Below are 112,424 nucleotides of genomic sequence, written 5' to 3' on the forward strand. Positions count from 1 at the left end.
ACCACCGGCGGCCTCGCGCAGCGCTTCTGCATCTGCGGCGATGTCGCCCGTCGCAGTAACGGGCACGACGCGCGCGGCTATGCTGGATGCCAATGACGCGAGCGCTGGCGTGTTGCGCCCCACCGCTACAACACGCGCAGCGCCCATCGCGACAGCTAGGCGGACCGCAGCGGATCCATAGGCGCCTGTGGCGCCCGAGACGATGACCGTCTCGCCCGCCGCCAGCCGACCGCGCAGCAGACCGCCGTACGGAACCACGTAACGCATCGTGGTCACAAGCGTGCGGGCGTCCAGCTCGCCCACGTCATCCGCTGGCGTGACCGTCGATGCTGGCAGCAAAGCGTATTCGGCCAGCGTGCCGTCGGACCAGTCGTCCTGCATCCTGAAGCCCGCCTCGCCGCCTGCTGTGACGCCGATGAGCATCTGACCCGGGTCAGCAACATTTTCCTGTGCAACGAAGTGCGAGGAAATCACCACGCGCTGCCCACGCTTCAGGTGCCATACGTCACGCCCCACGGACTCCACAATGCCCACGCCATTTCCGCCCGGTACAAACGGTCGCGAGGGTACGTGATAGACCGGCAACTTGCCATCCACGTAATCGCGCATGTAGGACATCAGGGCAGACGACTGCATACGGACCACCACACTGCCCGGGCGCGCTTCGGGAACCGGCCGGTCGACCAACTTGAGTGCGCCTCCCAGATTTTCTAACTGCCATGCTCTCATTTCGCTTTCCTTATTCAAGTGATATCTGCAATTTGCCCGCTCGCGGACCCCGGTACATATCGGCCACTGCACGTGGCAGTTCCTCGAAACCGCGGATCACGCGCGCATTCGGCCGAAGCCGCTGCATCCAAAGAAGCCGGGCGAGATCGTTTTCGGCCTGCAAACGCTCGTGATAAAAGGTGTCGACTGTCCACGCTCCAGATTTGATACGGCGCTCATCCAATATCCGTTCGATCTCTGGTGAAATACCGAAGGTCTCACGCATTGTTGGACGCGCCGCGGGCGTGCCTGCCGGTTGTGGTGCATACGAGGCCGCGGCCGAGCCATAGGAAAACAATCGGCCATGCCGGTTCATTCGTGCAACTACGCGGCCTGTCAACTCGCCGCCCACGCCATCGGAAAAAACGTCGATGCCTTCCGGAAAGGCAGCGGCGAGTTCATCCTCGATCTTCGGCGCGCTGTAATCGATGCAGCCGTCGATGCGAAGCGTGTCCATGACCCAACGGCATCGCTCCGGCCCGCCGGCGAAACCGATCACCCGCGCCCCGGCAGCTTTCGCCAATTGAGCGACGATCGACCCGACAGCGCCTGTTGTAGCGGCCACGGCGACCGTGTCGCGCGGCATGAGCGGGCCATACTCGCGTAGACCAAACCACGCAGTCATGCCGGAGGTGCCGAAGATCTCCATCAAGACCGATGGCGACCATTGCCTCGCAAGCGCCGGACGGAACACATAAGTCCACGGCGAGGATGTTCCATTGAGCGCCTTCACGAGTTCGCTGGGCTCCGGGAAACCAACTGGCGGATCGCTGCTGCGAATAACCTGGTACTCCTGCCACCCGGCCTGGCATGCGACGATGTCCCCGACGGCAAACGCCGGATCCCTGGAGTCAATGACTTCCGCGCATGCATAGTTGTGCGGGTCGGTGTCGCCCTCGCGAATCGTGCCCCGGATCATGCGAAGCCGGGTAGCCGAATGGATGTTCAGCAGCTTGATACGTACAAGCGCCTCGCCCGGTGCAAGGGTCGGCGTCTCCACAGTTCGCTGCTCGAAATTCTCCGGCGTCAGGCTGCCATCTACCGGCGCCCGCCGGACGACCCATTGCCGAATTCGCCCGGGAATACGCCGGCCGCCCTGATTCTCCGTAATGGTTGGATTCACGATCGACCTCCGGTCTGTCGGAAAGGGATGACGCTACGATGCGTACGGAGAATCATCGGCGATCACGGATGATGTTTGTATAATCAATCTGCCGCCTTTTCTAATAGATCGTACATTTATGGATGCACTGTCGGACGTTCTGTCGATGTTGCGAGTATCGAGCGCACTATCGTCGCGCTTCGAGGGGCGCGGTGCTTGGGCCTTTCGCTTTCCGAGTTACCGCCACGTGAAGTTCGGCTCAGTGCTGCGTGGACGCCTATGGCTATGGATGGAAGGCGAAGGGGAACGGCACGAAATGGACGAAGGCGACTTTTATCTGCTCACCTCGGGGCGACCGTTCTTTTCTGCAAGCGACCCTGCGTGTTTGCCGCTCGACGGGCCACAAACCTACCGCTCCATCCGCTCGGCGGACGGGGTGGTACGTTTCGACGGCCCCGGCACTGTGCAACCGGTGAGCCTTGCGAGTGGGCGCTTCGAGTTCGACAGCGACCTCTCGGTTTTGCTGCTGGCGAATCTGCCACCACTCATCCATCTTCGCGCCGCGGACGTCGCCGCTCACGCGTTGTCTCACGTGCTTGCGCTGCTGCGAGCGGAAACCGATGGGCAAATGCCAGGTTCCGATGTGGTCAAGGGAAGCCTTGCCACGCTCGTCCTCGTTCAGGCGTTGCGCGCGTACCTTGCGGGCAACGATGCACCAGCGGGCTGGCTCGGCGCGCTTTCGGACAGACGGATAGGAACTGCGCTTTCACTGATGCACGCGTCGCCGGCGCAACGCTGGACCATCGAGCAACTGGCAGCGGCAGTGGGCATGTCCCGTACTGCGTTTGCGCAACGGTTCCGTGCGCGCGTCGGCTGTGCGCCGCTGGAGTATCTTCAGTCCTGGAGGATGTCGCTGGCGATGACGGCGTTGTCCGGTTCGGACGAATCGCTCGCTCGAATCGCGGAGCGTGTTGGCTATTTGTCCGATACCGCGTTCAGCATAGCGTTCAAGCGCAGCACGGGGTTGAGCCCTGGGCGCTATCGGAGTGCGAAGAGAGAGAGCGCGGCGTCCGCATGAGTATGACGCGCCGCGCTCACACAGGCCGTCCCCGGGCAGGCAAGAGAATCGCTCGGCACACGCCGATAGGGCCGAGCCATCTCGATTACGCGGGCAGACTAACGCCTGTCAGTCTTTCGCTGAGCTGCCATAGCCGCTCGGCCGCGGCTGGGTCGATCGCCCAGGGAAGAACCCCGTCGAGTGGTTCGTGCGTGACAGGAACCGCGGCCGCTATATCCGCATCCTCACAATAAACGCCGCCCATGCCATCGAGCGCCGGGCTCGTCGCGCACCACACCGTGGTTGCTGCCCCCTGCTCGACCGTCTTGTACAACGAGCGGTGCGAGGCAGGGATTTGCCCATTGCGATCGCGCAGCCCCAGCGCCTGCAGTTCCGGCATCGAAATCGCACGTTGCAGCCCTGTCTCAATCCGCCCCGGATGCACGGCGAATGCGCGAATGCCTCTGGTTTCCCCTCGGCTGTCGAGCGCGACCGCGAACAGCGAGCTCGCCGTCTTTGACTCCGCGTAGGCCTTCCATTTGTCGTATTCGCGACGTTCGAAATCGGGGTCGTCGAAATCGAACGCCGCGCGCCGATGAGCACCGGACGACAAAATCACGACACGTGCCGCACCCGCGCGCAATAGCGCAGGCCATAGTCGAACCGTCAACTGGAACGGCCCGAGATGGTTGGTCGCAAAGTGGAGTTCGTGACCGCGCCGATCGCGCCCGAGCGGTACGGCCATAATTCCGGCATTGTTGACGAGCAGATGCAGTGGACGACCGCGGGCAACAAAGTCCATCGCGAAGTTGTCGATTGAGGCGGGGTCGCCAAGGTCGAGCTCAGCGACCTCGACCCTTGGAATCCCGGCGATCGCTTCGCGGGCTTTCCCGGCATTTCGAGCAGGAACGGTTATCGTCGCGCCGGCTCGGGACAACACGCGGGTCGTTTCAAGACCGATACCGGAGTAGCCGCCAGTCACGATAGCCACTTGGCCATGCAGGTCGATCCCGTTGATAACATCCGACGCCGTGCTCGTGCGACCAAAGCCACTATGAAGGGGGACTTGTTGTGACGGCATGCTTGCTCCTGTCGTGAACGATGACGATGCTCGCCGTTATCTTTGTCGGCACGTCAATCTTCACAGCCGCGGGCAAGCCCGTCCATGCTTTATCGGACGCAATTCCTATGCGAGCGTACAGATAAAGGCACAACTAGGGTGGCAACACACTCACGAGGGTCACCTGACCGTCGCTCGAGCCGGGACCTCGTTACGCCAATCGGGCCAGTATTCCGCGACGTTTTCCACGCCGGGCACGCGAGGTGGAGCCTGCATGGCGCGTCCAGTGCCGTCTGGTACACCCGGAGACGGTCTGGTCACAAACATACCAGACCCGGTCTGGTATACGATGCAACTATAAAAGGTGGTCCGATTTACGGTGCGACAGGGAACCTTGCGCGTCGACAATTCGACAGATCTCGGCGGCCGAGAAAGAGAAAACCAGCGAGAAGATCCGCGAAACGGTCAAAAGCCGGCGGCGCTCGACAGGATCCGGCTGGCTTCGTTCGAATGGCGAGAAGAACAGGCAGCTGAACTCAATTGATAAACGCAAGATGACGCATTCCGATACCGCAGTCCTGTTCGATTTTGACCTCACGCTCGTCGATTCGACAGAGGCGATCCAGTTCTGTGCGCAATCGGCCATGGCCGACATGAACCTTGTTGCTCCAAGCTCCGCCAAAATCCGCGAGTCTATCGGACTGACCTTGCATGACACGTTTCGTTTTCTTACAGACATTGACGACCCGACGCTCGCGGACACTTACACGACTCGGTATGTTTGGCATGCCGACCGAGTGATGGTGGACATGACCAACTTCTATCCGCCCGCGGAGCGCTTGCTGAGAGAACTATACGATCGAAAGGTTTCCGTCGGGATCGTATCGACCAAATTTCGCCATCGCATCGAACGTATATTGTTGAAGGCCGACCTGGCGCATTGCATCCGTACGATTATCGGCGGCGAAGACGTTCTGTGTCACAAGCCAGATCCGGAAGGTATCCTCAAGGCTCTCGCGAATATGAATACCGCTGCGAACAAGGCGATCTACGTCGGCGATCACCTCATCGACGCCGAAGCAGCACGTGCTGCTGGCACTCGTTTCATCGGTGCAATTACGGGCAGCTTGACGAGCGAGTCATGGGCGCGAATCGGTTGCATGTCCGTGACGAATAGCATCGAAGAAGTTGCCGATCTCATTGAATGAAGGGACGCGTCTGGCTATCAGCGTGTCGCTGATAGTGAGCTCGGCGATGACCAGTCGTCTCGAAGACTGTCGACGGCCGTCAACCGGTCTTTCGAACGGGCTGGCCTACAAACCCGCCATCGGCTCCACAGACCGTGCTTTCTACCATCCTCCAGCTTGACTGCAGGCCCCCCGTTTTGCCTCGTGGGACTGCAGACAGACAGTAGTAACGGATCGCTCTCCACGATCACGCAGTGCGACGGAGCGTCCGAGAACGGGCCGGAATGACTAGGAATTTTTTCGACGTCGCACAAAGCGACTCTGAAGACTGCGAATCCGTCAGGTGCTTCCCCTTCTCACAATTATTCGCGATGTGGGTGATGGTGGACAAACATCAACAACGCGTCACGGAAGTGCGACGCCGCGGGATTTTGCAAATCGTGCCGGGTGACGAGATGCAACGGCGCGCGAAACGCATGATCGCCGGCCACACGACAGTAGCGCACGCTTTCCTGATGGTAACGTTGCATCGACGCGGGCACGAGCGATACGCCGCCGCCGGCCGCCACGAGATTGATTGCCGTCACCATGCGCGGCACCTCTTCCACGACGTGCGGCTCGAAGCCCTTGGCCTGACACGCCCGAATGAAGTCCGCGTACATGCCGGGCGCACCGGGCCGACGCACGAAGATGAACGACTCGTTCGCCAGCTGTTTGAGCGACACGGAACGACTGCCGATCAGCCTGTGCCCCACCGGCAGCACCAGCAACATGCGTTCTTCGGCGAGCAGTTCGAAGCGTAAGTCGGCGGGCGTTTCGACCGGTTTGCGGAGAATGGCTGCATCCGCGCGACCGTTCAACATCATTTCGATGATCCCCGCCGCATTCACCTCGCTCATCTCTATCGAAATCTCGGGGTACATGTCCCGAAAATTGCGAATAGCGGTAGGCGTAAGCGGGTGAAATGCCGCCGAACTGGTGAGCGCGACGCGCACGGTGCCGATCCGGCCTTGCGCCACTCGGCGCGCATGGACGACCGCGTTGTTCAATTCGAGCAGTACCGTACGTGCGCGTGCGGCGAAGATCTCGCCGGGCGCCGTCAACACGACGCCGCGCGGCCGCCGCACGAAAAGCTCGAAGCCTAGTTCGTGTTCGAGCTCCTGAATCTGCTGCGACAACGGCGGCTGCTGGATATGAAGGCGCGCGGCGGCCCGCGTGAACTGCCCTTCTTCGGCGACGGCGAGGAAATAGCGCAGCTGTCTGAGTTCCATCGTTTGTCTGATATATGCGTTGGATATGGCAACCGTGTCTCATATGTATTTTACATTCAGGACATCGACACGTACGCTTGCTTCAAAAGCTGGAAGAGGATCAAAGGAGACACATGCAATCCACCTTGCAAGCGGACGTGCCCGCCTCGGCCGCAACGGCGCTCAGCCGTTCGCAAACTCGCCGCGCGGTGCTCGCCTCGGTTATCGGCAATGGCCTCGAGTGGTTCGACTTTCTCATCTACGGCTACTTCGCGAAAATCATCGCGCAGGTGTTTTTTCCTGTCGGTAACGGATTGGTGTCCATCACGCTGACGCTGGCGACGTTTGCCGTCGGCTTCGTGGTCAGGCCGCTGGGTGGCATCGTGATAGGCGCATGCGCGGATCGCTACGGGCGGCGCAAGACGTTGTCGCTGCTGATTCTGCTGATGGCAGCCAGCACGCTGATGATGGGCCTGACACCCAGCTACGCGGCGATCGGCATGGCCGCGCCGCTCGTGGTGATCCTCGCCCGTATTCTGCAAGGGCTCTCCGTGGGCGGCGAGTTCGCGACGGCGGCCGCGATGCTGACGGAATACGCGCCGCCAGGACGCAAGATGTTCTTCGGCAGTTTTCAGATGACGTCACAGGCCGTCGCGCTGCTACTGTCGTCGCTATGTTCGTTCTTGCTCACCACACATCTGTCGCACCAGTCGCTCGTGACGTGGGGTTGGCGCGTGCCGTTTCTGCTCGGCGCGCTGGTCGGGCCGGTGGGCTTCTACATTCGGCACAAGGTCGGCGAGTCGCCGGAATTCGTACAGTTGCGGGAACGGCTTGGACATGCGCCACGTCAGTCGCTGCGGACATTCATTCGCGAGCGTGGCGATGCGGCGCTCTGCGCGATGGGCGTCATCATCGTTGGAGCGGCAACCAATTATCTGTGGCATTCCTATATGCCGCTCTATGTCGAGCACCAGCTGCATCTACCGCTCAGGAATGCGCTGTTCGGCACGGCGATCTCCGGCTTGATCGGCATCGTCGGCTATCCGTTGGCAGGGATGCTCGCCGACCGCCTCGGCGCATATCGGCTGTTCTTTCCGGTGACGATCGTCTGGGTATGTGCTGCCTATCCGCTTTTCGCGTGGGTGCTCGCTGCGCCTTCGCCCGAACGCGTGTTCAGCGCGCAGATCATCGCGACGGTCGTGCTCAGCGTCATGTCGGGCGCGCACCCCGGTATGCTGACGCAGTTGTTTCCGACGGCCATGCGTTCGACGGGCGTGGCGCTGTCGTACAACGTGGCCGTCACGCTGTTTGGCGGGCTCGCGCCGCTCACCGTCTCGACCTTGATCGACGTCACCGGTTCGCGCATCGTGCCGGCGTGGTATCTGGTGTTCGCCGGCATCGTTTCGTTGCTGCTGGTCGGGTTCACGGCATCCGGGCGACGCTTGCGCCGCGAGCCGGACCTGTGGCCGGGTGACACGGCGTGAGCATCGCGATGTGCCTTCCCCGGGACCATGAAGTGCGTCCACGTAACGAAGTACCCGTCAAGGTCGTCGCCAGTGAGCGGTTGACCGTTTCGACGTCACGCGGCGAAGCCCGCGTGCCGCTGTTCACGGGCGGCAGCGTCGCGCCGGCGACCGCGACGCGGGTCGTCGTGATGCTGCACGGCCGATTGCGCGACGCCGACGCATACCTTCGATCGACGCAGCGCGCGCTCGACTCGTCCACGGCCGCTTCGAACAGCGTGATGCTCGCCGTGCCGCAATTTCTCGCGACGGCCGACGTCGCGTATCACCCGCTGGCGGACGACTGTCTGCATTGGGAATGGACCTCGTGGATGGGCGGACTCGACGCAATCGGTCCAGCACCGCTCAGCTCATTCGATGTGCTGGATGCGCTCATCGAACATTACGTTCGAGGCATGCAGGGCGGCCGCTATCCGAGGCTGCGCGAGATCGTGATCGCAGGACATTCCGGTGGAGCGCAGGTCGCGCATCGGCACGCGATACTCAGCAATGCGACGGCATGTTGTCTCGCTCGCGGTGTGAAGGTACGTTACGTCATTGCGAATCCTTCGTCATATGTGTACTTCGACGCTTGGCGTCCGCATGGCGAAGGCATCGATCACACCGCATGTGCCGGATTCAACGAATGGAAATACGGCACGTCACGACTTCCCCGCTATGCGGACGGACTCGACGCGCAATCGCTCGAACGTCGTTACGTCGATCACGACGTCACCTATCTGCTCGGCACGCACGACGACGATCCGGCGCACCCGGCTCTCGACCGCTCATGCGAGGCGATGATGCAAGGCCCGCACCGCCTCGCTCGCGGCCGCGCGTACTACGCCTATCTGCGCGCCCGGCATCCGGAATTGCGGCATGAGCTCCATGAAGTTCAACGCGCGGGGCACAGCGGCGACGCGATGTTCGTATCGCAGGCCGGCGTGTGCGCGTTGTTTGGCCCCTCCGTTCGGCTCGCCGAATCTCGCGTCGAGCAGGAAGGCGGTGCTCTCGAATAGCAATCCATTCATCTGGAGACGACGATGGACAACAAACCGTTGTGGTGGGCGCTCGCCCTTAGCCTTTGCATCAGCGCGTGCGGCGGCAATGAATCGGGCGGCGGCGCTTCGGCAAGCTCGCCGCCACCGCCACCACCCTCGGCCGCGACGCAATGCGCGGCATTGAACGGCCTGGCGATTCCGGCCTCTTCCATTGCAGAGCCGACCGGCGGTGCGGCGGTCACGAGCGCGACGCTGGTGGAAGCCGCCGGAGAATATTGCCAGGTGAATGGTGCCATCGCTCCTGTCGATCCCGCGGCGCCGTCGATCCGGTTTCAGGTCAATCTGCCGACCAACTGGAACCGCAAGGCGCTGCATTACGGCGGCGGCGGCTTCGACGGTACGCTGATTACCGGCGTCGACGCACTCGACATGGCGCCAACGGGCACGCCGACGCCGCTTGCCAACGGCTACGCGACGTTCGGCGACGATTCCGGGCATCAGAGTTCCAGCATCACGGACGGCAAGTTCGCCATGAATGACGAATCGCTTGCGAACTACGGCGGCCTGAGTCTGAAGAAGACGCACGACGTCGCGATGGCGCTTATCAGAAAGCGCTACGCGAGCGCGCCCGGCAAAACCTATTTCTTCGGCAGTTCGACAGGCGGTCGGGACGGGTTGAGCGAAGCGCAACGCTGGCCCGCGGACTATGACGGTATCGTCGTGAATCGCCCGGCGCTCAACTATACCGGGCTGCGTTTGAGCAACGTCGTGCTGGGCCGCGCACTCTACTTGAACAACGGCGCAGGCTGGCTCGATGTCGCCAAGACGGTGCTGCTGCAAAATGCCGTCATGAGCGCGTGCGATGCGCTCGACGGCGTCGCCGACGGCATCGTGTCCAACGTGGCGGCGTGCAACGCGCAATCGGCGACGGTGTTGGCGTCCGTGCGCTGTCCGAACGGCGTGGATTCGGGCAACACCTGTCTGTCGGATGCGCAGATCGCGACCGTTCAGACCATCGCCGCGCCGTTGCAATTGCCTTATCCACTTGCGAACGGCGTGACGCGATACGCTGGCTACAACATCCTCGCGGGTTCGGTGTTCGCGGGGCCCTACACGACGCGTGATCTCGGCGAATCGAAAGTACCCGCCAATCCTGCAGGAAAGAAAGATGCGAACCAGTGGGTGACAGGCGATCAATGGGTCAAGTACTTCGTCACGCGCGTACCGACATTCGATTCGTTGACGTTCGATCCGGTCAATCCCGGTACGTATGCGTCGCGCGTCCAGGCGCTATCGGCACTCACCGATGCAACGAGCACCGACCTGAGCGCCTATGTCGCGAAAGGCGGCAAACTCATCATGACGCACGGCCTTGCCGACGAAATCGTGAGCACCGACTCGAGCACCGACTATTACACCGGTCTCGTGCAGCGTTTCGGACAAGGAACGGTCGACGGCTTCGTGCGGTTTTATCTGATGCCGGGGGTCGGACATGGCACGGGACCGTTTCATCCCGCCATTGATTCGCTATCCGCACTCGACGAATGGGTAGAAAGCGGCAAGGCGCCTGAAACACTGACGATGAGCGACCTCAACGCCGCTACGCTCGGGAGGACGCGCCCGTTGTGCCGCTATCCACTGTGGCCAAAGTATATCGGCGGCGATGTAAAGGCCGCGGCAAGCTTCCAGTGCACTAACTCGTAGCGTGCGCCGGCGGATTTTCTCGCAGGCGAAGGTCACGCTCGGCGATGATGAGTTCTTGTGAACCAGGCGCCAGTTGCCGGTTCGACGCGCTGCCGGCGCTATATATGCGGGAGCCGGCAGGCTCCCCGCGTGTTCGCCACCAACCGGTCCGTCTTGGGCCTTCGCGGACACGGGCGTCCGTCTCGCCCCTCCGAACATTCTGACCGTGCCGACGCAGCACACCGATGAGGTTACTGCCGTCTACCCGTCAGCGAGCAGCCAATTGAGCGACGCAGAGCCTGCCATATACCGCTCCTCTGGCTAGCAGCCGCGCAGCGGCCGCGACACCCAATAAGCACGCCAACGAGGAGGATATGGTCACGTAAGCATATCTTTTCGAGAACCAAGCATATCCGTACGGGCGCGCGAGCAGACCGCATTCCTGCCGTTTGGTCGATCTGTTGACGTGACGACTTATAGCTTCAAGAGAGGTGACGGATTGGACCGTGGAACGACGAGTGTCAGATGCTCGCACGCCCGGCTCAGCGCAACGTAGAGCAGGCACCGATTCTTCTCGTTGGCAACGAGGTTGTTGGCGTCACACGGGACCAAGAGCGCTCTTCGGGTTTCCAGCCCCTTCGACTTGTGGATAGTGCTAATCGCTTGATGCGGCAACTGGCCTTTTCGTACGCCACGTTGATGCGTCAATTTCGTGAGAACGGTATTGATGTTCGGTTCCGTACGCATCTGGCGTGCCTCAGCGAATTCCCGCCCAAGATCGATCCGGACGTCGCGAAAATTTGTGCTCCTCTGCATCAACTGATGAATCAGCTCGAGTCCGGCGCCGACGCCGACATGATTCGGGTTCTCTAAGATGAGCCGCGCAATGGACTGGATCTCTGCTGGCTTGCCGCGGCTGGGCTTCGCACATTTCGTTTTCAGCTCCTCGATCAGCCGGTTGCCATATGCGGTTGCTGAGAAACCCTTCCCCACGGCCTCAAGAAAGGTGCACGTCGCCTTACCAAGTGACACAGGGTCGCCAGTAGCACGCCGGCAGCTTGCGAGGAGGTCGTTGAGGGCATCTCGGGTGTAACCTTCCCAAATGCGGATTCTCCAGCCAAAAAACGCATTGAGCCCCAACACAGTGGCCGTGTGGGGAGTAAGGATGAGTAGGTTCGGACTGCTCCGAACCAGCGAGTCGATCGGCTTCCGTGAAGCTGAGTCCAACTGAAACGCGCCGTAGCGCTGCGCCTGATTATCTCCCCGCAACACATGCAGGCCCTGCGGTAAGCGGCCCCGGAGATCGACGAGCCCCCCAGCGCTCAGACACTCCCGTTGTTCCAGCACCCATGTCCCCAGCCCTGGCGAACCGTTATTCCACCTATGCGCCGTATCCAATCGCTCGAATGAATCCGCCTCATCAACGAGTCGTCGCCACTGGAGCTGCAGCGCTTCACGCTCAACACCGGCCGCGAAAATCGCTTGCATCGGGTCACCGAAAAATCGGAGCCGGGCACCAGCTCGGGATAACGCGTCAACGATACCCTGCTGGTCGTTGCTGGCATCTTGGTGTTCGTCGCACACAATTACCGGATAGCGCTCAGCCAATGCCCCGGTCAGTGCAGCGGACCGATCGAGCAGGAGACGTACGCGCCTTGCCAAGTCGGTATAGCAGTCTGGCCCACGGTCAATCGACCACGCAGGAATATCAGGCGGCAGATCTAGGGCGCGGTGGTAGACCTTCGCGACCATAGCTACCAAGGAATCGATGGTGCCTATCTGCAGTTTGGCTCCGAGGTCGGCCGTGCGTGACGAGAAAACGTCACATGCAGCATGGGTATGGGCCAGTATCAGCACCCGCTGACCCTTGCGGAGCTCGCTTGCGGCATGGCGCGCGTAGCTGACAGCCTGATGCGTCTTGCCAGTGCCGGCTGGCGCCTCGACAACGACGCGATGCACACTCGAGCGTAGTGCTTCGACCACCGACGCATCGCTCATTTGTTCCTCGGCTCTTTTTCAACGGGCGCCGGCTCGCCCTGTGCTTGGACAACAGCGTCTAGGAACGGTCGCAACAGTTCGTCTAGATGATTCTCCCAGACATCCATCTCCCTCACTTTCGCTGCGAGTTCCCGGCCGCCCTCGATACTCTTGAACCACGCTGATGCGTGCGCTTTGAAAGGATTGCGCTGGGCTGCCGGTTCGTCCCGCAGCGCTTCGGGCACGGAGCCGGTCGCGGCCTGGATGATCCAAGGCGTCAGCGGGTGCGCTTTCCGCGGCAGTTCATCAGGGGCACCGGCTTGTTCGAGTGCGCGCTCTGTCAATGACTCGAAGGAGGTCGAGGTAGTCTCTAGTCGGTCGGCGAGCGTTCGCAAGCGCAGCCCCGTTTTACTGTCGGTCGGGTCGGTAATCAACGCTTGCACTTGGTCAGGTGCAAACATCGGAATTACGTTTTCCTCCAAACACCCGGTCCTCCATTGAAACAGGCGCGCCCCGACTCGCTGCTTTACCGCGCCCCAACGTCCCTGGTTGCGGTTCTCGTTGTCGACAAAGCCCGCGAACTTCACCCCACCAGTCGACAGTGCTTCCAGCAACATCAACGCGTCGTCGTTGCCGCCCCCGTCGGCGACATACACACCCCGATCGCGCCAACCCGAGAGCTCTCGATCGAGCAGCGCTTCCAGGAAGCCGACCTCGGTCGCGCCCTCTGCGACAATCGTCAACCGAGCCAGGAATGCCTCCGGATCCCTAGCAAGATGACGCGCGATCTTCTCCTTTGGAAGAGCACCAACTTGGCCGCCCGTATCAACGTACCAGACGGATGCAGGAGCCGCGCCACTCAGTACCGATGCGCTATGTGTTGTTACGAAAGCCTGTCCAGGGCGATCGATAATATGCTTAACGAGTTGGCGTTGACGGTAAGGTTCAAGGCCGCGTTCCAGTTCGTCGACCAGCGTAATTGGATGACCGTCCTGCAGCGTGTCGGCTATAGCCAAGGCTCCGAGCCGACGTGTGCCGGAACCCCATGTTGCCAGCGGTAGCACAACGCCATCCTTATCTGCCGTAAGACCGATGAGCGAGTTAATCGACAATCCCGCGCTGCCAGTAAATGCGAGACCCAGTTGGCTTGGCAGCCGACGCGCCTGGAACTCCCGGCCAAGCACCTCCAGACGATTGCGTGGCCCATCCTCCAGGTGCTGATCCACGGAATCGGCCGCAAATTCGCGTCCGAGCCGAGCGCGGAGGCCACGATCATTAAGCAGCCGATCGAGGTTGGAGCCTTGCACCAGTCGCAGGTCCCGGTCGTTGCGATCGTCGCCAAGCAATCGCACCAATCCAATCTCACGGCGCAAGCCAACCGAAAAGGTTGTAACAGTCTCGTCTGGTTGAACGATTTCGTAGACCAACTCGAGGTCGGCTGTACCACGGACTCGCGCCTTATAGACTGCAGGTCGGATACTGCCCGCGTTTTCTTGGGCTGCCGCATCGGCGAGCACCGCGTTCTGGCCATCCCATTCCCAAGGCCACGCCATGCCAAGCTGACGATTCACTTCCCCTGGCATCGACATCGTCGCCTCAATTACGAATTCGTCTTCTACTTGGCGGCCAAAGTAGTCCGAGTCCACCAAGGTGTAGCTCGTAGTCGGGCTGAGCAATAGCCCAATGGCTTCCAGAAGCGTTGTCTTTCCGACGTTGCCGCCACCCAATAGTAGATTGAGCCCCAGCGCAGGCCGCCAAACCAGTTCTCGAATCCCGCGAAATCGTTCAATACGAAGAAGCTTGATGTCCGCAGCCATGGAGTTCCTCAACTGTAAAGGATAGCCAAGCACATTCTCAATTTTCTGGACTGAATGCCTGTAGGCATTTTCTCGTAGCAGCGACGCATGGTTTGTTAAGCGTGACGAAGCTACCTAGCCAATCCTGGTGCTGAAAAGGTTATCATGTGCTCGACATATACCAGAGGAGCATCCATATGGCGACCTACAAGGAACTTCGCAATCAGCTTGAAGCTCTGACCCAGAAGACCGAAGCAGCTCGCTTAGCAGAATTCCAAGCCATTGTTGATGATATCCGCGTCAAGGTCGCGGAATACGGTATCACCGAGAAAGACATCTTCGGTCGGCAGCACAATCGCGCGGCGAAGAAAGAAACCGCGCCGGTAAAAGCGAAGTATCGCGATCCGAAGACCGGCGCGACCTGGTCGGGCCGCGGCCGCGCACCGGCTTGGATCAAAGATGCGAAGAACAGAGACCGCTTTTTGATTGAGGAATGAAATCTTCGTGAAGCACGGCAGGCCGAGAACTCTCATGCTTCGCGGCTCGCCGAACATCTTCCCGCTGTGCAGAGAGAGCAGATCGAACGGCCACCGCAACGCTTTCACGTTGCACCCCGACGAAGTTTCGTACAGAAAAATCGCTTAAGCTCGCGTCAACGAGGCTTGCGCCTCTACGATTTGTTCAATTTTTGGAAGCACAACCGCGTTGGTCGTTGTACTGGCAACTTGGCTAGGCATAAAGAATCTTCGTCGCGTGCCGTTATGTCCGCATGTCGGATCCCCGACATTCCCAAGGACATGAACAAATGAAATTGAAAGAAATGATGCTGGTGCCAGCCTTGATCGCAGTCGCGATGATGGCGGGCTGTGGTGAGAAGCAGGAAAGTCACGAACAAGCTTCTGCGGCGGCATCGTCGCCCCAGTCGGCTCCGACCCAGCAATCATCCGAGGCACCTTCGACAAACGGCTCCACCGCCCAATCGCAGGCCACTGCGCAGCAATCAGCGCCACCGTCGCCGTCGACACCGGAAGCAGACGGGTTAGTACGGGTGCACTTCGACGAACTTTTCAACGTCGATTCAAATGGGGGCCTTACTCCGAAGGTTCCCATTGAGGTCAACGGCACCCAAATGACGCCAGGCGTGACGTTTGGTGGCGGCGTCCAGTTTGGCGGCTTTGCTTTCGGCCAAGCCGTTGGTCATGATTTCAGCGTTCGCCGACTCCCAAACGGGTTCGTGCAGCTCGTCAAAGTGTACAACTAACTCGCGGCGTGCTGGACCAAGCGTTTCCCACATCCTTGCCTGGCAGGCGCGTAAATCCCGGTAGACGCGAACGCTCCTCATTTTGCGTCTACCGAACCAATAGCATGGTAGAGGGGAACCTGCCAATCCGAGCGCTCCCTAGCGCTTCCGAAGACGTAGTCGCCGTAGCGCCGTGGAGACTTGCGGAATCCGCCTTCGGTCTGGATTCAGCCTGCGAGCGCATCTCCTATCCCCCTCTCAAGGTCACGCAACATGACGCGCAGGTCGTGATTCTCGCCCACCATTGCACGAACGACGGATGGATTCGCCTGCACAAGATGTTCGAGGTCCGCGTCATACAGTAAGTGAAGCGCCAGGGCAATTGCACAAGACCGCGAATACCCGCCTTCACAATGGACGACGATCGACGCGATTTCGTCTGGCAGGGCCTCAACGAACGTGCGAGTCGCCTGCGCTTGCTCCGCGGCAAACGCATCGTGGACTCCGAAAATCGACATCCGCGAAGCTCACGCGCAGTAAATGATCAAAACCGTCGAGGTTCGCCGGCGACCGGTCCCGTTATGTGATGGAGACAATCGCAATCGACGAAAGACGCGACAACCTTTCGGCGTCGGCCCTCGATAGCGCGATCACTTGGCGAGCGCCGCCCGGCGGCCGGTAGAGCCTACCAACGATGTCTTGCAGACGCCGTGTCACACTTCCCTCGCTAACTGGGCCGCGGTATTTGTGAGTTCGGCCTGCCCTTTCCACCAACTGCGACATCCTCAGGCTGCCAGGCAGGCGCTCCACGGTCGCTGTTAGCAGCGTTGTCGATGACTAGCGTCATTGCGATCGAGTCCCCGTGCGAGCGGGATGTCGAGAAAGACCATCGAAGTCGCCTCTCATCGTCCGGATCACGTCATCGACTCTACCGCGCCCAGGACCTTCCGTACTATCTGCACAATGTCATCCGCTGCATCGACTGGCACTGGCCTCAATCGTGACAGTTCCACACTGGAACTCACCACGCGCGCGTATGCCATGCCGTTCACAACCCTTACCTTTAGCTCGACTTCGCGCAAGGGCTCTGAATTGCCACCCGCACGCTTCATGACAGTGACGGTCACAGAACCGAGCCATGGAAAAGGCCCCTCAGTTTGTATGTTGCCGCGGTATTTCAGCGCCTCTGCAGCCCGATGCCAGACACTTTCCTCCGAACTGACTTCTACAGTAGCAATGCAGGCCGCCGCCGTTGCGAAATCGCTGCTCTCCGGGCTCGCATCAGCACGGATTTCGACTGTCGTAAGAGACCATTGAGCGGCCCAGTATTTCGCGATGGCAAGCAATCTTAAAAATCCGTCATCTGTCTGCATCGCCTCGAGCGGCGTCCGATCGTTGAGTGCGCCCCACCGTGTAGTGAGATACTTCAATCGGACAACCGCCTGGGCCGGACGAATCAGGCGACAGATTTTTCGCAGCCGGCGATGGTTATAGTCAGGAGCGGCGAAGAATGCCGGATAGTACGGCGTCCCATCCACATGGACCGAAAACACGTTGCCGCTGTCTTCCAGTCGCGCAAGTTGCTCCATGCTGATGCCCAGACGTTCTGCAAAGAACGGCGCAATCAGCAATTCTCCCGCGAATACCATCCGTTTCAAATGCAGACGGGTGTCCGCGAATTGCTCAGGGATAGAAGCGAGCGTTGTCGTATCCATTGTCCTATGCCATCAACGGCCGACAAAATTGGCGGAGGCGGTGGCCGTGACACCACTTCCCTGTCTTGGCAGCAGTCGGCGCAGAATCACCAACGCAGCCGCCCTATGCACACTGCCTATCCCCAACCTCGCACCACCAAGGAGCACCGATGCTTTTCCACCCGGTTACTTCGTTTGCACGCTCCGGAGCCCCCGAAGGGCGGCTCCGTCAGAGCGGCTTGCAGGCTACGACGCGGGTTGATCTTTGCCAGCTCCAGCGAGCAGCTGCAAGGTGACGTCAGAGTACGACTTCACGTCGTTCACCGCGCACCACCGTTTCCACACGTATTCCGCATCGAGTGACCAGCCCTCTCGGCCGACCAGTTGATACACGCGGCCCGACCGAGTCTGGCCACGCAATGTTGCAAGGTCGAAAGTCGTGATCGCGGAACTAACGCGCCCAGTGAAATCGAGCGTATCGGCACCGACGAAATGCCGGGTTCCAGCATCTATCTCGAAGATACGCCAGCTCGATAGCGTGACGTTAGGCGCTTCGTCAGACGACGGCAGTCTCCAGATTGGCACCGCAGTCTCCCGTGCTGAGTGAGCTTGCAGCTCGCATAAGTCAAGCCGGTCAATCCATGAGCCGAAGGGCCCGGCGCCGCACCTGCCACTTCATCGGCCGGGCCTCGCGCGCATCACCGGCATTTCCCAGCACGCCGGATACATGGCGCACGTCAACTCGATGTCGGCCGGCCCCGGATAGTGGCGCAGCAACCTCTTGGCGGCCGATGCTACGTCCCGAGGTATGGTGTCGGGCGGCAACCTCGATAGCTCCACGAGAAACGCGCGCGTCCTAAGCACCGCAGCCGTGCGCTCGCTCGGCGTCGTCATTGCTCTGCCCCTTGGCTTTGCCGGATCGCAGGAATCAAATGACGGGCGATCTAAAACCGTTACCAATATACGGTTTCATTCTAGCCACAGACCCGTGATTGGCAAGGCAACTTCGGCGCGGAACAGCTATTCCGTTGTAGGGGGGACCCCCTGCATCGCAGCCGAAATGAGCGCATGAGAATCAACATATGCGTCCATGCTTTGGCTTCTGAGCACGGCCATACATTGAAGAAAGAACGTCAGCGAGAAGTCGCCAGCCGACAGATGCGAGAGCATCGTCTTGGCCGTGGTGCTCGCCCCTACAACCGCGAGACGGTGTAGCAATTCGTCTGGCGTAATCCACGGTTGCTTTGCAAGCTCAGCCGCTAGAACGGCCTGTGCACGGGCTTCCCAGGTACCTTGCGACGCAAGCGCCTCAGCCCACAGGGCCGGCGGATGTGCCCCTGTCACGCGAATGATCTGAAGTAGAAGAGTGAACTTGACAGAGCCACGTGCGACCCGAGAGATAAGCGGGCGCTCGTCTTCGTAGACGCCAATCTCAGCAAGCGCTTCGATTAGTTCTCCGTAGCTGCAATCCTCTCGAGCCAACGCGACCCGGATTACACGGGAAGCCAGACCTGCCCAGGACATGTCCGCCTCGCTCACAGGAACCTTGAAATTTGAACGTTTCCGGCTAAATTAAACTGTGACGGAAGCCTCACTTTCGATCACCTCGCGAAACGCGGGAAACAGAAAACATCTCCGTAACCGCATACGGCCCTGCCGCCGTCGAGACCCGCAACGAACAAAAACTACAAGTGTATCGATGGCCAGCCGCGCTACTTCAACGGGCAGTTGCGGACAAAACACAGCATCGGCGCAGAAACGCGGCATACGCCGCCGGCGAAGCACCAACAGGCCGACAAGCGAGCAAGTGCTTGACGGCCGCAGCAACGACATGGCAGTATCGGACCCACCCCATTGGGGTCAGGTAGACATTATTCTATTTTAAGTTATACGTGCTCGTCAACTGGCGGGATGCACTCGTTCCGCCAATCAATCGAAAGAGGACGACAGCCTTACGATTACCTAAACGAAGTCACAGAAAAAACGCCCAAGGATGCGGGTCCTTGGGCGTTCATTCGGTGCGCCCCCGAAAAGGCTCACCTGTGCTACTACGCGTGCGCAGGATGCCATAGACCGGGGGGCGTTGTCAACTCACGCCTGTACGAAACAGATTTATGGCAAAGAACTCCGATCTGACTTGCGACACCTGCCCCCACGCGCGACAAAATCCGCGCGATTTACCCATGCCTCCTTGGGCGAGAGCATACAAGCGCCCCTCTTCGGATGAAGTCACGTCGAAGTCGAGCGCCGCGGTGCACAGCCACCTCCCTGGGGTAGTTGTCGCAGCTCTCCGCCAATACGCCTCAGCGCCGCGAGCACTTCCTCGGCATCCTCGGGACATCGTTGGTTGCTCCGTCGATCCAACCCTCGCTCAGTGTGTGCGAGGAGCTTGACATGGCCGGCAATCTCACCTCCCGCATGACGGCGCCAGCCGTTCGCGAAGCCATTCCCCCCGAAGATTCGAATCCGCTTTTGGCGAGCATTCCACCGGTCCCATCTCTGCAAGAAGCGATGGCGATGACGGAAGAGCAATACCTCGATGTGGATCTGACCGGCCTTTCCAATACGGAAATTGTTGCGCGACAGTCAGCCGGCGCCATTATCACGGATGCTGACCGTGCACGTATTCTGATCAACCTTATAGGGCAAGTCCGAAGCTCCTATCGAGACAGAGATCTTCGGATGAGCGATTATCGGAACTATGTACACGAAACCAATACCTTTTTGCATAGAAGGCGAAACACCCAGGGACACGAATTTCCATCTCTCTACGGCATAGCGCCCAGAGCAAGGTCGCGTGGAAATATTGTCGCCATGCCTGTACGCATGGGGAGAAGGTCGTTTGCAAGTGCAATTGAATCCGTTATCGGGCGCGGCCCCGTTGTGACGCGAGTTGAAACAGCAAATGGTTTCACCGAATATCTCCAGCTTCGCACCCTTCGAATGAATTGGCCAATTGGCGGCAAGACTACCGGGTGGACACAGAATTTCATTGGTGCATTCGACTGTGCATTTCAAACCGAATACGCAAAAACTACGCGCAGCCCATTATTTCGAGAGCGGGACTCACTTCCAGCAATATGCGCACTTGCTGTCGTATCGCACCTTGGGCTGCTCATCGTCGAACGGATCAATGTCGAGGACACTCGTACTGACGCCGCAGACTCAACATGGGGTGCTATCGCGCAATTTACGAGGATGACAGGCATTCCGGTCTTATGCCTTCCCACTCCTGGAGCGGCCGTCTTATCGCTCTCGAATCTATCCGGCTCAGTAGGCGACCTTACATCAGGTGGCATCGTCGAGTTTAGTCCACCAGGCAAGTCAAGCGATAATCGCTGGATCGTTATCTGCCGCACGCAGTTCGCGGCAACGCTCGGTGTCGCCGGCATCGAGGAGATGCCAGATTGGTTCCCCGATGCGGCATACGAACTGACATTAGGATATCCCGGCCTGCTGTCCAAAGTCCTCGTCGGTATCGCGCAACATCTGATTTCGGCGAATGTTCGCTCTTTCGACGAGAGACTCTTTAAAAAATACGCCGAACGTATCCTCGTCCTGGACCAGCACCACATCGATTCGATTAAAGATATCCGAAAGGGCGGCTCTTATAGACCATCCACCCTTATTCGCCACGGAGACTGGCTCTCGTTCGGAGAACTCGCCTCTACACACCTAAAAGCAGAAATTCACTGAGTGGAGATATCGCGATGTTCAGAACCCTATATGCGCCCACACCGTTAGAAACCCCATTCAGTCTGCTCGTTACGCTCGCCATGACGACAAGAGATGGCAAGGTCAGAAAAGCGGCTACGCGAGCGCTTCAGGGCGGCCCTCAACTACTGCAGACTTGTCCGTGTCGACTGTCGCGCTTTTGTGACCTGACCGATTACTTTTATGGTAATCCTCGGGAAGTATTACGAGAGCGTACGCTTTACCCGTTATATCTCGGGTGCATGTCAGAATCCATGGCTGATCAGATGGAGGCGCAAGTATGTGACGGAATTTTGGGTCGCTCTTGCGGTCCAGTTCTTCCATTGCCGTTGCACGCCGCTAATCGCTATGGACTCGATTGTCCGGAATGCAGCGAACACTCGAAGCTCCTGTCCGGAAGGCGATGTTCGCTGGCATTTCATTGCATCCCCCTTCAAACTCGCTGCCCTATTCACGGCCATCAGTATCGACTAGCCGATCCCTGCAGTTCAGAAGAGATGCGCATGATCACTCCGGATAATGCCGGCCGCAAACGGAATAGTGCGCGTTTGAGCGAAACACTTTATAGCTTCCTAAATACGCGCGCCAGCAGAAGCCAGATGGACGAACTTGAAACATGTCTTCGGCGACGTAAGTATATGTGCGAGAACGGCCGAGTAAAGCGAACGAATTTAACTCATGATTTTACAGCCCGATACTCCGAGGGCTTTGAGGACATAAGGCTGTCTGCGTGGGCCAACAATGGTCGTATGATTGCACACATCATTCATTGCTTGGCGAGCCCTCGTGTGGCGGCACACCCCGTAGAAGTCGCCTTATTGCAGATCGCGCTCACGGATATCGAATACACCAGCCCGATAGCGAGTAAAAATCATGGCAACCGCTCAAAAATCCGCACGCGGGCTAACACACCGAAGAGAAAGAAACGAAAGCTCGCCAGTATCGAAACCGAGGATCATAAAAACATATAACCCGTCTCGCGGCGAGATCCTTTTCGATTTCAATTTTCGACACGTCAAATCATGCAACAACTTACGCCTCGCTTGTTTTCTCAATCGTCCATCTGCGTGGGGGAAGTTTTCGCCACCTATCTCGCAAGGCATCGCTATCGCTCGACGCCTCTCCGTGCTGCACAGCTATACAGTTCATTCCGGCCTTCATGGATTCTTCCCACCCGACTCGACGAATATGTTGAAGCCTTGGGCGATTACATAGGGTCTGTGGATCAAGTCATCGCAAACAATACGCTATTCCCAGGCTTCAACCGTTTCTTATCGATTACAAGCGCGGATTTAATTCTTACCCGATTGAGAGATAACGAGACGAGATTTATATCTCCGTCGTTGACGGGAATGGATCACGGGCACGCATTGAAACGCAATTGGGCCCCCGGGATTTGTCTCGAATGCCTCAACGAAGATATCAGTCCCGACGGTGAAGCATTTTGGCGCCGCGATTTTTTACTAGTTCATATTCGCCATTGCGCGCGCCACGGGGCACGAATTCATGAATTTTGCGATACCTGCGCTCATGGCTTTCGTGGATCGACGCTGGCAACGGCACCTACCAATAGATGCTTGTGTGGAAAGCCATTAATCCCACGTCCACACTTGACTGAACAGCGCGCGGCTCAGTTAGAGTTCGACTTAGCCCGCGGCTGGGCCAAGCTTCTTGACTCGGATTTTGCACCTAATATTCGTGGCCCGGAAATGTGGGCCCTGATACAAAGACGGGCTCAACATCTCGGATTCGTACGCGACGCGCGTGTTAGCTGGGGGAAATTCGAGGAGTTCTTCGCACAGTCGGAGCTCAAAACCATGGCGGCAAGCATCGGATTCCCTTTTCGAAATGATTCCGTCGCAGAGGCACTGCGTGGACAAAAACCAATGGCAAATCCGGTCCAGGCGCTATTTTTATTGATAGCACTATACGGTAGCTGGAGCGCTGTTGAAGCTGCTATCAAGTCCGAAACCCTAACGCGTCCGCTTCCACACAACCAGAAGCGCGTGAATCGAAAGCATCTATCACCAAACAAAGGTCAAATCGAATGGGCTCGGCGGCTCGCCGAATCCATCGCGATGCTTCCAGAGACATGTCGGCTTTACGAGAATCTTCGCGACGCTAATCCGCATCTTCCTCATTCATCGATCATGCGGCTTTTGCCGTGGCTGAATCAGTGCGCGGTAACAATTGACAGGCTTCGTGCACACGGAGTGACGCAGATCCCGACCAGAAAGAGGCCGGAATTTGCCGCCGAAATGGACGCATCTGCAGCAAGCCATATCGAAAACCGCTGGAGAGAGATGATTCAGGCGGGAGCACGGTTTCGCATCACTGGATATCGTCTTTTGCGCGGACACCCCATGGCGAGTAACTGGGGGCGGCCAGAAATACGTGCTCGCTCTCCTATGACCGCGATCGCATTGAACAAGTACGTGGACACAATGATGACTCGTATGCGAAGAGCCCTCCACATCGACGTACTCGCCGGCAAGGTCCCCGGTTGGGCAGTAGAAGACGCTGGAAAGCTTGACGAGATGACGGATCGCGAAATCAGTCTACTTTGGCGACGGCTGCGGAAAAAGAAATGAATATCTTGGAATTACCTCATCCGTTCTCCGCGCCCCGGTTTGTTAAGTTGCCTGCTCGCGATGCATTTGGCGTTTATCACGGGAGTCGTTACGAACCTTTTCACGAAGCGGCAAACATCGGTTTTGCGACACGTTCGTCTTTTAGCGGCATCAAACAGCGACGCGTCCATGAGGCACTTTCACTCAACGAAGCACGTGCCTTGCTAGCGTTCAATTTCAATCCGTATGTGGTCGATATTCGAGAACAATATCCTCTATACAAGCAGGACGACTACAACCGCTCGAAACGCTACGGAGTCAGAATGCCCCTGAATCAGGTCATGACGTATGACATTGTATTGACCCTCGTGCTCCCGCCTGATGAGCGATTGCACTATCACGGCATATCTATCAAGGACGCTCGCGACGAGCTTGGTCAACAGGACCTGGATCGACAAGAACGAGAGCGTATGAATTTCAGTAGTCGCGGCTGGACGTGGGAACTGCTGCGAGGAGACAAATTCAGTAAGCGCGCATTCGGTAACCACGCCCTCTTGAAAACGTGGATTGGCAATAAGAATATCTGGGACTTGTACGAAGAGGCCAAGATCCTCGCGGCTCGCCTCGCCATCCGGTCACTTCGCGGAACACTCGACGATATCTTGAACCGGCACGCCAGACACATGGGCACCAGTGCGAACCATGCATTTGAGCTCTTTGCCGTTGCGGTGTCATTTGGTTTTATCTACATCGATCACAGTCAGGATTTACGCGTGGACAAGCCCTTGCACCTCGAGAATTTCATGTCATGACTAGCGCTAGTGGTACGGAAAATGTAAGACCGATCGTCGGCGACGACTCCCTTATCGCTCGCTTGCACGAATTGCATGAGCGGGAATGGCCCGCCGGGCTACGTCGCTTCGCCCCCTTCAAATTGGCCGGCGATGACGCGGGAGCAGTCTATCGTGCAGTCGCGTGGGATCCCACCACTCTCGCCTTCTACGCTCAGGCCATCGCAATCGACCAATCTCCGCCCGCTTGCAGATTGCCACGTCCCTTCATCTTCGAGACAATCGACGATATGGAAGCGTGGCTTTCTCGCGTCACCCGAATAAACGATCGTCTTCGTCCCGCGCATATGGATGCGCCATGGAGCGAGGTGCGTAGTAGCGCACTTAACGGGTTCTCAAGGCGCATGATGCTCATCAATGCTCTCGTCATGGTCGACACGACGGGCATGGGGAAGGAATCGGACTACATCGTGAACGACTACGTGTTCTTCGACTCGCAACTTCGTAACGAACGCATCCTGCAAATCAAGGCAGCCGTCGGTGGTGGTCCGGGATTTAGGGCAACCCTAGACAAATTGTTGACCAAATTCATCTGGTATGGCGGCGACCCCCGCGCGATGTTGGCTCGGACGGCGGATCGCGGTGGTCCCGACAAGGAACGCCTGGAGCCGGCCCGCAAACCTGGACCGCTATCGGCACTGGAGCAATTGGCTAGAGCACGAGCAATTTCGCAAGGAAAGACTTTCGTCAGGAAAGCAAAGCGGACCGATCAGAATCGCAAGTCCAAGATGGTCGAAGCGGTGAACATAGACTGGGCTGGCAAAAAACGCGGATTAGCATCTGCCCACCGTCGAATGGTCAAGCGTCATTTTCTGGAGTGCCGTGCCGACGATAGACCAAGTTACGGCACGCTCTATTACCATCGCGATAAATGGATTGCACCGGCGAATCATTCCGTTGCCAAGCGCTATGGTCCAAGGGCAACGGAACAATACATCGCCCCGAGGCCCGGTACCTCGAGCGAAATGACACAAGGGGTCATCGAAATATTGGACATCGACGGTATGGTTCCGAAGATGCCCGTTGGCGGTGTGGTCAAAGGTAGACTCGAACCAATGGAGATCTGCGTCATCCTATCGGTATCTCGCCTCTCAGGCGGTGTATGGGGTTACGAAATCTTGCTCTCGAGGGAGCGCGCCGTAGGTTACCGCCAATGCCTCGTCTGGTCACTGCTCTCTATGGCGGACCGCGCCGCGGCACTCGGTCTGGAACCATTGCCCGGCCTTTTGCACGGCAACTTTGATGGATTATTTGCTGACAATGGCCCTGGTAAAGGCAAGCAAGTGCGAATACCCGTGACCGAATCACTTGATGCCAGCATGTTCAATCCAGGACCTGGCAAACCAGAATACCGAGGTGTCGGTGAACGTTTGAACGAAATAATCATCGAGCAGCTTGCAGACGAGACCGACCAAGGCTACACCCGCAGAAACAGCGTTTTGGAACGTGTAAAACGCCGTGAGCGATCCCGTCAATCCCCCATGCCTTTAGATGACTTCGAGAGAGCGCTGCTCAAAGCCATCGACACCATCAACCTCACGTCCGATCGGTCTCACCTGCGCACGATTGAGATGGCGAAACAAGGTATCGGCATAACTCCGGCGAAGCTCCACGAGCATTATCAATCACTACGTCGTGGTCAGGCCGCGCGAGTGTGGACGCCCGACGAGGTTTTCGACGCGTTTCTTCCGTGGGATGAAACGACCTGCTCGCAAGGACGCGTTCGATACAGGAATGCACGGTATAGCTCTCCCGAGCTTGTCGAAATTGCGATCGCCCACGCCAAGCATCCGATCAAGAGGCGCCTGACGGTCGAAATCAAGCGCACCGTTCAGTTCTCTCGGACACTCCTTTGTAGAGGTCCGGACAAAAGGGCCTTTGAAATCGAGATGATTGACGAGGATAAGCGACGTTTCGGCGAAGGAAGTTGGATACAGCTTGAGGCAGCTACTCGCGATGAAAATATCCTCAGAAATGACCTTCAAACGGCACGTGCCAAGCATTCCGGTCGGTTGAAAACCACGCAACAGGAGCGACTTGATGCAATCGAGCGCGGCCGCGGCAACAGTTTCGCCGGCGCCGTAGGCGTAAGCAAGACGCAAGCTAGGAAAAGTGGCGCCGCAGTTCGCGATCGCGCATTGGATGATGTTCAGCGGACAGCATACGGAGTGCCAATGACGACTTCCACAACTGCGTCGATGTCGCAGATCGAGCGTGTTGTCGCCAACGAAGCGGACGACGATCCATTAGCAGCCGCCGCTCGGCAGGCGGAGGAAGCCTACCTAAACACTAAGTAAGCTCCGGCCCCGTATCGCGGCGGCTGGGCTCATGTTTGAGTCCGGTCGAAACGGGGCACTCCGGTCCATCTATGCACGCCCGTTGGGCTGCCTTCTGTGCGCCGTATCCGCATCTAATAGAAAGTCCATGTTCACTTCATCGGCCGTTCACCAAGCTCCAATATGGCTCGATCCTTTACGATCATTGACCCGTGGGAAACCTTGCTGCATGAGCGTTTCAACGCCGTATCCACATCTAATCGAAGAACCGTATCCGCATCTAATCGAAGATCACACAACCGTGGCTTTCGGTCAGATACGGGTACGGCTTTCGATTAGATCCGGCTATGGCTTCCTCACGCATCGCTGAAACGCCCGTAACCGAAATCCCGTCCGAACGAAGCTTGCCCAAGTCTCGTAGACATCAACGATTCTCTTCCGCTTCGTGGAGCGCCGACGCAAGGATCATCGCGTCGGCATTGAGCGGCCTTGGGCGGCCACGGGGCTGATAGACGGCGTCACCGGGCAGGACCGGCCGGCCGCTGATCGCACACACCGCGCTGGTGCGAGCGCGAGTTGCATGCCACGCCTGATCGCCATACGAACAATGCGTCGAATCGTGCCATGCCATCGTTACCGCTGTCGCGCTCACGCGGTCGACGAACCTCACCGAGACGGTCCGCCGCTCCGCGGCGGTCGTCCGCAGGCGCAACCGACGTTCCGTCCGGTGTGCACACAACGACTCGCTCGAAGACGCGAACGATCGCGCATCGTCGCTTCGGCACAATTGGAGAAGCAGACCCAGCGTCTGCTTTCATGGATCCACCGCCATCACGTCAGTCGCGGAATTCATCGTTATCCTCGTTGCGTCGGTACGTTGACTTGTTTTTCTCCCGGCGCGCGCCGCACAAGGCGCGCGATTCGAGCAGCAGCAGCCGTGCACGCACGATGCGCCTACGCATCAGATATTCATGAGGCCGCGAGCCGTAGAACAAAAATGAAACTGTCACCGTTTGCGAGGTAAAGATGTCGCCTCGAGGCCCGGCGCCGGCGGTAAGCAGCCATCTTTGTAGCTCGCCAATGCGTCACCTCGCAACGCTCGTCTTCGTTCAGCACGAGTTCCGCCTTCGGTCGTCCCGTCGCCATGTTGACGTCCCACGTTCCGTTGACGTCAACATACTGCGTCAACATGGGCCAGTTACCGACGGAACGGGACGCTGGCATTTGACGACCGTGGCGCCGGCCCTTCCACCGCGTGCCACAGCGCAGAACGTATCGCAATCGCTTCAAGCCTCGCCCGTCGACGCGACCAACATGTCGATCAAGGTGCGGGACGCGGCCGACAGGCGGCGATGCGGTGCGTACACGACTGAAAACGGCCGTGTGCGCCCGCGCAGATGGGGCAATACCTCGACGAGATTTCCGGCCCGGATCCGATCCTGGACGATGAAGTCATAGGTCTGGCAGATACCGGCGCCACTCTGCGCCATCGACACGACACCGAGCACGTCGTCGGACACCGCGACGTTCGAAGCCGGCAGCCAATCGATGTCGCGATCGCCGTCACGGAATACCCAGGGCGCGATACGGCCGCTGCTGGGCAGCATGAACGGCAAACAAAGATGGTGCTCCAGGTCGGCCACGTTTCCGGGCGTGCCGGCGTGGGCGACGTACTCGGGCGACGCGACAAGGCACAGCGCCGCATCCTCGAGCTTGCGCGCGACCAGACCGCTGTCCGGCAATTCGCCCAGACGGATCGCCAGGTCGAAACCTTCGGCCACGAGATCCACGTTCCGGTTCGCGATGTTCAACTCCACGCGAACGTGCGGGTGTTCCCGCGTGAACCGTCGAAGCAGCGGCGGCAGACGATAGTGCCCGTACGTCGTCGGTACGCTCAGCCGGACATGGCCGGTCAACGTACCGCCGTGCCCCTGAATGGCCCGCTCGGCGTCATCGATCAGCAAAAACGCCGCGCGCGATTGCTCCAGATAGAGCCTGCCGTGCTCCGTCAGGCTCAACCGCCGCGTGGAACGACGCAGCAACTGCGTGCCCAGCCGGGCCTCCAGACGTGTGATGGCCCGGCTCAACACGGAAGGCGTGCTCCCCAATGCGACCGCACCGGCAGTCATCGAGCCTTTTTCGACCACCGTCACGAACGCTTCCACATCACCGAGATGGTCGAATTTACGCGCCATCTTGTCCTCCAAAGAACAAAAGCTTTACTTTCGCGCCAGTTTATCTTCATCGATGAGCCAAATAAAGTGCGTGCGTCGTGACTGCATCGTCGAGTCACCCGTTGAAATCCAGGAGCACAGCATGAATGGCGAACATCGCGACCGGCAGCATCTGCAGGTTCTATTCGTACTCACGAGCCACGCGAGGAAAGGCTCAACCGGCGAGCCGACCGGTTTCTATCTCGGCGAAGTGACGCATCCGCTGGCTGAACTGGACGCGGCCGGCATTCCCGTCGAATTCGCATCGATTCAGGGCGGCGAACCGCCGGTCGACGGGCTCGACCTGACCGATGAAATCAATGCGCGCTATTGGAACGACCGTGATTTCCGCGACGCGCTCCGCCACACGCAGCGGCTGGGCGACGTCGATGCGTCGAAGTATGCCGCTGTCTTCTTTGCCGGCGGCCACGGCGCGATGTGGGACTTTCCGGGCAATCCCGACGTGCAGAAAGTGACCCGCGACATTCATGACGCGGGTGGCGTGGTCGGCGCGGTGTGTCATGGGCCGGCCGCACTGGTCGACGTGAAGCTCGGCGACGGTACATATTTCGTCGCCGGCAAGAATCTGAGTGCCTTCACGGACGAGGAAGAACGGGCCGTCCAGCTCGATCGCGTCGTGCCGTTCCTGCTCGCGAGCACCTTGAAGCAGCGCGGCGCACTTCACCATCCCGTGCCGAACTGGACCGCCAAGGTCGTCGTCGACGGACGGCTGGTGACGGGCCAGAACCCGCAGTCGGCCGCCGGCGTGGGCGCCGCGATGCGTCATCTGTTGCTCGCCCGTTCACGACAAGCTTGAACCTTCCCGATGGAGAAAACGATGTATTCGATGCGCAAGCTCGCCGTTGCGGCAATGCTCGGCATTGCCGCGTACGGCGCTCATGCGGCCAACGTGCTCGTGGTGTTGTCGGATTCCGATCACCTCGACCTGAAGGATGACAAGGTCTTCGCGACGGGCTTCTACCTGAACGAGCTGATGCAGCCCGTGAAGGCGCTGCTCGATGCCGGCCATCAGGTGACCTTCGCCACGCCGGAGGGCAAGGCGCCGACGCTGGACGTCACGTCGGCCGACAAGATGTACTTCAACGGCGACGACAACGCGATGCGCGACTATCGGGCCTTGCTCGACCGGCTACAAATCACGTCGCGCACGCATTCCCCGGTGATCAGCCTGTCGCGGGTGGAGCAGATCGGCTACGCGCACTTCGATGCCGTCTATGTTCCCGGCGGCCATGCGCCGATGCAGGACCTGTCGACCAGTGCCGCCGTGGGCAGATTGCTGGCCGACTTTCACGCGCGCGGCAAGACCACGGCGCTCGTTTGCCACGGCCCGATTGCGCTGCTGTCGACGCTGCCCGATGCGCCGGGCTTTGTACGAAAGCTCGCGGCGGGAAACGCGGGCGATGGCGACACGAAATGGATCTACGCCGGCTACCGGATGACGGTGATCAGCAACGCGGAAGAAGAGCAAGCCAAAGGGCTGCTCGGCGGCGGCGCGATGAAGTTCTATCCGCAGACTGCATTGCAGCGCGCGGGTGGAATCTACAGCAGCAACGCGGTGCCGTTTACCGCGCACATGGTCACCGACCGTGAATTGATCACCGGACAGAATCCGGCGTCGGCGCTGGACGTCGCCGGCGAAATGCTGAAGCGGCTCAAGTAGTCATGCCGTGCAATCGACCGGCAATGCCGGTTACTCGATGAGTAAAGGAGAAGCAAACCGTGGATCTGCAACTTGAAGGAAAAACTGCGATCGTCACCGGTGCCACTGCCGGCATCGGCATGGCCATCGCGCGAACGTTGGCCGCGGAAGGTGTCGCGGTGACGATCACGGGGCGGCAACGAGACAAGCTCGACGCAGCCGTCGCGGAGCTCTCCGCTGCCGCGCCGCGCGGCAGCGTACGCGGCATCGTCGCCGACGTGAGCGGCGACCGAGGCGTCGCGGAACTGATCGATGCACAACCGGACACGGACATTCTCGTGAACAATCTCGGCTACTACGAAGCCAAGCCGTTCGCGGAGATCACCGATGACGACTGGCTGCGAATGATCGACGTCAACGTGATGTCGGGTGTCAGGCTGTCGCGTCATTACTTTCCGCGCATGCTCGCGAAGAACTGGGGGCGAGTGATTTTCATGTCCAGCGAAGTCGGCGCCTTCACGCCGCCGGACATGGTGCACTACGGTGTCAGCAAATCGGCTCAACTCGCGGTTTCGCGCGGAATGGCCGAACTGACGAAGGGAACCGGCGTGACCGTCAACAGCGTACTGCCATCCGCCACGCGATCCGAAGGCATCGTCGCATATCTTCGCCAAACCGCGCCGCGGCCCGATATGACCGATGCGGAAATCGAATCGCACTTCTTCGACACGTATCGTCCGAGCTCGCTGATTGCCCGCATGATCGAGGCCGACGAGATTGCCGCGATGGTGGCGTTGCTCGCCAGTCCTCTGGGTGCGGCATCCAATGGCGCCGCGGTGCGCGTCGAGGGCGGCACCTACCGGTCGATTCTCTGAGATGGCACGCGAAGTGCATCGACGCCAGGCGATACCATCGAAGAACAGGCCGATCGGATAAGCGATACGCGGTTTTGGGTTGCCGTCTTTTTCGATGGCGAGCGAAGTCGCCGTCGCAACCCACACCAGATCGTCGAAGCGGGTATCAGGTCGAATGAGCCCTGCGTTATGAGCACGACCGCGCGGGCGCTTGCGCCATCCGCCTTCAAACGTATCCCCCGATCGCGGGGGACATCGTTTTGTTGGCGGCTTCAAGTTTCGCGACATCCTCCCCGCGCTATGCAAATCCGTACAACTTCGCGGGATTGGTGACGAATATCCGTTGCTGCCAGTCCGCACGCCCGATCCAGCCCGCGATCACGTCCAGCATGCTTGCATCGTCGGGCTTGTCCGTCTTCTGCGTGGGGTGCGGCCAGTCGGTGCCCCAGAGCACGCGCTCCGGCGCCATGTCGATGCCGCCGGCAACGAACCGCCCGGCTCAGCCAATTTCCTTCAACGCCCGCAGCCCGTCCGGCAGCACCGCATCCGGAAACTGCGTCGACAGCGTCGCATCCCGCCACCGCGCGGCCTCTTCCGCGCGCTGCCGTTCCGCCTGCTCGCAGACGAACAGCGCATCGCCGCCGAGCAGCAGGCGCAGCGGCACGTCGTCGCGGCGCGACAGGTCGACGATCAGCGCCGCGATCCGTGCGGGATCGCCGATCTCGTGACCGCCATACGCGCCGAGCAACTCGAGGATCTTCCCGACCGACGGTTGATAGTCGGGCAGCAGATCGTCGATGTCGCGCTTCGCCTGCGCGGCCCAGTCGGTGCGCATGCCGCCCGGTTCGAGCGTGCACACGCGCACGCCGAACGGCGCGACTTCCTTCGCGAGCACGTCGCTGAATCCGCCGACTGCCCACTTCGCGGCCTGATACGCGGACAATCCGGGCGTCGCCGTCCTCCCGCCGACCGACGACACCTGGAAGATGTGCCCCGCGCGCTGCGCGCGCATCGTCGGCAGCACCGCGCGCGTGAGGTTGATCACGCCGAACAGGTTCGTTTCGATCTGGTCGCGGAAGGCTTCGGCGCTCATCTGCTCGAACGGCGCCGTGTGGCCGTAGCCCGCGTTGTTCACCAGCACGTCGATGCGGCCGAACGCCGCGCGCGCCGCCGCGACGGCTTGCGCGGCCGCCGCTTCGTCGGTGACATCGAGCTCGACCGGCAGCAGCCGGTTGCCATACCGTTCGGCCAGATCGGCCAGTCGCGCGGGATCGCGCGCGCCGGCCACCAGCCGGTCCCCCGCTGCCAGCACCGCTTCCGAAATCGCGCGACCGAGGCCGCGCGCGGCTCCCGTTACCAACCAGACTTTCGACATTTTCCACTCCTTGATCGTGATGAAACCATCAAAATGAATGATTACTCACTCATTAATATGGGCGACGCGTCGATCGTTCGTGACCTGCGCCGTCCTGCCTGCCCCACCCCGCCGTCGCCGCGGCACATGCCGCCACGACGCCATTCCTCGACTCACACCGCGTGCAATACCGCCCACAACGCTCGAAACCCGGCTTCCCGGTATGCATCGGCGCGCGCCGGATCGCGGGCGATCGACTCCATCGCGGTTTCCGCGATCGACGTAAACAACGCCGAGCAGAACGCATGCGCTTCGTCGCGGCTCAACGCGCCCGACGCGGCGACCTGTTCGCGCAGCAGCGCGCCGATCCCGCCGAAGCCTTCCGAGCCCGCGGCCCGATGCGCATCGTCGATGCGCCCGCTCACGCCCAACTGCCGCAGCGCGCGCCGGCCGTCCGGATTCGCGACGCCCCACGACACATAGCCGTTCCACGCATGCCGCACCGCCTGCTCGGCCGGCGCATGTTCCGGAAACCCGGTCATCATCGCTTCGCGCATGTCGGCCTTCAGGCTCACGTACAGCGCGTTCAACAACGCATCCTTGGTCTCGAAGTACGTGAACACCGTGCCTTCCGCCACGCCGGCAAGCCGTGCGATGCGCGCGGTGGTCGCGCTCGCGCCGTCCTCGGCGAGCGCGCGCGCGGCAGCCGCGAGGATGGCTTCGTGCTTGTCGGGACTGCGCGGTCGGGCCACGGTCGATTCCTTTAATGAGTGAGTGCTCAATCATAATCGACCCATCATCGGAAATGCAAGCCCCGTTACATCGCGCGAACGCAGACGCAAACCATCAAAACGGTGCACTATTAGCGTTTTGCCGTACCGGCGCCGGCCAACCGGCGCCCGATGCCCTCGACGTTCGTTTCACGTTCACCGTTTCAAACCGCGAACCTCCCATGACGAATCAGCCTTCCCAGACCGCGGCCGACCGGCCCGTCGACATGATCATTTTCGGCGGCGGCGGCGACCTGGCCGCCCGCAAGCTGTTGCCCGCGCTGTACATGGCGCACCTGCACTGCAATCTTCCGCCCGAGACGCGCATCATCGCCGTCGGCCGCCGCGACTGGGGCATCGACGGCTATCGCAAGTTCATGGACGAGCAGTCGCGCCCGTTCATCGACGCGAAGGCGTTCGACGCCGACGCGTGGGCCCGCTTCCTCGACCTGTTCAAGTACGTGCTGATCGACGTGAACACGCCGGACGACTACCAGCGGCTCGCCGAAGCGGCGCGCGGAGAGGCCGTGCGCGTGTTCTACCTGTCGACGTCACCGGAACTGTTCACGACGATCTGCGACAACCTGTCGGCCGCGCACCTCGTCGACGCGCATTCGCGCGTCGTCCTCGAAAAGCCGCTCGGCCACGATCTCGCTTCCGCGAAGGCGATCAACGACGCGGTCGGCAAGCACTTCGAGGAATCGCAGATCTACCGGATCGACCACTATCTCGGCAAGGAAACCGTGCAGAACCTGATGGTGCTGCGCTTCGGCAACCCGATCTTCGGGCCGCTGTGGCAGGCGCCGAACATCCGCAGCGTGCAGATCACGGTCGCGGAAACGGTCGGCGTCGGCAGCCGCGCGGGCTTCTACGACCATACCGGCGCGCTGCGCGACATGGTGCAGAACCACCTGCTGCAGCTGCTGTGCATCGTCGCGATGGAGCCGCCCGTGTCGCTCGACCCGGACGCGGTGCGCGACGAGAAGCTGAAGGTGCTGCGCTCGCTGCGACCGATGTCGCTGTCGGACGTCGCGCGCGACACGGTGCGCGGCCAGTACACGGCCGGCGCGGTCGACGGCCAGCCGGTCAAGGGCTATCTCGAGGAAGACAACGTGCCGGCGGACAGCCGCGCGGAAACCTTCGTCGCGCTGCGCGCGCACATCAACAACTGGCGCTGGGCGAACGTGCCGTTCTTCCTGCGCACCGGCAAGCGGTTGCAGCGCCGCCAGTCGGAAATCGTGATCGAGTTCGCGGACATGCCGTTCTCGATCATCCCGACCGGCCCGCGCAATTACGGCAACCGCCTCGTGATCCAGCTCCAGCCGGAAGAGTCGATCCAGTTGCAGATGCTCGCGAAGGAACCGGGCAGCGGCATGAACATGGTGCCGGTGAGCCTGAATCTCGACCTGCAGCAGGCGATTCCGGAACGGCGCGCGGAAGCGTACGAACGGCTGCTGATCGACGTGATCCGCGGCCGCCTCACGCACTTCATGCGCCGCGACGAGCTCGAAGCCGCGTGGTCGTGGGTCGAGCCGATCCTCGACGGCTGGAAGCAGCTCGGCGACCGGCCGCGCCTGTACACGGCCGGCACGTTCGGGCCCGCGGCCTCGTCGGCGCTGCTCGCGCGCGACGGGATGTCGTGGGCCGAAGAGGCGTAATCGCAGCACGACGGCGTGCCGACGCGCGGCACGCCGGCTCCCGAAGGGCAGCGCCGCCTGCCCTGCGTCGCTACTGCGGCTCCATCCACGCGGCCTTGCGCCGCGCCCGCCCGTCACCGCCGCTGCCGCCGCCCAGCACCTCGATCAGATAGTCGACGAACGACGCGATCCGCGACGAGATCGCGGTATTGCGGTAGTACACCGCGTGAATCGGCTGCTGGACGTCGAGCGTCTGGCGCGCGAGCACCTGCACCAGCCGCCCCGCATCGCGATCCTGCGCGGTCACGAAATCGGACAGGCAGACGACACCCGTGCCCTCCAGCGCAAGCTGCCGCAGCGTTTCGCCGCTCGACGAATACACGTCCGGCTCGATGCGGTACGCTTCGCCGTCCGTGCCGAGGATCGGCCATACGTTCAGCGATTCGGGCTGCGTGAAGCCGAGCAGCGTGTGCTTGTCGAGATCCTCGACCTTGCGCGGCTGGCCATGCGCTTCGATATACGCGGGGCTCGCTAGGATACGCAGCCGGCTGTTGCCGATGCGCCGGCTGTGCAGCGTCGAATCCTTCAGCCGGCCGATCCGGACCGCGACGTCGGTGCGCCGCTCCAGCAGATCGGTGATGCCCTCGTTGCTGTTCAGTTCCAGCTCGACCTTCGGGAAGCGCTCGCGGTAGCCGCGCACGAGCGGCACGATCACGTGCAGCATGAACGGCGTCGCGGCGTCGACGCGCAGGCGCCCGGACGGCATCTCGCGCCGCGCGAGCATCTGCTCCTCCGCGTTCTCGACCGATTCGATGATCGCGCGCGCGTCCTGCAGGAACGCGCGCCCTTCCTCGGTCAGTTCGAGCCGGCGCGTGGTCCGGCGCAGCAGCGTGGTCTTCAGCTTTTCCTCGAGCCGCGCGAGCGTGCGGCTCGTCGCCGACACGGTGAGATCGAGCTGCTGGGCGGCCGCCGTGATCGAACCGGTATCGACCACGGCGGTAAAGGCCTGGAGTTCGTCGAGGGTGGTCTTCATTGTTGAGTTGAAATCAAAACAATTTGGTTTATAGACGAGTTTTTCAGCAAAAGTAAAGCCGGCACACTGCGATCCATTCCTACTGAAACCCGGATCCCGTCATGCCACTCGCGTTGCTTGCGCTGACCATCAGCGCCTTTGCCATCGGCACCACCGAATTCGTGATCGTCGGGCTGATCCCGACGATCGGCGCCGACCTCGGCGTCAGCCTGCCGTCCGCCGGCCTGCTCGTCAGCCTGTACGCGCTGGCCGTCGCCATCGGCGCGCCGCTGCTCACCGCGCTCACCGGCCGCGTGCCGCGCAAGGCGCTGCTCGCCGGGCTGATGGCGCTCTTCACCGTCGGCAACCTCGTCGCATGGCAGGCGCCCGGCTACGAATCGCTGATCGTCGCGCGCGTGCTCACCGGCCTCGCGCACGGCGTGTTCTTCTCGGTCGGCTCCATCATCGCGACCACGCTCGTGCCGAAGGAGAAGGCCGCCAGCGCGATCGCGACGATGTTCAGCGGCATGACCGTCGCGTTCGTCGCCGGCATTCCGCTCGGCACCTTCATCGGCCAGCACTTCGGCTGGCGCGCGACGTTCCTGATCGTCGCGCTGTTCGGCCTCGTCGCATTCGTCGGCGCAGTCGCCTTCGTGCCGCGCGCGCTGCCGCAGACGCCGCCGGCCCCTCTCGCCCGCCAGTTGCGCGTGCTGGCCCAGCCGCGCCTGCTGCTCGTCTATGCGATGACGGCGGTCGGTTACGGCGGCTCGCTGATCGCATTCACCTATATGGCGCCGCTGCTCGAACAGATCGCCGGCTTCACGCCGTCGCAGGTCAGCCTCGTGCTGGTCGGCTACGGCGTATCGGTCGCGGTCGGCAACGTGTGGGGCGGCAAGCTCGCGGACGCCGTCGGCCCCGTGAAGGCGCTCAAGCGGATCTTCCTGCTGCTCGCGATCGTGCTGCTCGCGCTGACCTTCACGATCCACGTGAAATGGCTCGCGGTGCTGACGATGCTCGCGTGGGGCGCCGTGGCGTTCGGCAACGTGCCGGGGCTGCAGGTGTACGTCGTCAAGCAGGCGCGCCACTTCGCGCCGGACGCCGCCGACGTCGCATCGGGTTTCAACATCGCCGCCTTCAACCTCGGCGTGGCCGGCGGCTCGTCGCTCGGCGGCCTGATCGTCGCGAACGTCGGCCTCGGCCACACCCCGTGGATCGCCGCCGTCGTCACGCTCGGCGCGTTTGCACTCACCGCGTTGAGCGGCCGTCTCGACCGCCGCCACGGGCTGCCGGAACGCACGGCCGAACCCGTCGAACTCGCGCACTGAACGTCACCTTTTCACAGGAGCCACCAGCATGAACGCATCGACCCAACGTCCGCCGTTCGCCGGCAAGACATTCGAAGTCCGCTACGACGGCCTCACCGCGCTCAACGCGTACGACGAGGACGGCCTTCATATGCGCTACGAGATCACCGAAGGCCCGTATGCGGGCGCGAAAGGTGAAGTCGAATACACGTGGCAGCGCGTGGCCGGCGACACCTACGCGATCTCGTGGCAGGAAGCCGATCGCGCCACCGTCGTGCATGTCGACGACTTCGCCGCCGGCACGTCGCGCTCGTTCTTCACCGCGGCGTCGCTCGACTTCTACCGGCTCGACGGCAGCCTGCGCGCGGTCTGAACGGAGCAACCCGATCATGTCCCCCTCTCTCGACAAGCTCGCCGCCGGCGGCTTCAGCATCGGCGTCGAACTGCCGCTCGACAACGACTGGACCGCGTCCGGCAACGCGAAACGCCGGCATGACGGCCGCCACCCCGGCGTGCCCGACCTGGAAATCCACGCGGAGCTCGCGCAACTGGCCGACACGCTCGGCTTTCGCGCGCTCTGGGTGCGCGACGTGCCGCTGTACGACCCGTCGTTCGGCGACGCCGCGCAGGTGTTCGAAACGTTCTCGTATCTCGGCTACCTCGCCGGCATCACGCGCGACATCCTGCTCGGCACGGCCGCCGTCGTGCTGCCGCTGCGCGAACGGCTGCTGACGCTGAAATCGGCCGCGACGATCCAGGAACTGAGCCGCGGGCGCCTGCTGCTCGGCGTCGCGAGCGGCGACCGGCCGGTCGAATATCCGCTGTTCGGCCGCGACTTCGCGTCGCGCGGGGCGAACTTCCGCGACCAGATCGCGTTGCTGCGCGACGGCGCACGCGGGCATCTGCCGCCCGGCCTGGAAGTGCTGCCCGCCGCGCGCTCGCCGGTGCCGCTGCTCGTCGCCGGCCTCGCTCAGCAGACGCCCGCGTGGATCGGCGAATACATGGACGGCTGCCTCGCGTATCCGGGCACGCCGGCCGACCACGCGCAGCGCGCCGCGAACTGGCGTGCGGTGGCCGGCGACAAGCCGTACGTGAGCTTCATCCACCTCGACCTCGCGGAAGATCCGTACGAACCGCTGCAGCGGCACCGCTTCGGCGCGCGCGCGGGACGCATCGCGCTGACGGAAGAACTCGCGGCGATGCGCGACGCGGGCGTGCGGCACATCGGCCTGCATTTCCGCCGCAACCAGCGGCCGCTCGACGAGACGATGGCCGAGATCGCATCGGACGTGCTGCCCGCGTTCCATTCGATCACGGATCCGCAGGCGCGCGTCGCATAAGGCCGCCACGGCCCGCACGCGCCCGCGACACGCCCGATATTTGATTTGAAGTCAAATATTTTTGACCTCTAAAGGCGTTTATTTCATCAGTCTCAAGCGCCAGAATGATTCGCATACCGCAACCGTTCCCCTCTTCCAGGAGCACACGATGAGCAAGATTCCGGCCTTCGGCCTCGGTACGTTCCGCCTGCAAGGCCAGGTCGTCGTCGACTCGGTCCGCAACGGCCTCGAAGTCGGCTACCGCGCGATCGACACCGCGCAGATCTACGGCAACGAAGCCGAAGTCGGCGAAGCGATCGCCGCGTCGGGCGTGCGCCGTGACGACCTGTTCCTCACGACGAAGATCTGGGTCGACAACTACGCGCCGGACAAGCTGGCGGCCAGCCTCGAGGAAAGCCTGCGCAAGCTGCGCACCGACTATGTCGACCTGACGCTGATCCACTGGCCGGCCCCCGGCAACGGCGTGTCGATCGACGCGTTCATGACCGCGCTGGCGGACGCGAAGGCGAAGGGCCTCACGCGCCAGATCGGCATCTCGAACTTCAACATCGCGCTGACGAAGGAAGCGATCGCGGCCGTCGGCAAGGACGCGATCGCGACGAACCAGATCGAACTGAGCCCGTACCTGCAGAACCGCAAGCTGGTCGAGTTCCTGAACGCCGAAGGCATTCACGTGACGTCGTACATGACGCTCGCGTACGGCAAGGTGCTCGGCGATCCGGTGATCGGCGCGATCGCGCAGCGTCACGACGCGACGCCGGCGCAAGTCGCGCTCGCATGGGCGCTGCAGCTCGGCTACTCGGTGATTCCGTCGTCCACCAAGCGCGAGAACCTCGCGAGCAACCTGCTCGCGCAGACGCTGCGCCTGACCGACGAAGACATGGCGCAGATCGCCGCGCTCGAGCGCAACGGCCGCGAAGTCGACCCGGCCGGCCTCGCGCCGCAGTGGGACTGAGCGCGCCGCACCTTCATCCGACATGACCCGTCCGCAGCCCGCCGGCCGCGGCACCGACAGGAATTCACCATGACCCAGGACCCGCTTTTCCAACCGCTGCGACTCGGCGCGCTGACGCTGCCGAACCGCATCGTGATGCCGCCGATGACGCGTTCGCGCGCGAGCCAGCCCGGCGACGAAGCCAACGAACTGATGGCCGCGTACTACGCGCAGCGCGCGAGTGCGGGCCTGATCGTCAGCGAAGGCACCTATATCGCGCCGCTCGGCAAGGGCTACGCGTGGACGCCCGGCATTCACACGCCGTCGCAGGTCGCCGGCTGGCGCAAGGTGACGGACGCCGTCCATGCCGCGCACGGCCGCATCTTCGCGCAGCTGTGGCACGTCGGCCGGCTGAGCCACACGAGCCTGCTCGGCGGCGCGCAACCCGTGTCGTCGTCCCCGCTCCAGGCGAAGGGCGTAAACGTGTTCATCGCCGGCGAGGACGGCAGCACGCCCGGCTTCGTGCAGGCCTCCGAGCCGCGCGCGCTGTCGGTCGACGAGATCCGCGAGATCGTCGGTCAATATCGGACCGCCGCCCGCCACGCGCTCGAGGCCGGCTTCGACGGCGTCGAGCTGCATGGCGCGAACGGCTACCTCGTGAACCAGTTCATCGACTCGAACGCGAACACGCGCACCGACCAGTACGGCGGCTCGCTCGAGAACCGGCTGCGCTTCCTGCGCGAAGTCACGCAGGCGCTGATCGAAGGGACCGGCGACGCGTCGCGCGTCGGCATCCGCCTCGCGCCGCTGACCACGCTGAACGGCTGCGTCGACGACGACCCGGAAACGACCTACCTCGCCGCCGCGAAGCTGCTCGGCGAACTCGGCGTCGGCTACCTGCACATCGCGGAAGCCGACTGGGACGACGCGCCGCTGATGCCGGTCGCCTTCAAGCAGCAATTGCGCGCCGCGTTCCCGGGCGTGCTGATCTATGCCGGCGCGTACACCGCCGAGCGCGCACGCGAAGCGATCGCCGCCGGCTGGGCCGACCTCGTCGCATTCGGCCGCCCGTTCGTCGCGAACCCCGACCTGCCCGAGCGGCTGCGCACCGGCGCCGCGCTCGCGCCGCACGATCGCAACACGCTGTTCGGCGGCGGCGCCCACGGCCTGACCGACTACCCGACGCTCGCGCAAGCCGCGGCGTAACGCGCGACAGGAGCCCCGAATGAAAGCAACGCTCGCCCGGCTCGTACTCGCCGCGATCCTGCCGTTCGCGGCCGCGCAAGCTGCCCACGCCGCCGCGTCGGCCGCGGCGGCCGACTGGTATCCGTCCGTCTATGGCGCCGATGACGAAATCGGCGCGGCCAACCTGCTGACGCCCGACGTCGTCAAGCAGGCGGTCGGCCTCGTGAAGGCCGGCAAGACCTATCCGCTGGCCGTGCCGGTGGACAAGCACCTGCCGGCGTTCCGCCATCGCAGCTTCCGGCTGTACAACGTGCAGGTCGGCCAGCAGGCCGGCAAGAGCCTCGGCCCGAACAAGTTCACGTTCAACGACGAACTCGTCAACGCGTGGACCGGCGTCGGCACGCAGCTCAACGGCATCGGCCACATCGGCATCGACAACGTGTACTACAACGGCAACCGGGCGGCCGATTTCGTGACCGTCGACGGCGTGAAGAAGCTCGGCGTCGAGAAGGTGCCGCCGATCGTCACGCGCGGCATCGTGCTCGACATGACCGCCCGCTACGGCAAGCCGATCGTGCCGGGCGGCACCGAATTCACGGTCGCCGACATCCAGGCCGTGCTGAAGCAGCAGGGGCTGACGCTGCGCAAGGGCGACGTCGTGCTGTTCAACACCGGCTGGCTCGAGCTGATCGGCAAGGACGACAAGCAGTTCCTCGACGTCGAGCCCGGCATCGGCATGGAAGCGGCGAAGTGGCTGGCCGATCAGGGAATCGTCGCGTTCGGCGGCGACACGTGGGCGTCGGAGGTCTATCCGAATCCGCACACGCGGGACGAATTCCCGGTCAACCAGTACATGCTCGCGAAGCGCGGCATCTACAACCTGGAGTTGATCGACAGCCGCGCGCTGGTGCGCGACAAGGCATGGGAATTCCTGTTCGTGCTCGGCCAGCCGTTGTACGTCGGCTCCACGCAGGTCAACATCAACCCGGTCGCGATCCGCTGATCGCGGGTCCGCTCCTTCGGCAATCGTGGCGACTATCGCCGCGATTGTCATTTCCGCATTGCAGCCTGTGCGATCGGCGTCTAACGTTGACGGGATCGACGTCGTACGACCGTCACCCGACCTGAAAGGACGCCCCGTCATGCCAAGCCGATCCCCGACACGCGACATGCTGCTGGCCCTTGCGGCCGGTCTTTCCCTGGCGGCTTTTACCGCGCCCGCACACGCCGACGAGGCTGCCGGCCTCGCGCCGCCGGCGCCGGCCACGCCGGTGCTGGCGACCACCGCGACCGGCGTGCAGATCTATTCGTGCGAATACGATGCCGACCACCGGCTCGCGTGGGCCTTCAAGCGCCCGGAGGCGACGTTGTTCGATGAAAGCGGCACGCTCGTCGTGCGGCACGGCGCGGGGCCGTCGTGGGAAGCGCTCGACGGCAGCCGCATTACCGGCAAGAAGCTCGCGGAAATGCCGAGCGCAAGCGCGGCCAGCGTTCCGCAACTGCTGCTCGCGGCGACGCCGGCCGCAACCGGCACGCTCGCCGGCGTGCGCTTCGTGCAGCGGCTCGACACGGCGGGCGGCACGCCGCCGGCCGCGACGTGCACGACCGAGCATGCGGTCGGCCGCTTCCCGTACTTCGCGCGCTACGTGTTCCTGAAGTGACGCACACGGCGGCGCAAGCGACGGGCATCATCCCGTCGCCTTTCGCCGCGCCTCCATTAATCAGGCATCCTATATTTGATACGGGGAAGCGTGAAATCGTCGACACCCTCGTTCCGCCCGGTCAGCGTGTCCGCATCGACAATTCGACGTCGCCGCCGAACGGCACCGACAGATAGCCGTTTTCCGGCGCGCGCACGTAGGCAAGATAGTCGGGGCTGTATTCCGCGTTGTCGGCCACGACGAATGCCCCCGCCCTGAGCCGCGGCTCGACCCGCGCGAGAATCTCCGGATACAGCGCCTTCGCCCCGTCGAGCAACAACAGGTCGACCGAATCCGGCAGACCGGCGGCCAGCGTGTGAAGCGCATCGCCTTCGCGAATCTCCACGAGATCGGCCAGTCCGGCTGCCGCCAGGTTGGCCTGCGCGCGTACGACCTTCGTCGGCTCGAATTCGCTCGTGATCAGCCGCCCGCCGCCGTTGTCGCGCAGCGCGGCCGCCAGATGCAGCGTCGAAATGCCGAACGACGTGCCGAATTCGACGATCGCCTTGGCATTGCCGCTGCGCGCGAGCATGTACAGCAGCGTGCCCGTCTCGCGCGACACGGGAAGCGGGTAATCCTTCAGGCGCGCATACAGATCGGCGTAATCCGTCTTGCTGCGCATCAGCCGCGCTTGCTCGTCGCGCGACACGTCGGCAAACGCCGGGCTCGTCGCGGGCGACGACGCGTCGGCTTCGTCGAACAGGCGCGCCAGCAACGAAGCCAGCGGGTCGAGCATCAGGGTGGTCATGCGAATCTCCGGTATCGGGTTGAGTGCGTCGTTGCACCCGACTAGAATATGACGAACCATTCAGGTTTTACTATTCGCATTGGCAAACCGCTCATGACCGACCGCCGAAACGCCCCGATCGCCACGCGCAAGCTGCCTCGGCAGGCGCGCTCGACCCGTCTCGTCGAGGACGTCCTGCAGGCGGCTATTCAGGTTTTGGCGAGCGAGGGCGCGCAGCGCTTCACGATGGCGCGCGTCGCGGAGCGGGCCGGCGTGAGCGTCGGCTCGCTGTACCAGTACTTCCCGAACAAGGCGTCCGTGCTGTTCCGGCTCCAGCACGACGAGTGGCGGCAAACGCACGACATGCTGTGCGGGATCCTGCAGGACACTCGGAAGACGCCGCCCGAGCGCGTGCGCGCCGCCGTCCACGCGTTCATCCGTTCGGAATGCGACGAGGCGCCGATGCGGATCGCTCTCGACGACGCCGCCCCGCTCTATCGCGACGCCCCCGAGGCGCGGGCAGTGAAGGCCGAGGGCAACCGGGTGTTCACCGCGTTCATGCGCGAAGCGCTGCCCGACGTGCCCGACGCCACGCATGCGCTCGCGTGCGAACTGATCCTGACGACGCTCACGACGGGCGGCAAGGCGTTCTCCGAAACCGCGCGCACCTCGGCGGAAATCGACGCGTACTCGGACGCGATGGCCGACATGTTCTGCGCGTATCTCGCCCATCTCGCGCGCAGCTGAGGCCCGCTTCGGTACGGAAGCAGCGCATGCGCGCTGGCCTTCCGGGCCGCCCTGAAAGTCATTCGTAATACCCAACGCCCCGCCCGCCGCCCCCGCATTCAAATAGTCGCCTTAACGGATTCGAACTAGGCGTATACACGCGTGTCGGCGCGGCGGAGCCCCGTCGCACGCCGATATAAGCGCTGCGACATGCGCTGCATGCTCGTCCCCCGATGGGACGTGATGGGCGGCTCGCCTAACCTTCGCTACGGCAAGGCACACGCGACGGGGTCGACCACGGCACGCGTCGTCCGACGCGACACCCTCGCGATCGTTTCGATTCGAGCGTAACGACACGCATCGCGCGTCGTTCGTCCCCACGACGTTGCCGAACAATCCCAACCAGATACGAGACACCCTGACGACGGTTCGCAACGGGCCGTTTCAGCATGCTGATAAAGGAGCAAGCTCATGAGTGATACCCCGGTGCAGCCGACGGTCGGCGTCGGCGCGGAAGAAACTGACTTCGGCGCCCAGGGAGTCATCGACCGCTATTTCGGCATTTCGTCGCGCGGCAGCACGCAGCGCCGCGAGATCATTGCCGGCGTGACCACGTTCCTCGCGATGGTCTATTCCGTGTTCGTCGTGCCCGGCATGTTCGGCAAGGCCGGTTTCGACACGAGCGCCGTGTTCGTCGCGGTGTGCGTCACCACCGCGTTCGGCTCGCTGCTGATGGGCCTGTGGGCGAAGCTGCCGATCGCGATCGGCTGCGCGATCTCGCTGACCGCGTTCACCGCGTTCGGCCTCGTGCTCGGCAAGGGGCTGCCTCCGACGGTCGCGCTCGGCGCCGTGTTTCTGATGGGCCTCGTGTTCACCGGCATCTCGATCACCGGCGTGCGTTCGTGGATCCTGCGCAACCTGCCCGCGGGCGTCGCGCACGGCACGGGCATCGGCATCGGCCTGTTCCTGCTGCTGATCGCGTCGAACGACGTCGGCCTCGTGATCAAGAACCCGGGCGCCGGCCTGCCGGTCTCGCTCGGCCAGATCACCGCGTTCCCGGTCATCATGTCGGTCATCGGGCTCGCCGCGATCTTCGGCCTCGAAAAGCGCCGCGTGCCGGGCGGCATCCTGCTCGTCGTGATCGCGATCTCGGTGTTCGGCCTGATCTTCGATCCGGGCGTGAAGTACCGCGGCATCTTCGCGCTGCCGTCGCTGAGCGCGCCGGGCCACGCATCGCTGATCGGCGCGATGGACATCAAGGGCGCGCTGTCGATGGCCGTGCTGCCGAGCGTGCTCGCGCTGGTGATGACCGCCGTGTTCGACGCGACCGGCACGATCCGCGCGGTCGCGGGCCAGGCCGGCCAGCTCGACGAGAACGGCCGCATCATCAACGGCGGCCGTGCGCTGACCGCCGATTCGGTCAGCTCGATCTTCTCCGGCTTCCTCGGCGGCGCGCCGGCGGCCGCCTACATCGAGTCGAGCGTCGGCGTGGCCGCCGGCGCGAAGACGGGGCTCGCGGCCGCCGTGGTCGGCCTGCTGTTCCTCGTCGTGATGTTCTTCTCGCCGCTCGCGGGCCTCGTGCCGTCGTATGCGACGGCGCCCGCGCTGATGTACGTCGGCCTGCTGATGCTCGGCAGCGTGAGCAAGCTGCACATGGACGACATGGTCGACGCGATGTCGGGCCTCGTGTGCGCGGTGTTCATCGTGCTGACCGCGAACATCGTGACGGGCATCATGCTCGGCTTCTCGACGCTCGTGATCGGCCGCCTCGCCAGCGGCGAATTCCGCAAGCTCAACGTCGGCACCGTGCTGATCGCGGCCGTGCTCGTCACGTTCTATCTTGGCGGCTGGGCCATCTGAGCGCACGCCATGCACGACGTCGCCGGCACGAAGGCGGCGCGCATCGGGACGAGATCGTCTCCTCCACCATCGTCGTCGATGGTCTGCCGGCCTGGGAACGCGAGTTTCCAGGCCTTTTTTGCCGGTGCGGCGCGGCATGACGCGCTTCCCGAAAACGGCGCGACACCCGCCCCGTCAGAACGGCTTGAGCACGGCCAGCCCGACGACGAGCGCCATCGCGACGATCACCGCGCCCGCCGTCCGCCCGAGCCACGGCGCCGGCACGGCGACGAGATCGTCGCGCTCCATGCGCCGCAGCGTGCCGGCCAGGATTCCGTGCAGCACCGACAGCGCGACGACGAGCGCGAGCTTCGCCGACAGCCACGCGGCGCCGAACCAGTGACCGCTCAACGCGAGCGCGATGCCGGCGATCCAGACGATCGCGAGCGCGGGCGCCGTCACCGTGCGATCCCAGCGCCGCACCGCGCGATGCACGGCGAGGTTCGCGATACGGACCGCGACCGACGACAGCAGCAGCCCGCCGACGAACGTGACGACGGCGACCAGATGCACGGCCTTCAGCACCAGGTAAATCATCGCGCGTGCCGCCTGCGCGCGATCCAGCCGGCGCTCGCCAGCCCCGCGAACGGCACCACGGCCGACAACACGAGCCGCGCGACCTCGCCCTTGCTCCACAACCCGCTCGACGCGGTGCCGACCACCGCCCACACGTACATCGCGAACGCGATGCCGTGAACCGGGCCCATGATCGATACCGCGACCGGATACCCGGCCAGGTGCTTGAGCGGCACGGCCACGCACACCAGCACGACGAGCGTGGCCGCTTCCAGCAGCGACAGGTATTGCAGGTTCCGCAACGCGTTGCGATCGTCTTGTTTCATCGGCAGGCCTCCAGGTGGTCCGCCGCGATTGTCGCGTGTGGTGCCGGGTCGAGCCATTGGCTAGAATGACATCTTTCAACGGATTCTGGCCACGGCCGCGAACGCCATGCATACGGTCGCCGTTCTTGCCTTGCCCGATGTCGTCCCGTTCGATCTCGGCGTCGCCTGCGACACGTTCGCGCGCGTGCGGGCGCCGAACGTCGCGCAGGCGTACCGTGTACGCGTATGCAGCGAGCAGCCGCGCGTCGGCGGCGACCTGTTCGAGCTGCGCCCGCCGTTTCGCCTCGATGCGCTGGCCGACGCCGACACGATCATGGTCCCCGGCACGTCGGTGCCGCTCGCGCCCACGTCGCGCCGCGTGCTCGATGCGCTGCGCGCGGCGGCCGCGCGCGGGCGCCGGATCGCGTCGATCTGCAGCGGCGCGTTCGTGCTCGCGGAGGCCGGGCTGCTCGACGGCCTGCGCGCGACGACGCACTGGCTCGCGGCCGCCGAACTCGCGCGCCGCTACCCGAACGTCGACGTCGATGCGAACGTGCTGTTCGTCGACAACGGCCGGATCCTGACCTCGGCCGGCGCGGCGGCCGGTCTCGATCTGTGCCTGCACATGATCCAGGCCGACTATGGCGCGGCCGTCGCCGTCGACGCGGCCCGCAGCGCGGTGGCGCCGCGCGTGCGCGAAGGCGGGCAGGCGCAGTTCATCGCGCCCGAATGGCCGGCCGGCGGCGACGGGCTGCACGACCTGATGGACTGGCTGCACGCGAACCTGCGCCAGCCGCTGACGCTCGACGCGATCGCGCGCAAGGCGTCGACCAGCGTGCGCACGCTGACGCGGCGCTTCCAGGAGCAGACGGGCACGTCGCCCGGGCAATGGCTGCAGACCGCGCGCGTCAGGCATGCGCAGCAGTTGCTGGAGGTGACCGAACTGTCGATCGAACATGTGGCGACGGAAGCCGGGTTCGGTTCGGTCACCGCGTTTCGCGAGCGCTTCTCACGTATCGTCGGCACGTCGCCGCAGCGCTATCGGCAGGCGTTCCGCGCACGCGCCGACGCGTGACGTGCATCCGGATCGCCGCCCGAATCCGAACCCGCCGCCCCCTTTTGCGCCAACCGGACCCGACCGATGACCCGCATCCGCAATCCCTTGAACATCGCGCAGCTCCAGGCGTTCGTCTCCGCCGCGCACCTGAAGAGCCTGCGCGCCGCCGCGCGCGAGCTCGGCGTCACGCAGCCGGCGATCACGCACACGATCCGCGAGCTCGAAACGGCGCTCAACGCGGAATTGCTCGCGCGCAGCGTGCGCGGCGTCGAGCTGACCGCGTGCGGCGAGGCGCTGCTGCCGCGCGCCGAGCAGTTGCTCGGCGACGTCCGCCGCACGGTCGAGGCCGTCGAGCAGGTAAAAGGCGAGATGTCGGGCCGCGTCGCGGTCGGCACGATGCCGTCGATCGCGCTGACGGCGTTGCCGCACGCGGTGACGGCGTTCCGCGAGTCGATGCCGAACGTCAGCCTGCATCTGGAGGAAGTGACGGTGCCCGATGCGCTCGCGCAGTTGCGCAACGGCACGCTCGACATCGCTGCAATGCACCATGTGCCCGCGCTCGACCGCGATTTCACGCAATTGCCGCTGCTGTCGACCGAATTCACGATCGTGATGCGCGACGGCCACCCGCTCGCGCAGGCGCGCCGGTTAGAGGAATTGCTCGACGCGGAGTGGATCGTCACCGTCGGCGCCGAGCAGTTCCTGCACAGCGTGATGGTCGGGATGTTCGAGGCGCACGGGCTGCCGCTGCCGAAACGGCTGTTGCGCTCGCCGATGTCGTTCGCGGTGACGCTCGGGCTCGTCGCGCGCTCGGACGTGATCGGCTGCTTCACGCGCCCGCTCGCCGCGATGGTCGCGCCGCTCGGCATCCGCACGGCCGAACTCGACGAAAGCATGCCGCGCTTCGACCTGTCGATCATCGCGCGGCGCGACCTGCTGCCCACGCCCGCCGTGTCGCACTTCGTCACGTGCCTGCAGCGCGCGGTCAACGAAACGCTCGGCTGAATCGTTCCTGTGTGTGAAACGGCGGTGCGTCCGACGCGCCGCCGCCGGGCCCGGTATCGGGGCTTGTCCTAGGCGCCCCGCCGGTATTTTGTCTTGATAATCTTGCGCACGTCGCGCGCCCCCATCGGGCGGGCGAAACGGACTGTCCGACGCGAAGCCGCGGCGGGCCGAAGGCTTACGGCGCGGCACAACCGCGCACCCATCGAACAAAACGAGGAGTCACCGAGTGAAAAAGATTCTTGCGGCTGTGACCGTGGCCCTGCTCGCCGTATCGGCCGGCAGTGCATACGCGAAGGACTGGTCGACCGTGCGGTTCGGCGTCGACGCAAGCTACCCGCCTTTCGAATCGAAAGGCGCCGACGGCAAGGTGGTCGGCTTCGACGTGGATCTCGGCAACGAGATCTGCCGCCGCATCAACGCGAAGTGCGTGTGGATCGAGAACGACTTCGACGGGATGATCCCGGCGCTGAAGGCCCGCAAGTTCGACGGCGTGCTGTCGTCGATGTCGATGACGCCGGCGCGCGCCGAACAGATCGCGTTCTCGTCGAAGCTGTTCAACACGCCGACGCGCCTCGTCACGAAGAAGGGCGCGAACCTGCAGCCGACGGCCGAATCGCTGAAGGGCAAGTCGGTCGGCGTCGAGCAGGGCACGATCCAGGAAACCTATGCGAAGACGTACTGGGCGTCGAAGGGCGTGAACGTCGTGCCTTACCAGAACCAGGACCAGGTCTACGCCGACCTGATCTCCGGCCGTCTGGACGGCGCGCTGCAGGACGCGGTGCAAGCCGAGATCGGCTTCCTGAAGACGCCGCGCGGCGCGAACTTCGACTTCGCCGGCAAGGATCTCGACGATCCGAAGACGCTCGGCAACGGCGCCGGCATTGGCCTGCGCAAGGAAGACACCGACCTGAAGGCGAAGATCGACGGCGCGATCGCCGGCATGCGCAAGGACGGCACGTACGACAAGATCGCGAAGAAGTACTTCGATTTCGACGTCTACGGCAAGTAATCCGGCCGACCGACGCGCGATTCGGCGCGACACCGACGGGCTCCGCGAGGAGCCCGTTTTTTTGCGCGCGGCGCGGACGACGTTATTTTTTCCGCGCCAACCCGATGATTCTCAACGGGAAACCGGATGTTCCGGCGCCGGTTTGGTGGGGGCGAGGAAGGCAACGTACAATCGATCTTCCACGCACACGGATCATTCGCGGCTGCGCCGCACTCCCCTCATCATGCAAACGCAGACCCATCCGCTGATTTCCCCCGCCGTCGGCACCGAACGCCAGATCACCAGCTTCCACTACGGCCCGCGCGGCGGCAAGAAGGTCTACATCCAGTCGTCGCTGCACGCGGACGAGTTGCCCGGCATGCTGGTCGCCACGCTGCTGCGCCGCAAGATCGCCGCGCTCGAGACGGCCGGCAAGCTGCGCGGCGAAATCGTCATCGTGCCCGTGCCCAATCCGATCGGCCTGTCGCAACACGTGTTCGGCGATCACCTCGGCCGCTTCGAGCTCGGCTCGATGCAGAACTTCAACCGCAATTTCTACGATCTCGCGGCGCTCGTGCTGCCGCGCGTGGAAGACCGCCTCACGAACGACGCGCAGCGCAATCTCGCCGTCGTGCGCACCGCGATGCGCGAAGCGCTCGACGAGCAGAAGCCGCGCACCGAACTCGACTCGCAGCGCCTCGCGCTGCAGAAGCTGTCGTTCGACGCCGATATCGTGCTCGACCTGCACTGCGACAGCGATGCGGTGATGCACCTCTACACGAATCCCGATCTCTGGCCGGACGTCGAGCCGCTGGCGCGCTATCTCGATGCCAAGGCGTCGCTGCTCGCGCTGAATTCGGTCGGCAACCCGTTCGACGAAATCCACAGCTTCTGCTGGTCGGATCTGCGCAACCGCTTCGGCGACCGCTTCCCGATCCCGAACGGCGCGATTTCCGTCACCGTGGAACTGCGCAGCGAACGCGACGTGTCCTACGAGTTCGCCGAAAAGGATGCCCAGGCGATCGTCGAATACCTGACCGAGCGCGGCGTCGTCGAAGGCACGCCGGCACCGCTGCCGCCGCTCGCGCATCCGGCCACGCCGCTCGCGGGCACCGATCCGCTCGTCGCGCCCGTGTCGGGCGTGATCGTGTTCCGTACGCCGGTCGGCGCGATGATCGAGGCAGGGCAAGCCGTGGCCGACATCGTCGATCCGCTGACCGATCGCGTCGTCACGCTGAAGAGCAGCGTGTCGGGCGTGCTGTACGCGCGCCAGGTCGTGCGCTTCGCGACGGCCGGCATGGAAGTCGCGCGCATCGCCGGCGCGACCGCGATCCGCACCGGCTCGCTGCTGTCGGCCTGAGCCCGAGTGTCCGGCCCGCGCGCCGGGCCGGGCAGGGCCGCGGCGCGCATGCGCACCATCCGCATCCACCAATGAAATCGCCCGCTTGCGCGGGCGATTGGCTTTCCGGAGCGCGCGTCGGCGGCCGATACCGCGCCGCCGGCCGAGGCCGCTCAGAACGCCGGCACGATCGCGCCGCCGAACTTCTGGTCGATGAACTTGCGCACGTCGTTCGATTCATAGGCCGCGACGAGCTTCTTCACCCACGGCTTGTCCTTGTCCTGCGCGCGCACCGCGATCAGGTTCGCGTACGGCCCGCGCAGATCCTCGATCGCGATCGCGTCCTTCACCGGCGTGAGCCCCGCCTTCACCGCGTAGTCGGTGTTGATCGACGCGGCGTCGAGATCGGGCAGCGCGCGCGGCAGTTGCGCGGCGTCGAGTTCGACGATCCTGATCTTCTTCGGATTCTCGGCGACGTCGAGCGGCGTCGCGTTCACGCCGTTCGTGCCGGCGCCGGCCTTCAGCTTGATCACGCCGTACTTCTGCAACAGCAACAGCGCGCGGTTGCCGTTCGACGGATCGTTCTGGATTCCGACCTTCGCGCCGACCGGCAGATCCTTCAGCGACTTGAGCTTCTTCGAATAGAAGCCCATCGGCGCGGTGTAGGTCAGCCCGACGTTGACGATCTTGTAGCCGCGCTGCTTGATCTGGCTGTCGAGGAACGGCTGGTGCTGGAAGCCGTTCGCATCGAGATCGCCGGCATCGAGCGCCGCGTTCGGCTGCACGTAGTCGTTGAATTCGATCACCTTGATCGCAAGGCCTTCGCGCGCGGCGACCTTCGTCACCTCGGTCCAGATTTGCGCGTCGGGGCCGCTCATCGTGCCGATCTTCAGCGTTTGCGGGTCGGCGTGCGCGCCGGGGGCGGCGAATGCCAGCGCGGCGGCGAGTGCGCCGAGGCCGGTCAGGATCGAACGTCGCATGGGTGTCCTCTTTGTCCCGTGTCGTGTGTTGGAGGACGGATCGTGGCACGGGGCGCGAACGCCGCAAACCAAGCTTATTTCATGTGCATATTCCTGATCGGGATCGAATCTCAGCCGAAATCGGTATAACCCTCGCCAGGCAACCCGGGCAGAATTCCGTGTCGCATCGGCACCACACATTCGTCATATGACAGTCGCTGTCATATTCATTACGTGGCCCGCCGATAAAGTTGCGCCGGTCCGTGAGAGCGCCCGCAGAGAGCGCCGGAACCGCAACTGGACACGCCATTCATTCGCTCGGAGAATCCTTTGAACAAGAAACTGTTGACCATCGCCGCCCTCGCAGCAACGGCCGGCACGGCGCACGCACAAAGCAGCGTGACCCTGTACGGCGTCATCGATGCCGGTATCAGCTACGTGAACCACAGCAAGACCGCTACCGGCAGCGGCAAGCTGTTCAAGTACGACGACGGCGTGGCCCAGGGCAGCCGTTGGGGCCTGCGCGGCACCGAGGACCTCGGTGGCGGCCTGAAGGCGATCTTCGTGCTCGAAAACGGCTTCAACAGCGGCAACGGCACGATCGGCCAGGGCGGCGCGATCTTCGGCCGTCAAGCGTACGTCGGCCTGAGCCAGGCGCAATACGGCACGGTCACGTTCGGCCGCCAGTACTCGTTCTCGACCGACATCCTCGGTTCGAACTACTCGACGGGCGGCAACACGGTCGCGGGCAACTACGCGTACCACGTGAACGACATCGACCAGCTCACGTCGAGCCGCATCAACAACGCGGTGAAGTTCCAGAGCGCGAACTACGCCGGCTTCACGTTCGGCGCGTTGTACGGCTTCTCGAACTCGACCGACTTCGCCGGCGCACCGTCGACGACGACGGGCACCACGACGACGCCCGGTTCGTCGCGCGCATACAGCTTCGGCCTGAACTACGCGAACGGCCCGTTCGCCCTCGGCGCGGCATACACGGACATCCGCTTCCCGAGCCAGTCGACGCCGGCCTTCTCGACGTCGATCGCGAACATCGCGCTGACGAACATCCGCGACCTGCGCACGTACGGCGTCGGCGGCCGCTACGTCTTCGGCCCGGCAACGGCATGGCTGCTCTGGACGCGCACGCAGTTCACCCCGATCGCGGCCGGCGCATCGGGCACGTTCTACAACGCATACGAAGCAGGCGTGAAGTATGCGTTCACGCCGGCGCTGTCGGCGGCAGCGGGCTACACGTACACGAACGCGACGCAAAGCGGCAGCTCGGCGCACTGGAACCAGGGCAACGTGGGCCTCGACTACGCGCTGAGCAAGCGCACGGACGTGTATGGCCTGGTGATCTACCAGAAGGCGTCGGGCAACAACGTGCAGGCGCAGATCGGTTCGAGCACGAGCTACTTCAACACGTCGGGCACGGGTTCGTCGAACCAGCTGGCCGCTCGCGTCGGTATCCGTCACAAGTTCTAAAGCATCCGCTTAACTCGCGGATCACGACGGCAAGAAGCGCCCCGCTCCACGCGGGGCGCTTTTTTATGGGCTTTTAAGTTTCGCTTAATTCTGGGCTGAGACGATGCTCTCACCCCCCCTGTTGGCCGCCTGAGCATCGGCGGCTTTTTTTTTAAACGCCGACGGCGCCGCCATCGATTGCCCACAAGACAGGATCGGAGGCCATGATGATCGAAGATACCGTTTTCAGCCATCTGCACGCGATTCTCACGTGCCAACACTCGCTGCCGGTCCAGAGCTGCCGCGTCTCGGTTGAAATGCAGCGCCCCTGGGGCCGCCCGTATCGCCTCGTCGAATGGACGATGCATCTCGACGCGCCCGCGCGGCGCCAGATCGTGCCGGCCGAATCGACCGACGAAGAAATCGCCGAGGTCGTCGCGTCGCACGTGCCGGGCCGGCTTTACGGCGACGGCCGGCTACAGTTCTGAGCACGTTTCCGTTCCCCCGGCCCCCCGTCTGTCGGCCGCGCCGCGCGCATCGTGCGGCAGTCGGTCTCGTTTGACGCGGCAACGAAACCTGCTACGCTGCGCGTTTTCGTCCACGCAACACATGATGGAAAACGCATTCAACGAACGTGGCGTCATGGTCACGCGCAACGGCCTGTCGGCCGCCGGGCAGGTATTCGCACTGCGTGACATCCGCCACGTCGACGTCGTCAAGATTCCGAAGAACCGTCTCGTGCCGTCGCTGATCTCGCTGATCGGCGCGGCCATCGCCATCGCGGGCGGCATCGGCGCATCGAGCGCCGCGCTCGTGGTCGGCGTGATGCTCGCCGTCGTCGGCTATCTCGCCTGGACCACGCAGGACGTCACCTACCGCCTGATGGTCGAGATGCCCGACGGCAAGCGCGAAGCGCTGTCGAGCATCGACGCCGAGTTCGTCGAACGCGTCGCGCAGGTCGTGCGCGATGCGCGGTCCGCCACCACGGCCGGCTGATTTTCCTCGCATTCGCTTGCGTGCCGGTTCCCGCCGGCCGCACGCACGCACGCGGCGAATGTCGGCTCGCGCGGCGTTCGCGCGGAATCGCGTGCCGGCCGCCGGCACGCACGCACCTCGCCTCCACCTCCGCCGCCGAGCGCCTAGTATGGAAAGAGCGGCTCGCCGCCGCATCGTCCGAGGAGGCCAGCATGAACGCTCAATCGCTGTCCGGCATGCTTCGCGCGCAGGAACTGCTGATCGTGTCGATGATCCGTGCGCTTCCCCCTGACGCACGCCGTACGCTCGTCGAGCTCTACACCGACCAGATCGCGTTCGCCGAACAGGCCGGTATCGAAAGCCACGGCGATCGCGCAACGCACGACGCGTTCGTCGCGCACGCGCGCAACCTGCTGATTCGCGTCGAAGCGCTGGCTTAGCGCGCGTTCGCGCCCCGGTTTCTCCCAAATTTCCGACCCGAGCTCGGCCGAGCCGCGCAGGCGAGCGCTCACTCGCATGAGCCGCTTTGCGTCCTTGTATTGATAATAATTCTCATTTACACTGTTAAGGTTGTCAGTTGCCTTTCAAATCGCCGTTTGCCGCATGCCGCGCGCAAACGGGCCAGCCAGGTGAACGCGTCACCCAGCCAGCCTTCGGGCTTGTTATCGTCAATGGGAGACCACCTGTGCATTGCTCCATGCTGGCGCGGCGGCCGATCCGTGCCGCGCTGTTCGGCGCGTTCGGCCTGTCCGCCGCCACGGCTTACGCCGATTCGTCGCCGCAAGGCGTCACGCCGCCTTCCGCCGTCCTGACCGCCGCTGCCGCATCCGCGCGCGGCGATGCGGCGCTGCTCGACCCCGTCACCGTCACGGCCACCCGCACCGCCACCGCGGCGAGCCGCACGGCGGCGTCCGTGTCGGTGATCACCGACGACGATCTCGAAGAGCAGCAGGCCACCAACATCAAGGACGCGCTGCGCTACGAACCGGGTATCACGGTGCGCCGCGCCGCGTACCGGCCCGGCAGCGCCGCGCTCGGCGGCGGCCGCGACGGCGATTCGAGTATCAACATCCGCGGCCTCGAAGGCAATCGCGTGCTGTTGATGGAAGACGGCATCCGCCTGCCGAACGCGTTCTCGTTCGGCCCGCTCGAAGCCGGCCGCGGCGACTACGCCGATCTCGACACGCTCAAGCGCATCGAGATCCTGCGCGGGCCGGCGTCGGCGCTCTACGGCAGCGACGGCCTGACCGGCGCGGTGAATTTCATCACGAAGGACCCGCGCGACCTGCTGTCCGTCTACAACAAGCCTTACTACTTCTCGTTCCGGCCGAGCTACGACTCGACCGACCGCAGCATCGGCGCGACCGTGTCGGCCGCGGGCGGCAACGACCGCATCCAGGGGATGATCATCGCCGACGGCCGGCGCGGCCACGAGGTCGACACGCGCGGCGGCAACAACTCGGCGAGCACGCTGCGCACGACGTCGAACCCGCAGGACGTGTATTCGGAATCGCTGCTCGGCAAGCTCGTGCTGACGCCCACCACGCGCGACACGATCAAGTTCACCGCCGAAACGGTGCAGCGGCGCGTGAGCACCGACGTGCTGTCGGCGATCAATGCGCCGGCCACGCTCGGCCTGACGACGCACGACCGGCTCGAGCGCAATCGCTTCAGCGTCGATTACGACTTCCGCGACGATGCATTCCGCTGGTTCCAGACCGCGCACGTGCAGTTCTACTACCAGGACGCGAAGCAGGACCAGTACGCGTTCGAGACGCGCGGCAGGCAGCCCTCGCGTTCGCGCGACAACGAGTACAAGGAGCGTACGTTCGGCGGCTCCGCGTTCGCCGAAAGCGGTTTCGCGACCGGCCCGCTCGCGCACAAGCTGCTCTACGGCGTGGACGGCAGCCTGTCGCGCGTGACGAACCTGCGCGACGGCACGGTGCCGGGCGTCGGCGAAGCGTTCCCGAACAAGGCGTTTCCCGACACCGACTACACGCTGTTCGGCGCGTTCGTGCAGGATCAGATCGGCTACGGCCGCCTGCTCGTCACGCCGGGCCTGCGCTTCGACACGTACCGGTTGAGCCCCACCGAAAACGATCCGCTGTTCACCGGCAAGGCCGTGTCGACGAGCGCGAACGAACTGTCGCCGCGCGTCGCCGTGCTTTACGAGATCACGCCCGCGGTCATTCCGTACGTGCAGTACGCGCACGGCTTCCGCGCGCCCACGCCCGACCAGGTGAACAGCAGTTTCTCGAACCCCGTGTACGGCTACACGTCGATCGGCAATCCGAACCTGAAGCCCGAGACCAGCGACACGTTCGAAGCCGGCCTGCGCGGCAAGGCCGGCGCCGGCTACGGCGTCGTGCGCTACAGCGCGGCCGCGTTCACCGGCCGCTACCGCAACTTCATCTCGCGCACGACGATCGCCGGCAGCGGCCGGCCGGTCGACCCGTTCGTGTTCCAGTACGTGAACTTCGCCGATGCGCGCATCCACGGCCTCGAAGGCCGCGCCGAATGGGCGATGCCGAACGGCATCACGCTGAAGACGGCGATGGCCTTCACGAAGGGCTCGACGCAGAACGACGGCGCGGCCAGCCAGCCGCTGAACACCGTGAACCCGTTCTCGGCCGTGTTCGGCGTGCGGTATGAACCGGGCGAACGCTGGTTCGTGCAGACCGACCTGCTGTTCCAGGCCGCCAAACGCGACAAGGACGTCGACAAATCCGACTGTTCGAACAAGGCGTGCTTCACGCCGCCGTCGTCGTTCGTCGTCGACCTGCGCGGCGGCTACCGCTTCAACAAGCACGTGAGCGCGACGATCGGCATCCGCAACCTGTTCGACCGCAAGTACTGGAACTGGTCGGACGTGCGCGGCATCGCGGCCGATTCGCAAGTGCTCGACGCGTATTCGTCGCCCGGCCGCACGGTCGCCGTCAGCATGAAAGTGGATTTCTGATGCGCGTTGCCCGCGCACCCACCCCAACCGTTACTCGAAGGAGTCCGACATGATGCATTCCGCCCTTCCCGGTCAGCCGGCCACGTCGGCCCGCGCGGTCGCCGCGCTGCGCGATGCGTTCATCAAGCTCAAGACCGAGCGCCAGTTGCGCAACCGCGACGTCGCGCAGGCGCTCGGCGTCAGCGAAGGCGAGGCGCTCGGCGCGTTCGTCGGCGAGCACGTCGTGCGGCTCGACGCGCGCTTCCCGGCGATGTTCGAGGAAATGCCGCGCCTCGGCCGCGTGATGGCGCTCACGCGCAACGACACGGCCGTGCATGAAAAGGATGGCGAATATGCGCAGATGAGCCACGACGGCCCGGTCGGCCTCGCGCTCGGCGACATCGACCTGCGCATCTTCTATCGTCACTGGGTGTCGGCATTCGCGGTGCGCGACGAGACCGCGCACGGCCCGCTGAAAAGCCTGCAGTTCTTCGATGCGCAGGGCCATGCGATCCACAAGGTCTATCTGCGCGCGCACAGCGATCACGCGGCGTACGACGCATTCGTCGAACGGTGGCGCGCACCGTCGCAGAAGCCGGGCCTCGAGGTCACGCCCGCCGCGCCGAAAACGCCCGAGCGCGCCGATAGCGAGATCGACGTCGCGGGCTTTCGCGCCGCATGGGATGCGATGACCGACACGCACCAGTTCTTCGGCCTCACGCAGCGCTTCGGCGTGAGCCGCCTGCAGGCCCTGCGTCTCGCCGATCCGCAATACGCGTATCCGGTCGAAACCGCGCATGCGTTGCGCCACGTGCTCGAACAGGCCGCCAAAAGCGGCCAGCCGATCATGGTGTTCGTCGGCAATGCGGGAATGATCCAGATCCATACAGGCCCCGTCGCGAACGTGCGCGAGGTCGGCGCGTGGATCAACGTCCTCGATCCGGGCTTCAACCTGCATGTACGCGAGGACCTGATCGCCGCCGCATGGGTCGTGAAGAAGCCGACGAGCGACGGCATCGTCACGTCGCTCGAGCTGTTCGACCGGCAGGGCGAGCACGTCGCGCTGCTGTTCGGCGAGCGCAAGCCCGGCAAGATCGAGCGCGACGACTGGCGCTCGCTCGTCGCGACGCTGCCGGCGGCCGCACGCGGGGCCGCGCGGTGAGCGCGCGGCCGTTCGATCCGCGCCGCCGGTCGCTGCTGGCCGGCGCGGCGGCCGGCGCGCTCGCCGGCGCGCTGCCCGGCGGCGTGCTCGCCCAGGTCGCGGCCGCCGCCCCGAAGCGCGTGATCGTGATCGGCGGCGCGCTCGCGGAAACCGCATTCGCGCTCGGCGGCGCCGAGACGCCGCGTTACCGGCTCGTCGGCGCCGACACGACCTGCACGTATCCCGACGCCGCGAAGCGCCTGCCGAAGGTCGGCTACCAGCGCGCGCTGTCGGCCGAGGGGCTGCTGTCGCTGCGGCCCGATCTCGTGCTGGCCTCGGCGGAAGCCGGCCCGCCGACGGCGATCGCGCAGGTGAAAGGCGCGGGCGTCGCGGTGACGACGTTCGACGAGCGCCACGACGTCGAATCGGTGCGCGCGAAGATCACCGGCGTCGCGCAGGCGCTTGAGGTGCGCGACGCCGGCACCGTGCTGCTGCAGCGTTTCGATCGCGACTGGCAGGCCGCGCGCGACGCGGTCGCCGCGCGCGTGCCCGGCGGCGCGCAGCCGCCGCGCGTGCTGTTCGTGCTGAACCATACCGGCGCGCAAGCGCTCGTCGCGGGCCAGCGCACGGCCGCCGACGCGATGATCCGCTATGCGGGCGCGCGCAACGCGATGCAGGGCTTCGATCACTACAAGCCGCTGACCACCGAGGCGCTCGCGGCGGCCGCGCCCGACGTCGTGCTGATCACCGACGAAGGACTGGCGGCCGTCGGCGGTCACGCCGCGTTGCTCGCGACGCCCGGGTTCGGCGCGACGCCGGCCGGCCGCGCGCGGCGCGTCGTGTCGCTCGACGCGCTGTTCCTGCTCGGCTTCGGCCCGCGCCTGCCGCTCGCCGTCACGACCCTGCATCGACGCCTGTCCGATGCGCTCGCCTGATTCCGGATCGACCCGATGCCCGCTCACGCTTCGCCGTTCAACGTATCGCGGCGCGCCGCGCGCACCGGCGCCGCGCGCCTCGGCACGTCGCGCCGCTTCGCGCCGTTCGTCCTGGCCGCGCTCGCCGTTCTGGTGGCCGCGATGTCCGTCGTCGCGCTGTGCGTCGGCGCGTACCGCATTCCGCTGGCGCAAGCCTGGGCCGCGCTGAGCGGCGACGCGGCCGCGCAGCAGGCCCGCGCGGTGCTGCTCGACATCCGCGCGCCGCGCGTCGCGCTCGCACTGCTGGTCGGCGGCGGCTTCGGCGCGACCGGCGCCGCGATGCAGGCGCTGTTCCGTAATCCGCTCGCCGATCCGGGGCTCGTCGGCGTGTCGAGCGGCGCCGCGCTCGGCGCGACCACGCTGATCGTGCTCGGGCCCGCGCTCTTCGCCGCGCACGCGAGCGCGGCCGCGCTGCCGGTCGCTGCGTTCGCGGGCGGGCTCGCGGTCGCGGCGCTCGTCTACCGGCTGGCCGCGTCGCGCGGCCGGCTCGCACTGCCGCTGCTGCTGCTCGCCGGCATCGCGATCAATGCGCTGGCCGGCGCGGCGATCGGGCTGCTCACGTTCGTCGCCGACGACGCCCAGCTGCGTTCGCTGACCTTCTGGAGCCTCGGCAGCCTCGGCGGCGCGCAATGGACGACGCTGGCGGCCGTCGCGCCGTGCGTCGCGCTCGGCTGCGGGCTGCTCGTACGCGAACGCGACGCGCTGAACGCGCTGCAGCTCGGCGAAACCGAAGCGCTGCATCTCGGCGTGCCGGTGCAGCGGCTGAAGCGGCGCGTGCTCGTCGCGGTCGCGCTGGCGGTCGGCGCGCTCGTGTCGTGCGCGGGCGTCATCGGCTTCATCGGGCTCGTCGCGCCGCATTGCGTGCGCCTCGCGTGCGGCCCGGACCAGCGCATCGTGCTGCCCGGCGCCGCGTTGCTCGGCGCGTTGCTGACGCTCGCGGCCGATCTCGCCGCGCGCACCGTCGCCGCGCCCGCCGACATTCCGCTCGGCGTGCTGACCGCGCTGCTCGGCGCGCCGTTCTTCCTCGTGCTGCTGTGGAAGAACCGCGGCGCGCTCGGCGGGTAATCCCTTCATCACGACGACCATGCTGACTGCCCACCACCTCGACGTCGCCCGCCGGCACGATACGATCCTGCGCGACCTGTCGCTGTCGATCGAACCCGGCCGCGTGACCGCGCTGCTCGGGCGCAACGGCGCCGGCAAGAGCACGCTGCTGAAAACCTTCGCCGGCGAGCTGACCGGCAGCATCGCACCGAACGGCGTGCGCGTGACGGGCGACGTCACGCTGAACGGCGAACCGCTCGCGCGCATCGACGCGCCGCGGCTCGCGTGCCTGCGCGCGGTGCTGCCGCAGGCCGCGCAGCCGGCGTTCCCGTTCAGCGTCGACGAAATCGTGCTGCTCGGCCGCTATCCGCATGCGCGGCGCGGCGGCGCGCGCCACGTGATCGCGCATCGCGATCGCGACATCGCGTGGCGCGCGCTCGAACGCGCGGGCGCCGACGCGCTCGTCGGCCGCGACGTCACGACGCTGTCGGGCGGTGAACTCGCGCGCGTGCAGTTCGCCCGCGTCCTCGCGCAGCTGTGGCCGGACCACGACGCGATGGAAACCGGCCCGCGTTACCTGCTGCTCGACGAACCGACCGCCGCGCTCGATCTCGCGCACCAGCACCGCCTGCTCGATACCGTGCGCGCCGTCGCGCGCGAATGGCGGCTCGGCGTGCTCGCCATCGTCCACGATCCGAACCTCGCCGCGCGGCATGCGGATACGATCGCGATGCTCGCCGACGGCACGATCGTCGCGCATGGCGCACCGCGCGACGTGATGACGCCGGCCCATATCGCGCGGTGCTACGGCTTCGCGGTGAAGATGGTGGAAACCGGCGACGGGACGCCGCCGGTGATGGTGCCCGCGTAGCGCGGGCGTGTGTCGCATGATCGTTGCGTCGCTCGATGTCGTACGCCACCGTGGGCGGCCGCATTGTCTCGAGACCTTTCGTTTCTCCCCTTCCAGGAGACCCCCGTGCCGCTGCCGATGACCCGCATCATCCTGTACGTCCGTGACGTCGCGTTGCTGAAGGCGTTCTATCAACGGCATTTCGCGCTGCCCGTCATCGAGGAAATCGACGGCGAATGGGCCGTGCTCGATGCAGGCGCGATCGAACTCGCGCTGCATCGGGCCGGGCCGGCGTTTCGCCACGCGGCCGCATCGGCAAGCGCAAATGCGAATGCCGCCGCCAGCAACGTGAAACTCGTATTCAGGATCGACGCCGATATCGCCGCGTATCGCGACCGGCTCGCCGGCCACGGCGTGACCGTGCGCGATCTCAAGCGCTATGACGGCTTCCCGTACCGAATGGTCGACGGCGTCGATCCGGAAGGGAACGTCTTTCAGGTGATGCAGCCGGACTGAATGCCGGCGCGGCAGGCACCGGCGCGTGCGCTCAATGCTCGACGTCCGCCGCGCCGAAGGTCCGCATCTTCCAGCCGAGCCGCACCGCGAGCATCCGCATCGAGAAGCCGGCCGCCAGCGCGACGAGCGTCGCGAACCCCGCGTCGATGCCGAGAGACTGCATCCCGACATACAGCGTGCCCGTGACGAACGCGACGCTCGCATACAGCTCCTCGCGCAGGATCAGCGGCATCTCGTTGCAGAGCAAATCGCGCAGCATCCCGCCGCACACGCCCGTGATCGCGCCGGCCAGCACGACGATGATCGGCGCCGTGCCGGCCGACGCGCCGATGTCGCAGCCGATGATCGTGAACGCCGCGAGGCCGATCGCATCAACGGTGACGAACAGCGCCCTCATCCGCGCGACATGGCGTGCCGCCCACGACGCGACGGTCGCCGCGACGAGCGTGATCACCAGGTATTCGGGATGCGCGATCCAGCCGAGCGGATAGTGGCCGAGCAGCACGTCGCGCACCGTGCCGCCGCCGAGCGCCGTCACCGCGCCGACGAGCGCGAGCCCGAAGCGGTCCATTCCGCGGCGCATGCCCATCAGCGCCCCCGACATCGCTTCCGCGACGATCGCAATCAGGTAGAGCGTATGCATCGCGCGCGTCAGTCGTCGGTCCGGAACAGGTCGAGCACGCGTTCGCGCTCGGCCGCATCGACGGCGGCGGGCATCGGTTCGTCGCGCTTGCCGTGGTTGGCCCGCGCACCCAACGCATCCGGCGCATCGACGGCCGCCGCGCCGCCGCATGCGAAGCGGCTGCGGATATACGCCGGCACGTCGGCCGTGCACGTACCGCGCGTGTATTCGGCGTAGACGAAATCGCCGTCGACGAGCACGACGTCCCGCGGCGGCGTCGCATCGACCGGCGTGCGCCCGTCGACGGCCGTCTTCATGTAGTCGAGCCAGACCGGCAGCGCGAGCGTCGCGCCGGTCGCGCGCCCCATCGGGCGCGGCGTGTCGTAGCCGAGCCATGCGACCGCGACGATGCCCGACGAGTAGCCCGCGAACCATACGTCCTTCGACCCGTTCGACGTGCCCGTCTTGCCGGCCGCGTCGTCGCGCCGCAGCGCGAGCGCGCCGCGCGCGGTGCCGGCCCGCACGACGTCGCGCAGCATGCTGTCCATCACGAACGCATTGCGCGCCGACACGACCCGCTCGCCCGCCGGCACGGTCGCCTCGTACATCGCGCCGCCGTGACGCTGCTTCACCGACAGGATCAGGCGCGGCTCCATCCGCGTGCCGCCGTTCGCGAACACGCTGTACGCGCTCGCGAGTTCGAGCGGCGTCACGGCGCCCGCGCCGAGCGCGAGCGGCAGCGACGCCGGATTGCGCTGCGCGTCGAAGCCGAAGCGCACCGCGTGCTGCTGCACGTAGCGCGCGTCGGTGGCCTGCATCAGGCTGACCGCGACCAGGTTCTTCGAACGGACGAGCCCGCGCCGCACCGGAATGAAGCCCTCGTAGTGGTTGGCGAAATTACGCGGACGCCACGGCCGCGCGCCGGTTTCCGCATGCGTGAGCGTGCGCTGCGTATCGTCGACGAGCACGCCGGGGAAGTAGCCCTTCTCCAGCGCCGCCGAATAGACGAACGGCTTGAAGCTCGACCCCGGCTGGCGATACGCCTGCAACGCGTGGTCGAACACGTTGCGATTGAAGTCCGCGCCGCCCACCAGCGCGAGCATGTCGCCGGTAGCCGCATCGAGCGACACGAGCGCGCCTTCGAGCCCGTTGCGCGTATCGCGCTTCGCGCGCGCCTGACGGCTCAGCGTGCGCTCAAGCGCGGCTTCGGCCGCCCGCTGGTCGCGCATCGAGATCGTCGTCGTCACGTCGAGGCCCAGCGTGTACGCATCGTCATGAAACCGCTCGACCATCATCCGGCGCGCGCGCTCCGCGACGTACGGCGCGGCGACGATGCCGGGCGGCGGCGTGGTCGCGAGCGCGATCGGCGCGTCGACGGCCGCGCGATACGCCGCATCGTCGAGCTGGCCCAGCGCGTGCATCCGGCCGAGCACGTAATTGCGCCGCGCGGTCGCGCGCGCCGGGTTGACGACCGGGTTGAACGCGGACGGCGCCTTCGGCAGCCCGGCGAGCACGGCCGCCTCGCCCGCGTTCAGCGCATCGAGCGGCTTGCCGAAGTACACGTGCGCGGCGGCCGCGAAGCCATACGCGCGCTCGCCCAGATAGATCTCGTTCATGTACAGCTCGAGCAGCTTGTCCTTGCTGTATTCGCGTTCGAGCTTGGCCGCCATCAGGATCTCGGCGAGCTTGCGGCTCAGCACCTTGTCGCGCGTCAGGTAGAAGTTGCGCGCGACCTGCATCGTGATCGTGCTGCCGCCCTGCCCCGGCTGCCCCGTGACGACATTCGCGAACGTCGCGCGCGCGAGGCCGCCGATATCGACGGGGCCGTGCTCGTAGAACTTCGCGTCCTCGGCCGCGAGCAGCGCATGGCGCATCAGCGCCGGGATGCGTTCGAGCGGCACGAACTCGCGCCGCTCGACGCCGTATTCGGCCAGCAGGTCGCCGTCGCGCGAGAAGATCCGCAGCGGCAGCGCGGGACGATAGACGGCCAGGTGTTCGACGGACGGCAACTGCGTCCAGATGCGATCGATCGTCCACGCGCCGATGCCCGCGCACGCGAGCGTCAGGCCGAGCAGCGCGCCCGCGAGCGTGCGCCATACACGGCGGCGGCGCGGCGCTGCGGATGGCGGCGCGGGCGGTGGCGGCGGGTGGGCGGTGGGATCGGTCATGTCGGGCTCCTTCTTCAATGCCGCGACGGCCGGCGCGCGGGCGGCGCGCCGATCGGTCACGAAAGGCGCGCATTGTCGAAGGGATGGCGCGAAACCGGAACATTCTTTAGCCAAAGTTTGGCTGGCTAAATTTTATTTAGGAAAGCGCTTTGGAGGCCGCTCGCACCGTGCATGCGGGTTTGCGGCATGCCGTTGCGGTCACGTGTGCCGGGCGCGCGAGCCGGTTCGCTTGTACCATCGTCGGATGTTCGATCGATACCTCGACCTGTGGGGCCTCGTTCCCGACGGCGGCCCGATCCTGACCGCGAGCGGCGGCCTGCTGCCGGTCGTCTGGCACGCGCGGCCCGCGATGCTGAAAGTCGCGACGTGCGACGAAGAGCGGCGCGGCAATGCGCTGATGGCCTGGTGGAACGGGCAAGGCGCCGCGCAGGTGTGGCAGCACGACGGCGACGCGATCCTGCTCGAGCGCGCGCAGCCGACGCCGACGCTCGCCGCGTTGTCGGCCGCGGGCCACGACGACGACACGATGCGCATCGCGTGCGACGTCGTCGCGCGGCTGCATGCGCATCGTGCGCCGCAGGTACCGCCGGTGGTGCCGCTGCATGACTGGTTTTACGCGCTGTTGTCGAACGATGTCGATAACGACGCGCTGCGCGGCTCGGCGGCGGTCGCTCGCCAGTTGTTCGCCGAGCCTTCCGTCGACGAAGTCGTGCTGCACGGCGACATTCACCACGACAACATTCTTCATTTCGGCGATCGCGGCTGGCGCGCGATCGACCCGAAAGGGCTGCGCGGCGAGCGCACGTTCGATTACGCGAACCTGTTCTGTAATCCTGCGCATGACATCGCGGTCGATCCGGTGCGTTTCGAGCGGCGTGTCGTGGTCGTGGCGGATGCCGCGCAGCTTGACTCGCGCCGGCTGCTGCAATGGATTCTCGCGTGGGCCGGGCTGTCGGCCGTGTGGTTGATGGAAGACGGCCAGCCGGCCGACACGCGGCTGCAGGTTGCGATGCTCGCGACGAGAGCGCTCGGGCTGTAGCGATACGCATCGGCCATGAAAACAGCTCATCGCGGATTTCCGCAGGAAAGCTGCGAAGACCACCGGTATTCGGCCAGGAACGGCTACTCGACCTCAGCGGCTGAATCGTCGACAATCGGCGTCAAGCCGATAAAGGCGTGAATCGGGTTGCATTGCCACTTCACCGGGGGCGCATGTCGTAAGCTTGCGGGTCGCATTATGTCTCGTGCATACGGCGGCTCGCGGCTCGCCGTTCGCGACAATCGTTGCGTCAGAAGCGGCAAGAGGTAGGCAAGACGCAACGATTTCTGCTTTCAATGCGGAGGCGGGCTCTGGTTGGCGCGCGGCAACGTTCCGCTCAAATGCTTGGCGCCGGCGACCGGTGAAACAATGGAGCAACCGACGTGATAGAGCAAGGTAAGCGGGTGGCCGTCGTGGCGCCGGCAGGCATTCCTGACCGGGATAACCTCGCGCGCGCCGTGTCGCTGCTGGAAAGTTGGGGATTTTCCGTCTCTGTGGGCGCGCACGTAGCTGACCGGTTCCGGTATCTCGCGGGATCTCATCAGGATCGTATCGACGATCTGCTTGCGGCGTTGTCAGACCCGGCAGTCGATATCGTCTGGATCGCACGCGGCGGCTATGGCTCTACGCATGTGCTGCCCGCGCTGCCCACTACCGTGCCCCGAAAGAAAACCGTGATCGGCTTCTCCGACGCGACCGCGCTTTTCTGCGCGCTGCAGCAGATTCCCGGCATCGACGTAATTCACGGGCCGACGCTCAACGGCCTCGCGACGAAAGTTGACGAGGAGTCGCGCCTCAGCGTTCTGGGTGCGCTCACCGGGGTCCCGCCGACGCCACTGCCACTCGAACGTCTGTATGGGTCGGCCGATTCGATCGAAGGGCCGCTTGTCGGCGGCAATCTCACGGTACTCGCGAGCATGGCCGGCAGCCGTTGGCAGCCGAGATTTCGCGACTCGATTGTCGTTCTGGAGGACGTTACTGAACTTGCATACCGCATTGACCGCAGCATCATGACGATGCGTCACGCCGGTATCCTCGATGGCGCACGCGCGATTGTGCTCGGCGACTTCATCCGCTGCCCGTTGCCAGCCGGGGCCGACTACTTACTCACGGACGTTCTGCTGGACGCGCTGGCGCCGCTCGGCGCCCCAATCTACGGGGGCCTTCCCGTGGGTCATGGTCAGCGCAATCTGTCGTGGGTGGTTGGACGGCCTGCCGAGATCCGCGGGAGCATATTGCTGCGATAGCTGTGCCCTTCGCACATGCTGTCCGATCATCGATTGTCGGGCGGCGGACGGGATTCGGCCCGGGCAGACGCTTGGTATCTCGCCTGATTCGTCGATAAAGAAGCGGCGGCGACGTTTGTTCAGCCTGCTTTGAGGAAGATCTGCTTTACCCCTCGTTTTGCGATGATGTCGAGAAGATGCATCAGGGCTGTCGTCGGCGCGGTCCCGAAGTCAACTGTGAAGAACGACCAGTGATCGTTAGATTCGACTTGGCTCGCACCGTGGATCGCACCGGCTAATCCATCGACGCTATTGCCACCGCATTCACCTACGTCTAGCCATGTGGTAATCCAGTTGTCCAACGCAAAGGTCTCTGGCGGCTGCCGATCGAAGACCACCTGCAATCTATTCCACGTGAATGGATGGAGATTCAGGTCGAACGCACGGAAACGGAAAATTTCTGCAACGAATGCTGGGTCCGGATCGATAGCGAATTCGTACGGTTTGATTTGATCTCTTTCATCCTTTGCCAAGGCATCGACGCGAAGGTAGCGGTACGGATACGGTATCCGATCGTTGTTTATGGAGATCAGGACTTCCGTCGCCACGTTGCGCACGGAGGTTTGAAGTTGGCTGACCGTCGAACGGAAGAATTGCAGGTAGCGATCACGCTCTGCCTCGAGTATGGACTCGACTGCCACCTTAGCCGTTCTCCGCGAGTGCTGTTCGTGCAACCATTTTACATTGCTCGGGTGGCCGCTGTTGCTGTGGATTGGCGTCTGCTCCGGGTCCGATTCCAGCCGTCGACCTCGCGCGCAAGCGCATCGTTCGACGCGCGTCACGGACGGTGCCGCACCGATAGACTCAAGCGTTGAATTCCGGGCTCGCTCGAAACAGCGGCCGTCTGATCGTGGAGTAGTATTCCCGCATGTCCAGGTGATTGCCCGGCCCCTACCGCGCACAGCCGCCCCACCTACGTGTGGCGGCGCCGGCCGCGGCGACGGCATGGATGGAAACGCATCATGTCAACCGAGTGGAAGCATCGCGTCAGACTCTTCGTCCAGCGTTTCTGGCAGCCGACCAGTGCGTGCATGACCTGCATGCCCGGGAGCTGGGGAAACGTCATGAGCCTTGCCCACTGGACCATCGCCTTTCATACGGGTCTCCTGACAGGGCTCCTGGCTGTACTTCTGACTTTCACGCCTGTGGCGAAACTCTACGCGCATCGATACGGCAACGCGCTGGTCGTCGGCGTCCTGACGACGTTGGGCGACGCCTACTCGCACACGAGTCACTACCGTATTCCCTATCTCGAGCACATCGTGACGGGTGCGATTTCAGGTCTCCTGGCGCTTGCGGCCTCATATCTCTTCGAAGACCGCGCGCGACGCCTTCGGGCGATGTGGGCTCGGGTTGTCGGACAGCTTGTCCGCTGACTTTCTAACCCACGAAGCCCCCGAAAAAAAAACCGCCGGCATACGCCGGCGGGCTTTCATGTCCGACGTATGCGGCGCTTCAGCGCGCCGGGTTCAGCGTCAGATTCATGTGACGGTTCACGTCCTTGTACAGCAGATAACGGAACCGCCCAGGCCCGCCCGAATAGCACGCCTGCGGGCAGAACGCGCGCAGCCACATGAAGTCACCGGCTTCCACCTCGACCCAGTCCTGGTTCAGCCGATAGACGGCCTTGCCTTCCAGCACGTACAGGCCATGCTCCATCACGTGCGTTTCGGCGAACGGGATCACGCCGCCCGGCTCGAACGTCACGATGTTCACGTGCATGTCGTGACGCATGTCGCTCATGTCGACGAAGCGCGTCGTCACCCATGCGCCGTTGGTGCCCGGCATCGGAATCGGCTCGACGTCCTGCTCGTTCGTCACGAACGCTTCGGGCAGCGGAATGCCGTCGACGGCCTGGTAGTGCTTGCGGATCCAGTGGAAACGCACCGCGGCATCGCTGACGTTGTGCAGCGTCCAGTCCGCGCCCGGCGGAATGAACGCATAGCCGCCCGGCTTCAGCGTGTGCTGCTTGCCTTGCAGCGTCAGCTCGGCTTCGCCTTCGACGACGAACAGCACGGCTTCGGCGTGCTTGTCCTGCTCGGGCTTGTCGCTGCCGCCGCCCGGATTCACTTCGACGATGTACTGCGAGAAGGTTTCCGCGAACCCCGACAGCGGGCGCGCGATCACCCACAGGCGCGTGTGGGTCCAGAACGGCAGCCAGCTCGTGACGATGTCGCGCATCACTCCTTTCGGGATCACCGCGTACGCCTCGGTGAACATCGCGCGATCGGTCAGCAGATCCGTCTGCGGCGGGTGGCCGCCATGCGGCGCGTAATACGTTGTCTTAGACATAGTGCATCCAGGCAATGGGTTGGTCCGGCCCCAGGCGCAAACGGCATCGGGCGGTTCGCATGCGCGTGGAGTGCGCGTGCGGCGGCGGGACATCGTTGCCGGGGTGGCTTGAAAGCGCATGCGCCTTCGATCGGTCGGCCAGGCTTCGCGGCGGGTCGTCCGGTTCAGCGACGCGGCGGCCCGGGTGGTCGGGCCGGCGGCCGCGCCGCGGCGCTCGCGGTCAGGCGAGGCGCGGACGGCCGCACGGTTCGACTCCGTACGCGAGCATCGCCGACGATAGCGAAGTCGATCCCGATCGACCAATTAAATGTTGCGATGCCATCCATTCGATTTCCCACTACCCGCCGGCGCCCGCGATGCACGGCGGGGACGCGTCGCGCGAGGTGCCGACCATCAGGGAAATCCTGACGGTCGCGATGTTCGCGCGATGCGCCGGTGCGGCAACGCGGGGAGACACGCGCTGGTCTCGATGCATCCCGTTACCCGTGGCGCGGCGAAGGAGGGCATACGTGTGCGGCAGCGGATCGCGGCGCGAGGGCCGCACGGAGACCGTTACGTCAGGCTGAAACGAGCCGACGGGTCGAAGGAAAAGCAGATGTCATCCGGCCGCCCCTGTCCGAGCACATTCGGATGCGGCAACGGGTGTCGTCGAGAAACGGAGAAAAACAGCGGAAGGAGCATTGCCGGCCCGTCGATCGGGCACATGGCAGCGGCTGATGAAGCCGGAGGAGGATCGCCGGTCTGGCCGGCGAAGCCGCCCGGCGGCGTGCCGGGCCGAGGCTCGCGTCGGGTGCCGACGCCGGCGGCGCGCCGGTGCGCGGCTCGCGCACCGTGCCGCGCCAGCGGCGATCAGTCCCAGTCGCGGTGGTGACGATGCTTGCGGTGATGACGGTAGCCGCGGTCGCCGTGATCGCGATCGTACGAGCTGCGCGACAGGTTGCCGCCGAGCGCCGCGCCGGCGCCGCCGCCGACCGCCGCGCCCAGCAGGCCGCCCGTGCGGCCGCCCATCGCGTTGCCTGCCGCGGTACCCGCGCCGCCGCCGAGTGCGCCGCCGATGATCGCGCCGGTGCGCTCACGACGGTTCGACGTCACCGCGCCGCCCGCGCCGCCGCCGATCGCGCCGCCGATGACGGAGCCCGTGCTGCCGCCAACCGCGCCGCCGACCGCTGCGCCGGCAACCCCGCCGAGCGCGCCGCCGAGCGCGTTGTTCAAGTCACCGGCCACGGCCGGCAGTGCAGTCGCGCCGGTCAGCACGGCGACGACGAGAGTGGGGGCGATTTTCTTCCACATTCCCGTATTCTTCCTTGTTCGCAATTCTGGTTATCGAGGTCCGCTCGGTACGACGACCTGAATCGATCGACATCGGGCCAGGCATTGTGCCGAACCGTGGACCAATTCATTTCAATGAGCTTGCGGCGAAGAATAGCACCGGTCCCGCATCCTTGCCGTGGACATTCTGGTAACAAGTTGTTGTCGAATAACAGGCGTTGAACACGCCCGCCGAATCCGGCTGAAACCCTTGCCGGTATTGACTCCGGCAAGGGTCCGTCCCCGCGTTGCGACACGTCGGTCACGCACGCGCTCGTACGTTCGAGACACACGTGGCAACACATCGGCACCTGCCGCAAACGGGCATCCGAACGATGGTGAGGGGGAAGATGGCGGGGTCAGTACACGCCGGGCAGCAATCGCCACGTCCGCGCGCAATACGCGTCGTATTCCGCGCCGAATTGCGACCGCAGCAACGCCTCTTCCGAGCGGATTCGCGCGACGAGCGGCACGAGCGTCAGCACGACCAGCAGCACGCCGACACCCGAGCGAAACGCCAGCGCCCAGCCGAGCGAATTGAGGAGGAGGCCGAGATAGCTCGGATTGCGGATGCGGCTGTAGATGCCGCCGGTCACGAGCGTATGGCCCGGCTGGATCGCGACGAGCCCGCTGAAGCGCTTGCCGAGCACGAACACGGGCCACATGCGCAGCCCGCCGCCCACGAGGTACAGCGCGACGCCGATCCAGCGCACCGTCTCGCCGCCGAAGGTCCAGACGTCGAGCCGGTCGGTCAGCGCCGGCAGGTACGCGAGCAGGAAGCCGCTTACCGCGAAGGCCGCGAGCACCCAACGGTTGTCGCGATTTTCGCGCTCGCCGCTGCTCAGGTTGCCTTCGCTGAACAGCGCGGCGACGGCCATCGCGAACGTCGCGACGACGATGACGATCAGCTGCGGGTGCGAGAAGAACGCAGCGAACCCGCCGCTGCCGAGCACGGCGAGCCCGAGATAGACGAGCGTGGATACGCCCGACAGGACGACGACCTTCGGGGTGACTGTCATGACGGCCTCGCGGGGATGCGCTTTCCTGTGAAGTATAGGAACTGCGCGCCCCGCGCGCCGGGCGGCACCGTCATGCGGCGCGCGAACTCGCGTGCATCGGCCGGCCGCAGCCGGCCGAGCCGGTATAGCTCGGGCCGGCGCGCCGCAACGGATCAGCGGATGTGGAAGTGGCCGCCGATGCCGACGGTGACGGGCGGCGCGTAGTACGCGGGCGCATAGCCGTAGTAGGCCGGCGCGGGCGCGTAGCCGTACGGCGGCGCGACGTAGCAGCCGGACAGGCCGCCGATCAGGGCAAGCGTGATGAGAAGTCTGGACATGGCTCGATTCCCGGCGCGAAAGACGAACGACACCTCGCGAAGGCCCCACCGCAGCACAACGCGGCGGCCGGCACGAAGAGGCGATCCGCCCTCCCTGTCGCTCGATGAAACAATGCGCGCAGTCTAGCGCCGGGCCTGGCCGCGCGAGTTTCCCGGGCGGTTACACGTGTTACGTGGTGTGACCGCTGAAACAGGCTCGGGAGGCGCAGCGGCCGGCCGGTGGGCGGGCGCCGCGCCGACGGTGGCCGGGCTGTTACACGAAGCGCGCGCGAATGCGCTGCGCGAGCGCTTCCAGCGTCGCCGCGTCGGCGATTTCGCGCGCATGCATCCGCAGTTCGACGCCTTCCCAGCGCGGAATCACGTGGAAGTGCACGTGCGGGACCGTCTGGCCGGCTGCCGCGCCGTTGAACTGGCCGATGAACACGCCGTCCGGCTCGAGCGCCGCGCGCACCGCCGCAGCGACGCGCTGCGTCATGCGGATGCCGGCCGCGGCCGCGTCGCCGGACAACTCGAAGATCTGCGCGGCCGGCTCCTTCGGGATCACGAGCACGTGACCGTCGGCCTGCGGCATCAGGTCCATGATCGCGAGCGTCGCGTCGTCTTCGGCGACCTTCACGCACGGCAGTTCGCCGCGCAGGATTTTGGCGAACGGGTTGTTGTTGTCGTAGGACATGGCGTTTCCGATCTCGGTTGGACAGTGGGACGGGCAGAGCAAAGCGCAATGCCGGACGATTATCGGCCGACGGCCGACCCGATATCAACTCGCCCGATGCGCGACGCCGGCCGCGCCGTCGGGCACGCGGCGGTCACCATGCGTCACACGGCAGCGATTGCACCGCATCGCCCGAACCTGCGACACTGCCGCATCGATGCCGGCCGGCACGCCACCGAGGACGCTCGCGCATGACGATCCCCCTCAAGAAGCCGATACTGCGCGGTGTCGCGCTCGTGTTCGTGGCCGCGATCGGCTATACGGGCTACATGCTGTCCCGGCTCGCGCCGATCGCGACCGGCTATGCGGCCAAGGCGCTGTGTTCCGGCGTGTTCGTGTCGGGCCGTCCGGCCGCATCCGTGATCGACGTCGACATCATGGCCGGCGTCCATCCGCTGCTGAAACTGGTGCGCCCGTCGCTCGATCCCGACCATCGTCGCGCCGTGGCGACCTTCGCCGGCTTCGCCGAACGCGAAGCCGACTTCCGGCCCGGGCTCGGCTGCACGCTCGCGCTCGGGGCCACGGCCGGTGCGGCGGCGGCCACCTTGCCCGCCGCGCTGCCGGCCCTCCCCGATCCGCCGCCCGCGCAACCCGACCCGCCCGCACCGGCCACGCCGCCCGCCGGCATCGACACGCACAAGCTGCAGACCGCGCTCGACCGCGCGTTCGACGAACCCGATCCGGCGCGGCCGCGGCGCACGCGCGCGGTCGTCGTGATGTGGCGCGGCCAGGTGATCGCCGAACGCTATGCGCCCGGCTTCACGGCCGCCACGCCGCTGCCCGGCTGGTCGATGACGAAGACCGTCACGGCCGCGCTGGTCGGCACGCTGGTCGCGCGGCACAGGCTGTCGCCCGACGCGTCGGCACTGCTGCCAGAATGGCGCGGCAGCGGCGATCCGCGCGCGGCCATCACGCTCGACGAGCTGCTGCGGATGACGAGCGGCCTGCAATTCAACGAGGACTACGACGATCCGCTCTCCGACGTCGCGGTGATGCTGTTCACGCAGCCCGATACCGCGCGGTTCGCGTCGGCGAAGCCGCTTGCCGCGACGCCCGGCACGCAGTGGTCGTACTCGAGCGGCACGAGCGCGATCGTCGCGCGCGTGATGCGCGAAGCGCTGGGCGGCAGCGACGCCGACTACCTCGCGTTTCCGCGCCGCGCGCTGTTCGCGCCGCTCGGGATGCGCAGCGCGGTGTTTGAGCCCGATGCGTCCGGCACGCTCGTCAGCGCGTCGTACATGTATGCGAGCGCCCGCGACTGGGCGCGCTTCGGGCAGCTTCTGCTGCAGGACGGCGTGTGGAACGGGCAGCGGCTGCTGCCCGAAGGCTGGGTGCGCTATCTGACGCGCGCGACGCCCCAGTCACCGCGGCAGGAATTCGGCGCGCAGCTGTGGGTCAAGGTGCCGGAGCCGTTCAACGATCGCGATCCGCATGCGCGGGCGATGCCGGCCGACGCGTTTCATGCGGTCGGCCATGAAGGCCAGTTCGTCAGCGTGGTGCCGAGCCGCGAGCTGGTGGTCGTGCGGCTCGGGCTGTCGCGGCCGGAAGCCGCGTGGAATCACGAGGCGTTTCTCGCACGCGTGCTCGACGCGGTGCCGGCGCCCGGTGCGTGACGACGGGCAGGTGCGTCGGTGAATCGGTCGTGAAGCGGCGACGAAGGCAATACCGCCGCTTCACGCGCTACCTGCACCGCATTACGGATTCGCGCTGCCCGCGTACTGCTTGAAGCCTTCGCGGGTCGCGAGCCGTTCGACGTAGCGCGACACTGCCGGCAGGTCCGGATGCTCGAACGGCGTGCCGAACCACCGGTTCACCGACAGGCCGATCGGGATATCCGCGAGCGTGAACGTGTTGCCGGCCACGTACGCGCCGGTCTTTTCGAGCTGCGCATTCAGCACGCGCATGTGCGTCGTCCAGCCCGCGATCGACTGAGCGATGCCGTCCGGATCCTGGTGATCGGGCGACTTGCGCACGAGGCCGAGGAAGGCGCCGACCCACGAGCGGTTCAGGTCCGAGCCCTGCCAGTCGATCCACTGGTCGACGCGCGCACGCGCCTGCGGCTCGGCCGGATACAGCGCGTCGCCGCCGTAGCGGTTCGCGAGGTAGCGGATGATCGTGTTCGATTCCCAGAGCACGAAGTCGTCGTCCTTGATGACGGGCACGAGCGCGTTCGGATTCAGCGCGAGATAGGCCGGGTCGTGGGTCGTGCGAAAGCCCGCGCCCCAGTCTTCCTGTTCGAACGGCAGGTTCAGTTCGGTGCACAGCCACAGCACCTTGCGGACGTTGATGGACGGAATCTTGCCGAGGACGTGCAGCATGCAGTCTCCTTGTGAGGTCGGGTGCGAACGTTCGGCGCGCGCGGCACGCGCCGAACGCGTTCACGCCGAAGTTATACACGACCTCGCGGGAAACGGCAGGCCGCGGGCGCGAAACCGGTGTGCGGCCGATTCGTCAGGTCGCGCAGCGCGTGCTCGGCCGTCGGGAAGCGGAACATGAATCCGTCCTGATGCAGCCGTGCCGGCACCACGCGCTGCCCGTCCAGCAGCAGCTCGGCCATCTCGCCCATCGCGGCGCGCAGCGGTGCCGCCGGCACGTGCACAAACGCGGGGCGGCGCAGCACCTTCGTCACGATCTGCACGAACGCGCGCTGGGTCAGCGGCACCGGGGCGACCGCGTTGTAGACGCCGCGCATGCCCGTGTTCGACATCGCGCGCGCGACGATCCGCAACACGTCGTCGCGGTGAATCCAGCTCATCACCTGCGCGCCGTCGCCGAATCGTCCGCCGAGCCCGAAGTAATGCGGCAGCAGCATCGGGCGCAACGCGCCGCCCGGGCCGAACACGATGCCCAGCCGCAGCACCACCGCGCGCACGCCGTGGCGCTCGAGCGGTTGCACGGACTGCTCCCACTGCCGGCACAGCTCGGACATGAAGCCGGTGCCGGTACTGCTGCCCTCGTCGAGCCGTTCGTCGCCCGGCCGCACGCCGTAGTAGCCGATCGCCGACGCCTGGATCCACGTAGGCGGCTTGACTTCGGCGGTCTCGACCCAGCGCATCAGCGCCTGCGTGACGCCGACGCGGCTGGCGAGCAGCAGCGCCTGCCGGCGCTTGCTCCAGCGTGCGCCCAGCACCGGCGCGCCGGCGAGATTGATCACCGTGTCGAAACGCTCGTGCGGCTGCAACTGGTCGACGGACGTCACGCTGCGCGCGCGGCCTTGAAACAAGTAAGCCGCACGCAACGGATCGCGCGCCAGCAGCGTGACCGTATGTCCTGCATCGAGCAACTGGTTCACGAGCGTTTCGCCGATGAAGCCGGTCCCGCCAGTGACCAGCACATTGCAGGGCCGCTGCCCCGCGAACGGGTTGGCGGCCGGCGCGCGTGGCGCGATGCGGCACGCGGCAATCCCGTCGCGCACGCCCGACACCGTCACGCCGACCGCGAACAGGCTGAGCAATCCGCCGCGCCAGCCGAGGTCGATCGGCTGCAGCGCGGTCGGCTCGTGCGCCCACACGGAGAGTTGCATCGCGATCATCCCGAACAACGCGCCGCCGTTGACGGCCAGCAGCGTATGCAGCACGCGCTCGGTCGCGGGCAGCTTGCGGCTTCGGTCCTCGATGACGAAATCCCACAAGGTCAGCCCCACTTCGACAAGCACGACCATCGCGAGCGCCGCGACCCACGCGCCGTGAAACGCGACGTTCGCGATCGACGCGAACACGAGGCCGTACAGCACGGACCGCACCGCATGAATCGCCAGTTCGAGCCGCGCGCGCGGGCTGTGCGGCAGGTCTTGCGTGAGTTCGTGGTGGTAAAGCGTATCGAATGCGCCCATCGCGCCCTGCACGATCAGCAGGTTGAGCGCCCAGTCGAAAGCAGGCAACGTGTTCATGCGGTATCCCTCCTCCACAACCAGACCAGCGGCGGCACCATCGCGACGAGCGCGGCCACGTCGATCGCCACGTGCCCCCACACCTGCGCCTGCCACGACAACAGCATGTCCTGCGGCGCCCAGATCAACAGGCCGGCCAGCAGCCAGCCCCACACTTCCCGTTTCCTCGACCGGTTGCCGAGATGGACGAGCGCGAGCATCCAGACCGCCGCGCACTGTACCGTCGCGCCGAGCAGCGACATCCACCAGACCTGCTGGGCGCGCGCGGCTTCGGGCGCCGCTGTCGACCAGAAATGCCACTCGATGCCGCGGTGATAGGCGTCGAGCCACGATGCGCCGGCAATCCACGGAATGGCCGCGCCGACGAGCAGGTGCGCGATCGCGGCTGCGTACATCCAGCGCACGACGGCGCAGCGCGGAGTGTCGCGCGGCGGGCGATTCGCCGCCGCGCTTTCGGCGTTGCTGCCGGTGCTGCACGCGCCGCCTTCGCAGCAGGCTTGCGCGCGATACCCGAGCCAGCGCGATACGGCATACCGGTTGCGTGCGAGGCGGCGATACAGCGGCGCGAACACGGCACGCATCGCCGGCACGCGAAGCAGCCAGGCGAACCAGCGACGCCCAACCAGCGCATGGGCGGCCGCGATGCCGTCGATGCCGGTCAGCATGCGTCCGTTGGGCAAGCGCGCATGCAGCTCGCGATTCAGCGCGGGCAAGTCGACATCCAGCGGCGCCGGATCGAAGCCCGGCTCCGCGATGTCGACGAACGCCAGCCGGTGTCGCGCATCGCGCTCGCCGAGACGCCGGATTTCCGCGACACATAACGGACATCGCCCGTCGAAGTACAGCACCAGCTCATTGGCATTCATGCTTCGCACTCCTTTTTGTTATCGCAAGCATCATGAATCGATCGACTGCTTTCCCGCGTACGCCGCCGCTTCCGCGCGACGGCGACGGGCTCACATCGGCTTGACCACCATCAGGAAGTAGACGGTCAGCATCGCGAAGAACGCCGGATAACCGAGCCGTTCCCAGCGCTTCGCATAGCGCCAGTAGCGCTCGGGCAACGCGGCGTCGCCGTTGGCGTGCGCGAGCTTCGCCATCGCCGCCAGTTCGAGCTGCAACCACACGACCGGCAGCCAGCACGCGCCGGCGACCGCGTACAGCACGATCGACGCGAGCAGCCACGGCGTATGCCACGGCCACCCGGCCGTATGCGCAAGCCACAACCCGGACGCCGGCTGGAAGATCACGGCCGGCGTCGTGAACCACCAGTCCGCGCGCACCACGAGCCGCGACACGGCCGCGATCGCGGGCACCGATCGCGTGCGGTTCGCGAAGAACAGGTAGAACGCGGTGCCGAACCCCGTGCCGACCAGCAGCACCGAAGACAGGATGTGAAGCGCCTTGATGACGAGATAGGTGTTCATGCGCGTTCTTCTTCTGAAAAGAGGATCAACAGGATGGCGAGAATCGGCACGTTCTTGAGCACGGGGCCGAACGGTTCGGCCAGCAGGCCGGGCATCGTGACCGCGATGACCGCCGAGTACGCGACGATCAGCGCCGCCTGCACGGCCCACAGGCGCCGCGACGGCGCGACGACGGTCGCGATGCCGAGCGCGAAGTCCAGCGCGCTGGCGGTGTAAAGCGCGATCAGCGCGGGCAGCCCCGTCAGATGCGCGGGCGCCAGCAGCGCGAGGCTTGCGTGCAGCGGATGGATGAAGGCGCTCGCGATCGCCGTCCAGATCCACACGATCGCGAGCGCGCCCAGCAGCAACGGACGCCGCCACATCGCGAGCGCATCGCGGCGCAGCGCGGCGGCTTCCGCGCCGATGAACCCGCCGATGCGGCGCGGCGGCCGGCCCAGCACGGCCGCGGTGGCCGCCGGATCGCCCGTGTTGCCGCCGCGCAGCATCGTCCACGTGTCGCGCGTCAGCATCGCGCCCGGCAACGCGCCGAGCAGTACGGCCGCCGCGCCGACCAGCGGGCCCGGCAGCGTCACGCGGGCCGCCGGCGGAAATCCGAGCGCGGCGCGGTAGCCGGCCAGCATCTCGCGGTATTCGACTTCGTCGCTGCCGACCACGTCGATCACGCGGCGGCCCGCCGCCGACGGCGAATCGGCCGGCTCCATCACGAGCCGCGCCACGACTTCGACGAGATCGTCGACATGCACCGGGCGCAGCCGCTGACGGCCGCCCGCCAGCAGGACGTGCACGGGCAAGCTCGCGAGCATCCGGAAAAACCGCGCCGATGCGCCGGCCGCCCCGTAGACGAGCGCCGGGCGCACGATGCGAAAGTCGATCGGCAGCGTCTGCAGGAAGTGGTCGGCCGCCTGCTTGCTCGCGAAGTACCGCGTATCGCCGCGCTCGACGCCGAACGCCGAGATCTGGATCACGCGCCGCACGCGGGCGCGGCAGCACGCGGTAAAGAGCGCGCACGGCGCGGCGCGATGCACGGCGTCGAGCGTCGCGCCGCGTCGATCCGCCAGCATGCCGACCGCGTTGATCACCACGTCGACACCCTTCAGCCGCGCGAGCCATGCTTGCGGATCGACGTCCCGCACGAAGTCCATCGCGACGTCGTGCGGGCCGGCCGCGTGACGCACGCCGCGCAGCACGCGATGCCCGCCCGCTTCGAGCTGCGCGCACAGCGCCCGCCCGATGAAGCCGTTCGCGCCGCACACGAGCACAGTCACGCCGCGTGCGCCGGAACGCTCGGGCGGGCAGGTCGACGGCAAGACTGCGTTCATGTTCGTCCTCTATTTACAGTTATTTCTGTAATGACAGAAACAACAACTCCGAAAAAAGCGGGCTGCGTGCCCGCTCTCCGTTACCGCTTACTTCGACGGCTTGCGCCTGACCGTCTGGCTGATCTTCGCACCGATGCCGAGCGCCTTCATCAGCGTATCGGGCTTGAGCCGCAGCATCTCGTCCGACCAGGTCGTCAGCGTCTCGACGAACTGCAGCGTGTCGCGGATGCGCTGTTCGGTCTCGCGGCTTTCGTTCGCGATCTCCGGGCTCGTCAGGCAATCGCGCAGCACCGTGAGCGTCGGCTCGATCTCGCGCTGCCGCCGCCCTTCGACGATCAGCTTGAACAACTCCCAGATGTCGGTCGACGTCTCGAAGTGGTCGCGGCGGTCGCCCAGCACGTGCACGACCTTCGCGAGCCGCCACGCCTGCAACTCCTTCAGGCTCGTGCTGACGTTGGAGCGCGCGACGTTGAGCGTCTCGGCGATTTCGTCCGCTGCCACCGGCCGGCCGGCCAGATAGAGCAGCGCGTGAATCTGCGAGACGGTGCGGTTGACGCCCCACCGCGAGCCCATTTCGCCCCAGTGGAGGATGAATCGTTCGGCAATCGGTGTGAGTTCCATGTCTGGAAATTTATTCATTTCAGTTATTTCTGTCAAGAGAGAAATAACCGGGCGATCGCGCGCCTTCCGGCCGCGCCCGCCCGCGATCGGCCGCTTCCTTTACAATGCGCGGGATTTTTCCGATTTCAGGCCGTCCCCGCCTTTCTGACTAGAGGTTCTCCCATGATCATCAAACCGCGCGTGCGTGGCTTCATCTGCGTGACGACTCATCCCGTCGGCTGCGAAGCCAACGTCAAGGAACAGATCGATTACGTGACTTCGCACGGCCCGATCGCCAATGGCCCGAAAAAGGTGCTCGTGATCGGCGCGTCGACCGGCTACGGCCTCGCCGCCCGGATCTCGGCCGCATTCGGCTCGGGCGCGGACACGCTCGGCGTGTTCTTCGAGCGCGCAGGCAGCGAGACGAAGCCGGGCACGGCCGGCTGGTACAACAGCGCCGCGTTCGAGAAATTCGCCGCCGAAAAGGGGCTGTATGCGCGCAGCATCAACGGCGACGCATTCTCCGACAAGGTCAAGCAGGTCACGATCGACACCATCAAGCAGGATCTCGGCAAGGTCGATCTGGTCGTCTACAGCCTTGCGGCCCCGCGCCGCACGCATCCGAAGACGGGCGAAACGATCAGCTCGACGCTCAAGCCGGTCGGCAAGTCGGTCACGTTCCGCGGCCTCGACACCGACAAGGAAGTGATCCGCGAAGTGTCGCTCGAGCCGGCGACGCAGGAAGAGATCGATGGCACCGTCGCGGTGATGGGCGGCGAGGACTGGCAGATGTGGATCGACGCGCTGGCCGAAGCCGGCGTGCTGGCCGACGGCGCGAAGACCACGGCGTTCACGTACCTCGGCGAGCAGATCACGCACGACATCTACTGGAACGGCTCGATCGGCGAAGCGAAGAAGGATCTCGACAAGAAGGTGCTGTCGATCCGCGACAAGCTGGCCGCGCACGGCGGCGACGCCCGCGTGTCGGTGCTGAAGGCGGTCGTCACGCAGGCCAGCTCGGCGATCCCGATGATGCCGCTGTACCTGTCGCTGCTGTTCAAGGTGATGAAGGAGAAAGGCACGCACGAAGGCTGCATCGAGCAGGTGTACGGGCTCCTGAAGGACAGCCTGTACGGCGCGACGCCGCATGTCGACGAGGAAGGCCGCCTGCGCGCGGACTACAAGGAACTCGATCCGCAGGTGCAGCAGAAGGTCGTCGCGATGTGGGACACGGTCACGAACGAGAACCTGTACGAGACGACGGACTTCGCAGGCTACAAGACCGAGTTCCTGCGCCTGTTCGGCTTCGAGATCGCCGGCGTCGACTACGACGCGGACGTGAACCCGGACGTGAAGATCCCGGGCATCATCGACACCACGGTCTGACGGCACGACCCGCAGCCGCGCTCACGGCGCGGGCGGCGGGTTCGCACGACCGGCGGCATCAACGCGGCGCCGGTTCTTCCAGATAGACGCCCGACGACAGCGTGGCCTTCACCTGCCGCGTGAATTCGTCGGTCGACACTTCCTCCGCTCCCGCTTCGATCGCGTCGTACGCCTGCCGCACGACGTCGGCCGGCGTGGCTTTCGGCACGTCGAGGCCGGCCGTCAGGTCGGTATCGATGAAGCCGGCATGCAGCCCGACGACCTGCGTGCGCTGCTCGCGCAGCGAATGGCGCAGCCCGTTGGTCAGCGCCCATGCGGCCGATTTCGACACGCCGTAGCTCGACAGGATCGGCCGGTTCACCCAGCTCGCGACCGACAGGATGTTCAGGATCGCGCCGCCGCCGTGGGCCGCCAGGGTGCCCGCGAATGCGCGCGACATCGCCAGCATCCCGAACACGTTGGTCTCCAGGTGAGCGCGCAATGCGTCGGGCGCGCCCTCGTCGGTCAGGCTGCCGAGCCGCGCGATGCCGGCGTTGTTGATCAGCAGCGTGACGTCGCGCGCCGCCTCGGCCGCTGCCGCGACCGCCGCGGGGTCGGTCACGTCGAGCTTCACGGGCACGACGCCCGGCAGCGTCACGCTGGCCGGATCGCGCGCGCCCGCATAGACCTTCCGCGCGCCCCGTTCGAGCGCCTGCTTCGCGAACTCGAGCCCCAGCCCGCGGTTCGCGCCCGTGATGAACACCACTGCACCTTCGATTTTCATGATGCGTCCTTTCGCGTGATGAATCGCCCGCGCGCCGGCTCGCCGCGCGTGAGATCCGGGTAAAAACGAGACTGTCGTTGCCTGGCGAACCGTGGCGCCGCGGCCTGCCGCCGACGGCAAGCCGCCCGCGACCCACACCCCACGGCGCCAAAGATGCTGACCTGTTGCCATCCGGTGTACCCGCCGTGGCTTTGCCACGATCCGCCCAGTCGGCTACACTCAATGTCAATGTTGATCACCATTGTCTTTGCGGTGCATTGTGTTCTCGCCGCATGGTCGTGTCAATGGCGATCACCATTGTGTTTTTCAATCGACGCGATCGAACAGGAAATCAGGGAGAGATCGATGGGCGTGTCCAGACAACAGGCTGCCGAGAACCGAAGCGCGATCGTCGCGGCCGCCGAGCGGCTGTTCCGCGTGCGCGGCGTCGACGCCGTGGGGCTGACGGAACTGATGAAGGAAGCCGGCTTCACGCAGGGCGGCTTCTACAACCACTTCAAGTCGAAGGACGCGCTGGTCGCCGAAGTGATGGAAAAGGCGATGCACGACCGCGCGGATTCACCGAATGCCGGCAGTCTCGACGCGCAGGTGGCCGCGTATCTGTCGCCCGCGCATCGCGACAACGTCGAGGCCGGTTGCCCGCTGTCTGGCTTCGCGGGCGATGCGCCGCGGCTGACCGATGCGGCGCGCGCGTGCTATGCGCACGGCCTCGCCGCGTATCTCGATCGGCTGGAACGGATGGTGGCGGCCGAAGGCGCGACGCCCGCGCAGACGCGTCGCGACGCGCTCGCGGTCTTCAGCCAGATGGTCGGCGCGCTCGTGCTGTCGCGCGCGATCGCCGGCACCGATCCGGCGCTGGCCGACGAGATTCTCGACGCGGGACGGGACACGCTGGCCGGCCGACGCGGCGAATCGGCCACGTCGAGTTGAGCGTTGGCCGTGCGCGCCGCGGCGCGGCGTCCGCGTTCTTGTCGCGCTATTCGATCGCCCGCGCGGCGTCCCACAGCGGCTGCGTGCCGCGCGCCGCATTCCACGCGGCGAACCGCGTGCGCCACGATTCGAACGGCTCGGCCAGCGGATGGCGCGGATCGTCGCTGAGCGAATACGCCATCCCTTCGATCAGCCAGCGCGGTTTGGTCAGGACGGCCAGGTTGCCGAGTACTTCGGCCTGCCGGTGGTGGATCAGCTCGTGCGCGAGAAAGTACGTCTGCCAGCCGCGCGGCGCGATCACCACGCCGAAATCGCCGAGCGTCAGCGCCGCGCGTGTGCCGAGGCCGAACGCATCGGCGCACGTGCGGGTCGCGCAGAACACGACGCGCGGTGCGGCGCGGAACGCGCCGACGGTCGCCGCCGCGCGCGCGTAGCCGTCGTGATAGAGCTGCCGCGCCTCGCCGAGCCTCGCGACATCGTCCGTGCAGATGTCGGCGCCAGGGCACGACACGCCGGGGATCAGCGCGGGCGCGACGACGCGCAGCGGCTTGACGAGCGCATACGCGGCAATCGGCAGCGCGACGAGCAGGCCCGTGAGGGCGAAAGCGGCGTGGGAGCGTTTCATCGAGGCGGCGGTTTCGTGACGTGTGGTGGGCGTCTTGCTGCGTGCACGCGACTATATCGGACCGGGGGCCGCGCGCGGTGGCGCTTTTCTCACAGGCCACACCCGTCACGCGACGCGCGCCCGCATCGACGACACCGGCTCCGCCACGGCACCGGCGTGCGGCGGCGCCACCCGGCAGCGAGCCACGCGGGCGCGATCGGCGCAACGACACCGGCCGCACGCATGGCGAACAACGGCGCCGGCGCGGCCGGATGCATGACGATGGCCGTTACGCGAGCTGCTTGTGGAAATACGTCGTCGCGCACGGCGCGCCGTCGGGCATCAACGCATAGTTCGGCACGACGCCGACGCGCTGCCAGCCGGCCCGCTCGTACAGCCGCTCGGCGTCGCCTCCCGTCACCGTGTCGAGCACGAGCACGGTCTTGCCGGCGTCGCGCGCGGCCGCGTCGGCCGCCGCCATCAGTCGCGCGGCGACGCCCTGCCGGCGCGCATGCCGCGACACGAGCATCTTCGCGATGTCCGCGCGATGCGGCTGGTTCTCGGGCTGCGCGGTCACGATCTGCACGGTGCCGACGATCCGGCCGGACGCATCCTCGGCGACGAGCAGGATGCGCTCGTCGCTCGCGACGCCCTCGGCCACACGCGTCCAGAACGCGACGGCGGTCGCCCGCTCGATCGGCAACATGAAGCTGACGGACGCGCCGCCTTCGACGCAATCGATCAGCACGTCGGCCAGCGCATCGACACAGGCCATCGCTTCGCTTGCGCCGACGCGGCGAACGGTAACGGGTTCGGTCATGCCCTCTCCGGTAGTCAGGTGGGCCGCACGCGCGGGTTCGGCATGGGCCCCAATCGGAACGAACGCGGGCCGGGCGTCGCGGCACGCGCGACGACGGCAGGCGTCCGGCAACACGGCGCCCGACCGGCGCGCGTTACCGCCCCATCATCGTACGCGACGAAAATTGTCGTTGCACCGATGACCACATCGCCTACACTTAGCCAAATGGATAACTTTCAACCCGGCATCAGCGACGTCTTCCACGCCCTCGCCGATCCGACGCGCTGCGCGATCGTCGGCGCGCTCGGCCAGGGGGAGCGGACCGTCTCCGCGCTGGCCGCGCCGTTCGACATGGCCCTGCCGTCGTTCATGAAGCACCTCGCCGTGCTCGAGCGCAGCGGCCTCGTGGCGACCCGGAAGGCCGGCCGTTCGCGCACCTGCGCGCTGGTCGGCAGCCGGCTGACCGAGGCCGAGGCATGGCTCGCCGCGCAGCGCGCGCAGTGGGAAGCGCGATCCGATCGTCTCGTCGAATTCGTCGAACGCCGTCACCAGGAGGAGCACGATGTCAGCCAGCCACGTCGAACCCGCTGAAGCCCACGATCTCGTCATCACGCGCACGCTGCGCGCGCCGCGCCGCGCGCTGTGGCGTGCATGGACCGACCCTGAATTGCTGAAGGAATGGTGGTGCCCGAAACCGTGGACCACCGAAGTGCGTGCGTTCGACCTGCGGCCGGGCGGCGCCTTCCATACGTTCATGCGCGGCCCCGATGGCGGCACGAGCGACAACCCCGGCTGCTTCCTCGACATCGTGCCGGAATCGCGCATCGCGTTCACGTCGATGCTCGCGGGCGGCTGGCGGCCGCAGACGCCGTGGCTCGGCTTCACGGCGATCGTCACGATGGCCGACGACGACGTGGGCAGCCGCTACGAGGCGCGCGTGATGCATCCCGACGCCGCGACGCGCGAGCGCCACGAAGCGCTCGGCTTTTTCGAGGGCTGGAACACCTGCATCACGCAGCTCGACGCCTTTGCCGCCACGCTGCGCTGAGCGCCGCTTCGCGTGCGGTCATTGCATGCCGCCGCGCCCGCGCCTAGGATTCCTGAAGGAAGCATGACGACACGCCGGGCGCCGGTGTGCACCGTCTCGCACGCTTCGCGGGAGGCGACATGTTGCACACGCACACGCATTCGACCCGGGTCAGTCGGCACCTGAACGCGCCGCGCGGGCGCGTCTATCGCGCGTTGCTCGACCCGCACGCGGTCGAGCAATGGAAGGTGCCCGACGGCATGACGTGCCGCGTGCACGCGTACGACACACGGGAGGGCGGCGCGCTGCGGGTGTCGCTCAGCTACGACGCGCCGTCGGCCGGCACCGGCAAGACCACCGCGCGCACCGACACCTATCATGGCCGCTTCGTCACGCTGGTGCCCGACCAACAGATCGTCGAGATCGACGTATTCGAAACCGACGACCCGATGCTGCGCGGCGCGATGACGATCACGATCACGCTGTCCGACGAAGCGGGCGGCACGCGCGTGGACGCCGTGCACGACGGCATACCGCCCGGCGTGCCGGCCGCCGACAACGAGACCGGCTGGCAGATGGCGCTGGCGAAGCTCGCGGCGCTGGTGGAAGCCGCTTAGCGGTCGTTCATTCCGGTGACGAAAGGCGGTGCTGCGGCGCAAAACGCCGCCGCGTGCGACACTGCCGTGCAGCCGACAACCGGATCCGCCCGAGGAGACACCCGCGATGAACGCCCCGCGCACCGCCAGCTGGTATTTCGATTTCGTTTCGCCGTTCGCCTACCTGCAACAGGAACAGTTCGACAGGTTGCCGCCCGCCGCCGCGTTCGAGCCGCGGCCGATCGTGCTCGGTGCGCTGCTCACGCACTGGGGCCAGAAAGCGCCGGCGGAGATCGCGGCCAAACGCGTGTTCACCTATCGGCATGCGCAATACCGCGCGGACAAGCTCGGCATTGCGTTCCGGATGCCGCCCGCGCACCCGTTCAATCCGATCAAGCCGCTGCGCCTCGCGATCGCGATGGGCGGCTCACGCGACGCGATCCAGCTGATCTTCCGGCATATCTGGCGCGACGGCGAGGACGTGTCGACGCCGGCAGGTTTCGCCGCGCTGTGCGAAGCCGTCGGCTTCCCGGAAGGCGTGACGGCCATCGAGGCCCAGCCGGTCAAGGATGCGCTGCGCGCGAACACGGATCGCGCGATCGCCGACGGCGTGTTCGGCGTGCCGACCTTCGTGCTCGACGGCGACCTGTTCTGGGGCGAGGACGCGACCGACATGTTCGTCGACTGCGCGACGTCGCGCGCGTGGCTCGATTCGCCTGAAGTGCGCCGCATCAGCGCGCTGCCCGAAGGGATCCGGCGGGGCTGACGGCGTACCGCCACCCGGGCCGCGTTCCTTCAGCCGTCGCGCCCTTCGACGAGCGCCGGCACGGCCTCGCGCATCATCGCGGCGAACCGCACGAGCCGCGACGGATAGAACTGCGCATGCGGATAAGTCAGGTAGACGGGCAGCGACGCGGCCTCCCATTCGGGGGCGAGGTGCACGAGATCGCCGCGCGCGAGATCGTCGGCGAGCATCCACGATGATCCGACGCACGCGCCGACGCCCAGCAGCGCCGCGCTGCGCAGCGCATACAGGTTCGCGGTCGTGATGCGCGGGCGGATCGCGATGCGCCGCGTGTCGCCGGTGGCCGCATGCGTCAGCGCGAGCTCGTTGCGGTAGTACGTGCGCAACGCGAGCCATGGCAGCGCGGCGAGCGCGTCCGGATCGGCCGGCACGTCGGCGCCGTTCAGTATGGACGGCGCGGCGACCACGAAACGCGGCACCTTCGTCAGCCGGATCGCGACCACGCCGGGATCGGTGGGCTCGCCGACCTGGATCGCGCAATCGATGCCGCTGCCGACGAAATCGCGCACCTCGTCCTGCAGCAGCCACTCGACCGACACGCGCGGATAGTCGCGCAGGAACTGCGCGAGCGGCGCAACGAAACGCTGCTGCCCGAACGCGTGCGGCACCGCGACGCGCAGCAGCCCGTCCGGCTCCTCCTGCGCGCCGCGCAAATCGGCCTCGAACGCCGCCCAGCTCGCCAGCAGCTCCTTCGCCTGCTTGAAGCACCGCTCGCCGTCGACGGTCAGCCGCATCGTATGGGTCGTGCGTTGCAGCAGCCGCATGCCGAGCGAACTTTCCAGCGCCTGCAGCCGGCGGCTGATCGTCGGCTGCGTGGTATGCAGCTGCACGGCGGCCGCCGACAGGCTGCCGGCCTCGACTATGCGCACGAAGGTTTCCATCAGCTCGAAGCGATAGCCCGCACCGTTCACCGGCACCGTCTGAACGCGCGGAGATCCGCCAGCAGCGCGAGAGGGAGGAGATTTTTCGGTCATTCGTGGAGCGTATAACAAATGTGCGCAAGGCGGCACTACCGTCGTCCGCCGAGTACCGCCACACTCGCGTCCAACCCCTTCTTCAACCGAGGATGTACGCGATGTCCACCCCGACCCGTCTCGACGCCGCGCCCCGCGTGGCGCATGCCCCGGCCCGCCCGGCTGCCCATTCGATGCCCGATCGCCGGCTCGTGCTGCTGCTCGCGGCCGCCGCCGGCCTCGGCGTCGCCCCGCTCTACTACGCGCAGCCGATGCTCGGCGCGCTCGCGCCCGATCTCGGCGCGTCGGCGCGGGCGATCGGCTTCGTGCCGACGCTCACGCAGCTCGGCTATGCGCTCGGCATCCTGCTGCTCGCGCCGCTCGGCGACCGCTTCGACCGGCGCCGCGTGATCGTGACCAAGGCCGCCGCGCTGGTCGTCGCGCTGCTGCTGGCCGCTGTCGCGCCGTCGCTCGGCCTGCTGCTCGCGGCGAGCTTCGCGATCGGCCTCGCCGCGACGATGGCGCAGGACGTCGTGCCGGCCGCCGCGACGCTCGCACACGACACGCATCGCGGCCGCATCGTCGGCACCGTGATGACGGGGTTGCTGCTCGGCATCCTGCTGTCGCGCGTCGTGGCCGGATTCGTCGCCGAGACGGCCGGCTGGCGCGCGATGTTCGCGCTCGCGGCCGCCAGCGTCGCCGTGATCGGCGCCGTGGCCGCACGCGGGTTGCCGCGCTTCGAGCCAACCACGCGGCTGCCGTACCGTGCGTTGATCGGCTCGCTCGGCGCGCTGTGGCGCGAGCATTCGGCACTGCGCCGCGCCGCGCTCGCCCAGGGGCTGCTGGCCGTCGGGTTCAGCGCATTCTGGTCGACGCTCGCGGTGATGCTGCACGGCGCGCCGTTCCATCTCGGCAGCGCGGCAGCCGGCGCATTCGGCCTCGCGGGCGCCGCCGGCGCGCTGGCCGCGCCGATCGCCGGGCGTCTGGCCGACCATCACGGCCCCGAGCGCGTCACGCGTATCGGCATCGGCATCGCGACGGTGTCGTTCGCGTCGATGGCCGCCGCGCCGCTGATGTCGCCGCATGCGCAGCTCGTGCTGCTCGCGCTCGCGACGATCGGCTTCGATCTCGGCGTCCAGGCCACGCTGATCGCGCACCAATCGATCGTCTATCGGATCGATCCCGCGTCGCGCAGCCGTCTCAACGCGGTGCTGTTCGTCGGCATGTTCATCGGGATGGCGGCGGGCGCGGCAATCGGCAGTTTGTTGCTCGCGCAACTGGGCTGGAATGCGGTGACCGCGCTGGCCGTCGTGACGTCGCTGGCCGCGCTCGCCGTGCGGGTGTGGCGCAACTGAAGCCGCGCATCGCGTCACGCCGACGGGCAGGCCGATGAGGCTTGCCCGCCTTTTTTATTTTTTGATCGGCACACGCATGACGCTGCGCCGCCCGGCAGATTCGCGCCACTCCGGCACGACAATCACTCATTCGGCGCAAGGTCCGCACCGTCCTGCCGAATTGTCCAGTTCAACAAAATATTTTTCCGGCGCGCGTGCATGGCCGCCCGCAAACGTCGGACGATTCGACCCTACCGCACCACACGGCGCTCGCCCATCCGGCCCCACCACACAGCCACGGTTTATCAGGGGAATCCCGGTATTTTTTCGCATTTTCTTCGAAATAACGGGTGACATACTTGCCCCCCGTTGCGCTCCGTGCGAGCGCGCTTTTCGATCCAGCCGGCCGCCCGTCATGCGCGGCGCGTCCGCCCGGGTCGCACAGGACATGAACGATTTCGACACCACGATCCAGATCTTCCTCACCCACGTGACGTTCGGCCCGTTGATGAATCACACGATCCGCGTGATCGCGGGCCTCTACACGTTCAAGGGCTTCGTGCTCGTTCCCGTGCTGTGCTGGCTGTGGTTCCAGCCCGGCCCGCATCGCGAACGGCAACGCGAACTGGTCGTCGCCACCGTCGCGAGCGGGCTCGTCGCGCTCGCCGTCGGCCGCGTGCTCGCGCAGGTGCTGCCGTTCCGCGTGCGGCCGATCTACAACCCCGACCTGCACCTGCACTTCCCGTCGGCCGGACTGCGCGCGGCGACCCTGCAGACATGGAGTTCGTTTCCGAGCGATCACGCGATGCTGTGGATGGCAATCGCGACCGGCATCTTCATCATCGCGCGCCGCGTCGGCGTCGTCGCACTGCTGTATTCAGTCGTATTCATCTGCCTGCCGCGCGCGTATCTCGGCTTTCACTACCCGACCGACCTGATCGCGGGCGCCGCGATCGGCATCGCGATCGCGTGGCTGCTGACGCGCGACGCGATCCGCTCGCGCTTCGCGCCGCAGGTGCTGGAGATGATCCGGCGCTTCCCCGCGCCCGCCTATACGCTCGCGTTCCTGCTGTGCTTCGAGTTGATCACGCAGTTCGACGAACTGCTGACGCTCGCGCAGTCGGCCACGCGCACGATGTGACGGGCACGCGCGCGATGCTGCCGCTGCTGCTGTCGTTCCGTCGCCCCGGCGCGCGCTGCCGGCCATGTGCAGCGGCAGCACGCCGTGCGACGGCCGCGCCCGTCAGTCGCGATCGGGCGCGCCGAGCGGAAAGAACGACCGATACGGCCGCGCCTCGTCGACCGCGCGCGCAAACGAAGGCCGCGCAAGCAGGCGCTTGCGGTACGCGATCACGTTCGCGAACGCCGGATCGATCCGGTGCGTCCAGTCCGCGTAGAACAGGAACGGCGCCGCGCCGCAATCGGCGAGGCTGAAATGATCGCCGGCCGCCCATTCGCGATCGGCCATCGTCTTGTCGAGCCACGCGTACGACGTATCGAGCATCGCGCGCGCGTCGGCCACCCCGCGCGCATCGCGCTCGGCTTCCGGCCGCAGCGCGTCGAACACGACCTTCTGCTGTGGCGTCGCCACGTAGTTGTCGAAGAAGCGGTCCATCGTCCGCACCTCGAGCGCGGTGCGCGGATCGTCGGGCAGCAGGCGCACGGGGCCCGGATGCGCCAGGCCGAGATACTCGATGATGATCGACGCCTCGATCACCGTGCGGCCCGCATCGACGAGCACCGGGAAGCGCTTCAGCGGCCACAGCGCGGCCAGTTCCTGCATCGGCTTCGGATCGTCGTGCGCAAGCACGCGATAGTCGAACGGCGTGCCGTTCTCGTACAGCGCGGTCAGCACCTTCTGGCAGTAGGACGAAAAGGGATGGGCGTAAAGCGTCGGCATCATCGCGGGTCTCTCAGGGTTTCGGCGCCGCGTCAGGCGGCGCCACAGGATCGGATACCTGGACGACGAACGGCGCCGGGCCGTTTCGACACCGGTCCGGATTTTTTTCGAGGGAGCCGGCCTCGGCCGCTACGACCGGCCGTCCATCACGACGCGCCCTTCGGCGCGCCAGCGCAGCATCCCGCCACCGAGATTCGCGACCGCATCGAAGCCGGCCTGCTTCAGGATCACCGTCGCCTGCGCGGAGCGCCCGCCGGCCCGGCACACGGTCACGACCGGCCGGTCCCGCGCGATTTCGCCGGCGCGCGCGGCCAGTTCGCCGAGCGGAATCGGCGTCGCGCCGGGCAGATGACCGAGCGGGCCCGTGAATTCGTCCGGCTCGCGCACGTCGACGACCTGTACGGCCGGCAGATGATCCTCGAGCCATTGCGGATCGATTTCCCAGAAGCCGGCGAACGTGTAGACGAGCGGCGCCCAGCCGGGTGCGGCCTGCGCATCGGGCGCGTTCGCGGCCACGCCGCACCGCAGGTTCGCCGGCACCGCGACGTCGATCTGGCGCGGATGCGCGAGCCCGAGATTGCGCATGTAGCCGGCGAAATCGTCTTCGCTGAGATCGCCGCCGAGGCGCGGGTTGAAGCGCCGCTCCTCGCCGACGCTCGTCACCGTGAGCCCGCGATAGTCGTGCGCCGGATACAGCAGGCACGCGGCCGGCAGCGTGAAGAGCCGGCCGTGCACCGCGCGATACAGCGCACGCGGGTCGCCCTGCTGGAAGTCGGTGCGGCCGGTGCCGCGGATCAGCAGGCAATCGCCGGTGAACGCCATCGATTCGTCGTCGAGCACGAGGCTGATGCAGCCGTTCGTGTGGCCGGGCGTCGCGCGCACGGTCAGGTAGCGCGCGCCGAACGCGCAACGGTCGCCGTCGTTCAGGTAGCGGTCGGCGCCTTGCGCGCCGCTCGCCGCCGAGATCGCGATCGCGCTGCCCGTGTGCTGCTTCAGCAGCCACGCGCCCGTCACGTGATCGGCGTGCACGTGCGTGTCGACGGTCGCGACGAGCCGCAGCCCGAGTTCGTCGAGCAGCGCCGCGTCGCGGCGCACCTGCTCGAACACGGGATCGATCAGCAGCGCCTCGCGCGATGCGCCGTCAGCGAGCAGATACGTGTACGTCGACGACTGCGGGTCGAAAAGTTGCCGGAAGATCATTGCTTTATTGCTCCGTCGTGTGTTCTTCAGTGAGGTGTAGTCGGATCGGCACACTGCATGGCGTCGTCAGGGGCCTGCGCCGGCACGACGACATCGCCGCCGCGCGAGCGGCATCGCGCATATTCATACAGCGTAGATCAAAATGCCCGCGCCGCCGCGCCCCATGCGCGGCAACCGATTCCGACGACGAATCGCGCACCGCCGAACGACGTGCCGCGCCGGGACGGCAACGCACGCTGCCTTACACTACGGCCTGTTCTCGTCCCCGATCACAGGAATTGCTCCCGACATGTCGATGACGATCGATCCGAAGCAGGCCGCCGCGCTGCTGGCCGTCGCCGACACCGGCAGCTTCGAGCAGGCGGCCGTGCGCCTGCACGTGACGGCGTCCGCCGTCACGCAGCGGGTCCGCGCGCTGGAAGCGAGCCTCGGCACGCCGCTCGTGCTGCGCACGCGGCCGTGCCGCCCGACGGTGGCCGGGCAGCGCGTGCTGCAGCATCTGCGCCGCGTCGCGCTGCTGCAGGCCGACCTCCACAGCACGCTCGCGGCCGAGCGCGAATCGCCGATCTCCGTGACGATCGCGCTGAACGCCGACAGCCTCGGCACGTGGTTCCTGCCCGCGCTGACGTCGGTGCTCGCGGGCGAGCGGATCCTGTTCGAGCTGATCGTCGAGGATCAGGACCACACGTTCGCGCTGCTCGAAAGCGGGATGGCGGTCGGCTGCGTGACGACCGAGCCGAAGCCGATGCGCGGCTGCCTCGCGACGCCGCTCGGCACGATGCGCTACCGGCTGCTCGCAGCCGCCGCGTTCGCGATGCGCTGGTTTCCACGCGGGCTGAACCGTACGAGTGCGCGCCACGCGCCCGTCGTCGCGTATTCGCGGCGCGACACGCTGCAATCGTCGTTTCTGAAGGAGAAGTTCGGGTTGCCCGAAGGCGCGTATCCATGCCACTACGTGCCGGGCACCCATTCGCACTTCGCGGCGGTACGGCACGGGCTCGGCTACGCGATGGTGCCGGAGCCGCTGATCGGCGCCGCGCCGCTCGATGCGCAGGGGCTCGTCGATCTCGCGCCCGCGCATCCGACCGACGTCACGCTGTACTGGCACGCGTGGACCGTGCAGTCGCCGACGATGGCGTCGCTGTCCGCGCGGGTGGTGGAAGCGGCGCGCCGGCTGCTCGCGCCGTTGCCGTGACGCGCCGGCCGGCGCGCGGGCGATCGACACGGCCGGCGCGGTGCGCACTGCGACGAGAAAAGTCGGCCGCGCCGCCTATACTTTTTCCATCGGCCTCGCGAACGCGCCGCGCGGCCGATCATCCAGGTCCGGCCGTTCCCTTTCATGTGAGGAGAACATCATGTCCCGCCGCTACATCGATTGCCGCGAGTTTCCCAGCGCGATGCATTGCTCGGTCGCCATTTCGGCCGACTCCGACAACGAACTGCTCGAGGCCGCCGTGCAACATGCGGTCTCGGTACACCAGCACACCGACAGCGCCGAACTGCGCACGCAACTGAAATCGCTGTTCCACGACGGCACGCCGCCCGTCGACACGCCGTCGCAAGCGTAATCCGCCCGCGCGGCAACGATCGATCGCCTACATGCCGCGTCGTCCCTCGGGGTTTTGCGTCATGCCACGTCGCGCCGGCCCGTCGCCGGCCGGCGCATTCCGCCTCACGCGCGACGCTGCGCGAAATACGCGCCGACCGCGTCGATGAACGTGTCGATGTCCGCGCGCGACACGTCGCAGTGCGTGACGAAGCGGGACGCGTACAGCATCTGCGTGAGGATGCCGCGTTCCTTGAGCCACGCCTCGAGCGGCGCGCAATCGGCTTCGGGGAATTGCGCGAACACCATGTTCGTCGCATGCGACAGCACCTTCACCGAATCGATGCGTGCGAGGCCGGCCGCGAGATGCGCGGCATTCGCATGATCGTCCGCGAGCCGCTCGACGTTGTGATCGAGCGCATACAGGCACGCCGCCGCGAGAATGCCCGACTGCCGCATCCCGCCGCCCAGCACCTTGCGCCAGCGCTGAGCGCGCTCGATCAGCGCACGGCTGCCGACCAGCACCGAGCCGACCGGCGCACCGAGCCCTTTCGAGAAGCAGATCGACACGGTGTCGAACGGCGCGCACAGCTCGGCGATCGGGCGCCCCGACGCGACGGCCGCGTTGCACACGCGCGCGCCGTCGAGGTGCGTCGACAAGCCCCGGCCGCGCGCGAACGCGACGGCTTCCTGCACATAGCCTTCCGGCAACACCTGGCCGCCGATCGTGTTTTCGAGCGCGAGCAGGCGCGTGCGGGCAAAGTGATTGTCGAGCGGCTTGATCGCCGCGGCGATCTTCGCGAGCGGCAGCGTGCCGTCCGGCGCGTTCTCGATCGGTTGCGGCTGGATGCTCCCGAGCACGGCCGCGCCGCCGCCTTCGTACTTGTAGGTGTGCGCGAGCTGGCCGACGATGTATTCGTCGCCGCGCTCGCAATGCGACATCAGCGCGGCCAGGTTGCTCTGCGTGCCGCTCGGGAAGAACAGGCCGGCTTCCTTGCCGGCCCGCTCGGCCGTCACCGCCTGCAGGCGCAGGACGGTCGGGTCGTCGCCCCAGACGTCGTCGCCGGTTTCGGCGGCGGTCATTGCGGCCAGCATCGCCTGGCTCGGACGTGTCACGGTATCGCTGCGTAAATCGATCATCGCTGTGCCCTGGGTAAACGCGAGCCGGAACCGATGCGCCCGGCCCTGCCGAAACGAAGCTGAGAGTGTACGCAATTCGCGCGGCGCCTGCCGGCCGCCGCCGCGCGCGCCGATTCCGGACGCGCGACGTCGTTCCGATGACGCGACGCGCCATATTGACGCACGTGCGTCAGACCGCCACGCCGCGGCCGCACGCGCGGCGAACGGCCTTCTTGATACGAATCAAAGATTTACCGCGAAACCGGGCGCGACGGGCTGGACATCTGCGACGAGTTGGCGCATTTCGCGGTGCAACATCGCGGCCCATACTCCAGCCAACCCCGACGCCAGTCCGCCGGGGTCCGTCGGCACCCGCCGGCGGGTATCGTCAAGCCTCGGTCAACTGGTATGGACACCGCATTTTCGGCCCTCGATCTGGCCCGCCTGCAATTCGCGTTCACCGTCTCCTTTCACATCGTCTTCCCGGCACTGAGCATCGGCCTCGCCAGCTTCATCGCCGTGCTCGAATACCGCTGGCTCAAGACCGGCAAGCAGTACTACAAAGCCCTCTGCCTGTTCTGGTCGAAGATCTTCGCGGTCGCGTTCGGGATGGGCGTCGTGTCCGGCGTCGTGATGAGCTATCAGTTCGGCACCAACTGGTCGGGCTTCTCGAGCTTCGCCGGCGCCGTCACCGGCCCGCTGCTGATGTACGAGGTCATGACCGCGTTCTTCCTCGAGGCCGGCTTCCTCGGCATCATGCTGTTCGGCTGGAACCGCGTGAGCCCTCGCGCGCACTTCGGCGCGACGCTGATGGTCGCGATCGGCACGCTGATCTCGACGTTCTGGATCCTCGCGTCGAACAGCTGGATGCAGACGCCGCAGGGCTTCGAGATCGTCGACGGCCGCGTCGTGCCGACCGACTGGTTCGCGATCATCTTCAACCCGTCGTTCCCGTACCGCCTGTTCCACATGGCGATCGCCGCGTTCATCGTCGCCGCGCTGGTGGTGGCCGCGACCGGCGCATGGCACCTGCTGAAGGGCCGCCGCGACAAGGGCGTGAAAAAGATGTTCTCGATGGCGCTGTGGCTGCTGCTGGTGCTCGCGCCGCTGCAAGCCGTGATCGGCGACCAGCACGGCATCAACACGCTGAAGCATCAGCCCGCGAAGATCGCCGCGATCGAGGGGCTGTGGGAAACCGAAAAGGGCGGCACCGCGCTCAACCTGTTCGGCATTCCGGACATGAAGGCCGAAACGACCCGCTACGCGGTGAAGGTGCCGCACCTGGGCAGCCTGATCCTCACGCACAGCTGGGACGGCGAAATCCGCGGGCTGAAGGATTTCCCGCCGCAAGACCGCCCGAATTCGACGGTCGTGTTCTGGAGCTTCCGGATCATGGTCGGCCTCGGCTTCGCGATGATCGGCCTCGCCGCGCTCGCGTGGCTGCTGCGCCGCCGCGGCCGCCTGTATGAATCGAAGTGGTTCCAGCGCTTCGCGCTCGTGATGGGCCCGACCGGGTTCGTGTCGCTGCTCGCGGGCTGGGTGACGACCGAAGCCGGCCGCCAGCCGTGGGTCGTGTATGGCGTGATGCGCACCGCGCAGGCCGTGTCGCCGCTGTCGGTGCAGCAGGTGAGCCTGTCGATGATGACGTTCGTGATCGTGTACTTCCTCGTGTTCGGCACCGGCGTGTACTACATGCTGAAGCTGATGAAGGCCGGCCCGGCGCTGCCCGACGTCAAGCACGACGCGAAACACGACCTGCCCGATACGCGCCCCGATCACACCGCGCGCCGCCCGATGTCGGCCGTCGACGAGCTGATCGAGACCGTCTGAGCCCATCCCATTCGCATACGAGAAAACCTATGGACGTCACCGTAATCTGGGCCGCGATCATCGCATTGGGGCTCTTCATGTACGTCGTGCTCGACGGCTTCGACCTCGGCATCGGCATCGTCTTCCCGTTCTTCCCGGACGAGAAGGAACGCGACCTGATGATGAACACCGTCGCGCCCGTATGGGACGGCAACGAGACGTGGCTCGTGCTCGGCGGCGCCGGGCTGTTCGCGGTGTTTCCGATCGTCTATTCGACGGTGCTGTCGGCGCTGTATCTGCCGCTGATCTTCATGCTGGTGTGCCTGATCTTCCGCGGCGTGTCGTTCGAGATCCGCGCGAAGGCGCGACGCACGAAGCAGCTGTGGGATCTCGCGTTCATCGGCGGCTCGGCCGGCGCGACGCTGTTCCAGGGCATCGCGCTCGGCGCGTTCCTGCAGGGCATCGACGTGAAGGACGGCGTGTACGCCGGCGGCGCGTTCGACTGGCTCACGCCGTTCAGCCTGCTGACGGGCCTCGGCCTGATCGTCACGTACGCGCTGCTCGGCTGCTGCTGGCTCGTCGCGAAGACCGAAGGCGACCTGCAGCGCCGCCTGCATCGCGTCGTGTGGCCGCTGACCGTCGTGCTGCTCGGATTCATCGCGGTGGTCAGCCTGTGGACGCCGCTGCAGGACCCGGCCATCGCGCAGCGCTGGTTCGATTCGGGGCTGTTCTGGCGTCTGCTGCCGGTGCCGTTCCTGGTGGCCGCGTGCGCGGTGTGGATGCGCCGCGCGGTGCGCGGCCGGCACGACATGACGCCGTTCGTGCTCGCGCTGGCGCTGGTGCTGCTCGGCTACGTCGGCCTGCTCGTCACGCTGTTCCCGTACGCGATTCCGCAGACGATGACGATCTGGGAAGCGGCGGCGCCGCGTTCGAGCCAGACCTTCACGCTGGTCGGCGCAGCGGTTATCCTCCCGATCATCATCGCCTACACGACGATGGGTTACTGGGTATTCCGAGGCAAGGTGCGCCATGAAGACCAGCATTACTACCACCACTGATTCCACTGCCGGCCAGCCCGGCGCGCCGCGGCCGCGGATGCGCGGCTGGATGTGGTTCGTCGTTCTGTGGGCGGGCGGCGTGATCGGCGCCGTCACGCTCGGCTATGCGTTCAAGATCTTCATGAACCTGACGCTGTTTGCGGTGAAGTAGGCGAAGCGGCCGCCCGGTCGAACGATGGTCGGGGCGGCCGTTTTGTCGTTGACGCCCGATTCCGGCAGGCTCGCAACCACGGATCCCGCCAGCCAGCCGGTGACGCGACGCCGCTTCCCTCCCCCTCCTACGGCCGCCCGCGCAACGCCGCCTCGATCTTGCGATCGGTCTTGTACTGGCTCAGCGCATACACGGACCAGATCGCGGCCGGCAGCCAGCCGATGATCGTGATTTGAAGGATGAGACAGATGATCCCCGCGATCGGGCGACCGATCGTGAAGAACTGGAACCACGGGAGCAGCAAGGCAAGCAGAAGGCGCATGAACGATCCTCTCGGCGCGTCGTTGAACGGGTGATACCCGGCCAATATGGCGGGTTGCGCGCCCCGTTTCAAGCCCGGGCACGACGCGCGCCGGGCGAAGCGCCGGGCCGATGCCTTCGCCCACGCCGAACCGGCCAGCCCCTGCGCGACACGCGCGACACCGCGACGAGCGCGACGCCCGTCGCCGCCCATGAAGGCGTCGCAATCCCACGGCCCTCGCGTGGGCCAGCCCCGCGCGGACGGATTTTTTTTCGGCTTGGCCCGCGACTATTGGCGTGTAATAAAGGGTTTTCCCTGACCCGGAGCACGAGTATGTCGACCCTGGAAGCCCTCCGGTTCGTGCTGGACGATGCACGTACCCCCGAAATCATTCGCCATCACGTCGTCGACGCGCTGCAGTACGCGCTGCGCAACTACGGACAGGTGTTCACCGCGAAGGAAGTCGAATGGCTGACGCAGTGGGACGACGCACGTCTGCCGCTGGCCGCGAGGAAGGAGCTGGACAAGCGCGAACCGGCGATCGCCGGGCGCTGAAAAAAGCCGCCGCGCCCGACGGGTGCGGGCGCGGCGGCGGATGACGGCTGGCGATAACGCTTACTGCAGCCCGAAGTCGACGCGGGTCGTCGCGCCCTTGTCCGAGATGCCCTTCGCGTCGAGCTTCGGCGCGACGACGAACATGCGGCTCGAATCGATCTTGCCGTCGAGATACTGGCGCACGGCCTGGGCGCGCTGCTGCGCGAGCGCACGCAGCGCGTTGTCGTCGGCGGGTGCGTGATCGGCGAGCGCCTGCTTCATGTCCGCATCGGGCAGCGTCTTCTGCAGGCCGACGAGGTTGCGCGGCTTCTTGAAGTCGGCGGCCTTGTACGCGCGCGTCAGGTATTTCGAGTATTCGGCCTTGTCGACCTTCACCGACATCGGATCGACGCTCTCGCCCTGGCCGATCACGTCCTTCAGCTTCTGCTGACGCACCAGCCGCTCGACGTACGCGTCGCGCAGCCCCGGCGTGTCCTGCGCCGGATCGACGCGGCCGATCAGGTCGAGGCGGATCGACGGCTTCTCGGTCAGCATCTTCACGACCGTGTCGAGCTTCTTCTCCTGCGCGTCGGTCAGCACATACGAACCCGGCGCGAACTCGACGTAGCCGAGATCCTCGCCGCCGCCCCCGCCGAACGCATTCGCGAGCAGCGTGAACGGCGACGTGACGGCCTTCGCGATCAGGTTCAGCACCGCGCGCCAGATCAGCCCGCCGACGCTGAATTCCGGATTCGACAGCGAACCCGACACCGGCAGGTTCACGTCGATCTGGCCGCGCGTGTTCTTCAAGAGCGAGATCGCGAGCTTCACCGGCAGCTTCGTCGCCGTGTCGTTCTCGATGTGGTCGCCGAACGTCAACTGGTCGATGAAGATGTGGTTGTTCGCCGACAGCTGATCGTTCGCGAGCTGGTAGTGCAGATCGACGTTGAGCTTGCCCTTCGTGATCGGATAGCCCGCGTACTTCGCCGAATACGGCGTCAGATTGGTCAGCTCGATGTCGTGCGCGGTCGCCGTGAGGTCGAGCGCCGGCTTCTCGATCAGCGGATTCACCGAGCCCTTGATCGAGATGGGCCCGTTGCCCGCGAGGTTCGCGGCGACGTCGACCGGCGCGGACGTCGTCGAATCCGTGCCGAACGCGCCGACCGTGCCCTTGATCGCGACGAGGTTCGCCGTGTAGTTCGGCTTGATGAAGTTGTCCGTGTACGTGACGCGGCCGTTCTGCAGCACCAGTTCGCCGAAATGCATCCGCACCGGGTTCCGCGGCTGCGGCGCGGCCTTCACGACCACCGTCGCCGACGCGGCGGCCGGCACGGACGCCTGCTGCGCGGCCGCGGCCGATGCGTCCTGCGCGGCGGCCGGCGGCGTCACGCCCGGCGACAGCGGCACCGGTTCGCCCTTGCTCGCGTCGCGCGTGAGCGACTGCGCGGGGCCCGTCTCCTTCGCCACCACGTCCTTCAGGTTCAGCCGCCCCTGCGCGTCGAGCAGCACGCGGCCGTAGAAGTTCGAGAACGTCACGCGCGCGGCGTCGACGTCGGTGCCCTTCTCGTCGTAGTTCGCCTTCAGGTTCGACAGCGCGAGCGAGCGCCAGCCGGCGAACGGGTCGGAGGTCGCCTTGTCGAGCATCCGCACGTCGACCAGCGCGACGTCGCCGCGATAGGTGGCGCGCGGCGTGTCCTTCACCTGCGCGAACGTCAGGTTGCCCTGCGCGTTGAGCAGCGCGCTGGCGATCGTCGCGTTCAGCGCGCTGCCGAAATACGGCTCGAACGCGGCCGCGTCGAGGCGGTTGCCGTTGATCTTCAGGCCCAGCTTCAGCGGCTGCGCGGTCACGTCGCCCGTCACGTTCAGCGCGCCCTTGCGGTTCAGCGTCGCCTTCAGTTGCACGGGCAACGGCTTCGTCAGGTCGTCGCTGATCTTCTGCACCGACAGGTCGAGCGGCTTGATCGCGAGCTTCACCGGGCGCGGCGTCGACAGGTCGGTGAAGTTCGCCGCAGCGTCCTTCACGTTCAGCGCATCGATCCGGTAGTGCCACGACGGCGCGGCGGCCTGCGCCTTGCGCGCGACCGTGCGCGGCGGCACCGCCGCCTGCGCAGGTTCGGCCAGCGCCGCGAGGTCGACCTTGCCGTCCTTCAGGCGCTTCACGTCGAGCGCGAGCCCGCTCGCGTCGACGCTGGCGATCTCCGCGGCGCGCGCGGCGACGTCGACCTTCGCGATCTTCGCGGTTGCGTCGGGCAGGACGATGGCCGGCGCCTTGTTGTCCGGCGCGGCGATCTTCAACGATTTCAGGCTGACCGTGCTGTCGGCGACTTCCGCGGCGAGCGGCGTCTTGCCCCAGTCGGTCTTCGCGTTGACGGTCGCGCCGAGCGTGCCGTCGAGCACGCGCGCACGCGTCGCCTCGCCGAGGTACGGCTGCAGCGCGGGCAGCGCGAGCGCGGCCACCGTCAGCTTCGTGTCGGCCTGCTTCGCCGCGAGGTTGAACGCGCCTTCGGCCTTCACGTCGCCGCCGCGCGACAGCGACGTCGACAGCGTGTATTTCGCGGGCGTCTTGCCCTGCAGCGAGAAGCCGTCGAGCGTCGCGGCGAGCTTCGTCAGCGAGATCGCGGTCGGCGTCGCCGGCACGCGGTCGTCGACGTTGATCGTGCCGCCGTCGATCGCGACATGGCGAATCGTCAGGTCGAGCGGCGGCGCTGCCTTCGCGGCGGCGCCGCCTTCGGCCTTCGCGCCGCTGGCGGCGGCGACGGCCGCACCGGACGCGGCGGACGCACCGGAAACGGCGGCGGCCGACGCGGCCGGCTTGCCGGTTTCGGCCTTCGGCGCGGCGGCCGGCTGCACGACGAGCTTCTCGACGTTCAGCACGCCCTGCTTGTCGCGCGACAGGTCGACCACCGGCTGGTCGAGCCGGATCTCGTCGAAGTGCATCGCGTTGCGCAGCGGCTCGAGGCCGGCCGCCGCGACGTGCACGCCGCGCGCGGCGAACAGCGGCGCCGACGCGCGGTCGGTCACCTTCGCGTCGTTCAGGTCGACGGTGCCCGACACGCGCAGCGCGGGCGTCTCGCCGCTCATCACGAAATTGACCGTGAGGTTGCTGCTCAGCAGGCCGCTCGTCACGGTCACCGGCAGCTTCGCCGGCACGTACGAGATCAGCTTCGGCACGTCGAGCCGGTCGAACTTCAGCGCGATCTCCGATTCGCGCGACTGCGCGAACGGCTTGGTCTTGCCGTCGATCGAGATCGGGCTGCCGTCGAAGCGGGCACGCAGCTTCGGCTCGACGAAGATGTCCGTCTTCGAGGCCAGCGTCGCGATGTACGGGATGCCGAGCGTCCAGTGGTCGACGACGTGCTTTTCGTTCAGCAGGCGATCGTCGAAATCGATCCGGCCGTCGTTGACCTGGATGTTCGACACCGAGAACTGCGTCGGCTTGCTGTCGGGCGTCGGCGACGGCGACGAGAACTTCTCGATCAGATCGGTGAAGTTGAAGCGCTGCGCGTCGTAGCGGACGACGTGAAAGCGCGGCGAATCGAGCCGGATTTCGTTGACGATCGGCGCGCCGCGGAACAGCGACGACCACGACGGCCTCACGACGAGCTTGCCGATGTCGATGAAGTCGCCCTGGCCGCCGCGCTCGCCGAGGTGGATGCCTTCGGCTTCGAGGTTCAGCGTGTACGGGTTCAGTGCGATGCGCTGGATCGTGGCCGGCCGGTCGAGCTGCTTGCTCAACTGCTGTTCGGCGACATGGCGAATCAGCGGCGGCGCCGCGAAGAAGCCGAGCAGTCCGAATAAAACGAGGAAGATCAGCACGCCGATGCCGATACGCCGGGTCCGGCGCGAGCGTGCAACGCCGCCGAGGGCATGGAGGGTCGAGGGTAAGGTTTCTTTGTCTGCGCTTGCCATGCTTGAATGCCTCGGGAATGGATGCCGGGCCGCGCCGGAAAACCGGGCGGCCGCGCACGCTATCCCGAAAGTATAGGCTCAGGAGGTGGCGGTACGGCGGTCGGGCGCCGCCGCCGCGCCCGGCGGCCGGACAACGGCGGCGGTCAACCGGTCATTTCCGGACGATGGCGGGCGGCATCCACGACCCGTCGCTCGCTTGCGGCTTCGGCGCGTACAGGCGCAACGCGAGCGCGAAATCGGTACGCGGCGCCGGCAGCCAGTTCGCCGCATGCGTACCGCCCGGCGACGCCGACACGACGACGTCGATCGAACCGTCACGGTTGCGGCGCAGCCGGTCGCGATCGCCGAGCGAGCGGCGCGCCGACCCGACGTCGGGCAGCGCGCCGTTGGTCGTGTACGGCGTGAGCGTCCAGAACGCGCGCACCGGCGGCAGCGCACCCGGCGCGAAATGCAGCACGTAGCGGTTTGCACCGTTCAACGCATGGCCGTCGCTGTCGACGCGGGTGATCGCGAGCGTTTCGTCGTCGCGCGTCGCGGTGCCGAATTGCGTGTAGGCCGCGTACGCGCGCAGCGCGTAGTCCTGGCCGTACTTGCCGGCCGTGTCGCCGATCCAGGTCCAGCCGTTCGCGTTCAGCAGGTTCGACGGCGGCGTCGCGAGCCGCGCGCGCGCCTCGGCGACGCCGGCCGTCGCGGCCGTGAGACGGTCGCCCGTCCACAGCACCGGGTAGCCGGCCGTCACGCCGATGTCGGCGAGCGATTCCTGCGCGTGCGCGTCGTCGGCCGGCGGCGGATTGTCCTGCAGCGCCCGCGCGAAGCGCGTGAAGAACGCCTTCGGATCGAGCGCGGCCACCTGCTCGGCCGGCGTGCCGCCGCCCACCGCTTCGGACGGCGCGCTGCCCGCATGGACCGCCACCGACGCGCCGCGCTCGGCGCCGGTGTAGACGGACAGCGGCACCACGCGGATCGCGCGCTGCAGCTTCTTCACGTTGGTCAGGTCGCGCCCGCCGCTCGTCTGCAGCCGCACTTCGAGCCATGCATTGGCGGACGGCACGTCGACGCGCAGCACGCCCTTCGGCAGCGTGCCCTGCCAGTCCTTCGCGGCGAAGGCAATCGTTTGCGATCGCCCGGCGCCACGGGGGCCGCGCGCCGCGACGCTCGACGACGACCACAGCACGTTCGTCCACATGTCGAGCGCGCGTGCGTCCCAGTAGCGGCCGCGCGTGTCGGGCAGCGTGACGATCACGGGTTCGGCGGCGACGTCGAGCCAGCCGGTGGAGTCGAGCGTGTCGACGCCCGGCAGCGGCGGGTTGACCGCACCGACCGGCGGCAGCGCCTGCGCGTGGCGCAGCGTGTTGAGCGGCGCCTGCCCCGGTTGCGCACCGTCGCCGCCCGTCGCCGCTTCCTTCGCGACGTCCATCAGCACGAGCGGATACGCATAGATATAGGAGTCGGCGACTTCCGCGCGCATCCAGCCGGTTTTCCGCTGGATCGCGTCTGGTTGCGACGCGCATCCTGCAAGCAATGCCGCCATCGCCAACGACGCGCACGCGCGTCGCAGGGAAACTGATTCTCGCTGGTTTTCAATCATCGATTACTGGCCGAATATCGTTCTTTTCAGTCAACGCCTTGTTCGTCTCACGAACGCGAACAAGGCACCCCAGCGTGCCCGGATGACCGTCTCGCAACGTTTCGTCACGGTGGGCGCTGATGTCAGGCCGGTATCATAGCGCCTAAGGGCATCCCCCAATATGCCGAATAACGGGTGAAACGCTAGTTGAACCGTCAAAAAATCTGAAATAGTTCGCCGGATTCAGCAAAAATCCGGAATAGCGCCGGCACCCTCAGCCAGTTGCCCGTAAACGCCTCGCGAGCGCCAAGCTTGGTCCTCAGCGCGCACCGGCTGTCCGTCTGGAAGCCGGGCGATCGCTTTTTCCGTGTTGTGACACCCTGTGTGCATCGACTTGTGCCGCATCGCCGCCGGTACTTGCCCTTACCATCATGGGAATGTTGATACTGGAACCATCCGCGGCACGAACCGCGCTTTTGGGGAATCCGACATGACTGAACCACTCGCCTCCGCGGCGCTGCAAACGATCGAGCTGAGCGTCGACGGCATGCATTGCGGCGGTTGCACGGGCCGCGTGCAGCGCGCGCTGGCCGCCGTGCCGGGCGTCGTCGATGCGGCGGTCGATCTCGACGCGCATGCGGCGACGGTTACCGCGCAGGAGGCGGTCGAGCCCGGCCGGCTCGTCGACGCGATCGGCGAGGCCGGCTATCGCGCAACCGTGCGCGAAGCGGTAACCGAAACGGTCGCGGCCACGCCTTCGTCGGAGAACGCGCCACACGCGGCGCCGGCTGCCACCGCGACGATCGAACTCGACATCGAAGGCATGACCTGCGCGTCATGCGTGTCGCGCGTCGAGAAGGCGCTCGCGAAGGTGCCGGGCGTCACGCGCGCATCGGTCAACCTCGCGACCGAACGCGCGACGGTCGACGCGTCGGCTGACGTATCCACCGCCCAGCTTGTCGAAGCGGTGAAACAGGCCGGCTATGGCGCGACGCCGGCTGCCGTCGCCACGCCCGTCGTCACCTCCGCTTCCGCCGACGTCGAACTCGACATCGGCGGCATGACCTGCGCGTCCTGCGCCGGCCGCGTCGAAAAAGCGCTGGCCGCCGTGCCGGGCGTCGCGCGCGCGACGGTCAATCTCGCGACCGAGCGCGCGTCGGTGCACGGCGCCGGCGCACTCGATGCCGCCACGTTGATCGCCGCAGTCACCACGGCCGGCTACCGTGCATCGCTTCCCGCCACCTCGCCCGCCGGCGCAACGATCGGCGCCGATGCACGACCGGCCGGCCCCGCGCAGGACCCCGACGCACGCAAGCGCCGCGAAGCGATCCGCGAACGCAACCTCGTGATCGGGGCCGCCGTGCTGAGCGCGCCGCTCGTCGCGCCGATGCTCGCCGCACCGTTCGGCATCGACCTGATGCTGCCCGGCTGGCTCCAGCTCGTGCTCGCGTCGATCGTGCAATTCGGCTTCGGCGCGCGCTTCTACCGCGCGGCCTGGCATGCGGTGAAGGCGCGCACCGGCAACATGGACCTGCTGGTCGCGCTCGGCACGTCGGCCGCGTACGGGCTGAGCCTGTGGATGCTGCTGCGCGATCCCGCGCATCCCGGCCATCTGTATTTCGAGGCGTCGGCCGTCATCGTCACGCTCGTGCGCTTCGGCAAGTGGCTCGAATCGCGCGCGAAGCGCCAGACCACCGACGCGATCCGCGCGCTGAACGCGCTGCGCCCCGACCGCGCGCGCGTCGTCGAGGATGGCGTCGAACGCGACGTGCCGCTGTCGCAGGTGCGCGTCGGCACGCACGTCGGCATCCGGCCCGGCGAGCGCGTGCCCGTCGACGGGCGGATCGTGTCGGGCCGCTCGCACATCGACGAATCGCTGATCACCGGCGAAAGCCTGCCCGTGCCGAAGGACGACGGCGATGCCGTCACGGCCGGCTCGATCAACGGCGAAGGCGCGCTCGTCGTCGAAACCACCGCGATCGGTGCTGAAACGACGCTCGCGCGCATCATCCGCCTCGTCGAATCCGCACAGGCCGAGAAGGCGCCGATCCAGCGGCTCGTCGATCGCGTCAGCGAGGTGTTCGTGCCTGCGATCCTCGGCATCGCGGTGCTGACGCTCATCGGCTGGCTGCTCGCCGGCGCCGGGATGGAAACCGCGATCCTCAACGCGGTCGCGGTGCTCGTGATCGCGTGTCCGTGCGCGCTCGGTCTCGCGACGCCCGCCGCGATCATGGCCGGCACGGGCGTCGCGGCCCGGCACGGCGTGCTGATCAAGGACGCGCAGGCGCTCGAGCTCGCGCAGCGCACGACCGTGATCGCGTTCGACAAGACCGGCACGCTGACCGAAGGCAAACCGTCCGTGACGGCGTTCGACGCCGTCGGCATGCCGCGCGACGAAGCGCTCGCGCTCGCCGCGGCCGTGCAGCGGCAGAGCGACCATCCGCTCGCGCGAGCCGTGGTTTCCGCGCATGAGGCCGAGGTGGCCACACATGGCGGTGCGGCTGCGTCGGTCGTCGCGACCGACGCGCGCGCGGTGGCCGGGCGCGGCGTGGAAGCGCACGTCGGCGGGCAGCGGCTCGCGCTCGGCAGCACGCGCTGGCGCGACGAACTCGGCATCGCGGCGCCGTCGGCGCTCGACGCGCGCGCGGCGGAACTCGAACGCGCCGGCAACACGATCTCGTGGCTGATGCGTGCCGATGCGCCGCGCGCGGTGCTCGCGCTGATCGCATTCGGCGACACCGTGAAGCCGGGCGCCCGTGACGCGATTGCAGCGCTGGCGGCGCGCGGCGTCGCGAGCGCCCTCGTGACGGGCGACAACCGCGGCAGCGCGGCGGCCGTCGCGGCGGCGCTCGGCATCGGCGAAGTGCACGCGCAGGTGCTGCCCGACGACAAGGCGCGCGTCGTCGCGGAACTGAAGCGCACGCACGGCGGGATCGTCGCGATGGTCGGCGACGGGATCAACGACGCGCCCGCGCTCGCCGCGGCGGACGTCGGCATCGCGATGGCGACCGGCACCGACGTCGCGATGCACACGGCGGGCATCACACTGATGCGCGGCGACCCGGCGCTCGTCGCCGACGCGATCGACATCTCCAAACGCACGTATCGCAAGATCCAGCAGAACCTGTTCTGGGCGTTCGTGTACAACCTGGTCGGCGTGCCGCTCGCCGCGCTCGGGTTGCTGAACCCGGTGATCGCGGGTGCGGCGATGGCGTTTTCCAGCGTCAGCGTCGTGACCAACGCGTTGCTGTTGCGGAGATGGAAAGGCCGCGCGCGTTGAGGCGGCAGGCGGTGATTGCCGGATGGGGCGTTTGGCCAACGGGAAGGATAAGGAAGCGTGCCGGTGTTGGCCGGCTATGCGGCGTGCCGAACCGGCAGCATGTGAGGACGCACCCGGGCCGACGGATTCAGCCCGACACGACCGGCTTGATCAACGTCGTGGTAATCGGCACGAACCCACACGCGCGATACAGCGCACGCGCCGCCGCGTTGTGATTGAACACCGACAGCCCGATCTCGGTGACGCCGTACCGGCGTGCCTCGGCGTCGAGCGCGTCGAGCGCGCGCGTGGCCCAGCCTTGGCGGCGCCGGGACGGAACGATGTCGAGGTCGTAGATGAACAGCGTACGGTTCGGCCCTTCGGGCACGATCGCGTACCAGAGGTCGCCCACCGTGTCGCCGGTGGCGGCGTCGATGAGCGTGACGAGGGTCTGGCCGGCAGTCAGCAGGCCGTCCGGCAGCAGCGTGTCGAAACAGGCGCGCGCACGGTCGGCCGCGTCTTCGACAGCATTTTGCCCGGAAGAAACGAGATCGCGCGCGTAGCCGTCGATGGCTCGCGTGCGGTACGCGTGGAATTCGCCGGCCGTCATCGGCCGCATCTGCAGCATGGCCCGGTCGCCGTGAACGGAATCGGACTTCCAGTGTAGCGGGACACTCGCACCGGCGCGCGACGCGGCGGCGGAAACGGGCAGGCAGGGACGCAGCGCGCCGAATCAGCGAATCAGCGAATCAGCGAATCAGCGAATCAGCGAATCAGCGACGGTACACGACGATCGGCACGAGGTGCGCACGGCGCACGCGCTCGGCTTCCGCATGACGCGCGGCGTACGAGTAGTCGGCGTCGAGCGGCAGGTGCGGGGACACGAACAGGTCGTCGATCTTTTGTAGCAGGGCGAGGATGAAGCTCATGTGAGACTCCTGACAGATGTGGCTAGGGTTTTCCCTTAGATGAGCTCCATTCTAAGGGTTTTCCCTGAACTCTGCCAGCGAGTGCATCGGTTTGCCGCACGTGGACGACAGCCGATCGCCGTCGCGGAACGGCGACCCTTGCTCCGTCGGGGTTACAGGATAGGGTCGGAAGGATTAACGCGTGCGGCGAACCCGTTTCGCCACAGCCGCCTCGCGATTTGCGTTGCGCTGAAGCCGGTCGACTTGCGACAGGAGCGCTTCGTGATGCTCCTCGAGCGTCATCAGCGTGGCCTGCTGCGTCGACAGATCCGCCGCGAGGCGATCGATCCGCTGCTGCTTGGTGGCAACGTCCTGCTTCAGCTGCGCGATCTGCCGCGTTTGCAGCACCAGCGCGACGAGCGCGGCCAGCACGACGACGGCCAGCGCGAGCAGCAGCCGGTTGACGCGGCGCATCTCGCGATCGGCCGCGCCCGTCAGGCCATCCACGTCGGATTGCAGCGCGGCGAGCCGGTCGGTCAGCGGGCGCAGGTGCGTGTCCGGGTCGAAGGCCGGCGCGGCTGGTTGCGTACGCTCCGACGATGGTTTGGTCACGAACGTTGCGGCGGAGGCCACCGGCTGCGTAACCGGCGGCGACGAAGCGTCCGGCTGCGCGGCTGTGTCGCGGGGCTTCGGAGCATGCGTGGCGATGGCCGGTTCGGGCGGTTGTGCCGGTGTCTGCGGCTCGACCGGCGCGGCGGCGAGCGGCAGCAGGTTCGATTCAAGCGCTTCCGGCTTCGAGCCGACGCTCGTTGCAACCGCTACGGTTTGCGTTGCCGCCGCTTCCTTGGCCCCGGTAGCCGCTCGGCGCTTGCCGCCCGACGACGCGCGGCGTTCCTTCGCGGCATCACCGGAAGATTTCCCTTCGCGGGATTTGACGACTGCCGCCTCGACCGCAGGCTTCGCGACTTCGCCGTCTGTCGCCTGCGAGTCCGCCGCCTGCGCCGCCTCGCCATCGGCGGCTTGCAGTGTCGTCTCCGCCTTCGCGGCGCCATCGATCACCGGCACATCGACCTGCGTGACGACGCGATCGCCGGCAGACAAATCCGCTGCCTCCGTTGCACGATCCTCTGCAGATGTACCGTTGACGTTCGCGGCCAAACCGCCTTCAGGCGTCGAAACAACCGCGATCGCCACATCGGGCGCCGCCGCACTTTCCGCTTCCCCGAGCCCCGCGGCAGCCGCATCCGCCGGCGGGTTGAATCCATCCAGCGTGGCCTGTCGCCCGTCGTCGGCGCCGGCCGACTCATCGGCTTCCACGATCGCTTCATCGCGCACCGCAACCGGCATGCGCTCGCCGGGCTCGAGCACCGGATCGCCGAACAGGTCGAGCGTCCGTTCGTCGCGCGGCGCGTCGCCGGCCGCTGCGCGGCCGGATCGCGCCGTCGCCCTGGCGGACGTGCTGCCTGCGGCAGCGGCCGAGCGCGGGCGGGAACGGGCCGACGAACGGGCGGAACGGGAGCGAGGCGTGGAAACGGATTCGGTCACGTCTGCCAGATTATCGTCCAGGGACATCCAGTGAAATCCTATTGTTCTTCAACAAATCAATAACTTGCGTCTTCAACCCATCCAATTTGCTCTGACTCCATCCAGCCTGTCCAGTCATCCCCGATGGGCTACGCGATGGGCCAAAACCGATGCTAACCGACAAACAAGCCAAAGCGCTCAAACCAAGCGACAAACCCGTCTTGCGTATCGCCCAGTCCATCACCGCCGTCAGATACGCGAAACCGCGCGCCATTGGAATGTAAGTCGTGTCGAGTACCCACGCCTGGTCGGCCCGCTTGATCTTCATGCCTTGTAGCAAGTACGCATTGACGATTGTCGGAGAACCGCCGCGAGTTCACATGACTCGCGGCGGTTTTTTGTAAACGATCGCTTGTCCGTGCAGTGGCCATTCGTTCGAAAGCACGAGCACGCTCCTTCAGCGCCAACCGCTGCCGCGCTCGTCTATGCGGGCGCTCGACCTTGCCGGCACGAGTGACGATCGAATCGACCGAAAGTCCTGCCAACAACGTTGCAGCCAAGGCAACACCGTGGTTCGCGAATGCGCCTTCCGGCGCGAATCGCCACAAGATACCGTGGATACCGTTGTACTGAACTCTCACCCTTCAACGGAGCAACGTCATGCGACCGAGGATTTTTTTGTCCGCGATTCTATTCACCTCAACGGCATTGGCGTTCATCCCGGCGACAGCCAGCGCGGAGCCGTTCACGATCACGGTCGATGGCCTCCATCGCGGGCACTTTACGAACGAACACGTGTACGGAGGTTTCGGCTGTCACGGTCAGAACGTTTCGCCGCGCATTTCGTGGGCTCACGTTCCGCGCGGCACGAAGAGCATCGTCGTGACGATCTTCGACCCCGATGCGCCGACCGGGGGGCTTGGCTGGACCCACTGGGAGATCGTCAATATTCCACCTTCGGAGTCGTCGATCGAAAAAGGCGCTTCCGGCAATCCGAAGCTCATGCCGAGCGGCGCTGTCGAGACATTGACGGATTTTGGCGAATCCAGATACGGTGGGCCCTGCCCGCCTCAGGGTGCATCGCATCGATATGTCGTGACGGCGTCCGCCCTGAACGTGGAAAAAATCGACGTGGCGCCGGCGGCAAGTCCCGCAGTCGTCGCTTATCAGATGCACGGGAAAATCATCGCTCAGGCAAAGTACGTCGCCCGATATCATCGCGCCTCCACTACCGATTGACGGTTGCGATTACGCCAACGACATTCCACCACGTTGAGGTTGCCGCCGCACCCGACGGCACCACGTAACACCATGCGGCATCAACCAACGCCCCGGACCGACGACTCCCTCCGCCCAGCGCATTCGTGCCGATAGGCCGCTATTCGTCACTCGACAACCCATTCCCGCCGTCGAACCGCGTGACGCCCGGCAGTGCGCGCAGCTTGTCGCAGATCGCCTTGTATTCGCCTTCCGACACCCGCGCGAGCGCGATGCGCACCTCGTCCTGCTCGCCCGTGTCGTCGACACGCTGCACGATGAACTGCTTCACGCGCGCACTGTCGGGGCCGAGCGCCGCGTGCAGCGAATCGAACGTCAGCGTGCCGCTCGCCACCGTCAACGCGAGCTGGCGCCGCTGCCGCACCGTGAAATAACGCCGTTCCAGCGGCTTGATGCCGGCCAGGATGATCAAAATGATGATCGTCGCGGAAATCGCTGCGACATAGAGCCCGCCGCCCACGGCGAGCCCGATCGCGGCGACCGACCACAGGCTCGCGGCCGTCGTCAGCCCGCGTACGATCTCGCCGCGCAGCAGGATCGAGCCCGCGCCGAGGAAGCCGATGCCCGACACGACCTGCGCGGCGATCCGCGACGGATCGAGCACGACGTGGTCGCTGGTGCCGAGCACGTCGGCGAAACCGAACGCCGACACGATCATGATCAGCGTCGAGCCGACACACACCAGCATGTGCGTGCGCAGGCCGGCGGCCCACGACAGGCGCTCGCGCTCGAAGCCGATGACGCTGCCGAGCGCCGCCGCGAGAACGAGCCGCATCACGAGTTCCAGGTTGCTGAGCATTCGATTTATCTCCTTTTTTTGGTGCCGGCCGCGCGGAATGTTTTATCCTTGGCCCCGGCCGCGCCGATTCTCCGGGCCGCGCCGACACGTTTCGATCCAAGCGCTCAAAACCCCACCATGTCCGTTTCCGACTCCGCTTCCGCCCAGGCCGCCCAACTGCGCCACCATTTCGCGCACGTCGTCTTGCCGATCTGGCGGGGTTCAGGGTTCGACCCGGCATTGCAACTGCCGTTCGAGGCCGTCGATCCGG

108 protein-coding genes and 1 pseudogene (2 of these 109 cut by a window edge) are annotated in these 112,424 nt (G+C 65.7%); 60 read left to right on the top strand and 49 right to left on the bottom strand.

What is annotated here, in order from left to right; translation table 11 throughout:
* Both CFB52_RS27230 and CFB52_RS27235 read right to left on the bottom strand, forming a co-directional pair.
* Window positions 1–729, bottom strand: partial view of a zinc-binding dehydrogenase gene (locus CFB52_RS27230; RefSeq protein ID WP_099317998.1) — the 5' portion only. Its footprint begins 348 nt before the window's first position; 729 of the gene's 1,077 nt are visible here — the first part of the coding sequence; its start codon is at window positions 727–729; its stop codon lies beyond the left edge, outside the window.
* Between the two features lie 10 nt (window positions 730–739).
* Complete coding sequence (locus tag CFB52_RS27235; RefSeq protein ID WP_081059207.1) at window positions 740–1,891, bottom strand: NADP-dependent oxidoreductase; 1,152 nt, start codon at window positions 1,889–1,891, stop codon at window positions 740–742.
* Window positions 1,892–2,009: 118 nt separating this feature from the next.
* Here CFB52_RS27235 and CFB52_RS27240 point away from each other — a divergent pair, with 118 nt between their 5' ends.
* A complete protein-coding gene (locus CFB52_RS27240; RefSeq protein WP_099317999.1) occupies window positions 2,010–2,948 on the top strand; it encodes an AraC family transcriptional regulator in 939 nt (312 codons plus the stop codon).
* Between the two features lie 85 nt (window positions 2,949–3,033).
* Here the strand turns inward: CFB52_RS27240 and CFB52_RS27245 are convergent, their stop codons facing one another.
* Window positions 3,034–4,008, bottom strand: a complete 975-nt coding sequence (locus tag CFB52_RS27245; protein WP_099318000.1) for an oxidoreductase — start codon at window positions 4,006–4,008, stop codon at window positions 3,034–3,036.
* A gap of 533 nt (window positions 4,009–4,541) precedes the next feature.
* Here CFB52_RS27245 and CFB52_RS27250 point away from each other — a divergent pair.
* Window positions 4,542–5,195 (top strand): HAD family hydrolase, encoded by a 654-nt coding sequence (locus CFB52_RS27250; RefSeq protein ID WP_059641079.1) that lies wholly within the window; start codon window positions 4,542–4,544, stop codon window positions 5,193–5,195.
* A 341-nt stretch (window positions 5,196–5,536) separates the two neighbouring features.
* Here the strand turns inward: CFB52_RS27250 and CFB52_RS27255 are convergent, their stop codons facing one another.
* A complete protein-coding gene (locus CFB52_RS27255) occupies window positions 5,537–6,445 on the bottom strand; it encodes a LysR family transcriptional regulator (RefSeq protein WP_059641080.1) in 909 nt (302 codons plus the stop codon).
* Window positions 6,446–6,558: 113 nt separating this feature from the next.
* Here CFB52_RS27255 and CFB52_RS27260 point away from each other — a divergent pair, with 113 nt between their 5' ends.
* From CFB52_RS27260 to CFB52_RS27270, 3 genes are read left to right on the top strand one after another with little or no spacing between them, the layout of a single operon-like run.
* Window positions 6,559–7,908 (top strand): MFS transporter, encoded by a 1,350-nt coding sequence (locus tag CFB52_RS27260; RefSeq protein WP_099318001.1) that lies wholly within the window; start codon window positions 6,559–6,561, stop codon window positions 7,906–7,908.
* An 8-nt stretch (window positions 7,909–7,916) separates the two neighbouring features.
* Complete coding sequence (locus CFB52_RS27265; RefSeq protein ID WP_180278272.1) at window positions 7,917–8,945, top strand: hypothetical protein; 1,029 nt, start codon at window positions 7,917–7,919, stop codon at window positions 8,943–8,945.
* A 24-nt stretch (window positions 8,946–8,969) separates the two neighbouring features.
* A complete protein-coding gene (locus tag CFB52_RS27270) occupies window positions 8,970–10,631 on the top strand; it encodes a tannase/feruloyl esterase family alpha/beta hydrolase (protein WP_099318003.1) in 1,662 nt (553 codons plus the stop codon).
* A gap of 453 nt (window positions 10,632–11,084) precedes the next feature.
* Here CFB52_RS27270 and CFB52_RS27275 read toward each other — a convergent pair whose 3' ends face one another.
* Both CFB52_RS27275 and CFB52_RS27280 read right to left on the bottom strand, forming a co-directional pair.
* The gene (locus tag CFB52_RS27275) at window positions 11,085–12,608 is read right to left on the bottom strand and encodes a UvrD-helicase domain-containing protein (RefSeq protein ID WP_099318004.1); all 1,524 of its coding nucleotides are present in this window, start codon (window positions 12,606–12,608) and stop codon (window positions 11,085–11,087) included.
* A complete protein-coding gene (locus tag CFB52_RS27280) occupies window positions 12,605–14,404 on the bottom strand; it encodes an ATP-dependent endonuclease (RefSeq protein WP_099318005.1) in 1,800 nt (599 codons plus the stop codon). Before CFB52_RS27280 ends, CFB52_RS27275 begins: the two co-directional genes overlap by 4 nt.
* 176 nt (window positions 14,405–14,580) lie before the next feature.
* Here CFB52_RS27280 and CFB52_RS27285 point away from each other — a divergent pair, with 176 nt between their 5' ends.
* Together CFB52_RS27285 and CFB52_RS34815 are read left to right on the top strand one after the other, a co-directional pair.
* Entirely contained in the window at window positions 14,581–14,880 is a 300-nt protein-coding gene (locus CFB52_RS27285) for an H-NS family nucleoid-associated regulatory protein (RefSeq protein ID WP_099318212.1), read from the top strand.
* A 308-nt stretch (window positions 14,881–15,188) separates the two neighbouring features.
* Window positions 15,189–15,644 carry a hypothetical protein gene (locus CFB52_RS34815; protein ID WP_180278273.1) on the top strand — a complete coding sequence of 152 codons (456 nt, stop codon included), beginning with the start codon at window positions 15,189–15,191 and terminating at the stop codon, window positions 15,642–15,644.
* A 206-nt stretch (window positions 15,645–15,850) separates the two neighbouring features.
* Here CFB52_RS34815 and CFB52_RS35335 read toward each other — a convergent pair whose 3' ends face one another.
* From CFB52_RS35335 to CFB52_RS35455, 4 genes are all read right to left on the bottom strand, one after another.
* Entirely contained in the window at window positions 15,851–16,141 is a 291-nt protein-coding gene (locus CFB52_RS35335; protein WP_306532431.1) for a hypothetical protein, read from the bottom strand.
* 396 nt (window positions 16,142–16,537) lie between these two features.
* Window positions 16,538–17,338, bottom strand: coding sequence for a hypothetical protein (locus tag CFB52_RS27300; RefSeq protein ID WP_099318006.1), 801 nt, complete (start codon window positions 17,336–17,338; stop codon window positions 16,538–16,540).
* Window positions 17,339–17,992: 654 nt separating this feature from the next.
* Window positions 17,993–18,211, bottom strand: a complete 219-nt coding sequence (locus CFB52_RS35450) for a BPSL0761 family protein (RefSeq protein WP_099318007.1) — start codon at window positions 18,209–18,211, stop codon at window positions 17,993–17,995.
* Between the two features lie 126 nt (window positions 18,212–18,337).
* On the bottom strand, window positions 18,338–18,841 hold the full coding sequence (locus CFB52_RS35455) for a DUF6471 domain-containing protein (protein ID WP_373680980.1): 504 nt from the start codon (window positions 18,839–18,841) through the stop codon (window positions 18,338–18,340).
* An 870-nt stretch (window positions 18,842–19,711) separates the two neighbouring features.
* Here CFB52_RS35455 and CFB52_RS35235 point away from each other — a divergent pair.
* The 5 genes from CFB52_RS35235 (at window position 19,712) to CFB52_RS27335 (ending at window position 26,749) form a co-directional block, all read left to right on the top strand.
* Window positions 19,712–21,013: a hypothetical protein gene (locus CFB52_RS35235; RefSeq protein WP_257220669.1), complete on the top strand. Its 1,302-nt coding sequence runs from the start codon at window positions 19,712–19,714 to the stop codon at window positions 21,011–21,013.
* A gap of 521 nt (window positions 21,014–21,534) precedes the next feature.
* On the top strand, window positions 21,535–22,002 hold the full coding sequence (locus tag CFB52_RS34420; RefSeq protein WP_144029769.1) for a hypothetical protein: 468 nt from the start codon (window positions 21,535–21,537) through the stop codon (window positions 22,000–22,002).
* A gap of 51 nt (window positions 22,003–22,053) precedes the next feature.
* Window positions 22,054–23,622, top strand: coding sequence for a hypothetical protein (locus CFB52_RS34425; protein ID WP_144029770.1), 1,569 nt, complete (start codon window positions 22,054–22,056; stop codon window positions 23,620–23,622).
* A complete protein-coding gene (locus tag CFB52_RS27330) occupies window positions 23,619–24,413 on the top strand; it encodes a TnsA endonuclease N-terminal domain-containing protein (RefSeq protein ID WP_144029771.1) in 795 nt (264 codons plus the stop codon). Before CFB52_RS34425 ends, CFB52_RS27330 begins: the two co-directional genes overlap by 4 nt.
* Window positions 24,414–24,796: 383 nt before the next feature.
* On the top strand, window positions 24,797–26,749 hold the full coding sequence (locus CFB52_RS27335) for a hypothetical protein (protein ID WP_257220671.1): 1,953 nt from the start codon (window positions 24,797–24,799) through the stop codon (window positions 26,747–26,749).
* A 403-nt stretch (window positions 26,750–27,152) separates the two neighbouring features.
* Here the strand turns inward: CFB52_RS27335 and CFB52_RS27340 are convergent, their stop codons facing one another.
* Together CFB52_RS27340 and CFB52_RS27345 are read right to left on the bottom strand one after the other, a co-directional pair.
* On the bottom strand, window positions 27,153–27,515 hold the full coding sequence (locus tag CFB52_RS27340) for a DUF3331 domain-containing protein (RefSeq protein WP_306427107.1): 363 nt from the start codon (window positions 27,513–27,515) through the stop codon (window positions 27,153–27,155).
* A 499-nt stretch (window positions 27,516–28,014) separates the two neighbouring features.
* Window positions 28,015–28,923 (bottom strand): LysR family transcriptional regulator, encoded by a 909-nt coding sequence (locus CFB52_RS27345; protein ID WP_059582208.1) that lies wholly within the window; start codon window positions 28,921–28,923, stop codon window positions 28,015–28,017.
* Window positions 28,924–29,044: 121 nt separating this feature from the next.
* Here CFB52_RS27345 and CFB52_RS27350 point away from each other — a divergent pair, with 121 nt between their 5' ends.
* The 3 genes from CFB52_RS27350 to CFB52_RS27360 are packed head-to-tail and all read left to right on the top strand — an operon-like array spanning window position 29,045 to window position 31,476.
* The gene (locus CFB52_RS27350) at window positions 29,045–29,758 is read left to right on the top strand and encodes a type 1 glutamine amidotransferase domain-containing protein (RefSeq protein ID WP_099318013.1); all 714 of its coding nucleotides are present in this window, start codon (window positions 29,045–29,047) and stop codon (window positions 29,756–29,758) included.
* A gap of 21 nt (window positions 29,759–29,779) precedes the next feature.
* A complete protein-coding gene (locus CFB52_RS27355; RefSeq protein ID WP_099318213.1) occupies window positions 29,780–30,622 on the top strand; it encodes a type 1 glutamine amidotransferase domain-containing protein in 843 nt (280 codons plus the stop codon).
* 59 nt (window positions 30,623–30,681) lie between these two features.
* Window positions 30,682–31,476, top strand: coding sequence for an SDR family NAD(P)-dependent oxidoreductase (locus CFB52_RS27360; RefSeq protein ID WP_099318014.1), 795 nt, complete (start codon window positions 30,682–30,684; stop codon window positions 31,474–31,476).
* 277 nt (window positions 31,477–31,753) lie between these two features.
* Here CFB52_RS27360 and CFB52_RS27365 read toward each other — a convergent pair.
* The 3 genes and pseudogenes from CFB52_RS27365 to CFB52_RS27375 form a co-directional block, all read right to left on the bottom strand.
* A pseudogene (locus CFB52_RS27365) lies at window positions 31,754–31,930 on the bottom strand (amidohydrolase family protein); the annotation flags it as partial.
* A 24-nt stretch (window positions 31,931–31,954) separates the two neighbouring features.
* Complete coding sequence (locus CFB52_RS27370) at window positions 31,955–32,830, bottom strand: SDR family NAD(P)-dependent oxidoreductase (RefSeq protein ID WP_099318015.1); 876 nt, start codon at window positions 32,828–32,830, stop codon at window positions 31,955–31,957.
* Between the two features lie 152 nt (window positions 32,831–32,982).
* Entirely contained in the window at window positions 32,983–33,561 is a 579-nt protein-coding gene (locus tag CFB52_RS27375) for a TetR/AcrR family transcriptional regulator (RefSeq protein WP_059581990.1), read from the bottom strand.
* Between the two features lie 200 nt (window positions 33,562–33,761).
* Here CFB52_RS27375 and zwf point away from each other — a divergent pair, with 200 nt between their 5' ends.
* The gene (gene zwf, locus CFB52_RS27380; RefSeq protein ID WP_099318016.1) at window positions 33,762–35,237 is read left to right on the top strand and encodes a glucose-6-phosphate dehydrogenase; all 1,476 of its coding nucleotides are present in this window, start codon (window positions 33,762–33,764) and stop codon (window positions 35,235–35,237) included.
* Window positions 35,238–35,307: 70 nt separating this feature from the next.
* Here the strand turns inward: zwf and CFB52_RS27385 are convergent, their stop codons facing one another.
* Window positions 35,308–36,249 (bottom strand): LysR family transcriptional regulator, encoded by a 942-nt coding sequence (locus CFB52_RS27385; RefSeq protein ID WP_059581985.1) that lies wholly within the window; start codon window positions 36,247–36,249, stop codon window positions 35,308–35,310.
* A 101-nt stretch (window positions 36,250–36,350) separates the two neighbouring features.
* Here CFB52_RS27385 and CFB52_RS27390 point away from each other — a divergent pair, with 101 nt between their 5' ends.
* The 7 genes from CFB52_RS27390 (at window position 36,351) to CFB52_RS27420 (ending at window position 42,652) form a co-directional block, all read left to right on the top strand.
* Window positions 36,351–37,553: an MFS transporter gene (locus CFB52_RS27390; protein ID WP_059581982.1), complete on the top strand. Its 1,203-nt coding sequence runs from the start codon at window positions 36,351–36,353 to the stop codon at window positions 37,551–37,553.
* A gap of 28 nt (window positions 37,554–37,581) precedes the next feature.
* Window positions 37,582–37,905: a hypothetical protein gene (locus tag CFB52_RS27395; protein ID WP_059581980.1), complete on the top strand. Its 324-nt coding sequence runs from the start codon at window positions 37,582–37,584 to the stop codon at window positions 37,903–37,905.
* Between the two features lie 16 nt (window positions 37,906–37,921).
* A complete protein-coding gene (locus CFB52_RS27400) occupies window positions 37,922–38,872 on the top strand; it encodes a TIGR03571 family LLM class oxidoreductase (RefSeq protein WP_099318017.1) in 951 nt (316 codons plus the stop codon).
* Window positions 38,873–39,020: 148 nt separating this feature from the next.
* A complete protein-coding gene (gene dkgB / locus CFB52_RS27405) occupies window positions 39,021–39,827 on the top strand; it encodes a 2,5-didehydrogluconate reductase DkgB (protein ID WP_059581975.1) in 807 nt (268 codons plus the stop codon).
* A gap of 69 nt (window positions 39,828–39,896) precedes the next feature.
* Complete coding sequence (locus tag CFB52_RS27410; RefSeq protein WP_099318018.1) at window positions 39,897–41,012, top strand: alkene reductase; 1,116 nt, start codon at window positions 39,897–39,899, stop codon at window positions 41,010–41,012.
* 19 nt (window positions 41,013–41,031) lie between these two features.
* Window positions 41,032–41,994: a cyclase family protein gene (locus CFB52_RS27415; protein ID WP_099318019.1), complete on the top strand. Its 963-nt coding sequence runs from the start codon at window positions 41,032–41,034 to the stop codon at window positions 41,992–41,994.
* A gap of 139 nt (window positions 41,995–42,133) precedes the next feature.
* Window positions 42,134–42,652, top strand: coding sequence for a DUF3455 domain-containing protein (locus tag CFB52_RS27420; RefSeq protein ID WP_099318020.1), 519 nt, complete (start codon window positions 42,134–42,136; stop codon window positions 42,650–42,652).
* A gap of 121 nt (window positions 42,653–42,773) precedes the next feature.
* On the opposite strand, the gene CFB52_RS27425 is transcribed toward CFB52_RS27420, so the two are convergent.
* Window positions 42,774–43,439, bottom strand: coding sequence for an O-methyltransferase (locus CFB52_RS27425; protein ID WP_099318021.1), 666 nt, complete (start codon window positions 43,437–43,439; stop codon window positions 42,774–42,776).
* A 48-nt stretch (window positions 43,440–43,487) separates the two neighbouring features.
* Between CFB52_RS27425 and CFB52_RS27430 the strand changes: the two genes are divergently transcribed.
* The gene (locus CFB52_RS27430) at window positions 43,488–44,165 is read left to right on the top strand and encodes a TetR family transcriptional regulator (protein ID WP_099318022.1); all 678 of its coding nucleotides are present in this window, start codon (window positions 43,488–43,490) and stop codon (window positions 44,163–44,165) included.
* Between the two features lie 450 nt (window positions 44,166–44,615).
* On the top strand, window positions 44,616–46,004 hold the full coding sequence (locus CFB52_RS27435; protein WP_059641498.1) for an NCS2 family permease: 1,389 nt from the start codon (window positions 44,616–44,618) through the stop codon (window positions 46,002–46,004).
* A gap of 174 nt (window positions 46,005–46,178) precedes the next feature.
* On the opposite strand, the gene CFB52_RS27440 is transcribed toward CFB52_RS27435, so the two are convergent.
* The gene (locus CFB52_RS27440; RefSeq protein WP_059581958.1) at window positions 46,179–46,580 is read right to left on the bottom strand and encodes a CopD family protein; all 402 of its coding nucleotides are present in this window, start codon (window positions 46,578–46,580) and stop codon (window positions 46,179–46,181) included.
* Window positions 46,577–46,885 carry a DUF3817 domain-containing protein gene (locus CFB52_RS27445; RefSeq protein ID WP_060011258.1) on the bottom strand — a complete coding sequence of 103 codons (309 nt, stop codon included), beginning with the start codon at window positions 46,883–46,885 and terminating at the stop codon, window positions 46,577–46,579. The genes CFB52_RS27440 and CFB52_RS27445 overlap by 4 nt, the downstream gene beginning before the upstream one ends.
* 106 nt (window positions 46,886–46,991) lie before the next feature.
* Between CFB52_RS27445 and CFB52_RS27450 the strand changes: the two genes are divergently transcribed.
* From CFB52_RS27450 to CFB52_RS27465, 4 genes are all read left to right on the top strand, one after another.
* Complete coding sequence (locus CFB52_RS27450) at window positions 46,992–47,939, top strand: GlxA family transcriptional regulator (protein WP_059641494.1); 948 nt, start codon at window positions 46,992–46,994, stop codon at window positions 47,937–47,939.
* Window positions 47,940–48,005: 66 nt separating this feature from the next.
* Window positions 48,006–48,926 (top strand): LysR family transcriptional regulator, encoded by a 921-nt coding sequence (locus CFB52_RS27455; RefSeq protein ID WP_099318023.1) that lies wholly within the window; start codon window positions 48,006–48,008, stop codon window positions 48,924–48,926.
* A 226-nt stretch (window positions 48,927–49,152) separates the two neighbouring features.
* Complete coding sequence (locus tag CFB52_RS27460) at window positions 49,153–49,935, top strand: ABC transporter substrate-binding protein (RefSeq protein WP_059581949.1); 783 nt, start codon at window positions 49,153–49,155, stop codon at window positions 49,933–49,935.
* A gap of 223 nt (window positions 49,936–50,158) precedes the next feature.
* Window positions 50,159–51,274, top strand: coding sequence for a succinylglutamate desuccinylase/aspartoacylase family protein (locus tag CFB52_RS27465; RefSeq protein WP_099318024.1), 1,116 nt, complete (start codon window positions 50,159–50,161; stop codon window positions 51,272–51,274).
* 152 nt (window positions 51,275–51,426) lie between these two features.
* Here CFB52_RS27465 and CFB52_RS27470 read toward each other — a convergent pair whose 3' ends face one another.
* Window positions 51,427–52,233, bottom strand: coding sequence for a MetQ/NlpA family ABC transporter substrate-binding protein (locus tag CFB52_RS27470; protein ID WP_059581944.1), 807 nt, complete (start codon window positions 52,231–52,233; stop codon window positions 51,427–51,429).
* 309 nt (window positions 52,234–52,542) lie between these two features.
* On the opposite strand from CFB52_RS27470, the gene CFB52_RS27475 reads away from it, so the two are divergent.
* From CFB52_RS27475 to CFB52_RS27520, 10 genes are all read left to right on the top strand, one after another.
* Window positions 52,543–53,700 carry a porin gene (locus CFB52_RS27475; protein WP_059581942.1) on the top strand — a complete coding sequence of 386 codons (1,158 nt, stop codon included), beginning with the start codon at window positions 52,543–52,545 and terminating at the stop codon, window positions 53,698–53,700.
* A 206-nt stretch (window positions 53,701–53,906) separates the two neighbouring features.
* Entirely contained in the window at window positions 53,907–54,167 is a 261-nt protein-coding gene (locus CFB52_RS27480; protein ID WP_011548992.1) for a DUF2866 domain-containing protein, read from the top strand.
* Between the two features lie 124 nt (window positions 54,168–54,291).
* The gene (locus tag CFB52_RS27485) at window positions 54,292–54,675 is read left to right on the top strand and encodes a DUF6232 family protein (protein ID WP_059581939.1); all 384 of its coding nucleotides are present in this window, start codon (window positions 54,292–54,294) and stop codon (window positions 54,673–54,675) included.
* Window positions 54,676–54,866: 191 nt separating this feature from the next.
* Entirely contained in the window at window positions 54,867–55,094 is a 228-nt protein-coding gene (locus tag CFB52_RS27490) for a hypothetical protein (RefSeq protein ID WP_059581936.1), read from the top strand.
* 245 nt (window positions 55,095–55,339) lie between these two features.
* Window positions 55,340–57,613, top strand: coding sequence for a TonB-dependent hemoglobin/transferrin/lactoferrin family receptor (locus CFB52_RS27495; RefSeq protein ID WP_099318025.1), 2,274 nt, complete (start codon window positions 55,340–55,342; stop codon window positions 57,611–57,613).
* A 49-nt stretch (window positions 57,614–57,662) separates the two neighbouring features.
* Window positions 57,663–58,754, top strand: coding sequence for a hemin-degrading factor (locus CFB52_RS27500; RefSeq protein WP_059581932.1), 1,092 nt, complete (start codon window positions 57,663–57,665; stop codon window positions 58,752–58,754).
* Complete coding sequence (locus CFB52_RS27505; RefSeq protein WP_060968264.1) at window positions 58,751–59,668, top strand: hemin ABC transporter substrate-binding protein; 918 nt, start codon at window positions 58,751–58,753, stop codon at window positions 59,666–59,668. The genes CFB52_RS27500 and CFB52_RS27505 overlap by 4 nt, the downstream gene beginning before the upstream one ends.
* 15 nt (window positions 59,669–59,683) lie before the next feature.
* Window positions 59,684–60,772 carry an iron ABC transporter permease gene (locus CFB52_RS27510; RefSeq protein WP_099318026.1) on the top strand — a complete coding sequence of 363 codons (1,089 nt, stop codon included), beginning with the start codon at window positions 59,684–59,686 and terminating at the stop codon, window positions 60,770–60,772.
* Between the two features lie 19 nt (window positions 60,773–60,791).
* Window positions 60,792–61,622, top strand: a complete 831-nt coding sequence (locus CFB52_RS27515) for a heme ABC transporter ATP-binding protein (RefSeq protein WP_059581923.1) — start codon at window positions 60,792–60,794, stop codon at window positions 61,620–61,622.
* Between the two features lie 105 nt (window positions 61,623–61,727).
* Window positions 61,728–62,117 (top strand): VOC family protein, encoded by a 390-nt coding sequence (locus CFB52_RS27520; protein WP_059581920.1) that lies wholly within the window; start codon window positions 61,728–61,730, stop codon window positions 62,115–62,117.
* Window positions 62,118–62,148: 31 nt separating this feature from the next.
* Here CFB52_RS27520 and CFB52_RS27525 read toward each other — a convergent pair whose 3' ends face one another.
* Window positions 62,149–62,760 (bottom strand): trimeric intracellular cation channel family protein, encoded by a 612-nt coding sequence (locus CFB52_RS27525; protein WP_060011249.1) that lies wholly within the window; start codon window positions 62,758–62,760, stop codon window positions 62,149–62,151.
* 8 nt (window positions 62,761–62,768) lie between these two features.
* The gene (locus CFB52_RS27530; RefSeq protein ID WP_099318214.1) at window positions 62,769–64,907 is read right to left on the bottom strand and encodes a penicillin-binding protein 1A; all 2,139 of its coding nucleotides are present in this window, start codon (window positions 64,905–64,907) and stop codon (window positions 62,769–62,771) included.
* Window positions 64,908–65,151: 244 nt separating this feature from the next.
* Here CFB52_RS27530 and CFB52_RS27535 point away from each other — a divergent pair, with 244 nt between their 5' ends.
* On the top strand, window positions 65,152–65,946 hold the full coding sequence (locus CFB52_RS27535) for an aminoglycoside phosphotransferase family protein (protein WP_099318027.1): 795 nt from the start codon (window positions 65,152–65,154) through the stop codon (window positions 65,944–65,946).
* Between the two features lie 383 nt (window positions 65,947–66,329).
* Window positions 66,330–67,193 carry an LD-carboxypeptidase gene (locus CFB52_RS27540; protein ID WP_099318028.1) on the top strand — a complete coding sequence of 288 codons (864 nt, stop codon included), beginning with the start codon at window positions 66,330–66,332 and terminating at the stop codon, window positions 67,191–67,193.
* A 119-nt stretch (window positions 67,194–67,312) separates the two neighbouring features.
* Here CFB52_RS27540 and CFB52_RS27545 read toward each other — a convergent pair whose 3' ends face one another.
* Window positions 67,313–67,873, bottom strand: a complete 561-nt coding sequence (locus tag CFB52_RS27545) for a hypothetical protein (RefSeq protein WP_124860230.1) — start codon at window positions 67,871–67,873, stop codon at window positions 67,313–67,315.
* A 321-nt stretch (window positions 67,874–68,194) separates the two neighbouring features.
* Here CFB52_RS27545 and CFB52_RS27550 point away from each other — a divergent pair, with 321 nt between their 5' ends.
* A complete protein-coding gene (locus tag CFB52_RS27550) occupies window positions 68,195–68,608 on the top strand; it encodes a hypothetical protein (RefSeq protein WP_059641459.1) in 414 nt (137 codons plus the stop codon).
* A gap of 79 nt (window positions 68,609–68,687) precedes the next feature.
* Here the strand turns inward: CFB52_RS27550 and CFB52_RS27555 are convergent, their stop codons facing one another.
* From CFB52_RS27555 to CFB52_RS27570, 5 genes are all read right to left on the bottom strand, one after another.
* Window positions 68,688–69,524 carry a bifunctional allantoicase/(S)-ureidoglycine aminohydrolase gene (locus tag CFB52_RS27555; RefSeq protein WP_059581905.1) on the bottom strand — a complete coding sequence of 279 codons (837 nt, stop codon included), beginning with the start codon at window positions 69,522–69,524 and terminating at the stop codon, window positions 68,688–68,690.
* 849 nt (window positions 69,525–70,373) lie between these two features.
* A complete protein-coding gene (locus tag CFB52_RS27560; protein ID WP_059581902.1) occupies window positions 70,374–70,814 on the bottom strand; it encodes a hypothetical protein in 441 nt (146 codons plus the stop codon).
* 377 nt (window positions 70,815–71,191) lie between these two features.
* Window positions 71,192–71,851: an isoprenylcysteine carboxylmethyltransferase family protein gene (locus tag CFB52_RS27565; protein ID WP_059581898.1), complete on the bottom strand. Its 660-nt coding sequence runs from the start codon at window positions 71,849–71,851 to the stop codon at window positions 71,192–71,194.
* A gap of 152 nt (window positions 71,852–72,003) precedes the next feature.
* Entirely contained in the window at window positions 72,004–72,168 is a 165-nt protein-coding gene (locus CFB52_RS34820; protein WP_162838116.1) for a hypothetical protein, read from the bottom strand.
* Window positions 72,169–72,421: 253 nt separating this feature from the next.
* Window positions 72,422–72,841: an HIT family protein gene (locus CFB52_RS27570; protein WP_059581895.1), complete on the bottom strand. Its 420-nt coding sequence runs from the start codon at window positions 72,839–72,841 to the stop codon at window positions 72,422–72,424.
* 230 nt (window positions 72,842–73,071) lie between these two features.
* Here CFB52_RS27570 and CFB52_RS27575 point away from each other — a divergent pair, with 230 nt between their 5' ends.
* Window positions 73,072–74,493: a serine hydrolase gene (locus CFB52_RS27575; protein WP_059581893.1), complete on the top strand. Its 1,422-nt coding sequence runs from the start codon at window positions 73,072–73,074 to the stop codon at window positions 74,491–74,493.
* Window positions 74,494–74,574: 81 nt separating this feature from the next.
* Here CFB52_RS27575 and CFB52_RS27580 read toward each other — a convergent pair whose 3' ends face one another.
* The 6 genes from CFB52_RS27580 to CFB52_RS27605 all read right to left on the bottom strand — a co-directional run bounded on the left by CFB52_RS27580 (window position 74,575) and on the right by CFB52_RS27605 (window position 80,136).
* Complete coding sequence (locus CFB52_RS27580; protein WP_099318029.1) at window positions 74,575–75,198, bottom strand: glutathione S-transferase family protein; 624 nt, start codon at window positions 75,196–75,198, stop codon at window positions 74,575–74,577.
* A gap of 71 nt (window positions 75,199–75,269) precedes the next feature.
* Entirely contained in the window at window positions 75,270–76,769 is a 1,500-nt protein-coding gene (locus CFB52_RS27585; RefSeq protein ID WP_099318030.1) for a TIGR01777 family oxidoreductase, read from the bottom strand.
* Window positions 76,766–77,635 carry a thiol-disulfide oxidoreductase DCC family protein gene (locus CFB52_RS27590; RefSeq protein WP_099318031.1) on the bottom strand — a complete coding sequence of 290 codons (870 nt, stop codon included), beginning with the start codon at window positions 77,633–77,635 and terminating at the stop codon, window positions 76,766–76,768. Before CFB52_RS27590 ends, CFB52_RS27585 begins: the two co-directional genes overlap by 4 nt.
* Before the next feature lie 90 nt (window positions 77,636–77,725).
* Entirely contained in the window at window positions 77,726–78,196 is a 471-nt protein-coding gene (locus CFB52_RS27595) for a DUF2269 domain-containing protein (RefSeq protein ID WP_059581888.1), read from the bottom strand.
* Complete coding sequence (locus tag CFB52_RS27600) at window positions 78,193–79,515, bottom strand: SDR family oxidoreductase (RefSeq protein ID WP_059581886.1); 1,323 nt, start codon at window positions 79,513–79,515, stop codon at window positions 78,193–78,195. Before CFB52_RS27600 ends, CFB52_RS27595 begins: the two co-directional genes overlap by 4 nt.
* Window positions 79,516–79,602: 87 nt before the next feature.
* Window positions 79,603–80,136 (bottom strand): GbsR/MarR family transcriptional regulator, encoded by a 534-nt coding sequence (locus CFB52_RS27605; protein ID WP_011548968.1) that lies wholly within the window; start codon window positions 80,134–80,136, stop codon window positions 79,603–79,605.
* A gap of 162 nt (window positions 80,137–80,298) precedes the next feature.
* Here CFB52_RS27605 and fabV point away from each other — a divergent pair, with 162 nt between their 5' ends.
* Window positions 80,299–81,501, top strand: coding sequence for an enoyl-ACP reductase FabV (fabV, locus tag CFB52_RS27610; RefSeq protein ID WP_060968252.1), 1,203 nt, complete (start codon window positions 80,299–80,301; stop codon window positions 81,499–81,501).
* Window positions 81,502–81,559: 58 nt separating this feature from the next.
* On the opposite strand, the gene CFB52_RS27615 is transcribed toward fabV, so the two are convergent.
* Entirely contained in the window at window positions 81,560–82,264 is a 705-nt protein-coding gene (locus CFB52_RS27615) for an SDR family oxidoreductase (RefSeq protein WP_059641434.1), read from the bottom strand.
* 345 nt (window positions 82,265–82,609) lie between these two features.
* Here CFB52_RS27615 and CFB52_RS27620 point away from each other — a divergent pair, with 345 nt between their 5' ends.
* Window positions 82,610–83,194 carry a TetR/AcrR family transcriptional regulator gene (locus CFB52_RS27620; RefSeq protein WP_060011238.1) on the top strand — a complete coding sequence of 195 codons (585 nt, stop codon included), beginning with the start codon at window positions 82,610–82,612 and terminating at the stop codon, window positions 83,192–83,194.
* A 46-nt stretch (window positions 83,195–83,240) separates the two neighbouring features.
* Here CFB52_RS27620 and CFB52_RS27625 read toward each other — a convergent pair whose 3' ends face one another.
* Together CFB52_RS27625 and CFB52_RS27630 are read right to left on the bottom strand one after the other, a co-directional pair.
* Window positions 83,241–83,819: a hypothetical protein gene (locus tag CFB52_RS27625; protein WP_099318032.1), complete on the bottom strand. Its 579-nt coding sequence runs from the start codon at window positions 83,817–83,819 to the stop codon at window positions 83,241–83,243.
* Between the two features lie 268 nt (window positions 83,820–84,087).
* Window positions 84,088–84,618 (bottom strand): GNAT family N-acetyltransferase, encoded by a 531-nt coding sequence (locus CFB52_RS27630; protein ID WP_059581874.1) that lies wholly within the window; start codon window positions 84,616–84,618, stop codon window positions 84,088–84,090.
* A 204-nt stretch (window positions 84,619–84,822) separates the two neighbouring features.
* Between CFB52_RS27630 and CFB52_RS27635 the strand changes: the two genes are divergently transcribed.
* The 4 genes from CFB52_RS27635 (at window position 84,823) to CFB52_RS27650 (ending at window position 86,986) form a co-directional block, all read left to right on the top strand.
* Complete coding sequence (locus CFB52_RS27635; RefSeq protein ID WP_099318033.1) at window positions 84,823–85,188, top strand: helix-turn-helix transcriptional regulator; 366 nt, start codon at window positions 84,823–84,825, stop codon at window positions 85,186–85,188.
* Window positions 85,160–85,645, top strand: a complete 486-nt coding sequence (locus tag CFB52_RS27640) for an SRPBCC family protein (protein WP_099318034.1) — start codon at window positions 85,160–85,162, stop codon at window positions 85,643–85,645. Before CFB52_RS27635 ends, CFB52_RS27640 begins: the two co-directional genes overlap by 29 nt.
* Before the next feature lie 119 nt (window positions 85,646–85,764).
* On the top strand, window positions 85,765–86,241 hold the full coding sequence (locus tag CFB52_RS27645) for an SRPBCC family protein (RefSeq protein ID WP_059581866.1): 477 nt from the start codon (window positions 85,765–85,767) through the stop codon (window positions 86,239–86,241).
* A 106-nt stretch (window positions 86,242–86,347) separates the two neighbouring features.
* Window positions 86,348–86,986, top strand: a complete 639-nt coding sequence (locus tag CFB52_RS27650) for a 2-hydroxychromene-2-carboxylate isomerase (protein WP_099318035.1) — start codon at window positions 86,348–86,350, stop codon at window positions 86,984–86,986.
* Between the two features lie 29 nt (window positions 86,987–87,015).
* Here the strand turns inward: CFB52_RS27650 and CFB52_RS27655 are convergent, their stop codons facing one another.
* A complete protein-coding gene (locus CFB52_RS27655) occupies window positions 87,016–87,999 on the bottom strand; it encodes a LysR family transcriptional regulator (protein ID WP_059581861.1) in 984 nt (327 codons plus the stop codon).
* Between the two features lie 101 nt (window positions 88,000–88,100).
* On the opposite strand from CFB52_RS27655, the gene CFB52_RS27660 reads away from it, so the two are divergent.
* Both CFB52_RS27660 and CFB52_RS27665 read left to right on the top strand, forming a co-directional pair.
* The gene (locus CFB52_RS27660; RefSeq protein WP_099318215.1) at window positions 88,101–89,333 is read left to right on the top strand and encodes an MFS transporter; all 1,233 of its coding nucleotides are present in this window, start codon (window positions 88,101–88,103) and stop codon (window positions 89,331–89,333) included.
* Between the two features lie 427 nt (window positions 89,334–89,760).
* Entirely contained in the window at window positions 89,761–90,453 is a 693-nt protein-coding gene (locus CFB52_RS27665) for a phosphatase PAP2 family protein (RefSeq protein ID WP_099318216.1), read from the top strand.
* A 102-nt stretch (window positions 90,454–90,555) separates the two neighbouring features.
* Here the strand turns inward: CFB52_RS27665 and CFB52_RS27670 are convergent, their stop codons facing one another.
* Complete coding sequence (locus CFB52_RS27670) at window positions 90,556–91,215, bottom strand: glutathione S-transferase family protein (protein WP_099318036.1); 660 nt, start codon at window positions 91,213–91,215, stop codon at window positions 90,556–90,558.
* Between the two features lie 126 nt (window positions 91,216–91,341).
* Window positions 91,342–92,412, bottom strand: a complete 1,071-nt coding sequence (locus tag CFB52_RS27675; RefSeq protein WP_060011231.1) for a rhodanese-like domain-containing protein — start codon at window positions 92,410–92,412, stop codon at window positions 91,342–91,344.
* 289 nt (window positions 92,413–92,701) lie between these two features.
* Between CFB52_RS27675 and CFB52_RS27680 the strand changes: the two genes are divergently transcribed.
* Window positions 92,702–93,607 carry an HTH-type transcriptional regulator ArgP gene (locus tag CFB52_RS27680; RefSeq protein ID WP_099318037.1) on the top strand — a complete coding sequence of 302 codons (906 nt, stop codon included), beginning with the start codon at window positions 92,702–92,704 and terminating at the stop codon, window positions 93,605–93,607.
* Window positions 93,608–93,767: 160 nt separating this feature from the next.
* A complete protein-coding gene (locus tag CFB52_RS27685) occupies window positions 93,768–93,980 on the top strand; it encodes a DUF1059 domain-containing protein (RefSeq protein WP_059581851.1) in 213 nt (70 codons plus the stop codon).
* 104 nt (window positions 93,981–94,084) lie between these two features.
* Here CFB52_RS27685 and ltaE read toward each other — a convergent pair whose 3' ends face one another.
* Entirely contained in the window at window positions 94,085–95,098 is a 1,014-nt protein-coding gene (gene ltaE / locus CFB52_RS27690) for a low-specificity L-threonine aldolase (RefSeq protein WP_059581849.1), read from the bottom strand.
* 387 nt (window positions 95,099–95,485) lie between these two features.
* Here ltaE and CFB52_RS27695 point away from each other — a divergent pair, with 387 nt between their 5' ends.
* The 3 genes from CFB52_RS27695 to CFB52_RS27705 are packed head-to-tail and all read left to right on the top strand — an operon-like array spanning window position 95,486 to window position 98,095.
* Window positions 95,486–96,907, top strand: a complete 1,422-nt coding sequence (locus tag CFB52_RS27695) for a cytochrome ubiquinol oxidase subunit I (protein ID WP_099318038.1) — start codon at window positions 95,486–95,488, stop codon at window positions 96,905–96,907.
* Between the two features lie 29 nt (window positions 96,908–96,936).
* Entirely contained in the window at window positions 96,937–97,944 is a 1,008-nt protein-coding gene (gene cydB, locus CFB52_RS27700) for a cytochrome d ubiquinol oxidase subunit II (RefSeq protein WP_060317393.1), read from the top strand.
* Window positions 97,916–98,095 carry a hypothetical protein gene (locus tag CFB52_RS27705; protein ID WP_050012191.1) on the top strand — a complete coding sequence of 60 codons (180 nt, stop codon included), beginning with the start codon at window positions 97,916–97,918 and terminating at the stop codon, window positions 98,093–98,095. Before cydB ends, CFB52_RS27705 begins: the two co-directional genes overlap by 29 nt.
* A 127-nt stretch (window positions 98,096–98,222) precedes the next feature.
* Here CFB52_RS27705 and CFB52_RS27710 read toward each other — a convergent pair whose 3' ends face one another.
* Window positions 98,223–98,417 (bottom strand): YqaE/Pmp3 family membrane protein, encoded by a 195-nt coding sequence (locus tag CFB52_RS27710; RefSeq protein ID WP_099318039.1) that lies wholly within the window; start codon window positions 98,415–98,417, stop codon window positions 98,223–98,225.
* Window positions 98,418–98,729: 312 nt separating this feature from the next.
* Between CFB52_RS27710 and CFB52_RS27715 the strand changes: the two genes are divergently transcribed.
* Window positions 98,730–98,951 (top strand): hypothetical protein, encoded by a 222-nt coding sequence (locus CFB52_RS27715; RefSeq protein ID WP_011548933.1) that lies wholly within the window; start codon window positions 98,730–98,732, stop codon window positions 98,949–98,951.
* 60 nt (window positions 98,952–99,011) lie between these two features.
* Here the strand turns inward: CFB52_RS27715 and CFB52_RS27720 are convergent, their stop codons facing one another.
* Window positions 99,012–102,839 (bottom strand): DUF748 domain-containing protein, encoded by a 3,828-nt coding sequence (locus tag CFB52_RS27720; RefSeq protein ID WP_099318040.1) that lies wholly within the window; start codon window positions 102,837–102,839, stop codon window positions 99,012–99,014.
* Between the two features lie 151 nt (window positions 102,840–102,990).
* On the bottom strand, window positions 102,991–104,427 hold the full coding sequence (locus CFB52_RS27725; RefSeq protein ID WP_059581835.1) for a DUF1254 domain-containing protein: 1,437 nt from the start codon (window positions 104,425–104,427) through the stop codon (window positions 102,991–102,993).
* 469 nt (window positions 104,428–104,896) lie between these two features.
* Here CFB52_RS27725 and CFB52_RS27730 point away from each other — a divergent pair, with 469 nt between their 5' ends.
* Entirely contained in the window at window positions 104,897–107,686 is a 2,790-nt protein-coding gene (locus CFB52_RS27730; RefSeq protein WP_099318041.1) for a heavy metal translocating P-type ATPase, read from the top strand.
* Window positions 107,687–107,813: 127 nt separating this feature from the next.
* Here CFB52_RS27730 and CFB52_RS27735 read toward each other — a convergent pair whose 3' ends face one another.
* The 4 genes from CFB52_RS27735 to CFB52_RS35460 form a co-directional block, all read right to left on the bottom strand.
* Entirely contained in the window at window positions 107,814–108,293 is a 480-nt protein-coding gene (locus CFB52_RS27735; protein ID WP_059581832.1) for a GNAT family N-acetyltransferase, read from the bottom strand.
* 145 nt (window positions 108,294–108,438) lie between these two features.
* On the bottom strand, window positions 108,439–108,594 hold the full coding sequence (locus CFB52_RS34825) for a hypothetical protein (protein ID WP_167351646.1): 156 nt from the start codon (window positions 108,592–108,594) through the stop codon (window positions 108,439–108,441).
* Between the two features lie 174 nt (window positions 108,595–108,768).
* Window positions 108,769–110,118 carry a flagellar hook-length control protein FliK gene (locus CFB52_RS27740; protein ID WP_099318042.1) on the bottom strand — a complete coding sequence of 450 codons (1,350 nt, stop codon included), beginning with the start codon at window positions 110,116–110,118 and terminating at the stop codon, window positions 108,769–108,771.
* A 10-nt stretch (window positions 110,119–110,128) separates the two neighbouring features.
* Window positions 110,129–110,425, bottom strand: a complete 297-nt coding sequence (locus CFB52_RS35460) for a hypothetical protein (protein ID WP_124860195.1) — start codon at window positions 110,423–110,425, stop codon at window positions 110,129–110,131.
* Between the two features lie 332 nt (window positions 110,426–110,757).
* On the opposite strand from CFB52_RS35460, the gene CFB52_RS27745 reads away from it, so the two are divergent.
* Window positions 110,758–111,336: a YbhB/YbcL family Raf kinase inhibitor-like protein gene (locus CFB52_RS27745; RefSeq protein ID WP_059581827.1), complete on the top strand. Its 579-nt coding sequence runs from the start codon at window positions 110,758–110,760 to the stop codon at window positions 111,334–111,336.
* Window positions 111,337–111,475: 139 nt separating this feature from the next.
* On the opposite strand, the gene CFB52_RS27750 is transcribed toward CFB52_RS27745, so the two are convergent.
* Window positions 111,476–112,174 carry an MgtC/SapB family protein gene (locus CFB52_RS27750; protein WP_060011227.1) on the bottom strand — a complete coding sequence of 233 codons (699 nt, stop codon included), beginning with the start codon at window positions 112,172–112,174 and terminating at the stop codon, window positions 111,476–111,478.
* A 117-nt stretch (window positions 112,175–112,291) separates the two neighbouring features.
* Here CFB52_RS27750 and CFB52_RS27755 point away from each other — a divergent pair, with 117 nt between their 5' ends.
* Window positions 112,292–112,424, top strand: partial view of an AGE family epimerase/isomerase gene (locus CFB52_RS27755; protein ID WP_060011226.1) — the beginning only. It continues 977 nt past the right edge of the window; the window shows 133 of its 1,110 coding nt (coding positions 1–133); it begins with the start codon at window positions 112,292–112,294; its stop codon lies beyond the right edge, outside the window.

Origin of the sequence: Burkholderia sp. AU18528 (assembly GCF_002223215.2) — a bacterium.
In the GTDB taxonomy this organism is placed as follows: Bacteria; Pseudomonadota; Gammaproteobacteria; order Burkholderiales; family Burkholderiaceae; genus Burkholderia; species Burkholderia semiarida.

Coding starts and splice junctions, on each gene's coding strand:
- CFB52_RS27255 (WP_059641080.1), bottom strand. CDS start 6,445: ATGGAACTCAGACAGCTGCGCTATTTCCTCGCCGTCGCCGAAGAAGGG.
- CFB52_RS27555 (WP_059581905.1), bottom strand. CDS start 69,524: ATGTCTAAGACAACGTATTACGCGCCGCATGGCGGCCACCCGCCGCAG.
- CFB52_RS27645 (WP_059581866.1), top strand. CDS start 85,765: ATGTTGCACACGCACACGCATTCGACCCGGGTCAGTCGGCACCTGAAC.
- CFB52_RS27300 (WP_099318006.1), bottom strand. CDS start 17,338: ATGGATACGACAACGCTCGCTTCTATCCCTGAGCAATTCGCGGACACC.
- CFB52_RS27615 (WP_059641434.1), bottom strand. CDS start 82,264: ATGAAAATCGAAGGTGCAGTGGTGTTCATCACGGGCGCGAACCGCGGG.
- CFB52_RS27335 (WP_257220671.1), top strand. CDS start 24,797: ATGATGCTCATCAATGCTCTCGTCATGGTCGACACGACGGGCATGGGG.
- CFB52_RS27660 (WP_099318215.1), top strand. CDS start 88,101: ATGTCCACCCCGACCCGTCTCGACGCCGCGCCCCGCGTGGCGCATGCC.
- CFB52_RS27425 (WP_099318021.1), bottom strand. CDS start 43,439: ATGACCACCCTGATGCTCGACCCGCTGGCTTCGTTGCTGGCGCGCCTG.
- CFB52_RS27720 (WP_099318040.1), bottom strand. CDS start 102,839: ATGGCAAGCGCAGACAAAGAAACCTTACCCTCGACCCTCCATGCCCTC.
- CFB52_RS35460 (WP_124860195.1), bottom strand. CDS start 110,425: ATGAAGATCAAGCGGGCCGACCAGGCGTGGGTACTCGACACGACTTAC.
- CFB52_RS27490 (WP_059581936.1), top strand. CDS start 54,867: ATGAACGCTCAATCGCTGTCCGGCATGCTTCGCGCGCAGGAACTGCTG.
- CFB52_RS27275 (WP_099318004.1), bottom strand. CDS start 12,608: ATGAGCGATGCGTCGGTGGTCGAAGCACTACGCTCGAGTGTGCATCGC.
- CFB52_RS27705 (WP_050012191.1), top strand. CDS start 97,916: ATGAAGACCAGCATTACTACCACCACTGATTCCACTGCCGGCCAGCCC.
- CFB52_RS27260 (WP_099318001.1), top strand. CDS start 6,559: ATGCAATCCACCTTGCAAGCGGACGTGCCCGCCTCGGCCGCAACGGCG.
- CFB52_RS34825 (WP_167351646.1), bottom strand. CDS start 108,594: ATGAGCTTCATCCTCGCCCTGCTACAAAAGATCGACGACCTGTTCGTG.
- CFB52_RS27395 (WP_059581980.1), top strand. CDS start 37,582: ATGAACGCATCGACCCAACGTCCGCCGTTCGCCGGCAAGACATTCGAA.
- CFB52_RS27670 (WP_099318036.1), bottom strand. CDS start 91,215: ATGATGCCGACGCTTTACGCCCATCCCTTTTCGTCCTACTGCCAGAAG.
- CFB52_RS27245 (WP_099318000.1), bottom strand. CDS start 4,008: ATGCCGTCACAACAAGTCCCCCTTCATAGTGGCTTTGGTCGCACGAGC.
- CFB52_RS27685 (WP_059581851.1), top strand. CDS start 93,768: ATGTCCCGCCGCTACATCGATTGCCGCGAGTTTCCCAGCGCGATGCAT.
- CFB52_RS27565 (WP_059581898.1), bottom strand. CDS start 71,851: ATGACAGTCACCCCGAAGGTCGTCGTCCTGTCGGGCGTATCCACGCTC.
- CFB52_RS27370 (WP_099318015.1), bottom strand. CDS start 32,830: ATGTCGAAAGTCTGGTTGGTAACGGGAGCCGCGCGCGGCCTCGGTCGC.
- CFB52_RS27515 (WP_059581923.1), top strand. CDS start 60,792: ATGCTGACTGCCCACCACCTCGACGTCGCCCGCCGGCACGATACGATC.
- ltaE (WP_059581849.1), bottom strand. CDS start 95,098: ATGATCGATTTACGCAGCGATACCGTGACACGTCCGAGCCAGGCGATG.
- CFB52_RS27270 (WP_099318003.1), top strand. CDS start 8,970: ATGGACAACAAACCGTTGTGGTGGGCGCTCGCCCTTAGCCTTTGCATC.
- fabV (WP_060968252.1), top strand. CDS start 80,299: ATGATCATCAAACCGCGCGTGCGTGGCTTCATCTGCGTGACGACTCAT.
- CFB52_RS27640 (WP_099318034.1), top strand. CDS start 85,160: ATGTCAGCCAGCCACGTCGAACCCGCTGAAGCCCACGATCTCGTCATC.
- zwf (WP_099318016.1), top strand. CDS start 33,762: ATGACGAATCAGCCTTCCCAGACCGCGGCCGACCGGCCCGTCGACATG.
- CFB52_RS27560 (WP_059581902.1), bottom strand. CDS start 70,814: ATGTGGAAGAAAATCGCCCCCACTCTCGTCGTCGCCGTGCTGACCGGC.
- CFB52_RS27530 (WP_099318214.1), bottom strand. CDS start 64,907: ATGACCGATCCCACCGCCCACCCGCCGCCACCGCCCGCGCCGCCATCC.
- CFB52_RS27410 (WP_099318018.1), top strand. CDS start 39,897: ATGACCCAGGACCCGCTTTTCCAACCGCTGCGACTCGGCGCGCTGACG.
- CFB52_RS35235 (WP_257220669.1), top strand. CDS start 19,712: ATGGCCGGCAATCTCACCTCCCGCATGACGGCGCCAGCCGTTCGCGAA.
- CFB52_RS27655 (WP_059581861.1), bottom strand. CDS start 87,999: ATGACCGAAAAATCTCCTCCCTCTCGCGCTGCTGGCGGATCTCCGCGC.
- CFB52_RS27665 (WP_099318216.1), top strand. CDS start 89,761: ATGAACGATTTCGACACCACGATCCAGATCTTCCTCACCCACGTGACG.
- CFB52_RS27695 (WP_099318038.1), top strand. CDS start 95,486: ATGGACACCGCATTTTCGGCCCTCGATCTGGCCCGCCTGCAATTCGCG.
- CFB52_RS27650 (WP_099318035.1), top strand. CDS start 86,348: ATGAACGCCCCGCGCACCGCCAGCTGGTATTTCGATTTCGTTTCGCCG.
- CFB52_RS27535 (WP_099318027.1), top strand. CDS start 65,152: ATGTTCGATCGATACCTCGACCTGTGGGGCCTCGTTCCCGACGGCGGC.
- CFB52_RS27575 (WP_059581893.1), top strand. CDS start 73,072: ATGACGATCCCCCTCAAGAAGCCGATACTGCGCGGTGTCGCGCTCGTG.
- CFB52_RS27400 (WP_099318017.1), top strand. CDS start 37,922: ATGTCCCCCTCTCTCGACAAGCTCGCCGCCGGCGGCTTCAGCATCGGC.
- CFB52_RS27500 (WP_059581932.1), top strand. CDS start 57,663: ATGATGCATTCCGCCCTTCCCGGTCAGCCGGCCACGTCGGCCCGCGCG.
- CFB52_RS27580 (WP_099318029.1), bottom strand. CDS start 75,198: ATGCTGCACGTCCTCGGCAAGATTCCGTCCATCAACGTCCGCAAGGTG.
- CFB52_RS27525 (WP_060011249.1), bottom strand. CDS start 62,760: ATGCATACGCTCTACCTGATTGCGATCGTCGCGGAAGCGATGTCGGGG.
- CFB52_RS34420 (WP_144029769.1), top strand. CDS start 21,535: ATGATCACTCCGGATAATGCCGGCCGCAAACGGAATAGTGCGCGTTTG.
- CFB52_RS27250 (WP_059641079.1), top strand. CDS start 4,542: ATGACGCATTCCGATACCGCAGTCCTGTTCGATTTTGACCTCACGCTC.
- CFB52_RS27480 (WP_011548992.1), top strand. CDS start 53,907: ATGATCGAAGATACCGTTTTCAGCCATCTGCACGCGATTCTCACGTGC.
- CFB52_RS27590 (WP_099318031.1), bottom strand. CDS start 77,635: ATGAATGCCAATGAGCTGGTGCTGTACTTCGACGGGCGATGTCCGTTA.
- CFB52_RS27430 (WP_099318022.1), top strand. CDS start 43,488: ATGACGAACCATTCAGGTTTTACTATTCGCATTGGCAAACCGCTCATG.
- CFB52_RS27680 (WP_099318037.1), top strand. CDS start 92,702: ATGTCGATGACGATCGATCCGAAGCAGGCCGCCGCGCTGCTGGCCGTC.
- CFB52_RS35455 (WP_373680980.1), bottom strand. CDS start 18,841: ATGTCCTGGGCAGGTCTGGCTTCCCGTGTAATCCGGGTCGCGTTGGCT.
- CFB52_RS27635 (WP_099318033.1), top strand. CDS start 84,823: ATGGATAACTTTCAACCCGGCATCAGCGACGTCTTCCACGCCCTCGCC.
- CFB52_RS27710 (WP_099318039.1), bottom strand. CDS start 98,417: ATGCGCCTTCTGCTTGCCTTGCTGCTCCCGTGGTTCCAGTTCTTCACG.
- CFB52_RS27330 (WP_144029771.1), top strand. CDS start 23,619: ATGAATATCTTGGAATTACCTCATCCGTTCTCCGCGCCCCGGTTTGTT.
- CFB52_RS27595 (WP_059581888.1), bottom strand. CDS start 78,196: ATGAACACCTATCTCGTCATCAAGGCGCTTCACATCCTGTCTTCGGTG.
- CFB52_RS27450 (WP_059641494.1), top strand. CDS start 46,992: ATGCATACGGTCGCCGTTCTTGCCTTGCCCGATGTCGTCCCGTTCGAT.
- CFB52_RS27440 (WP_059581958.1), bottom strand. CDS start 46,580: ATGATTTACCTGGTGCTGAAGGCCGTGCATCTGGTCGCCGTCGTCACG.
- CFB52_RS27550 (WP_059641459.1), top strand. CDS start 68,195: ATGTCAACCGAGTGGAAGCATCGCGTCAGACTCTTCGTCCAGCGTTTC.
- CFB52_RS27725 (WP_059581835.1), bottom strand. CDS start 104,427: ATGATTGAAAACCAGCGAGAATCAGTTTCCCTGCGACGCGCGTGCGCG.
- CFB52_RS27240 (WP_099317999.1), top strand. CDS start 2,010: ATGGATGCACTGTCGGACGTTCTGTCGATGTTGCGAGTATCGAGCGCA.
- CFB52_RS27620 (WP_060011238.1), top strand. CDS start 82,610: ATGGGCGTGTCCAGACAACAGGCTGCCGAGAACCGAAGCGCGATCGTC.
- CFB52_RS27285 (WP_099318212.1), top strand. CDS start 14,581: ATGGCGACCTACAAGGAACTTCGCAATCAGCTTGAAGCTCTGACCCAG.
- CFB52_RS27715 (WP_011548933.1), top strand. CDS start 98,730: ATGTCGACCCTGGAAGCCCTCCGGTTCGTGCTGGACGATGCACGTACC.
- CFB52_RS35450 (WP_099318007.1), bottom strand. CDS start 18,211: ATGACGACGCCGAGCGAGCGCACGGCTGCGGTGCTTAGGACGCGCGCG.
- CFB52_RS27735 (WP_059581832.1), bottom strand. CDS start 108,293: ATGCTGCAGATGCGGCCGATGACGGCCGGCGAATTCCACGCGTACCGC.
- CFB52_RS27355 (WP_099318213.1), top strand. CDS start 29,780: ATGTATTCGATGCGCAAGCTCGCCGTTGCGGCAATGCTCGGCATTGCC.
- CFB52_RS27385 (WP_059581985.1), bottom strand. CDS start 36,249: ATGAAGACCACCCTCGACGAACTCCAGGCCTTTACCGCCGTGGTCGAT.
- CFB52_RS27510 (WP_099318026.1), top strand. CDS start 59,684: ATGCCCGCTCACGCTTCGCCGTTCAACGTATCGCGGCGCGCCGCGCGC.
- CFB52_RS27280 (WP_099318005.1), bottom strand. CDS start 14,404: ATGGCTGCGGACATCAAGCTTCTTCGTATTGAACGATTTCGCGGGATT.
- CFB52_RS27585 (WP_099318030.1), bottom strand. CDS start 76,769: ATGAACACGTTGCCTGCTTTCGACTGGGCGCTCAACCTGCTGATCGTG.
- CFB52_RS27350 (WP_099318013.1), top strand. CDS start 29,045: ATGAATGGCGAACATCGCGACCGGCAGCATCTGCAGGTTCTATTCGTA.
- CFB52_RS27465 (WP_099318024.1), top strand. CDS start 50,159: ATGCAAACGCAGACCCATCCGCTGATTTCCCCCGCCGTCGGCACCGAA.
- CFB52_RS27750 (WP_060011227.1), bottom strand. CDS start 112,174: ATGCTCAGCAACCTGGAACTCGTGATGCGGCTCGTTCTCGCGGCGGCG.
- CFB52_RS27730 (WP_099318041.1), top strand. CDS start 104,897: ATGACTGAACCACTCGCCTCCGCGGCGCTGCAAACGATCGAGCTGAGC.
- cydB (WP_060317393.1), top strand. CDS start 96,937: ATGGACGTCACCGTAATCTGGGCCGCGATCATCGCATTGGGGCTCTTC.
- CFB52_RS27570 (WP_059581895.1), bottom strand. CDS start 72,841: ATGTCCTACGACAACAACAACCCGTTCGCCAAAATCCTGCGCGGCGAA.
- CFB52_RS34425 (WP_144029770.1), top strand. CDS start 22,054: ATGCAACAACTTACGCCTCGCTTGTTTTCTCAATCGTCCATCTGCGTG.
- CFB52_RS27745 (WP_059581827.1), top strand. CDS start 110,758: ATGCGACCGAGGATTTTTTTGTCCGCGATTCTATTCACCTCAACGGCA.
- CFB52_RS27345 (WP_059582208.1), bottom strand. CDS start 28,923: ATGGCGCGTAAATTCGACCATCTCGGTGATGTGGAAGCGTTCGTGACG.
- CFB52_RS35335 (WP_306532431.1), bottom strand. CDS start 16,141: ATGTCGATTTTCGGAGTCCACGATGCGTTTGCCGCGGAGCAAGCGCAG.
- CFB52_RS27485 (WP_059581939.1), top strand. CDS start 54,292: ATGGAAAACGCATTCAACGAACGTGGCGTCATGGTCACGCGCAACGGC.
- CFB52_RS27605 (WP_011548968.1), bottom strand. CDS start 80,136: ATGGAACTCACACCGATTGCCGAACGATTCATCCTCCACTGGGGCGAA.
- CFB52_RS27390 (WP_059581982.1), top strand. CDS start 36,351: ATGCCACTCGCGTTGCTTGCGCTGACCATCAGCGCCTTTGCCATCGGC.
- CFB52_RS27265 (WP_180278272.1), top strand. CDS start 7,917: ATGTGCCTTCCCCGGGACCATGAAGTGCGTCCACGTAACGAAGTACCC.
- CFB52_RS27675 (WP_060011231.1), bottom strand. CDS start 92,412: ATGATCTTCCGGCAACTTTTCGACCCGCAGTCGTCGACGTACACGTAT.
- CFB52_RS27455 (WP_099318023.1), top strand. CDS start 48,006: ATGACCCGCATCCGCAATCCCTTGAACATCGCGCAGCTCCAGGCGTTC.
- CFB52_RS27445 (WP_060011258.1), bottom strand. CDS start 46,885: ATGAAACAAGACGATCGCAACGCGTTGCGGAACCTGCAATACCTGTCG.
- CFB52_RS34815 (WP_180278273.1), top strand. CDS start 15,189: ATGAAATTGAAAGAAATGATGCTGGTGCCAGCCTTGATCGCAGTCGCG.
- CFB52_RS27625 (WP_099318032.1), bottom strand. CDS start 83,819: ATGAAACGCTCCCACGCCGCTTTCGCCCTCACGGGCCTGCTCGTCGCG.
- CFB52_RS27630 (WP_059581874.1), bottom strand. CDS start 84,618: ATGACCGAACCCGTTACCGTTCGCCGCGTCGGCGCAAGCGAAGCGATG.
- CFB52_RS27600 (WP_059581886.1), bottom strand. CDS start 79,515: ATGAACGCAGTCTTGCCGTCGACCTGCCCGCCCGAGCGTTCCGGCGCA.
- CFB52_RS27435 (WP_059641498.1), top strand. CDS start 44,616: ATGAGTGATACCCCGGTGCAGCCGACGGTCGGCGTCGGCGCGGAAGAA.
- CFB52_RS27415 (WP_099318019.1), top strand. CDS start 41,032: ATGAAAGCAACGCTCGCCCGGCTCGTACTCGCCGCGATCCTGCCGTTC.
- CFB52_RS27470 (WP_059581944.1), bottom strand. CDS start 52,233: ATGCGACGTTCGATCCTGACCGGCCTCGGCGCACTCGCCGCCGCGCTG.
- dkgB (WP_059581975.1), top strand. CDS start 39,021: ATGAGCAAGATTCCGGCCTTCGGCCTCGGTACGTTCCGCCTGCAAGGC.
- CFB52_RS27420 (WP_099318020.1), top strand. CDS start 42,134: ATGCCAAGCCGATCCCCGACACGCGACATGCTGCTGGCCCTTGCGGCC.
- CFB52_RS34820 (WP_162838116.1), bottom strand. CDS start 72,168: ATGTCCAGACTTCTCATCACGCTTGCCCTGATCGGCGGCCTGTCCGGC.